This is a genomic window from Lewinella sp. IMCC34191, assembly GCF_003390935.1.
Taxonomy (GTDB): domain Bacteria; phylum Bacteroidota; class Bacteroidia; order Chitinophagales; family Saprospiraceae; genus Neolewinella.
In genome coordinates, this window is record NZ_QNQZ01000005.1 from 57,672 (window position 1) to 173,014 (window position 115,343).

General features: G+C 58.8%; 100 protein-coding genes and 1 tRNA gene (2 of these 101 cut by a window edge). 44 read left to right on the top strand and 57 right to left on the bottom strand.

Annotated elements, in window-relative coordinates; all coding sequences use genetic code 11:
• From recF to DRW39_RS11105, 3 genes are all read left to right on the top strand, one after another.
• Positions 1-985 carry the 3' portion of a DNA replication/repair protein RecF gene (recF, locus tag DRW39_RS11095; protein ID WP_116107113.1) on the top strand. It extends 152 nt beyond the left edge of the window, so only the last 985 of its 1,137 coding nucleotides appear in the window; its start codon lies beyond the left edge, outside the window; it ends in the stop codon at positions 983-985.
• 5 nt (positions 986-990) lie between these two features.
• A complete protein-coding gene (locus DRW39_RS11100; RefSeq protein ID WP_116107114.1) occupies positions 991-1,296 on the top strand; it encodes a DUF721 domain-containing protein in 306 nt (101 codons plus the stop codon).
• 259 nt (positions 1,297-1,555) lie between these two features.
• The gene (locus tag DRW39_RS11105; RefSeq protein WP_198664852.1) at positions 1,556-3,013 is read left to right on the top strand and encodes an FG-GAP-like repeat-containing protein; all 1,458 of its coding nucleotides are present in this window, start codon (positions 1,556-1,558) and stop codon (positions 3,011-3,013) included.
• A 134-nt stretch (positions 3,014-3,147) separates the two neighbouring features.
• Here DRW39_RS11105 and DRW39_RS11110 read toward each other — a convergent pair whose 3' ends face one another.
• Positions 3,148-3,807, bottom strand: a complete 660-nt coding sequence (locus DRW39_RS11110; protein ID WP_116107116.1) for an endonuclease III domain-containing protein — start codon at positions 3,805-3,807, stop codon at positions 3,148-3,150.
• A gap of 87 nt (positions 3,808-3,894) precedes the next feature.
• Positions 3,895-4,566 carry a hypothetical protein gene (locus DRW39_RS11115; protein ID WP_116107117.1) on the bottom strand — a complete coding sequence of 224 codons (672 nt, stop codon included), beginning with the start codon at positions 4,564-4,566 and terminating at the stop codon, positions 3,895-3,897.
• A 375-nt stretch (positions 4,567-4,941) separates the two neighbouring features.
• Here DRW39_RS11115 and DRW39_RS11120 point away from each other — a divergent pair, with 375 nt between their 5' ends.
• Positions 4,942-5,412 carry a single-stranded DNA-binding protein gene (locus DRW39_RS11120; protein WP_157976059.1) on the top strand — a complete coding sequence of 157 codons (471 nt, stop codon included), beginning with the start codon at positions 4,942-4,944 and terminating at the stop codon, positions 5,410-5,412.
• A gap of 198 nt (positions 5,413-5,610) precedes the next feature.
• Here DRW39_RS11120 and nadC read toward each other — a convergent pair whose 3' ends face one another.
• Complete coding sequence (nadC, locus tag DRW39_RS11125; protein ID WP_116107119.1) at positions 5,611-6,474, bottom strand: carboxylating nicotinate-nucleotide diphosphorylase; 864 nt, start codon at positions 6,472-6,474, stop codon at positions 5,611-5,613.
• A 100-nt stretch (positions 6,475-6,574) separates the two neighbouring features.
• Here nadC and DRW39_RS11130 point away from each other — a divergent pair, with 100 nt between their 5' ends.
• Complete coding sequence (locus DRW39_RS11130) at positions 6,575-7,177, top strand: hypothetical protein (RefSeq protein WP_116107120.1); 603 nt, start codon at positions 6,575-6,577, stop codon at positions 7,175-7,177.
• Positions 7,178-7,184: 7 nt separating this feature from the next.
• Here the strand turns inward: DRW39_RS11130 and DRW39_RS11135 are convergent, their stop codons facing one another.
• The 12 genes from DRW39_RS11135 to DRW39_RS11190 form a co-directional block, all read right to left on the bottom strand.
• Positions 7,185-7,892: an SCO family protein gene (locus DRW39_RS11135; RefSeq protein WP_116107121.1), complete on the bottom strand. Its 708-nt coding sequence runs from the start codon at positions 7,890-7,892 to the stop codon at positions 7,185-7,187.
• 80 nt (positions 7,893-7,972) lie between these two features.
• Positions 7,973-8,866 (bottom strand): glycosyltransferase family 8 protein, encoded by an 894-nt coding sequence (locus DRW39_RS11140; protein WP_116107122.1) that lies wholly within the window; start codon positions 8,864-8,866, stop codon positions 7,973-7,975.
• A 103-nt stretch (positions 8,867-8,969) separates the two neighbouring features.
• The gene (locus DRW39_RS11145) at positions 8,970-11,555 is read right to left on the bottom strand and encodes a protein-disulfide reductase DsbD family protein (RefSeq protein WP_116107123.1); all 2,586 of its coding nucleotides are present in this window, start codon (positions 11,553-11,555) and stop codon (positions 8,970-8,972) included.
• 199 nt (positions 11,556-11,754) lie between these two features.
• The gene (locus tag DRW39_RS11150; RefSeq protein WP_116107124.1) at positions 11,755-12,459 is read right to left on the bottom strand and encodes an SAM-dependent methyltransferase; all 705 of its coding nucleotides are present in this window, start codon (positions 12,457-12,459) and stop codon (positions 11,755-11,757) included.
• A gap of 4 nt (positions 12,460-12,463) precedes the next feature.
• Positions 12,464-13,606, bottom strand: coding sequence for a cyclic dehypoxanthinyl futalosine synthase (gene mqnC, locus DRW39_RS11155; protein WP_116107125.1), 1,143 nt, complete (start codon positions 13,604-13,606; stop codon positions 12,464-12,466).
• A gap of 1,129 nt (positions 13,607-14,735) precedes the next feature.
• Entirely contained in the window at positions 14,736-15,467 is a 732-nt protein-coding gene (locus DRW39_RS11160) for a rhomboid family intramembrane serine protease (RefSeq protein ID WP_116107126.1), read from the bottom strand.
• 5 nt (positions 15,468-15,472) lie between these two features.
• Positions 15,473-15,865: a 30S ribosome-binding factor RbfA gene (gene rbfA, locus DRW39_RS11165; RefSeq protein ID WP_116107127.1), complete on the bottom strand. Its 393-nt coding sequence runs from the start codon at positions 15,863-15,865 to the stop codon at positions 15,473-15,475.
• A 61-nt stretch (positions 15,866-15,926) separates the two neighbouring features.
• Positions 15,927-17,327, bottom strand: a complete 1,401-nt coding sequence (locus DRW39_RS11170; RefSeq protein ID WP_116107128.1) for a c-type cytochrome — start codon at positions 17,325-17,327, stop codon at positions 15,927-15,929.
• Positions 17,328-17,461: 134 nt separating this feature from the next.
• The gene (locus tag DRW39_RS11175; protein ID WP_116107129.1) at positions 17,462-17,992 is read right to left on the bottom strand and encodes a hypothetical protein; all 531 of its coding nucleotides are present in this window, start codon (positions 17,990-17,992) and stop codon (positions 17,462-17,464) included.
• Between the two features lie 19 nt (positions 17,993-18,011).
• A complete protein-coding gene (locus tag DRW39_RS11180) occupies positions 18,012-18,560 on the bottom strand; it encodes an energy transducer TonB (RefSeq protein ID WP_116107130.1) in 549 nt (182 codons plus the stop codon).
• A gap of 142 nt (positions 18,561-18,702) precedes the next feature.
• Complete coding sequence (locus tag DRW39_RS11185) at positions 18,703-20,505, bottom strand: tetratricopeptide repeat protein (RefSeq protein ID WP_116107131.1); 1,803 nt, start codon at positions 20,503-20,505, stop codon at positions 18,703-18,705.
• A gap of 26 nt (positions 20,506-20,531) precedes the next feature.
• On the bottom strand, positions 20,532-21,851 hold the full coding sequence (locus tag DRW39_RS11190; RefSeq protein WP_116107132.1) for an aminopeptidase P family protein: 1,320 nt from the start codon (positions 21,849-21,851) through the stop codon (positions 20,532-20,534).
• Positions 21,852-22,168: 317 nt separating this feature from the next.
• On the opposite strand from DRW39_RS11190, the gene DRW39_RS11195 reads away from it, so the two are divergent.
• Entirely contained in the window at positions 22,169-24,637 is a 2,469-nt protein-coding gene (locus tag DRW39_RS11195; protein ID WP_232830130.1) for a ligase-associated DNA damage response DEXH box helicase, read from the top strand.
• Positions 24,638-24,649: 12 nt separating this feature from the next.
• Here the strand turns inward: DRW39_RS11195 and DRW39_RS11200 are convergent, their stop codons facing one another.
• Both DRW39_RS11200 and DRW39_RS11205 read right to left on the bottom strand, forming a co-directional pair.
• The gene (locus DRW39_RS11200; protein ID WP_116107133.1) at positions 24,650-25,558 is read right to left on the bottom strand and encodes a helix-turn-helix domain-containing protein; all 909 of its coding nucleotides are present in this window, start codon (positions 25,556-25,558) and stop codon (positions 24,650-24,652) included.
• Positions 25,545-26,528 (bottom strand): NADP-dependent oxidoreductase, encoded by a 984-nt coding sequence (locus tag DRW39_RS11205; protein ID WP_116107134.1) that lies wholly within the window; start codon positions 26,526-26,528, stop codon positions 25,545-25,547. The genes DRW39_RS11200 and DRW39_RS11205 overlap by 14 nt, the downstream gene beginning before the upstream one ends.
• Before the next feature lie 311 nt (positions 26,529-26,839).
• On the opposite strand from DRW39_RS11205, the gene DRW39_RS11210 reads away from it, so the two are divergent.
• Positions 26,840-27,481 (top strand): alpha/beta hydrolase, encoded by a 642-nt coding sequence (locus DRW39_RS11210; RefSeq protein ID WP_116107135.1) that lies wholly within the window; start codon positions 26,840-26,842, stop codon positions 27,479-27,481.
• Between the two features lie 133 nt (positions 27,482-27,614).
• Here DRW39_RS11210 and DRW39_RS11215 read toward each other — a convergent pair whose 3' ends face one another.
• Positions 27,615-28,148: a hypothetical protein gene (locus DRW39_RS11215; RefSeq protein ID WP_116107136.1), complete on the bottom strand. Its 534-nt coding sequence runs from the start codon at positions 28,146-28,148 to the stop codon at positions 27,615-27,617.
• 35 nt (positions 28,149-28,183) lie between these two features.
• Positions 28,184-31,201, bottom strand: coding sequence for a gliding motility-associated C-terminal domain-containing protein (locus tag DRW39_RS11220; RefSeq protein WP_198664853.1), 3,018 nt, complete (start codon positions 31,199-31,201; stop codon positions 28,184-28,186).
• 102 nt (positions 31,202-31,303) lie between these two features.
• Here DRW39_RS11220 and DRW39_RS11225 point away from each other — a divergent pair, with 102 nt between their 5' ends.
• The 8 genes from DRW39_RS11225 to DRW39_RS11260 all read left to right on the top strand — a co-directional run bounded on the left by DRW39_RS11225 (position 31,304) and on the right by DRW39_RS11260 (position 36,123).
• On the top strand, positions 31,304-32,053 hold the full coding sequence (locus DRW39_RS11225; protein WP_116107138.1) for a CDP-alcohol phosphatidyltransferase family protein: 750 nt from the start codon (positions 31,304-31,306) through the stop codon (positions 32,051-32,053).
• Complete coding sequence (gene purS / locus DRW39_RS11230; RefSeq protein ID WP_116107139.1) at positions 32,050-32,301, top strand: phosphoribosylformylglycinamidine synthase subunit PurS; 252 nt, start codon at positions 32,050-32,052, stop codon at positions 32,299-32,301. The genes DRW39_RS11225 and purS overlap by 4 nt, the downstream gene beginning before the upstream one ends.
• A gap of 195 nt (positions 32,302-32,496) precedes the next feature.
• Positions 32,497-32,913, top strand: coding sequence for a methionine-R-sulfoxide reductase (locus tag DRW39_RS11235; protein ID WP_116107140.1), 417 nt, complete (start codon positions 32,497-32,499; stop codon positions 32,911-32,913).
• A 9-nt stretch (positions 32,914-32,922) separates the two neighbouring features.
• Positions 32,923-33,438, top strand: coding sequence for a peptide-methionine (S)-S-oxide reductase MsrA (gene msrA / locus DRW39_RS11240; RefSeq protein WP_255419250.1), 516 nt, complete (start codon positions 32,923-32,925; stop codon positions 33,436-33,438).
• A gap of 44 nt (positions 33,439-33,482) precedes the next feature.
• The gene (locus DRW39_RS11245; protein WP_116107142.1) at positions 33,483-34,703 is read left to right on the top strand and encodes an IscS subfamily cysteine desulfurase; all 1,221 of its coding nucleotides are present in this window, start codon (positions 33,483-33,485) and stop codon (positions 34,701-34,703) included.
• Between the two features lie 73 nt (positions 34,704-34,776).
• Entirely contained in the window at positions 34,777-35,193 is a 417-nt protein-coding gene (gene iscU, locus DRW39_RS11250; protein ID WP_116107143.1) for a Fe-S cluster assembly scaffold IscU, read from the top strand.
• Positions 35,194-35,204: 11 nt separating this feature from the next.
• Entirely contained in the window at positions 35,205-35,531 is a 327-nt protein-coding gene (locus DRW39_RS11255) for a HesB/IscA family protein (protein WP_116107144.1), read from the top strand.
• A 70-nt stretch (positions 35,532-35,601) separates the two neighbouring features.
• Positions 35,602-36,123: a hypothetical protein gene (locus DRW39_RS11260; protein WP_116107145.1), complete on the top strand. Its 522-nt coding sequence runs from the start codon at positions 35,602-35,604 to the stop codon at positions 36,121-36,123.
• A gap of 4 nt (positions 36,124-36,127) precedes the next feature.
• Here the strand turns inward: DRW39_RS11260 and speD are convergent, their stop codons facing one another.
• Together speD and DRW39_RS11270 are read right to left on the bottom strand one after the other, a co-directional pair.
• Complete coding sequence (gene speD / locus DRW39_RS11265) at positions 36,128-36,496, bottom strand: adenosylmethionine decarboxylase (RefSeq protein ID WP_116107146.1); 369 nt, start codon at positions 36,494-36,496, stop codon at positions 36,128-36,130.
• Positions 36,496-38,058: a polyamine aminopropyltransferase gene (locus tag DRW39_RS11270; protein ID WP_232830131.1), complete on the bottom strand. Its 1,563-nt coding sequence runs from the start codon at positions 38,056-38,058 to the stop codon at positions 36,496-36,498. The genes speD and DRW39_RS11270 overlap by 1 nt, the downstream gene beginning before the upstream one ends.
• Positions 38,059-38,131: 73 nt before the next feature.
• Between DRW39_RS11270 and DRW39_RS11275 the strand changes: the two genes are divergently transcribed.
• On the top strand, positions 38,132-38,614 hold the full coding sequence (locus tag DRW39_RS11275) for a hypothetical protein (protein WP_116107148.1): 483 nt from the start codon (positions 38,132-38,134) through the stop codon (positions 38,612-38,614).
• Positions 38,607-39,797 carry a glutathionylspermidine synthase family protein gene (locus DRW39_RS11280; protein ID WP_157976060.1) on the top strand — a complete coding sequence of 397 codons (1,191 nt, stop codon included), beginning with the start codon at positions 38,607-38,609 and terminating at the stop codon, positions 39,795-39,797. Before DRW39_RS11275 ends, DRW39_RS11280 begins: the two co-directional genes overlap by 8 nt.
• Here the strand turns inward: DRW39_RS11280 and DRW39_RS11285 are convergent.
• Together DRW39_RS11285 and DRW39_RS11290 are read right to left on the bottom strand one after the other, a co-directional pair.
• Complete coding sequence (locus DRW39_RS11285) at positions 39,781-40,485, bottom strand: LytR/AlgR family response regulator transcription factor (protein ID WP_198664854.1); 705 nt, start codon at positions 40,483-40,485, stop codon at positions 39,781-39,783. The two genes, DRW39_RS11280 and DRW39_RS11285, sit on opposite strands and share 17 nt — an antisense overlap.
• Positions 40,482-41,528, bottom strand: coding sequence for a sensor histidine kinase (locus tag DRW39_RS11290; RefSeq protein ID WP_157976061.1), 1,047 nt, complete (start codon positions 41,526-41,528; stop codon positions 40,482-40,484). Before DRW39_RS11290 ends, DRW39_RS11285 begins: the two co-directional genes overlap by 4 nt.
• A gap of 195 nt (positions 41,529-41,723) precedes the next feature.
• Here DRW39_RS11290 and DRW39_RS11295 point away from each other — a divergent pair, with 195 nt between their 5' ends.
• Positions 41,724-42,590, top strand: coding sequence for a DUF5694 domain-containing protein (locus DRW39_RS11295; RefSeq protein WP_116107152.1), 867 nt, complete (start codon positions 41,724-41,726; stop codon positions 42,588-42,590).
• Between the two features lie 208 nt (positions 42,591-42,798).
• Positions 42,799-43,938, top strand: a complete 1,140-nt coding sequence (locus DRW39_RS11300) for a hypothetical protein (RefSeq protein WP_116107153.1) — start codon at positions 42,799-42,801, stop codon at positions 43,936-43,938.
• Between the two features lie 144 nt (positions 43,939-44,082).
• Here DRW39_RS11300 and DRW39_RS11305 read toward each other — a convergent pair whose 3' ends face one another.
• Positions 44,083-44,622 carry a hypothetical protein gene (locus tag DRW39_RS11305; protein ID WP_116107154.1) on the bottom strand — a complete coding sequence of 180 codons (540 nt, stop codon included), beginning with the start codon at positions 44,620-44,622 and terminating at the stop codon, positions 44,083-44,085.
• Between the two features lie 75 nt (positions 44,623-44,697).
• Here DRW39_RS11305 and DRW39_RS11310 point away from each other — a divergent pair, with 75 nt between their 5' ends.
• Genes DRW39_RS11310 through DRW39_RS11320 form a run of 3 tightly spaced genes read left to right on the top strand, consistent with a single transcriptional unit; the run spans position 44,698 to position 46,403 of the window.
• Complete coding sequence (locus tag DRW39_RS11310; protein ID WP_116107155.1) at positions 44,698-45,057, top strand: HesB/IscA family protein; 360 nt, start codon at positions 44,698-44,700, stop codon at positions 45,055-45,057.
• Between the two features lie 3 nt (positions 45,058-45,060).
• Positions 45,061-45,843, top strand: a complete 783-nt coding sequence (locus tag DRW39_RS11315) for a class I SAM-dependent methyltransferase (RefSeq protein WP_116107156.1) — start codon at positions 45,061-45,063, stop codon at positions 45,841-45,843.
• Positions 45,844-45,899: 56 nt separating this feature from the next.
• Positions 45,900-46,403, top strand: a complete 504-nt coding sequence (locus DRW39_RS11320; protein ID WP_116107157.1) for a hypothetical protein — start codon at positions 45,900-45,902, stop codon at positions 46,401-46,403.
• 1 nt (position 46,404) lies between these two features.
• Here DRW39_RS11320 and DRW39_RS11325 read toward each other — a convergent pair whose 3' ends face one another.
• From DRW39_RS11325 to DRW39_RS11345, 5 genes are all read right to left on the bottom strand, one after another.
• Entirely contained in the window at positions 46,405-48,357 is a 1,953-nt protein-coding gene (locus DRW39_RS11325) for an OmpA family protein (RefSeq protein WP_116107158.1), read from the bottom strand.
• A gap of 138 nt (positions 48,358-48,495) precedes the next feature.
• Positions 48,496-49,596, bottom strand: a complete 1,101-nt coding sequence (locus DRW39_RS11330; protein ID WP_116107159.1) for a ferredoxin--NADP reductase — start codon at positions 49,594-49,596, stop codon at positions 48,496-48,498.
• A 75-nt stretch (positions 49,597-49,671) separates the two neighbouring features.
• The gene (gene sprA, locus DRW39_RS11335; RefSeq protein ID WP_116107160.1) at positions 49,672-57,051 is read right to left on the bottom strand and encodes a cell surface protein SprA; all 7,380 of its coding nucleotides are present in this window, start codon (positions 57,049-57,051) and stop codon (positions 49,672-49,674) included.
• A 96-nt stretch (positions 57,052-57,147) separates the two neighbouring features.
• Positions 57,148-57,741 carry a Holliday junction branch migration protein RuvA gene (gene ruvA, locus DRW39_RS11340; protein WP_116107161.1) on the bottom strand — a complete coding sequence of 198 codons (594 nt, stop codon included), beginning with the start codon at positions 57,739-57,741 and terminating at the stop codon, positions 57,148-57,150.
• Positions 57,742-58,164: 423 nt separating this feature from the next.
• Positions 58,165-59,508: a TolC family protein gene (locus DRW39_RS11345; RefSeq protein WP_116107162.1), complete on the bottom strand. Its 1,344-nt coding sequence runs from the start codon at positions 59,506-59,508 to the stop codon at positions 58,165-58,167.
• Between the two features lie 42 nt (positions 59,509-59,550).
• On the opposite strand from DRW39_RS11345, the gene DRW39_RS11350 reads away from it, so the two are divergent.
• On the top strand, positions 59,551-61,653 hold the full coding sequence (locus DRW39_RS11350) for a ComEC/Rec2 family competence protein (RefSeq protein ID WP_157976063.1): 2,103 nt from the start codon (positions 59,551-59,553) through the stop codon (positions 61,651-61,653).
• A gap of 216 nt (positions 61,654-61,869) precedes the next feature.
• On the opposite strand, the gene frr is transcribed toward DRW39_RS11350, so the two are convergent.
• The 3 genes from frr to serS are packed head-to-tail and all read right to left on the bottom strand — an operon-like array spanning position 61,870 to position 64,470.
• A complete protein-coding gene (gene frr, locus DRW39_RS11355; protein WP_116107384.1) occupies positions 61,870-62,433 on the bottom strand; it encodes a ribosome recycling factor in 564 nt (187 codons plus the stop codon).
• 39 nt (positions 62,434-62,472) lie between these two features.
• Positions 62,473-63,174: a zinc metallopeptidase gene (locus DRW39_RS11360; protein WP_116107164.1), complete on the bottom strand. Its 702-nt coding sequence runs from the start codon at positions 63,172-63,174 to the stop codon at positions 62,473-62,475.
• Positions 63,175-63,186: 12 nt separating this feature from the next.
• Positions 63,187-64,470, bottom strand: coding sequence for a serine--tRNA ligase (gene serS / locus DRW39_RS11365; protein WP_116107165.1), 1,284 nt, complete (start codon positions 64,468-64,470; stop codon positions 63,187-63,189).
• A 327-nt stretch (positions 64,471-64,797) separates the two neighbouring features.
• Here serS and rho point away from each other — a divergent pair, with 327 nt between their 5' ends.
• Both rho and DRW39_RS11375 read left to right on the top strand, forming a co-directional pair.
• The gene (rho, locus tag DRW39_RS11370; protein ID WP_116107166.1) at positions 64,798-66,735 is read left to right on the top strand and encodes a transcription termination factor Rho; all 1,938 of its coding nucleotides are present in this window, start codon (positions 64,798-64,800) and stop codon (positions 66,733-66,735) included.
• Positions 66,736-67,141: 406 nt separating this feature from the next.
• Positions 67,142-67,783: an MBL fold metallo-hydrolase gene (locus tag DRW39_RS11375; protein WP_116107167.1), complete on the top strand. Its 642-nt coding sequence runs from the start codon at positions 67,142-67,144 to the stop codon at positions 67,781-67,783.
• Positions 67,784-67,805: 22 nt separating this feature from the next.
• On the opposite strand, the gene DRW39_RS11380 is transcribed toward DRW39_RS11375, so the two are convergent.
• The 4 genes from DRW39_RS11380 to DRW39_RS11395 form a co-directional block, all read right to left on the bottom strand.
• Entirely contained in the window at positions 67,806-68,276 is a 471-nt protein-coding gene (locus tag DRW39_RS11380; protein WP_157976064.1) for an energy transducer TonB, read from the bottom strand.
• A gap of 668 nt (positions 68,277-68,944) precedes the next feature.
• Entirely contained in the window at positions 68,945-72,121 is a 3,177-nt protein-coding gene (locus tag DRW39_RS11385; protein ID WP_116107169.1) for an ATP-dependent DNA helicase, read from the bottom strand.
• 58 nt (positions 72,122-72,179) lie between these two features.
• Positions 72,180-73,139 carry a ribose-phosphate pyrophosphokinase gene (locus DRW39_RS11390; protein ID WP_232830132.1) on the bottom strand — a complete coding sequence of 320 codons (960 nt, stop codon included), beginning with the start codon at positions 73,137-73,139 and terminating at the stop codon, positions 72,180-72,182.
• A gap of 448 nt (positions 73,140-73,587) precedes the next feature.
• Entirely contained in the window at positions 73,588-75,513 is a 1,926-nt protein-coding gene (locus DRW39_RS11395; protein WP_116107385.1) for a glutamate-cysteine ligase family protein, read from the bottom strand.
• Positions 75,514-76,382: 869 nt separating this feature from the next.
• Here DRW39_RS11395 and DRW39_RS11400 point away from each other — a divergent pair.
• On the top strand, positions 76,383-77,936 hold the full coding sequence (locus DRW39_RS11400) for a glycine--tRNA ligase (protein WP_116107171.1): 1,554 nt from the start codon (positions 76,383-76,385) through the stop codon (positions 77,934-77,936).
• Between the two features lie 104 nt (positions 77,937-78,040).
• Here the strand turns inward: DRW39_RS11400 and DRW39_RS11405 are convergent, their stop codons facing one another.
• From DRW39_RS11405 to DRW39_RS11445, 9 genes are all read right to left on the bottom strand, one after another.
• Positions 78,041-79,000: a M28 family peptidase gene (locus tag DRW39_RS11405; RefSeq protein WP_116107386.1), complete on the bottom strand. Its 960-nt coding sequence runs from the start codon at positions 78,998-79,000 to the stop codon at positions 78,041-78,043.
• Between the two features lie 218 nt (positions 79,001-79,218).
• Positions 79,219-79,659, bottom strand: a complete 441-nt coding sequence (locus DRW39_RS11410) for a hypothetical protein (RefSeq protein WP_116107172.1) — start codon at positions 79,657-79,659, stop codon at positions 79,219-79,221.
• Between the two features lie 71 nt (positions 79,660-79,730).
• Entirely contained in the window at positions 79,731-80,570 is an 840-nt protein-coding gene (locus tag DRW39_RS11415) for a TPM domain-containing protein (protein WP_116107173.1), read from the bottom strand.
• Positions 80,571-80,629: 59 nt separating this feature from the next.
• Entirely contained in the window at positions 80,630-81,061 is a 432-nt protein-coding gene (locus DRW39_RS11420; RefSeq protein WP_116107174.1) for a TPM domain-containing protein, read from the bottom strand.
• Entirely contained in the window at positions 81,061-81,648 is a 588-nt protein-coding gene (locus DRW39_RS11425) for a LemA family protein (RefSeq protein ID WP_116107175.1), read from the bottom strand. Before DRW39_RS11425 ends, DRW39_RS11420 begins: the two co-directional genes overlap by 1 nt.
• Positions 81,645-82,628 (bottom strand): methylmalonyl Co-A mutase-associated GTPase MeaB, encoded by a 984-nt coding sequence (gene meaB / locus DRW39_RS11430; protein WP_116107176.1) that lies wholly within the window; start codon positions 82,626-82,628, stop codon positions 81,645-81,647. The genes DRW39_RS11425 and meaB overlap by 4 nt, the downstream gene beginning before the upstream one ends.
• A gap of 165 nt (positions 82,629-82,793) precedes the next feature.
• Positions 82,794-83,831, bottom strand: a complete 1,038-nt coding sequence (locus DRW39_RS11435; protein WP_116107177.1) for a potassium channel family protein — start codon at positions 83,829-83,831, stop codon at positions 82,794-82,796.
• 282 nt (positions 83,832-84,113) lie between these two features.
• A complete protein-coding gene (locus tag DRW39_RS11440; protein ID WP_116107178.1) occupies positions 84,114-85,394 on the bottom strand; it encodes a glutamate-5-semialdehyde dehydrogenase in 1,281 nt (426 codons plus the stop codon).
• A gap of 14 nt (positions 85,395-85,408) precedes the next feature.
• On the bottom strand, positions 85,409-85,804 hold the full coding sequence (locus tag DRW39_RS11445; protein ID WP_198664855.1) for a VOC family protein: 396 nt from the start codon (positions 85,802-85,804) through the stop codon (positions 85,409-85,411).
• Between the two features lie 100 nt (positions 85,805-85,904).
• On the opposite strand from DRW39_RS11445, the gene DRW39_RS11450 reads away from it, so the two are divergent.
• The 4 genes from DRW39_RS11450 (at position 85,905) to purN (ending at position 88,823) form a co-directional block, all read left to right on the top strand.
• Positions 85,905-86,192: an antibiotic biosynthesis monooxygenase family protein gene (locus tag DRW39_RS11450; RefSeq protein ID WP_116107179.1), complete on the top strand. Its 288-nt coding sequence runs from the start codon at positions 85,905-85,907 to the stop codon at positions 86,190-86,192.
• 95 nt (positions 86,193-86,287) lie between these two features.
• A complete protein-coding gene (gene mce, locus DRW39_RS11455) occupies positions 86,288-86,695 on the top strand; it encodes a methylmalonyl-CoA epimerase (protein WP_116107180.1) in 408 nt (135 codons plus the stop codon).
• Complete coding sequence (locus tag DRW39_RS11460; protein ID WP_232830134.1) at positions 86,692-87,948, top strand: MFS transporter; 1,257 nt, start codon at positions 86,692-86,694, stop codon at positions 87,946-87,948. Before mce ends, DRW39_RS11460 begins: the two co-directional genes overlap by 4 nt.
• Positions 87,949-88,232: 284 nt before the next feature.
• A complete protein-coding gene (gene purN / locus DRW39_RS11465) occupies positions 88,233-88,823 on the top strand; it encodes a phosphoribosylglycinamide formyltransferase (RefSeq protein ID WP_116107181.1) in 591 nt (196 codons plus the stop codon).
• A gap of 71 nt (positions 88,824-88,894) precedes the next feature.
• On the opposite strand, the gene DRW39_RS11470 is transcribed toward purN, so the two are convergent.
• The 5 genes from DRW39_RS11470 to DRW39_RS11490 all read right to left on the bottom strand — a co-directional run bounded on the left by DRW39_RS11470 (position 88,895) and on the right by DRW39_RS11490 (position 93,833).
• Entirely contained in the window at positions 88,895-89,920 is a 1,026-nt protein-coding gene (locus DRW39_RS11470) for a VWA domain-containing protein (RefSeq protein WP_116107182.1), read from the bottom strand.
• 81 nt (positions 89,921-90,001) lie between these two features.
• Positions 90,002-90,550, bottom strand: coding sequence for a hypothetical protein (locus DRW39_RS11475; protein ID WP_116107183.1), 549 nt, complete (start codon positions 90,548-90,550; stop codon positions 90,002-90,004).
• 12 nt (positions 90,551-90,562) lie between these two features.
• Positions 90,563-91,570, bottom strand: coding sequence for a vWA domain-containing protein (locus tag DRW39_RS11480; RefSeq protein WP_232830135.1), 1,008 nt, complete (start codon positions 91,568-91,570; stop codon positions 90,563-90,565).
• Complete coding sequence (locus DRW39_RS11485) at positions 91,570-92,541, bottom strand: hypothetical protein (RefSeq protein ID WP_116107185.1); 972 nt, start codon at positions 92,539-92,541, stop codon at positions 91,570-91,572. The genes DRW39_RS11480 and DRW39_RS11485 overlap by 1 nt, the downstream gene beginning before the upstream one ends.
• A 95-nt stretch (positions 92,542-92,636) precedes the next feature.
• Entirely contained in the window at positions 92,637-93,833 is a 1,197-nt protein-coding gene (locus DRW39_RS11490; RefSeq protein ID WP_116107186.1) for a class I SAM-dependent methyltransferase, read from the bottom strand.
• Positions 93,834-94,007: 174 nt separating this feature from the next.
• Here DRW39_RS11490 and DRW39_RS11495 point away from each other — a divergent pair, with 174 nt between their 5' ends.
• The 8 genes from DRW39_RS11495 (at position 94,008) to DRW39_RS11530 (ending at position 100,287) form a co-directional block, all read left to right on the top strand.
• Positions 94,008-94,367 carry a SnoaL-like domain-containing protein gene (locus DRW39_RS11495; protein ID WP_116107187.1) on the top strand — a complete coding sequence of 120 codons (360 nt, stop codon included), beginning with the start codon at positions 94,008-94,010 and terminating at the stop codon, positions 94,365-94,367.
• Between the two features lie 611 nt (positions 94,368-94,978).
• Positions 94,979-95,060, top strand: a tRNA-Leu gene (locus DRW39_RS11500).
• Between the two features lie 70 nt (positions 95,061-95,130).
• A complete protein-coding gene (locus DRW39_RS11505; protein ID WP_116107188.1) occupies positions 95,131-96,492 on the top strand; it encodes a trigger factor in 1,362 nt (453 codons plus the stop codon).
• A 63-nt stretch (positions 96,493-96,555) separates the two neighbouring features.
• Positions 96,556-97,275 carry a ClpP family protease gene (locus DRW39_RS11510; RefSeq protein WP_116107189.1) on the top strand — a complete coding sequence of 240 codons (720 nt, stop codon included), beginning with the start codon at positions 96,556-96,558 and terminating at the stop codon, positions 97,273-97,275.
• 112 nt (positions 97,276-97,387) lie between these two features.
• Positions 97,388-98,668, top strand: a complete 1,281-nt coding sequence (clpX, locus tag DRW39_RS11515) for an ATP-dependent Clp protease ATP-binding subunit ClpX (protein WP_116107190.1) — start codon at positions 97,388-97,390, stop codon at positions 98,666-98,668.
• Between the two features lie 76 nt (positions 98,669-98,744).
• Positions 98,745-99,392: a pyridoxamine 5'-phosphate oxidase gene (pdxH, locus tag DRW39_RS11520; protein ID WP_116107191.1), complete on the top strand. Its 648-nt coding sequence runs from the start codon at positions 98,745-98,747 to the stop codon at positions 99,390-99,392.
• Positions 99,389-99,763: a hypothetical protein gene (locus DRW39_RS11525; protein WP_116107192.1), complete on the top strand. Its 375-nt coding sequence runs from the start codon at positions 99,389-99,391 to the stop codon at positions 99,761-99,763. Before pdxH ends, DRW39_RS11525 begins: the two co-directional genes overlap by 4 nt.
• Positions 99,764-99,822: 59 nt before the next feature.
• The gene (locus tag DRW39_RS11530; protein WP_116107193.1) at positions 99,823-100,287 is read left to right on the top strand and encodes a hypothetical protein; all 465 of its coding nucleotides are present in this window, start codon (positions 99,823-99,825) and stop codon (positions 100,285-100,287) included.
• Here the strand turns inward: DRW39_RS11530 and DRW39_RS11535 are convergent.
• Entirely contained in the window at positions 100,280-101,542 is a 1,263-nt protein-coding gene (locus DRW39_RS11535; RefSeq protein ID WP_116107194.1) for an MFS transporter, read from the bottom strand. The genes DRW39_RS11530 and DRW39_RS11535 overlap by 8 nt on opposite strands.
• 95 nt (positions 101,543-101,637) lie before the next feature.
• Between DRW39_RS11535 and DRW39_RS11540 the strand changes: the two genes are divergently transcribed.
• Positions 101,638-102,501 (top strand): alpha/beta fold hydrolase, encoded by an 864-nt coding sequence (locus DRW39_RS11540; protein WP_116107195.1) that lies wholly within the window; start codon positions 101,638-101,640, stop codon positions 102,499-102,501.
• A 51-nt stretch (positions 102,502-102,552) separates the two neighbouring features.
• Complete coding sequence (locus tag DRW39_RS11545; protein WP_116107196.1) at positions 102,553-104,088, top strand: hydroxymethylglutaryl-CoA synthase family protein; 1,536 nt, start codon at positions 102,553-102,555, stop codon at positions 104,086-104,088.
• 207 nt (positions 104,089-104,295) lie between these two features.
• Here the strand turns inward: DRW39_RS11545 and DRW39_RS11550 are convergent, their stop codons facing one another.
• Positions 104,296-104,706, bottom strand: a complete 411-nt coding sequence (locus DRW39_RS11550) for a hypothetical protein (protein WP_116107197.1) — start codon at positions 104,704-104,706, stop codon at positions 104,296-104,298.
• The gene (locus tag DRW39_RS11555; RefSeq protein ID WP_116107198.1) at positions 104,703-104,978 is read right to left on the bottom strand and encodes a hypothetical protein; all 276 of its coding nucleotides are present in this window, start codon (positions 104,976-104,978) and stop codon (positions 104,703-104,705) included. The genes DRW39_RS11550 and DRW39_RS11555 overlap by 4 nt, the downstream gene beginning before the upstream one ends.
• A gap of 75 nt (positions 104,979-105,053) precedes the next feature.
• On the opposite strand from DRW39_RS11555, the gene pdxA reads away from it, so the two are divergent.
• Positions 105,054-106,139: a 4-hydroxythreonine-4-phosphate dehydrogenase PdxA gene (gene pdxA, locus DRW39_RS11560; RefSeq protein WP_116107199.1), complete on the top strand. Its 1,086-nt coding sequence runs from the start codon at positions 105,054-105,056 to the stop codon at positions 106,137-106,139.
• A 62-nt stretch (positions 106,140-106,201) separates the two neighbouring features.
• The gene (locus tag DRW39_RS11565; RefSeq protein ID WP_116107200.1) at positions 106,202-108,442 is read left to right on the top strand and encodes an efflux RND transporter permease subunit; all 2,241 of its coding nucleotides are present in this window, start codon (positions 106,202-106,204) and stop codon (positions 108,440-108,442) included.
• Positions 108,443-108,641: 199 nt separating this feature from the next.
• On the opposite strand, the gene DRW39_RS11570 is transcribed toward DRW39_RS11565, so the two are convergent.
• From DRW39_RS11570 to DRW39_RS11580, 3 genes are read right to left on the bottom strand one after another with little or no spacing between them, the layout of a single operon-like run.
• Positions 108,642-109,292, bottom strand: a complete 651-nt coding sequence (locus DRW39_RS11570; protein ID WP_116107201.1) for a class I SAM-dependent methyltransferase — start codon at positions 109,290-109,292, stop codon at positions 108,642-108,644.
• A gap of 52 nt (positions 109,293-109,344) precedes the next feature.
• The gene (gene dacB, locus DRW39_RS11575; RefSeq protein ID WP_116107202.1) at positions 109,345-110,787 is read right to left on the bottom strand and encodes a D-alanyl-D-alanine carboxypeptidase/D-alanyl-D-alanine-endopeptidase; all 1,443 of its coding nucleotides are present in this window, start codon (positions 110,785-110,787) and stop codon (positions 109,345-109,347) included.
• Positions 110,788-110,836: 49 nt separating this feature from the next.
• Positions 110,837-114,055, bottom strand: coding sequence for a proprotein convertase P-domain-containing protein (locus DRW39_RS11580; protein ID WP_116107203.1), 3,219 nt, complete (start codon positions 114,053-114,055; stop codon positions 110,837-110,839).
• A gap of 149 nt (positions 114,056-114,204) precedes the next feature.
• Between DRW39_RS11580 and rpmH the strand changes: the two genes are divergently transcribed.
• Both rpmH and dtd read left to right on the top strand, forming a co-directional pair.
• On the top strand, positions 114,205-114,360 hold the full coding sequence (rpmH, locus tag DRW39_RS11585) for a 50S ribosomal protein L34 (protein ID WP_116107204.1): 156 nt from the start codon (positions 114,205-114,207) through the stop codon (positions 114,358-114,360).
• Between the two features lie 119 nt (positions 114,361-114,479).
• A complete protein-coding gene (gene dtd / locus DRW39_RS11590; protein ID WP_116107205.1) occupies positions 114,480-114,932 on the top strand; it encodes a D-aminoacyl-tRNA deacylase in 453 nt (150 codons plus the stop codon).
• Between the two features lie 105 nt (positions 114,933-115,037).
• Here dtd and truA read toward each other — a convergent pair whose 3' ends face one another.
• Positions 115,038-115,343, bottom strand: the 3' portion of a protein-coding gene (gene truA, locus DRW39_RS11595) for a tRNA pseudouridine(38-40) synthase TruA (protein WP_116107206.1). The gene runs 456 nt beyond the window's last position; the window shows 306 of its 762 coding nt (coding positions 457-762); its start codon lies off the right edge, out of view — the gene reads right to left on this strand; its stop codon occupies positions 115,038-115,040.

Genomic DNA, 115,343 nt, shown 5'->3' on the forward strand with positions numbered 1-115,343 from the left:
ATACGGCAGCGCGGTGGACCAGTACAACATCCGCCACGGTGACCGGGTGGCCCGGCTGGAGGGGCTATTTGACCTGGACGACGGAGCGCAGGATAAGATCGTTATCAAACTCCGGAAGCGGCAGCGGAAGATCATCGAACGCAACGGAACACCCTACGAGCGAATCAGCGAGCACATCGGTCGCTACCCCGTGGTGATCGTGACGCCGGACGACATCAGCCTGGTGCTCGAGGGAAGCGCTACCCGCCGCAGACTGCTCGACAACAGCCTCAGCCAGACCGACCCGCAATACCTCACCCAGCTGATCACCTACAACAAGCTGCTCGAAAATCGCAACGCCCAGCTGAAGGAGCTCGATGGCCGGGAAGACACCACCGGTCTGCTGGATGTATATAACGCCCAAATGGCGGAACCGGCGAACTACATCTTCGAGAAGCGCCGGGATTTCGTGGCCCCCTTCACCGAGCTACTGCTGGAAGCCTACGCGGCCATCAGCGGCGAGCGGGAGGAAGTGGGGTTGGAATACCAGTCGCAACTCAGTGCCCAAGGTTGGGAAGAACTCCTCGCCGAGCGCTCCGAAAAGGACCGCATCCTGCAGCGCACGACCGGCGGCATCCACCGCGACGATCTGGTCTTCGTCCAGGAGGGCCACCCCCTCAAACGGGTAGCGAGCCAGGGGCAATTGAAATCCTTCGTGCTCTCCCTGAAGCTGGCGCAGTATCGCCTGCTGGAACGTAGTACGGCCCGCACGCCCATCCTCCTGTTGGACGACATCTTCGACAAACTGGACCACGAGCGGGTGCGGCAACTGCTCGAACTCGTGATGAGTTCCGCTTTTGGCCAGCTGTTCATCACCGATACGGATCCCGAACGGGTCACTTCCCTCATCGGCGACCATCCGGAGATGGAGTGGGAAAGATTCCTGGTCGCCGAGGGCGTAGCCCGCAACGAAGCCGAGTGGAAGCAGTTATTAGAGGAGGAATAGCCAATATGTACAAGAAGCCGCCCCAAAAACCGGAGCCCCAGGATCTGAAGCAAGCCTTTTTGCGGCTCCTGCGGAACCAGCACAATGAGGCCGGCTACTTCAAGGCGCGGATCAAAGTGGTGTGGGAGCCCTTCTTCGGAAAGCACACCGCGGATAATACACGCGACTTCCTGGTGCGGAATCGTAAGCTCTACGTCTACGTCACCAATGCTCCCCTGCGCAACCAGCTCACTATGGTGCGAGAGGGTATCCGGGAGCGACTGAACGCGGAGTTCGGAGAGGAATATTTGGAGGAAGTGGTGATTAAGTAGCACTTCGCGCTGTCCGTCTTTTCGTTGGTTTACGAATGCCCGGCTCTGGCTAAACAAGCGTTATGTCCTATACGGCATTTCGCTGCAAACCCTGATGTTCATGATCAGGATTTCGCCCAAACTGAAGCCCCGGGTTCATCTGATAGATCTGCACCAAAAAGAAGCTAACAGGAATGAAGGATATCTTTTCCTAAGAAGCACTTTGTTTGAATTTACAGTCGTTTATTCACTTTTCACCTTGCCTATATTCTCGATAATTATGAGATTCCTGCCTCTTCTAGCTGTGTGTATTATTTCTTTTGCATTGAACAGCCAACATCAGTTTACCGAAGTATTCCACGAGTACGACGACCTTGATCACATTACGGAAGTCACACACGGAGATTTCAACGGCGACGGTTCGTCCGATTTTGTCCTGTACGCCATGAGTTCAAGGAAGTTGATGGTGGGCCTCAATCACGGATTGCAAAAGCCGGTTTTCAAGACCGTTAATGAGGGTTTAAGTCTCGCCAAGTTGACCGTTCACGATTTCGATCAGGACGGGGATCAGGACATCATCGGTTTGGCCGTATTCGATGAGCAGACCTACCTATGGAGAAATGATGGAGCCGGAAATTTTACTTCTGAACTCCTGTCTGTACCGTACTACAGTTCTATTGCTTTCGCAGATCTGAACGGGGACGATGTAGCCGAGATGATAACAGGTACCATTAATTCATTGAATATCTATGGTATTGCGGAGGGCATCGTAAACCTTATGCTATCAATCGAGGGCCAGAGACCTGATGCAATAGACACGATCGATTACAACGGCGATTCCATGATGGACCTAGTCATCGCAGAAAGTCAGGATGGGATAAAAGTATTCGAGCAAAACAGCGACTTCACGTTCACCGAAGTAGAAATTCTACCGGAAACATATCATCACGACAAAATAGTAGCTACCTATATCAACGACGACACGGTGGCTGATTACCTTCTATTTTCCAATTTTACCGGGACCACTACTATCGTTACCAGTAACACCGACGGCACCTATACGGCGGAAGCGCTTCCCAAAGGAGAGGGCAGAAACGAATTTACCGAGTTCGGGTACGTTGATCAGGACGAAGTGATGGACGTGTTTCATACCGAGCGAATCAGTATGTCAAACGGGACGAACTCCGTATTCACGTTGGGAGACGAGGAACCGTCCCAAACGGTGATCAACAACGGTTTCGGCGACCAAGCTGGAGGGGGCATTACCGATTTAGATAATGATGGCGACGCCGACCTCTTTTTATACGTAAATGATTTTTTTGATACCGGATTGGTCTTCTTTATCAACAACACTGCGATAGATGCGGATTCCGATGGCTATTCCGATGAAGTTGACTGTGATGACACTAATCCCGCTATCAACCCTGGTGCCCTTGAAATTCCCAATAATGGTATTGATGAGAATTGCGACGGCGACGCATTGACGACATCCGTAGGCGATCTGGCCGGGGGTTCGGTAAAGGTATTTCCCAATCCTACCACTAGGGAAATAAACATTGTCGGCCAGCCGGGACGCAGTCTCTCGGTAAAGGTGATGGACCTTACCGGAAGAATACTTCACGTGACAACGGATAGTAAGCCGATCTACCTCGACAACCTAAATGAGGGTATCTATTTCATTGATATCAAAGACTTATCATCCCAGTCACGAATGATTAAAAAAGTCGTCGTACACTGATTCCTTGCGCCTTAAAATCTGGGCGTATGAATGCTGGTCAACCTACACCCATCGAAAGTTAATCCGGCGTCTACGCAATATTGCCGCACGTACCGGCAAGGCTTGATTCTATTCCTGGACGCATAGGGTAACGGCTACCGGCTCTGCGTTACCCCTACCCTGGCACAATCATTCCGCACGGGGCAGCTACTACACTTCGGTCGCGTTCCGGTACAGACATGCTTGCCGAAGGGGACGAGCACCCGGTTGATCTCTACCCAAAGGTCTTGTGGCAGTTGCTTGGCGAGGGCATCACGGGTTTTGTCGGGGGTGGAGGTAGCGACGTAGCCCCAGCGGTTGGTGATGCGGTGGACGTGGATGTCGACGGCGATGATCGGGTAGTTCAGAGCTACGCCGAGGGCCAGACTGGCCACCTTGGGGCCTACGCCGCGGAAGGCAATGAGTTTTTCATAGTCGGCCGGGGTCTCGCCACCGTAGTCGTCGACAATGGTCTGAGTGAGGGCGAGGATATTGTCGGCCTTGGCGGGGGCGAAGGTGGCTTCGGCGATGAGGCCGATCAGCTCCTCCCGATCGAGTTGCACCATTTGTTCCGGCGTGCTAGCGCGGGCGAAGAGGCGGCGGCTGACTTCCGTACTCGTTTCGTCGTAGGTACGCACGCTGATCAGGCTGCTGACGAGCTGCTCGTAGAGACTGCCGTAGCCCTCGTCGCGTAGGCCAAACATGGCAGCGGGAGCCTTGTCGGCCACGGCGGCGGCGCAGCGTTCGAGTACGGAATAAATAGGAAAATCGCCCATGGTTTGCTAAGAGCGGCCATGGGCGATTTGTTTGCCGAAAAAGTACTGATATAATCTAAGCTTTCTTTAAATCGTGGAAACCGAAGTTTATTCGAGATGAAGAGTAAACTCTCCGGCTTCGCTGCCCGCTTCTGGTCCCGTAACGTGTCCGTTGTACCAAAATCCCGAATACTCCGCTGGATCTTTCGTCTGGTTCAGATCTCCAATAAACGTAACCTTAGTTTCACTGCTGGTTCTCGTTAGCTGGACTAAGACTGAACCGTCGCTTTGGATTGTATAATCGTCCGTGGTAAACGTACGATCGGAATCACGTACGTACAAACTGGCCGAACCATCGGAAGCGAATTCGATATCTCCCTCTAATGGTCTTCCGCTCTCCGTCATTGTCCCCGCAAATTTGCCCCGCAACGGGTTTGATATGGTCATTGGTATCACCACCTGCCCTTCACTATTGGTGACCACCACCTCTACGTCGTGCGTACCCGGGGGAAGCAGCTTGGTCCACTGCAGTTGCCCCGTCGTGGAATTGACGCTGAGTCCATCGATCATGGTTCCGAGGCTGGCGCTGCCCTGCGAGCCGTTCCAATCGATGGAGGGCGTGGCCGAATTACCGGCTTTGTAGAATTCGGCCTCGTAGGTGGTAGCCGAGTAAGTGACTTCCGGCGCACTGGCCCCGCCGGAGAGATTATCGATCTCGTCGCAGGACTGGGTAAAAACCACTCCGATAGCTAGAAGTAAATAGAACAGTTGCGTTTTCATGCTGATGTCTTGTTTGCCGCTCTATGTCTTGGATCACCCCCGGCGTTACACGACACGACACATTTTTCTCAGTCTCTACCGACATGCGGCCAAAAATCTCTTTTTTTTCATTTTGATCTGCACCGCATAATGCAATGATAATCAGCATTATAAATCGTATTTAAACGTTTAAAGACGTTTATAAACGTCTTTAAACGCAAGTAAACGTATACTTGACGAATAACGGATTGGGGTGCCCTCACCTTTGGACCGTCACCGAATGAAAGCGATGTGTACTGCTTCACGCCGCAATCCGCCGGGGGCGATTTCATCAACCATGCTCGTGTCCATTAATTCATGCGACGACGGATGCGAGTCATACCAATCCTTTTTACCATGCAAGTACGTAACAGTGTAACCCTCATCGGCAACGTTGGCCAGATCCCCACCGTCAAGACGCTTAACGGTGGTACCCGCGTCATCGAGTTCAGTCTCGCCACTAACGACTCCTACCGTAATAAAGCGGGAGAGCGCATTACCCGCACCGAATGGCACACGATCAAAGCCTTCGGAAAGGTGGTCGACACCCTGGAGCGCTACGTCACCAAGGGCAAGCAACTGGCGGTCACCGGGGCCATCCGCTACAACCGGTGGACGGATAAGCACGACCAGACCCGCATCAGTACGGAGATCATCCTGGATGACTTCACCTTCCTCGGCTCCCGCGATAACAGTGACTACCCGAACCACGAAGACGACAAGGAAAGCTCCGAGATGATGGCGGCCGAACCGACACCGAAGAAAACGACCAAGCGGCGCGGGAAGAAGAATTCGGCTATGACGCCCGCCGAAGACCTGCCCTTTTAGATATACCGGGGCAGCTTTCCATCACCCTCCATTCTTCACCGGGGGCCGACGGGAAAGCATTTTTTGCAACACTTTGTCCTTTCCGGTAGCCGGCTGACTCGGGTGGGTACCACTTAGAGAAAACCAGGCGCCTACCATCCAAAGGCAGCAGGAAAGGCCGGGCCGGCATCGCTTCTTCGGGAGGGGTGTTGGCCCTTTTTATTTGACTACCTTCAAGCTAAGGTCCAGGCCGGTGGCCGAATGCGTAAGGGCTCCTACAGAAATGAAGTTTACCCCCGTCTCGGCGACCTCCCGTATGCTATCAAGCGTAATGCCTCCGCTGGCTTCGGTCTCGAAACGGTCGCCGATGTGGGCCACCGCCTCCCGCATCAGAGGAATTTCGAAGTTATCGAGCATGATGCGGTCGACCTGCCCCACCCGCAGAACTTCCATGAGTTCCACGAGGTTGCGTACCTCCACCGTAATCGGTAACCGCATATCGTTTTCCTTAAAAAAGGACTGTACTCCCTCGATGGCTTTCGTGAGCGATCCGGCGGCGTCGACGTGATTGTCCTTGATCATGATGCGGTCGTACAGCCCGTCCCGGTAGTTGTGACCACCGCCCAGGCGTACGGCCCATTTTTCCAGGAAGCGAAGGTTCGGGGTGGTTTTCCGGGTATCCAGCACCTTTACGGGCAGATCTTCTACTTCGAAGGCGTAGCGATTGGTCAGGGTGGCAATGCCGCTCATCCGCTGCATCGTATTCAGCACGAGCCGTTCCCCCTGTAGCAGTGCGCGCGAGTTACAGGTAACGAAAAATGCCTCGTCCCCGACCTCCATGAAATCCCCGTCCTTCATGCGCTGGTCGAACTCCGCGGTCGGATCGAGGTATTCGAAGATCATGCGCGCCATCTCGACGCCCGCCAGGATGCCGACGTCCTTTACCAGGAGGCGGGCCGTATCGCGCTTATTCGGGGGGATGGTGGCTTCGCTCGTAAAATCACCCGCACCCACATCTTCGGCGAGGGCCTCGGTGATAAACTGAAGGATACGTTGGCGAAGGCTTTCATCTAATCCCGACATAACTTTACATTAGTGCCCGGCCACCGCGGCCGGTGATGATTTTCGGTGTGATTTCCGGCCGCAAAGGTAAGCCTTCCAGCGTCCACATAAACTATGTCACGTGGTCGAAGCCTATTTTAAGGACATCAGCGAAGGAATAGGTTGCCCCGACCGGGCATGGGGTAACGTCGAAAAGGCCTACGCGGGCCGGGCCTATCACAACCTAAGCCACCTGAAAGAAATGCTCGGTCATCTGGCCGATCACCCCGCTCCGAAAGATCCGGTGGTTTTTGGAATAGCGCTGGTGTTTCACGACATCGTGCACAAACCTACCCGTTCCGACAATGAACACCGCAGTGCCCTTTCGGCAACCCGCTTACTCGAAGAAGGCGGAAAGCTACCGGCCGAGCGCATCCAGCGATGCGCGGAACTGATCATGGCCACTAAACAGCACCTTCCATCCGAACACGATGACGGCGACGAAGCCTTGTTGATTGACCTGGACTTAGCGGTCTTGGCCCGGTCCCCGTCCGAATACGATCAATATACCGCAGCCCTGCGCAAGGAGTTCTGGATGGTGCCGGGATTCGTCTTTCGCAACGGCCGACGCAAAGTACTGACCGCCTTCCTCGATCGGCCGAATATCTACCACACGCAAGTGGGGAAGAAAGACTACGAAACACCGGCTCGGGAAAATCTGTGGCGGGAACTCCGGGAACTGTAGTTGTAAATTAACGGGCAGGTTGCTGGTCCAGCAGCTTTTCGATGTCTTCCATCAGGTGGGTCACTTCTTCCTCGTCCAATCCACTGGCGTAAGCGCGTACAAAACCTTCCCGGTCGACCAGGACGATGTATCCGCTGTGATTGAATCCTCCCTCGGCGGAAGGATCCTCCATCGCGATGCTGAGGTAGTCCTCGTCCAGGTCGTATATCTCGAACTTATCGCCGTAAATGAAGCGCCAGCGGTCCAGGTCTTCAATACCAAGCTTGCCCGCGTAATCCGTCATTTTCTCCGGGGTGTCCCGCTTCGGGTCGATGGAAAAGGAGACCAGGCGAAAATCCGGATTATCCTTGAATCGGTCTTCCAACCGAAGCATCTGGCTCTTCACCTTCGGGCAGATTGTCGGACAGGAAGTAAAGAAGAAATCGGCGACGTAGACCTTGCCCCGCAGGTTTTCACTCCCGAAGGGACGGTTAGACTGATCGACGAATTTCCAGTCGCGCACGGGCTCCGGGGTCACTACACCGGTCTCCGTATCGAAGGGGTGATTCCCCGGATATCCGAGGCTATCGAGTAATAAGTAACCTGTTTCTTCGTCTACCGGATGATGCTGCAGGTAGGCCGGTGCGTGCTCCGGCTCAATCCCTTCATCGTGATCGTGGCAGGCGACAAAAAACAGGGGCAGGGCTGCTACGGAGGCTATCTTCCAAAACTTCATAGCGGAAGAACACCACGGCCGGAGGGAGGTTGATGCGAGCCCGGAGACCTTACTTTTATCTGACCCGAGCTGCGGAATTCCTAGCTGACGTACCGTTTCTTGAAGGCTCGTCCGATGCTTCGCCGGATATTCCACGCGCGGTCCAGGCGACCGACGCTCATCTGCTGGTATTCCCTTTCCCAAAAGGACGGGCTATACTGCTTCCATAAGCCGTATCCCGCGTGAATGAGGTTTCCGAGAAAGTCCCACGGCTTCGGTGATCCGATGAAGTGGAACACGGCCCGGTCGTAGTCCGGCTTTTTGTAGTGAGCGAGAAAGGCCACGTTGTAATTCTTCGGCAGGTGCCGAAAGTTGCCCCCACATACGCGATTGAGGATTGTCTGGTCCACGGTGGGGATGGTTTCGGGACGATCTTTAACGATGTCCCGCCAGACTTTGGTGATGTCCTTTTCCTTCCAGGCATCAATGTCCATCAGGAGCACGCCGGAGTTGAAGTAGGACATCTCCCGGTCGAAACCGCGATCGAGAAAGTAGGGCAGGTCATTCGTGTACGCGACGCTCCCGCCCAGCACGGCCGCGATTACGTGTCCTTCCATATCGAGATCCTGAAGGGGAAGCACGTCGATATCGATCACCAGGTCGCTATCCAGGTAGAGGACTCTGGACGCGTCGATATAGTCGGGTATCAGGAGGCGGCCGTAGGGAGTAAGATCGCCGAGCAGGCGGGGCAGTCCCTTGAATTCCTCATCGGCGTCGTACTCGATAAAGCGGTATTCGCCTGTAAAATTAAGCTTGCTAAAAAGCGTCCGGATATTCCCCATGTGGTGCTCCGGCATATTGGAACACATGATATTGATGATCAGCCGTTCCGGCTGGCTACAATTCTGAATCAGCGACGTCACCGTAGCCCCCAGACCGGGCAGACCGCCAACATTGACGCTAAAGACTACGTGAAAGCGGGTATCCTCGGTCATACTTATACATTTACGGTAGGCTCAAAAGAACCGGTTCGTTCTCAAAGGTAAGCTTCCCACTTAGCATAGTACGTTCCGGATACGATCTGATTCTCTTCGCTGCCTACTTTAAGCCCTGAAAAGCCTCGAGTCCGCAGCGCAGGAAGGCTTCGTACTTTTCCTCATCCGGTGTGTAGGCGACCGGTGGATTCAGGGTCTGCCCGTCCGGAGAAACCAGCACGTAATAGGGCTGGGTAGCGTGTTGAAAAACGCTTTGCTGGAAATAGTGCCACTTTTCCCCTACCTGGTCGATGAGGAAGTTTCGGCCCGATCCGTCCAGTCGGGTAACCTCGCGTTGCTGCTCGGCCGGGAGCTCCTTCCGGTCGTCCACGTATAAGCTGATGAGGACGTAATCTTCGGTGAGCAGGTTGTTGATGCGATCCTGGCTCCATACGTTCTCTTCCATCTTGCGGCAGTTCACGCAGGTGTAGCCCGTGAAGTCCAGCATGACGGGCTTATTCACTTCCTTAGCGTAGGCCAGCCCGGCATCCAGGTCTTTGAAACAGGTGATCCCCTGGGGGCAGTCGCACGGATTGAGGTAACTGTAGCAGACGGGGGGTGCGATGCCGCTCAGTAAATTTAGCGATTCGTAGCTACCGCTGTCCTCATTCTTGGTGAATCCGAAGGCGAGATACACAGCAAACAGGACACTCGCGGCCGCCACGATACCGGCCACCGGCCCGATCTTGCGCTTGCTGCTATCGTGCGGGAAACTGATCAGGCGGAGCAAGTAGGCGGCGATGCCCAGCGCGCACAGGATCCAGATAATCAGGAAGGGCTCGATACGCAGCAGGTTCCAGTCCCCCACCAGGTCGGCGTTGCTGAGAAATTTGAAGGCCAGGGCCAACTCGACAAAGCCGAGGACGACCTTCACGCTGTTAAGCCACCCACCGGATTTGGGCATATTGTTCAGTACGCCCGGGAAGGCGGCAAACAGGGCGAACGGCAGGCCCAGGGCTACCCCGAAACCGGCCATCCCGGCGGTAAGCGGCCAGGCACCGTCGCTAACGGCCTCCACCAACAGGCTACCGAGGATCGGACCGGTACAGCTAAAGGAGACCAGCGCCAGCGTGAGCGCCATGAAGAAGATCCCCACCGTTCCCCCGACGCCCTCCGCCTGGCTGGCCCGGTTACTCCAGCTCTGCGGCAGGGTCAGCTCGTAGAATCCGAAGAAGCTACCCGCAAAGACCACGAACACGACAAAGAAGATCATATTCAGCCAGATGTTACTGGCGATGTTGTTCAGAATTCCCGGGTCGATGCCGGCGATGAGGTGGAAGGGCACGCTCAACAGTACGTAGATCAAAAAGATGAAGAAGCCGTACAGCGCCGCTCGCTTGATGCCTTCGGCGCGGCTGCCCCCACTCTTGGTGAAAAAGCTCACCGTGAGGGGGATCATGGGAAAAATACAGGGCATGATCAGCGCGAAAAAGCCACCCAGCAGACCGAGCCCGAAGATGGACCACAGACTCTGTCCGCGCGTAGCGGCCTCCCCTACGTTGCAGGCGGCGATGGGCTCGGCGTTGATGGCGTAATCGTCACCACTGCCGGATGTCGTAGTAGCCACCGCGGCATCGGTATTACCGTCTTCCCTGATGCCGTCGATGACGGTCTCTCCCGTAGCGGGATCGAAACTGAAGGGGATGTCCCGCGGGGGCAGGCACATCTCGTCGTTGCAGGTTTGGAAGGTTAGGTACCCTTCAATGGGCTGGCTGTCCGGTGCGCGGACGACCTGGCTATAAGTCACGGTGCCCCCGTCGATCTTGGCGACCTCGGCCTCCCAGGTCGTGTCGTATTTTTTCTTCAGGTGATCAGCCGTTTCCGTGACGGTTCCGAGCGCTTCCACGCCGTCCGTTCCGGTGATGGCCCACTCCGTTGGGATTGGACCGATCGTCGGGTCGACGTCCTTGCTGTACACCGTCCAGGATTCGGCCATGGTACCGGTCAGGGACAAGCGGTAGCGGTCGCCGCCCATTTCCTCCACGAGCAGTGCCCAGCTGACGGGCTCGTCTTCGCTGGGCGGGGGAAGGCTTACCCGGTGACTCGCGATGATCTCCTCTGCCGGCATATTGGCCTCCTGATCAGTCTGGGGGGTGGCGGTCGCAGGGGTAGTCGCTTCGGATACTATTTCCGGTTCCGGGGCCGGGGAAGGCGTTTTTTCCTGCGCTCCGTCGCCCGTCTCTACCTTCGTTGCCGGGGCGGTTAGGGAAAAGTTGAACGGCTCCGTGGTAGGCGGCAGGCACTGGGTATCGTCGCAGCACATATACTCCACCTCACCGGTGATAGGCCGGGCGTAATCGAGGATGCGGACGGTTTGGGTAAAAACGGTGGGTTCGTCGCTCAGGAATTTGATCACATTGACGCCGAAGAGGTCATCTACTCCTTCCTTCCGGTGGCCTTCTTCTTCGGTTTGCCCGACTTTCTCGTAGTGGTCCCCCTCCTCCCAGTAGAAGGTCGTGGGTACCGGTCCGCCGTCGTCGGTATACTGGCTGTAGATCGACCAGCCCGGATCCGCCTTTGCTATGGCGACGAGTTCAAAGCGGTCTCTCTCCAGGTGGCGCGCTTCGAAGGTCCACGAAATTGGGCTGGCAAACTGCGCCAGCAGGGTAGTGGAAAAGAGGCTGAAGAAAAGAATGAGCCGTGGGGCCATGAGAAAGCGATTTACCGATAGCTGTAAAGATCGAAAAACATAACGCGGCCGGGGGCCGGGTGGTTATGTCGCGCCGGGAAAGCGGTATTCGCTTTTGCTGGGTTGTTGATCTCGGCCCGGAGGGCACTCGACCTTGGAGCGTGGTGCAAGTCCATACTCCCAGCAATTACCGTCATTCCCCCGGCAGAGAAGCCCGGACCTAAGCCAGCAATAGAAACATGGCCGGTCGCTTCTGAATTTCCGCCCCCCGCTCCAGCGCCCACTCTCCCGCCGGAGCGGTGTATATCCATTCCGTTTCCGTGGTCAGGTCGACGGCGGCGCAGAACAGCGTCGTGGGCGACAGTGCCTCCCGGGCGACCTCGATGGTCGCTTGATTCCGGTAAGGCGCTTCAATCCACAGTTGGGTCTGCTTATAGCGGCGGCTTTCGCCTTCCAGGCGCTTTAGGTCCTTGGCCAGCTGGGGGCGCTTGGGGCTCAGGTAGCCGTGAAAAGTAAAGGACTGTCCGTTCAGGCCCGAAGCCATGACACTTAACAGGATCGCACTGGGACCGACGAGCGGTACCACTTTGATACCCCGCTGGTGGGCTAAGCGAACCAGCCTGGCTCCCGGGTCGGCAACCCCCGGTGCACCGGCATCGGAAAGCAATCCAACGTCTTCTCCATCCTGCGCGGGAGCCAGAAAATCGGGCAATTCCTCGGGCCGCGTTCGCTTATTGAGTTCGTAGTAAGTGCATTCCTGCAGCCGGTGATCGAGTTCGACTTCCTTCAAGAAGGCGCGGGCCACTTTGCCCGTTTCCACCACGAAATGCCTGAGCCGCCGGGTGATCGCTAGCGTAGCGGGCGGAATCGTGTCGATCGCTCCCGGTCCGAGAGTGGAAGGAATGAGGTAAAGGGTACCGGCCATGCCGCTAATCTACGATCAGCTCCGCCGTATCAAGTTGCTGCTGGCGGATGTCGGTGGGCAAGTCGCGGTATGCATACTGCTGCGTCCGAAGCTGCGGACGGAAGCCGGCCTCCCGGATCGCCTCCTGGATGCCCTCGGCCGTAAAGCGCCAGCGGGCTCCGGCGGCACTGACCACGTTCTCCTCGATCATGATGGATCCGAAGTCGTTAGCTCCGGCGTGGAGGCAAAGCTGCGCCACCTGCTTGCCGACCGTCAGCCAGCTCGCCTGGATATTCACCACGTTGGGCAGCATGATGCGGCTGAGGGCGATCATGCGGATGTATTCGTCGCCGGTCACGGTGTTGCGGGCGCGCTTGATCTTCTTTAGTATGGTGTCTTCGTCCTGGAAAGGCCACGGAATGAATGCCAGGAAACCCTTCGCGTGCTCCGGTTTTTCACTTTGCACCTGCCGCATCCGGACGAGGTGGTCCATCCGCTCCCAGTTCGTCTCGATGTGGCCGAACATCATGGTGGCGGAGGTCGTGATATCGAGCTGGTGGGCGGCGCGCATGACGTCCAGCCATTCCTCGCCGCCGCACTTCCCCTTGGAGATCAGGCGTCGCACCCGATCGCTGAGGATTTCGGCACCTGCGCCGGGCAGGCTGTCCAGACCGGCTTCCTTAAGGGCCTTCAGTACATCGTAGTGGCTCATGCCCTCCAACTTCGCTACGTGCGCGATCTCGGGCGGGCCGAGCGCATGCAATTTCAGCCTGGGGTACAGCTGCTTGAGCTCACTGAACAGGCCACAGTAGTATTGCAGGCCGAGATCCGGGTGGTGCCCCCCCTGCAGCAGGAGTTGCTCTCCCCCGAAGGCGAAGGTCTCCTCGATCTTCTGCTTGTACTCCTCGATACTGGTGATGTAGCTCTCTTCGTGCCCCGGCCGCCGGTAGAAGTTGCAGAACTTACAGTTGGCGATACAGACGTTGGTGGTGTTGCTGTTCCGGTCGATGATCCAGGTCACGTCCTGCGCCGGCACCGACTCGAACCGCAGCTGGTTGGCTACGTGCATCAGCTCGGCGGTCGCGGCGTTCTCGAGCAGCCATACGCCTTCTTCGGCGGTCAGCCACTCGCGGTTCAGTCCTTTCTCCAGCAGTTCGGCGGTGTTCATATGTTGAAAACGGATGGGGGGTTGGGTAGTTGCCTGGGTGGTTTCATTTTTTAGTGAAAGTTGGGTGGGTTTCTGGGTGGTGGGTGCTGGTTTCTGGGTGCTGGGTGCTGGGTGCTGGGTGCTGGGTGTCGACCAACGTATTTTTAAGTTTTGCGGCGGAGCGCAGGTAGAAACCTGATCAAGGCTGGGTTGGGGTTCACCACGGAGAACGCAGAAGGGTTAGCTGCACTGCTGCCTTAAACAGTTGCAGAGGAATTACTGGGCAGCAAAGGGCAGGAATTTCGCTGAATGACCTTTGTGATGCATAACAATCATCGAAGGGGTACGAGGTTTCGCCCATAGGACGCGTGGCGGCCTCAACCAATCCGAGTAATCCTTGTCCCGGGAAGATAACGAGTAGCGGCGCGTCAATCCGTGTCCATCCGTGCCCGAGCGAAGCGATCCGTGTGATCCGTGTTTAGCTGAAAGCCGAGCCGCAGGCGAGCGGAGCCGTCGAGCAGCTACCCTGATGTATCGGACGAGAGGTCCTCAACCCGAATGGTTCACGAGCCGCAGGCGAGCCGATTCATACTGGGAGTATGTCCTGAGCATTAGACAATTCTAGCACCGCCGAGCAGTGAAGATATCATTTGTATGCCCTCGAAAAACTAAGAAGCATCGGCGCAGCCCCTCCGCGGAAATCCGTGCCCGAGCGAAGCGATCCGTGTGATCTGTGTTGAATAAAAAACGAGCCGCAGGCGAGCGGAGCCGTCGAGCAGGTATCCTGATGTATCGGACGAGAGGTCCTCAACCCGAATGGTTCACGTGCCGCAGGCGAGCCGATTCATACTGGAAGTACGCCCTGAGCATTAGACAATTCTAGCACCGCGGAGCAGTGAAGATATCATTTGTATGCCCTCGAAAAACTAAGAAGCATCGGCGCAGCCCATCCGCGGAAATCCGTGCCCGAGCGAAGCGATCCGTGTGATCTGTGTTTAAACTAAAGCCGAGCCGCAGGCAAGCTAAGCCGTCGAGCAGCTACCCTTGCCTATCGGACCGGATGTCCTCAACCCGAATGGTTCACGAGCCGCAGGCGAGCGAAACCTTGCGGCAGCCAAATCGTAATTCGTATATCGTAAATCCTACCTCCTCACCGTTCCAGCCGCTCCCGCTCGCTAAGCTCCCTCAACCGGGTCCAAAAGGCTTCATTCTCCCTTTCCTTCTTCGTTTTGGCAAAGGCATCCGGATCGAGGAAGGGCTCCTTTTGGCGCTTTTCTTTCTTACGGGCGGCCTGCTTGCGGCGGGAAGCGATCTCGTGATCTTCCAACTCACCCCGGTAGGCGTAGGCACCGAGGATACCCATGACCAGTCCCAGCAGGTGGCTTTCCCAGCTGATCCCCTCCTGGCCGGGCAGGATACCGACGATCATGCCGCCGTAGTAGAACAGCACCAGCAACGACACGGCGATGGCCCGGAAATCGCGGCGGAAGAAGCCACTGAAGGCCAGAAAGGCCGCCAGGGCGTACACCACCCCACTGGCCCCGATGTGCGTCACGCTTCGCCCGAGCACCCATACGAGTACGCCGGTCCCTAACCAAAGAGAGGCAAGCACCCGTGGCCAGAGACGGGGATAGAAAAATACCAGTAGTCCGGTCAGGGACAGAAACGGCACGCTATTGCTCAGCAAGTGCCCCCACCCGCCGTGGAAGAGAGGGGAGAGTACGACACCCGGCACCCCGGCCAGTTGCCGCGGGTGCATACCGTAATACGCGGCAAGCAATCCGCCGAAGAGGTAATAATCGATGATAAACACGACCCAAATGACAGCCAGCAGGCCAAGCGGCCACTTGATGACGTTCGATAGGTTGCGCTTACTCAGCATGGCGGTTATTCGTCTTTGGCCCCCGACCCGCCCTCAGGCATCTGGTCTTCGGCGTATAGGCGGTCGAAGATGTTGTCGACCTTGTTCATTTCGTCGAGCGTCTCGTCGATGAAGTACGAGAGCTCGGGGAGGCGACGGAGTTGCCGCTTCAGCCGATGGGCCAGGGCCGATTTCAGCCGCGCGTGGTCTTCCTCCATCTGCAAGATCACGGCCTGCTTGTTTTCGGTGTTCCAGATACTGAGGTAGACCTTGCCGACGCTCAGATCGGGGCTTACCTGTACTTCCATAACCGTCACCAGGGGCTGCGTACCGTAGATATACACCCCTTCCTGCTGGAGGACGATGCTGAAGTTCCGCTTGATGAGTTCGGCAACCTGCCGTTGTCGTTTCGATTCCATGGGAGACGGTTTTTTATTTGGTGTATTTGCAACGTGTCGCTTCTAAGGTAAGTTGCGCCCGCTAAAGCGTCTTCAAGTACTCCACCACGGCCCAACGCTGGTCTTTAGATAGCTTGTCGCCGAAGTAGTGGCCATCGTTATCGTAGCCGGGAACGGAGGTATCGAAGGTCCATTTCTTGCCGGAAGGATTAGGGTCGTACAGCCAGCCGAGCTTCTCGTGGTCGTAGCTGGTGGATTGGCCGTCGCGGGTCCATGTATCCGGGCGAGCTTTACTATTCAGTAATTCGTAGACCGTAGGTACCGATCCGTTGTGTAGGTAGGGAGCCGAAGCCCAAATGCCATCGAGTGGCGGAGCCACGTAGCCGAGACTGGGCTCGAAAGACGACTGGGGCTCACTGGTCGCGAACCAGCTGCTGTTGTACCAGTCGACGATTTTCGATTGCTGGATGTAGTCGGCGTAGAGGCGGTCGGTCTTCACGACGTCGACATGGACTACCTTATTCGGGTAGGTTTCTTCCTCGCCGTACGTACCGTGACAGCCGGCGCACTTATCGGTGAAGATGGCTTCCCCTTCGCGTGCCAGCGGCTGGTCGATCTCCCCGGGATAGGCGGGCGGTTCCAGCTGGCTCAGGAAGGCGTACACATCGCGGAAGGCGATCTCCGACTTCCGGGTCTGGCTGCTGTCCGGCACGCCGAGTACACTGGCCTGTAAGAGCAATTTGGTCATGCTGCCGCGACCGGTGCCCGTGTAGTACAGCGAATTCTTCTTGCCCACGTGCCACAGCGGCGGCGTATCCGTACCGATGTTGTATTCCCACATCTCGTACAGGGGTTCCTCGGAATAGGTCAGGTCCTCGGGGTTGCGGTGCATCATACAGGCTTCGGCCAAGCGGAAGGCGGGGTTGGCGCCGGGCTGATTTAGTTTGACCGTGGGGGCCATCTTCTTGAAGTAGTTACCGAAGTCTTCGAAGGCGACCGTTTCCGGATCGTCCTTTTTATACTTCAGTGCCATGCCGATACGCATCGCCGCTCCCATAGGGACCATGCTATTCTCCCACTCGGCAAAGCTGTTGCCCAGTCCCAGCACGAGCTGCCCGTCCACCTCGCCGGCGTGGCAGGTGAAGCAATTTCCGTTGGCCGTCGGGGCACCGTTCGGGGCGATGAAGGCAGTCATATAGTACGGAAGCCCCTCGTTAAGCTCGTTGCGCGGATAGAGGCTGTCGAGATCCATCTTCGCCGACTGCTGTCGCATGATCTCCAACGGCACCCCGCTGCCGATGTAGTCTCCGTGGATGAGGTAATCCAGCCCGGCCACCGGGTCACCGTCCTCGGGCTGCGGGCTGGGAGGGATCACCTTGGTCTTCCAGCGCTCGTCCTGAGCTACCTCCGTTTCGGGGAGGGCTTCGTAGGAGTTACAGGCTACCAGGAAGGCAAGTACAAGAAAGACGGATAGTTTACGCACGGCTAGGGATCGGGGTGTATCTAGCCTAGTAAACGGCAGGTAGCACAGATCGTTGCGAAGGGTTTCGGCCGGGGAGTCGGGAAGATTGCAGAAGGCTTTGGGAAGAGTCTTTACCTGCGCTCCGCCGCAAAAAATCAGTCTCCACAGCCGGCGCCGTGGAAGGGAATCCCGATGCCCAGGCGGAATGAAGAGGCCTCCCCTTTTCTCGTTCCCGGCGTCCAGCGTACGTCGCGTTCCACGAGCATATTGACGACGCGCAGGGCCTCGCGTTGATTTCGCTGGTCGACAGCCCGGTGAACCTTCACCTCTTCCATTCTGCCGCTTACACCTCCGATCGTTATTTCCAGCACCACCATCTCCTTTCTCGACCCTGCGGGATCGCGCTTATTGCTGTTTATAAAATCGTAGAACCGTTCCGCGCCACAGCTAAACCGCTCTTCGTAGTCCGCGCGATCTTCACAGCCCGGATAAATGGGTAGCGTAAGCTGGTCGGGGGGTGGCAGCTTGCCACGTTGCGGGGTGGAGCAGGCCCCGTTCAAGTGATAGACTGGAGGCTGATCGACTTCCACCCCGGCGGTGAAGTGGTCCGTATAACAGACCAGCAACCAGGCGGTCATGAGCAGGCCGTAGACCACGTAATCCGATGAAAAGCCGAGAAAGCGCATAGTTAGAGGATTATCAGAATCATTTGTCCAGCTTGAACCGGATCGGCAGGTTAAATTCCGAGGCCACCGGTTTGTCATTCTCACGGGCGGGTTCCCAGATGGGGTTGCGGCGCAGCATCCGTTCCACCACTTTCAGGCTGGCATCGCTCAGGGCGGGGTGCGGACTCCTCACGATAACCGGCAAACCGGTCTGCCCCCGTGCATCGATCGGAAACCTAACGACGACCGTGCCTCCCGCTCCTTCGTCCAGGCCCTCCTTCGGATAGCGGATGTTATCGTAGATGAACTTCAGCATGCTTTGATCGGCGCATTGCCTCCGCTTTACAAATTCCGGTACGTTGCTACAGGCGGGGTACAGCGGCGGAACGATACGGGTCCCGGAATCGGTTACGGTCACCAGCGGCAATTCCACCGCAGACGACCAATATTCAGTCGTCTCGGACGGCGGCAGCAAGCGTTGCCGGGCCACCTCCGGAGCAGTAGAAAAGCCCCACGCCAGCAGGGTCAGCACCACGGAAAGGATGAAACCAAGTGAAAAGTAGCGGGAGTTGAGTCCGAATTGCTGCACGGGTAAGATGTTTTACTAAAGATAAGGTATTCAACTTGGATCATGATGCCCTATCAAAAGCGCACATCTGTTCGAGCCACACACTCGCGGGTCCTACGGACACCCCGAGGTGCTGCGGGGCATCAAGACTCCCGCATCCCCCCTACCCCACCGAGTCCCCCCGCAGCGCCCGGTACTTCTTCCGCGCCTCCACGGCCAGGATGCTGTTGCTGTAGTCGATAAAGAGCGTCTCGTAGAGTTCCTGGGCCTTTTCCTTATCCCCCAGTTCGTTTTCGTAGAGCCCGGCGAGGGCGTACAGGGCATTATCCAGGCGAATACTCTTCGGGTAATTGTCTACGACCTGCTGGTACTGGGCGGCGGCATCCTCGAAGCGGCGCAGCTTCTGGTACAGCCGGCCGCGGAGATACACCACGTCGTCCTCCAGGTCGTGACCGGGAAATTCTTTGAGTAAGCCGTCCAGCGTAGCGAAAGCGTCGTCGTACTTGTTCTGGAACATCAGTAGCTCGGCGTCCGCATAAGTTTGCAGGGCCGTGGCGGAAGTATCCAGCCCCAGGTTGTCCATAATGAAGACCGATAGGTCCAGGGCGTCGTTGGCGATCAGGCGGGAAGTGGAGGCCTTGAGCACGTCGAACTGCGACTGCGCCCACTCGAAATCCCCCCGGAAGTAGCTCAGTCGGGCGTTGCGGAAGCGGGCCTCGTGGCCGAGCAGATCTTCCTTGAATTGCTTGTCTACCTGGCTGTACAGCAGGGTCGATTCCCACACCTCCCCCTGCATCAGGTAGTAATCGGCCAGCGCCAGTTTCGCCTGGGCGCGAACGCTTTCGTTTACGCCGTTGAGCTCGACGATCCGTTGCAGGATCACGGTGGCCTTCGGCAGATCGTTTAAGTACAAGGCCTCCAGTTCCGCCAGTTGGATGGCGATGCGCGCCGAGGCGGGGTTGTTTCCGAATTGCGCGAGAAATTCCTCGTAGGCCGTTTCCAGGATGCGCAGGTCGGCTTCGGTGTAGGCATACCCGTCCGTAATGGCCCGGCGACGCGTGAGCAGGCCTTCCCGCTTGGCCTCCAGGTAGAAGGGCGAGCCTTCCGGCTTGTTTTCGATGATGTAGTCGTAGGCGGCGATGGCCGTCTCGTAGTCCTTATCGTTGGCGGCCAAATTGCCCAGGTCGAGCACCCGTTGCCCGTTCTCTTCGAGCCGACGGTCCAGGGCCCGTACCTGCCGTAGCGCGCCCTTATAGTCTTTGCGTTGGATAGCGACCCAGGCCAGCATCTCCGGGTAGAGGGGATTGTCGCGCTTATCCTCCTGAATGCGGGCGTACAGTTGCTTCTGCGCTTCCATCAGGCCTTCCTCGTCGAGGTAGCGCTGAAAGTACGTCTGCACGTTGCGTCCGCGGCGCGGGTCCTCGTTCATCGCGTCCAGGTAGTTGCTGATCATGGGTTCGATATCGCCCTTGCGCCGGTACAGGTCGCCCAGGTTGAAACTGAACGCGCCGTCTTCCTTCAGCAGCTTTGCCCCCCGCTCGTAGGTGCGGATGGCGTAATCGTACTTCGTCAGTACTAGAAAGGCGTTCGCGAGCTGGGTAATCTGAAATTTGTCCCCCCGCAGGTTCTCGATCGCCTCCTCGAACTGCTTTTTCGCCTTGCCATCCTCTACCTGCTGCTCCAGCAGCTGACCATACTTGACGTGTAGCGTCAGATCTTCCGGGGTCCGCTTCAGTTGTTTCTTGATGGCCTGTTCGGCGTCGTCGTAGCGGCGCAGGTTCATCAGGCTGCTAACGTAGCGGTCGAAGTAGAACGGATTGTAGCTCTCCTCCGCCATCGTCTGGTACAGCTGCGCGGCCTTCTCGTACTCGCCGTCCATGAAGTATTGCTGGGCCAGTTGATTATTCTGGGCGGACAGCGCGAAGGAGCAGCCCACGAGAAAGAAGAGAAGGAACCGGTACAGCATAGCTTCTGGGGTTAGACGGACGAAAGCTAAACGGAACCCAGTACCCGACAGTTGTCTTCCGTAATTACAACATTGTCTTCCAGGCGAATACCTCCGAAATTACGGTAATCTTCCAGGGCGTCGTAGTTGATGAAATCCTTGTGTAGCCCGTCGGCTTTCCACTGGTCGATCAGTCTCGGGATAAAGTAGATGCCCGGCTCCACGGTAATGGTGAAACCCGCCTGTAGCCGCCGCCCCAGGCGCAGATTGCGGGTGCCGAACTGGTCGCTGCGCTGCACCGTATTATCGTAGCCAACATAATCCTCGCCCAGATCCTCCATGTCGTGGACGTCCAGGCCGATCATATGCCCCAGCCCGTGCGGGTAAAAAAGCGCGTGCGCGCCGGCCGCTACCGCCTCCCCGATGTCGCCCTTCATCAGGCCCAGGTCCTTGAGCCCTTCGGTGATGATGCGGGCCGAGAGGTCATGAATGTCCCGGTACGGGACGCCGGGCCGGAGAGCCCGTATACACTGAACTTTTGCCATTTCGACCGTCTCGTAGATCGGCCTTTGCTTGTCGGAGAGGTTCCCCCCGATTGGGAAGGTTCGCGTGATGTCTCCGGCGTAACCGGTCTCGGTTTCCGCCCCCGCGTCTACGAGCAGGAGATCCCCGCGCTTCAGCTCGTTGCCGTGGTAGTGATTGTGTAGGATGTGGCCGTTGCGGGTTACGATGGCCGGATAGGCCAGCCGTCCGCCAGCGCTAATGGCGATGCCCTCAATCAGGCCTGCAACGGAAGCTTCGGTCATGCCAGTCTTCGCGGTATCGCGGGCCGCGGCGTGCATCCGCATGCTCGTGAAGACGGCCTTATCCATCTCCGCGATCTCCTTCTCCGTCTTTATCGACCGTTGCGCCACCACCCCTCGTATGAGCGGCACGCTGGGCTGATCGCAGTGCCCTACCCAGTCCCGCAGTCGTTCGCGGCGGGATTCCCGGTACGGAGGCAGATAGTGTACCTCATTCGCTTTGGCCAGATCGCTACGTAGCTTCTCCAGGCTTCCGCCGTAGGTCATGCTGCAGTCCTTCGCCAGGTCCGCGACTTGCGGTTGCTCGCCCATCCACACGATGTCGTCGAGGGTAAAGTCATCGCCGTAGAGGGTTCCCTCCCCCGTTGCGGCATCCACGGTGAGCACCAGGTTCGGGCAGTTATAGCCGCAGAAGTAGCGGAAATTGGAATCCTGCCGGAAGGGATAGGTGTTCCCGTGGTAATTCATATGGGCCTCCCCGTTGGCCGGCAACAGGATCAGGCCGGAAGAAACGGCCTCGGCTAACCGTCTGCGACGGGCGGTATAGGTTCTGGCTGAAAACATAATAGGTGCTTTGGCGGCGGAGCGCAGGTGTAAGGTAAGTTGGGAACCGGCAATAGAAGTCGATATCCGGGTCCCTAATGATTGACTCGCTAAATACGAGCGTTACAACGCCAAATTGGCGAATGGGTTAGCAAATGGAAGCGCGAACGGGCAAAATGCTTAGACTTACCGCGCCCCATCATGTCACTTCCACCTATCCCGCTTGTTCATAATCGTCGGATAACCGACCGCCGACATACCCGCGTAACCCGGTCCGGATTAACCTCTTCGCCCGTTGGGACGACAGAACCCCCCAAGGCGGCAGCCGTTGAAAGGACGTGTCCGCCACTCCCCAACAAAATCTGCTGCGCCGCGGCAACGACTGGTTCACCCATCAGGGTTGGTCCGTATTTCCTTTCCAGCGCCAAGCCTGGCAAGCTTACCTGGACGGCAAGAGCGGCCTGGTCAACGCCCCGACGGGCAGTGGCAAGACCTACTCCCTCATCATTCCCATCCTCCTGGAGTTCCTGGCGGAGCATCCCGACGACCCTGGAAAGGCTAATAACGGTCTGCGGGCCGTCTGGCTCACCCCCATCCGTGCCCTGACCCGGGAAATTCAGATGGCCGCCGAGAGCGCGATCGAAGATTTGGGCATGAAGTGGCGCGTGGGTATCCGCTCCGGCGACACCAGTAGCTCGGACCGGACCAAACAGCGCAGTAAGCCGCCGGAAATTCTCATCACTACCCCCGAGAGCCTTCACCTGCTCATGGCCAGCAAGGGCTACGAGAAGTTCTTCGGCGACCTTCGGGTCCTGGTTTCCGACGAGTGGCACGAACTCATCGGCACCAAGCGTGGCGTGCTGGTCGAACTCGCTCTGAGCCGCCTGCGGGCCATCCGGGGTCCGGCCTTCCGCACCTGGGGCATCTCCGCCACCATCGGTAATATGGAAGAAGCCCTGGACGTGCTCGTTCCCGCCCATACCGCCGAACACCGTACCATCGTCCGCGCCGGCCACGCGAAGGAAACGCAGATGATCACCGTTCTGCCCGACGAGATCGAAACCTTTCCCTGGGCGGGGCACCTCGGCATCAAGCTGCTCGAAAAGGTCATCCCGATCATCTATTCTTCGGGCTCCACGCTGATCTTCACCAACACCCGCAGCCAGTGCGAGATCTGGTACCAGCGCCTGCTCGATGCGGACCCCGAGCTATCGGGGGCCATCGCCATGCACCATGGCAGCATTAGCCGGGAGCTGCGCGACTGGGTCGAGGATGCCCTCCATGAGGGAACACTGAAGGCCGTCGTCTGCACCTCCAGTCTCGACCTGGGGGTCGACTTCCGTCCCGTCGAAACCATCGTGCAGATCGGCAGCCCGAAGGGCGTAGCCCGCTTCCTGCAACGCGCCGGCCGCAGCGGTCACCAGCCGGGGGCCACGTCGACTATTCATTTCGTGCCCACCCACAGCATGGAATTGCTGGAGGCATCGGCCCTGCGTCGCTGCATGGAAGGCGGGGTGATCGAGAGCCGCATTCCCTACATCCGCAGTTTCGACGTGCTGGTCCAGTACCTGGTCACCCTGGCGGTGAGCGGGGGTTTTCGACGCGATGAGGTGCTGCGAGAGGTCCGCGGCACCTTCTGCTACGCCTCCATCTCCGACGAGGAGTTCGCCTGGTGCCTGGACTTCATCACCACCGGCGGCAACAGCCTCGGGGCCTACGACGAGTATCATAAAGTGATTCGCGACGAGGACGGCGTCTACAAAGTCGAAAGCCGGAAGGTCGCCACCATGCACCGCATGAGTATTGGCGCGATCGTGAGCGAAACCACGCTGACCATCAAGTACATGAGCGGTGGGTACATCGGCAGTATCGAGGAATATTTCATCTCCAGCCTCAAGCCCGGCGATACCTTCTGGTTTGCCGGCCGCAGCCTGAAGTTCGTCAAGGTGAAGGGCAACGACGCGCTGGTGAAGCGGAGTAACGCGAAGAAGGGGAAAGTACCCAGCTGGCGCGGGGGAAGGATGCAGCTATCGAGCCAGTTGAGCGAGTTCCTCCGGCTAGCCATGGGCGAGCTGAAGCGGGAAGACTACCACGACCCCGAGCTCCTTAAACTCGCCCCCCTGCGCGACATCCAGGTGAAGCGCAGCGCCGTGCCCGCCCCCGATGAACTACTCATCGAGTACTTCCACGACCGCGAGGGCTGGCACCTGGTCGTCTATCCCTGCGAGGGCCGGGGCATCCACGAAGGCCTGGCCTCCCTGATCGCCTACCGCATCAGTCAGTTCGCCCCCCTCACCTTCACCATCGCCATGAACGACTACGGCTTCGAGCTCCTCAGCGATCAGCCAATCCCCATCGAGGAGGCCCTGGGCAGCGACCTCTTCAACGTCACCGAACTGAATGCCGACCTGAATGCCGGCATCAATGCTACGGAGATGGCCCGCCGCCGTTTCCGCGACATCGCCGCCATCGCGGGTCTCATCTTCAAGGGATACCCCGGCAAACACAAAAAGGAGAAGCACCTCCAGAGCGGTTCCCAGCTCTTCTTCGACGTCTTCAGCGACTACGAGCCCAGCAACCTCCTCCTCCAGCAGGCCTACGACGAGATCATGACCTTCCAACTGCAGGAGGCCCGCCTGCGCTCCGCCCTAGATCGCATCAACGCCCAGAAGATCCTCTTTCTCCAGCCCGAGAAAGCTACCCCCTTCGGCTTCGCGCTCATCGTGGACCGGCTCCGGGAGCGCATCTCTTCCGAGAAGCTGGAGGACCGGATCAAGCGGATGCGGCTGGCTTTGGTGTGGGATTAGGTTCGTCCGCCATCAGGTAAACGTAGCCCGAAACTGCATCGGTGACATACTCGTTTTCGCCTTAAAGAGCTTGCTGAAGGAAGGCAAATGCTCAAAGCCCATTTCGTACGCGATCTCGCTCACGGTAAGGTTGGTGGTGGATAAGCGTTCCTTCGCCCGCTCGATCAGCTTTTCGTGGATGTGTTGCTGCGTATTCCGCCCGGTCAGGGCCCGCAACAGGCTGCTCAGGTAACTTGGCGAGAGGTGAAGCGCATCGGCGACGTACTGCACCGTGGGCAGTCCCCGTTCGATCAGATCGTCCCGCAGAAAGTAGTCCTGCAGTAGACGCTCCAACCGTTCGAGTACCTCGTGGCTCGACTTTTCCCGCGTGATGAATTGCCGCTGGTAGAAGCGGTCGGCGTAGGTCAGCAGGACCTCCAGGTGCGCGCTGATGATCTGCTTGCTGAACTTGTCGGTACGGGCCAGATACTCCCGCCGGATGTTCTCCACGACCCCGTTGACGACGCTTTCTTCCTGCGGCGAAAGGAACAGGCCGTGGTGCAGGGAGTAATCCCAGAAATCGTAGCGGTTGATGGTGCCGGCCAGGGGAGTATTCCAGAGAAAGTCCGGGTGGATCAGGATGACCCACCCGGAATTCTTTGTCTCCCCCGCCCCGGCATCGAAAGTCTGGGTCAGGACCTGGTTGGGCGCCAGGAACGACATGATGCCCTCGTCAAAGTCGAACGGCTGCTGCCCGTATTGGACATGCACGTGCTCCATACGCTTGACGGAAATCGTGTAGAAGCCCAGTACCAGGTTTTCCGGATCGTGGCTGTCCGGAACGGGTACCGTAGCCACGTCAATCACGCTGAGGAGCGGATGATGGGGCGGGGGCAGTTTCCTGAATCGGTGAAATGCACTGATGGTCTTAATCGTCTGCATGGGCGAATACCTTGTCAACTACCTGTAGCACCAGTTTGCCGCGCACGTGCCAGGACTCGCTCTCGCGGTGGGCTTCGGCTACTTCTTCCAGGGGGAAAACCCGGGCTACGGGCACTTTGACTTTACCCGAGTCAATTAATTCGGCGATTTCTTCCAGCCATTCGCCGCGGGCCTCATTACTGTAGGCTTCTCCGGTAGCGTGCTTGGCCGCCAGGGCTTCCTTTACTTCCTCGTCGAAGGGGTGATCCACGTTGGCGGTAACAAAGATGCCACCCTGCCGAAGCACTTGCACCGCTTTCAGCCGTTCCCGGTTGTCGCGCAGCGGCGAGGCCTCCAGTACAACGTCGATGTCCTGCAGCAATTCCTCAAACTGCTGGGTTCGGTAGTCGATCACTTCGTTGGCCCCTAGTTGCCGGACGTAGTCCAGATTCGCATTGGAGGCCATACCGATCACGTAGGCGCCTTTCGCTTTGGCAAACTGCACCGCGAAGCTGCCCACTCCGCCCGAAGCACCCTGTACCAGGATGCGCTGACCGGCCTGCAATTTGCCACACTTGAATATACCCGTCCAGGCCGTCAAGCCCGCCAGGGGCACCGCGGCCGCGGTGGTGAAGTCGATCGTAGCGGGTTTGTGGGCGAACTGGCTGGCCCGGGAAACGAGGAACTCCGCATAACTCCCGCCGGCGGGGAATTCGGGCTCGCCGTACACGGCGTCCCCCCTTTTGAAGCCGGTCACGTCACTGCCCACTTCTTCCACCACGCCCGCGGCATCCCAGCCCAGCGTCATAGGTAATTTCAAGAACGGCCGCAGTACGTCGTTACCGCCCTCCCGGATTACCCAATCCGTCGGGTTGACGCCGCTGGCGTAGACTTTTACCAGTATTTGGTCGGCGGCCGGGGCGGGGCGGTCTACCTCTTCTATTTTGAGCACCTCGGGTCCGCCAAATTCATGGATTCTTACCGCTTTCATCTTATGCTGTATTGGTTTGTACCGCAAAGTTCCGGCCGGCGATTCGAGCGCAATTAGGCAAAACCACTTTTACTTTAGCCGAAACGGGTAGCTTCATCCGCACCCGCCAGCTTCGTCCGCCGAACGGAGCGGTAGCGGCGTTCGTCTGCCGAAACGGGTAAATTATGACCGTATATATCGGGGCGGACACTTGTGGCGATGGTCCAATTTGTTGAGGTGGTCTGGAAACCTGGTTACCCGGTAAGACCGGGAGTAGAATTTGCGAAGCGTTAGCCCTGGGTAAGATTGGATCGTATACCCGAACTTGGAGCATGCAAAGTTTAGTCTACCTCCTGCTGCTCACCGGCGGTTGCCTTTTTTCGAACTGCCATGAGTCCACGGAAACGGACTACCTTATTTTCCTGCATAATCGATGGTTGGAGGAACATCGTATCGAGGAGCCCCACCCGGAACACGGGCGGGCTCAGCTACGGGAGATCGTTGCTGCTTTCCAGGCAGAAGGCTTTCAGGTAATCACGGAACAACGGCCGGCCGGCACGCAGGTACAAGCCTATGCCCGGCACGTGGTCGGCCAGATCGACAGCCTGATGGAGCTGGGCGTTGACCCCGGGCGCATCACGGTAGTCGGGACGTCAAAAGGGGGGCTAATAGCGGAACACGTATCCACCTACCTCGAGGAGCCGGAGATCCGGTATGTTTTTGTCGGGGCATCCTTTGCCAACGGACGACGGGATTTTCCGGACCTGCATTTCCACGGCCACGTACTGACCATCAATGAGGCATCGGATGAGGGGGCTGTCCCACTACGGGCACGCGTGGAGGAACAGGCGATGCCGGTCACCTCCTTCCGGGAGATACAACTGCATACCGGAAGGGGCCACGGTTTTCTGTTTGCTCCGATGGTGGAATGGATCACTCCCGCCGTGGAATGGGCATCCGGGAATCATCGGTAGTGGCCCGTTCTTGTTGGCTCGGACTGTTATGCCTGTCCCTTCGTCCCGAGCGTGTTTCTACCTGCGCTGCGCCGCCCAAAATAACCACCTGGCAGACGAGCTACCGCTCGGCGGACCAGGTGGCCACACCAGCTCACAAATTCCCGAAAGCCGCCACGGTCCATTCCAACCGTGCCTGTATGTTCTGTGAGGTGACGTTGAAGGGGGTAAGGACAAGTTCCATCCTCACCTCCTCGGCGCCCAGGAAGACGTTGCGAAAGTTTTTCTGGCCGGGATTGAGGTCGATCACCTGCTGGCGGCGGCCGCCCAGGTCATCCACGCTGAAGAGGAGGTCGATGAAGGTGCAATCCGTTTCGTTGACGGAGCAGACTCGCAGTTCGGCGCGCTCGATCTCCCGGAAGTCTTCGCCCGACAGGCTCACGATCCGCGCGCGCAGGCCGCCGACCAGGTCCACGTCCTCCGCGGAGAAGCCACTTGCATCCAGCCGGTCCTGGAAATTGGTGGTCATGCGGGGCTGCGCGACCACGAACGTCTGAAAGCCCGGCAGGCCCGCCGGAATGGTGAACTCTACCACCGGGTAGTTGATGTCGAACAGGCGGTCGCCCAGGTCGCTGCGGGGGCAACCGGCGAAAACCGTAACCAAAAGAAGCAGAAAAAGCACGCGCATCGAGTGGATGGATTTATCGAATCAGGGAAAGCCCGCTAATTCACGACCGTTACGTCTCCCCGGTAGCCCTCAACGGCCCCGTTGATGTAGCGGACTTCGACGTAGTAGACGTAAACGCCGCTATTCACCCGCCGCCCGTCCAGGATACCGTCCCAACCCATGCTGGGTTCATTGGCCGGGAAGGGCTCGTTGGACTCAAACAGCAGGCCGCCCCAGCGGTCGTAGATACGCAGGGTTTCTACCCGATCGATGGCGTTGTTGCCGAAGACGGTGAAGAAATCATTGCTTCCATCGCCATTCGGCGAGAAGACATTGGGAATGTAGATGGGCAGATCCTGGATGACGGAGAAGGCCACCAGCGCCGTGTCCACGCATCCGGCCTCGTTGATGCCGCTGACGAAGTAGTCGATCGACTGCACCGGCATGATCCGCGCCCGCGCGCAGTCCAGCGTCAGGCAGGTAACGCTATCCGGGCCCCAGCTATACTCGACCGGGAAGTAGTTGCTGCGGGCAAGTAAGCTGGTGTCTTCCCCCAGATAAAGCTGTACTTCCTCCGCGACCGTAATGACGAATTCATCCGGTTCGGTGAGCAAGGCGACGACCGTATCCTGGCATCCGTTCTGGTCGCGAACGTATAACTCCAGCTCACCGGCGAGCAGACTGTCGAGGCGGGGCGCCGTCTGGTAATTCTGTCCGTCGCTGCTGAAGGTGTAGGTCGGTACCCCACCCGTCGCACTCAGCGACACGGCCCCGGTAGCCTGGCCGAAGCACACCAGATTTTCTACCGAATCCAGGATTCCCAAGATTTCGTCCGGATCATTCAACGTCGCGGAATCGGACACTGCACAACCGTTCTGGTCCGTGACCGTGATGGTGTAGGTTCCCGGACCGAGGTTAGCCAGCGAATCGCTCACGCTACCGTTCGACCAACTGAGTAGGTAATCCGGCCGGCCGCCCGCCGGGCTTACCGCGGCGTAACCGTCGTTGGCGCCGAAGCAGCTGCTGCTATCCGATTGCAGATTTACAGCCAGGACCGGTGGTTCGGTGACGGAAATCTCAAAGTCGCCGGTACAACCGTTGGCATCAATGGCCGAGACCGTGTAGGTACCGGCCGCATAGCCTCCCTGGGATCGCTCATTCTGGTACCCGGTGCCAAAGTCGTAGCGGTAGGCGGGCAGACCGTTGGCGATCTCGATCTCGATCTGTCCGTCGTTGTCTCCGTTGCAGGTGGGCTCCGTGAATACGGCCGACCCCGTTACCAGGGCCAATTGCAACTCGTCAACTTCAATGTCTCGCTCGACCGTACAGCCATTGGCGTCCCGGGCAACTACGTTTACGTTGGTTATAGCTAGATTTTCCAGCCGGTTGTCGGGGGAAAATGGTCCGCCATTGAAGCTGTACTCGTACCCCCCTGCTCCACCGGAAAGAATGGTGAATTGTAGCGCCCCGTCGGTGCCGCCCCCGCAGGTCGGTTGGGTGATTAGGGTGTCCAGGACAAATTCCGCCGGACCGTCTACCGTATAATCGAAGGTAGCCTCACAGCCCGTTCCGTCGGAAACGGTGACGGTGTACAAGCCCGGGTCGAGGCCGGTAAGCCCCGCGGTGGAAGCCCCGTTACTCCAGGCGTAGGTGAGGTTGGTATTGGGAATCGTGCTGCTGGCGGTGAAATCGATGGTTCCGTCCGCCGCGCCGGGGCAGCTTACCGGCCCGATATCCGCCGAGCCGCTGAATTGATTGGCGCAGCAGACTACCTCCACCTCATTGGAGCTGATGTATTCGATACAGTTCCGTGTACTGGTGATGGCCAGCGTCACGTTCGGCGAACCGGCCTGACTGAATGTTACCTCGTGGGGACCGGCACCGGTAGCGAAGCGGGGCGTAGCGGTCTCGCCGAAATCCCAGTCCCAGGCTTCGATGCCGTCGACCGAAGTGGACTGATCCTCGAAGGTAATGGACTCTCCGACGCAGACTTCCGTGCTGCTGTAGGTGAGGTTAGGGCGGGGGCCGAGGAAGGTGCCGGTGCCGCTAAAGTCAATGGTGAAGCCGTCGCCGGAACCGCTGAAGTTGAGCACTACCAGCGCGTAGGATTTACCGGCTTCCATATCCAGCGCGGCCAGAAAGTTGTTGTTCCTCGGCTGGCAACCGCAGCTTTCGGAGACTTCCGTGTCAGCGGGTCCCAGGCCGGTCTCGCCCCAGCAGGGCCTGCTGCTCGTCACGTCACCGGTATTACTGCCCGAGTACATCTGCCGAACGGGTACCCGAGCGCTGCAGTCTTCCAGTCCGTTGGTCAATTCATAGACGGCGAAATCGATGTCCTCGTCCGGAGCTGCGCCGAGTGGATTGATGTCAAACATGAGCGTACCGGCCTGGTCGCACGTCCACTTATACCAGGAGGAGTTCTCCTCGATGGGGTCGCAGCCCGGTTCCAGCCCATCGACAAGCAGATCGTCGGCTACGTTTCCGCGTCCCTGCAACAGGTCAACGGAGAAGGAGGTCGTGTCGCAGAGCACGACGGCAGTTTCACAGTCGCTGCTCGGATCGGGCGGCGCGTCGAACTGATCGACGCAGAGTTCGAATGTCCCTTCGTTACCGTTCCGCGCCCCTACCAGGATGTAGTAGCGGGTTCCGCGCTGCAGGTCGTTGAGTACGATGGACCCGCCGTCGGCCGGCAGTCCGTTCCGGTCCAGTGGCTGGCGACAGCCGATATCGTTTAGGGTATCGCATTCGCCTTCGTAGATCGCGTACTGAACTGCCTTGAGACTACCGCGGCTGTCACCGGCCTCGTCTCCGATGACCCGGATGGCCACCGAGTTGCGCATGGCCACGAAACTAAACCAGACGTCAGCCATCTGATCCCGGTCGTCAATACAGATCGGGTAGCCATCGAAGGGCAGGGAGGGCGTAGCGGCTACGTTTGTAAATGCACCGGCGCCCGAGCAGTAGCTCATCTGCGTCGGCAGCTCGATTGCCGCACCGCAGTCATCGTTGCCCGGCTGTGCCCCGAGGGCGGCCGCCAGCAGCGATCCGGCAAGAAAAAGGTACAAACGCGTCATAGTGTCAAAGGTAGTAGCTGTTATAACTACGTAGTAGACGCGTACCATACACCGAAGCGTGGGTAAAGTGTCCTTAGCTTAACAAAGTTTAACTTACCCGCCGTGAAATCCTGGATACCCAATTCCCTTACGCTTCTCAACCTCTTTTGCGGTTGTGCGGCCCTTATCAACATCCTTGACCTCCAGTTCGTACCGGCTTTCTGGTTTCTGTTTGCCGCGGGGCTCTTCGACTTTGCCGACGGGCTCGTGGCCCGCAGCCTCAACGTCAGCAGCGAGCACGGAAAAGAACTCGACAGCCTGGCGGATATGGTCAGTTTCGGGGTCGTACCGGCCAGTATCTACTACGTCTTACTGCTGTTGCCGGACAACCCCTCCCCCGCGCTCGACGCCAATTTCGTCCTCGACCTCAGCGCGCCGATCCGCTGGGAATGGTACGCCGCCCCCGCCCTGCTCATCGCGCTTTTCAGCGCCCTGCGGCTGGCCAAGTTTAATTTGGATACCCGACAGCACAGCACCTTCATCGGTCTGGCTACTCCGGCGCATACCGTTTACGCCGTGGGCCTGATGCTGGTTGTCGCCCTGGACGAAAACTGGGCGCCCTACGTACTCAATCCGTGGATCCTGTACGTCTCGGTCGTTTTGATGAGCTACCTCCTGGTCAGTGAGCACCCGATGTTTTCCTTCAAGCTGAAGGGCTTCGGCTGGGCGGGCAACGAGACGGTGTATATCTTTGCCGTGCTGGCAATTTGCCTGCTTATTTTACTGTGGACCTCGGCCTTTCCGCTCATTATCGGGGTTTACATCATTCTTAATCTGGCTTACCCGCCAACCGACGCCAAGCAGCACGTATGAAGTTCATCGCCCACATCAATATCATGCCCAAAGCCGAACTCCTCGATCCCCAGGGCAAGGTAGTCGTCAAGAACCTTCCCAACCTCGACATCAAGGGCGTGCACGATGTCCGGATCGGTAAACACGTGACCATGCAGCTCCACGCCGACAACGAACAGGAAGCCCACGATAAGGTAGAAACCGCCTGCTCGAAGCTCCTGGCTAACGTGATCATGGAGAGCTACGACTTCGTGGTGGAGGAAGCGTAGGGACTTGGTCCCCTGGTCCGCCGAGCGGTAGCTCGTATGCCCAGGGGGGCCGACACGGCATCATCCCCCGTTGCCCTTCACCCTTCTTCGTTTCGTCTGACGAGTACCCCGATCCGCTTCGGCAGACCAACTACGCTGCGCTACGTTGGGCGGACGAAGCTAAAACCCTACCCCCCATCCATCCGTTTTATACCCATGAAAACGAAAGATAACTGGAACACCCTCACGAAGGAAGAAGAGCGCGTCATCGCGAATAAAGGCACCGAGATGCCCTTCACCGGTGAGTATAATAATTTCAAGCAGGACGGGGTATTCGTCTGCCGGCGTTGTGAGGCTCCCCTTTACGATAGCCACGATAAATTCAGCAGCGGTTGTGGATGGCCGAGCTTCGACGATGAAGTCCCCAATGCGATTCAGCACGTGAAGGATGCCGACGGACGTCGGGTAGAGATCCTATGTAATAACTGCGGCGGCCACCTCGGGCACGTCTTCCACGGCGAGCGGTTTACGGAGAAGAACACGCGTCATTGCGTGAATAGTCTGTCGATCAAGTTCATACCCCGCGAGAAGTACGAGGCTGAGCACGGCACGCTCGATACGAACGAAGCCTGAAGGGAACTGCTGCTCGGCAGCGGCTGCTTCTGGGGCCGGGAGTACCACCTTCGGCAACTGCCCGGGGTCATCGGTACCCAGGTGGGCTTCGCCGGCGGACATACCGATAGCCCAGGTTACCACGATGTCTGCTCCAAGGATACCGGCCACGCAGAGGTTGTCGCCGTACGCTACGATCCAGAAGTTCTGCCGACCGAGCAATTGCTGACCGAATTTTTCGCGCTGCATAATTTTGAGATCAATCGCGGCAAGGGGACGGGGCAGTACCGCTCGGCCGTCTTCAGCCTCCGGGAGGACGAGCAGCTATCCGTTGCCCGGAGCATGATTGACACGCTTCGCGAACGGGGATTCGACCCGGCTACGGACGTAAACGTCGTGCCGGCATTTTACCGGGCGGAGGCTCGCCACCAACAGTATTGCAGTGCCCGCGGACTAACGCCCAAACGGCGGAATGACGACCGCATTCGTCGACTATTTACGCTGCCTGAAAGCACGGAAAATACCGGCAACCAATCTGTTAGCTAGGTGTTAGCATGGAGCGAATTGATAAAGATTTAGAAAATATACCTATGGGCCAGCGCCTTATTTACCTCGACAACAACGCCACCACCCCCACCGACCCCCGGGTTGTGGAAGCGATGATCCCTTATTTCCACGAGATCCCCGGCAATGCCGCCAGCCGCAACCACCCCTTCGGTTGGGCCGCGGAACAGGCCGTGGATAACGCCCGCAAGCAAATCGCGGACCTCGTCAACGTAGACGAGCGGGAGATCATCTTCACCAGTGGTGCTACCGAATCGGATAACCTGGCCATCAAGGGTGTATTCGAGATGTACCAGCGCAAGGGCGATCACATCATCACCGTCAAAACCGAGCACAAAGCCGTCCTAGACGCCTGTGCCAAGGTGGAGAAGATGGGTGGCAAAGTGACCTACCTCGACGTGCAACGTAACGGTCTCATCCGCCTGGAAGACCTGGAAGCCGCCATCACCGACAAGACCGTCCTGGTCTCCATCATGTGGGCCAACAACGAAACCGGCGTCATCCAACCCATGAAAGAGATCGGCGATATCTGTGCCAAGCACGGTGTGCTGTTCATGTCGGACGCCACCCAGGCCGTCGGCAAGATTCCGGTGGACCCCAAAGCCGTCGGTGTTCACTTGATGGCCTTCACCAGCCATAAGATGTACGGTCCCAAGGGTGTAGGTGCGCTTTTCGTTAACCGCAAAAGCCCCCGCGTTAAGGTGACCAGCCAGATGGACGGTGGCGGCCACGAGCGCGGCATGCGTTCCGGTACGCTGAACGTTCCCGGCATCGTCGGATTCGGCAAGGCCGCCGAGCTCGCCAAGGAAGAAATGCAACAGGATGCCGAGCGCCTCAGCAAACTCCGCGACAAGCTGGAGTCCGCGCTCATGGGCAGCCTGGAAGAAGCTTACGTGAACGGTACCCGGGAAAGCCGCATGCCCCACGTAACCAACATCAGCTTTAAGCACGTAGAGGGAGAGGGTCTCATGATGACCTTCAACCAGAACATCGCCGTGTCCTCCGGATCGGCCTGTACCTCCGCCAGTCTCGAACCCAGCTACGTGCTGGTTGCACTCGGACTGGGAGACGACCTCGCTCACTCCAGCCTTCGCTTCAGCCTGGGTCGCTTCACCACCGAGGAAGACATTGACGAAACGATTGCCAAGGTGACCGAAGGCGTCAACCATATGCGGGACATCAGCCCCATCTGGGAAATGTACAAGGAAGGGATCGATATTGACGCGATCGAGTGGTCGGAGCACTAGGCCCCTTAACCTTTCTCCGTCCGAATTCGTTATATTTATCTACCTGCTTCTCACGCACACAAACTGAAAGACAATGGCATACAGCGAAAAATTACTCGACCACTTCAAGAATCCTCGCAACGTAGGTACGCTTGATAAGAATTCTACCTCCGTCGGAACCGGCCTGGTCGGCGCTCCGGAGTGTGGTGACGTAATGCGTCTCCAGATCGAGGTCGACCCCATCACCAAGAAAATTACCGAAGCCAAGTTCAAGACCTTTGGTTGCGGATCGGCTATCGCATCGTCGAGCCTCGCTACCGAATGGTTGAAGGGCAAGACCGTCGACGAGGCCCTGGCCATCGACAATATGGCGATCGTAGAAGAATTGGCCCTGCCACCGGTTAAGATTCACTGCTCCGTACTGGCCGAAGACGCCATCAAGGGAGCCATCAAGGATTATCAGGCTAAGAACGGCGTACAGACCGCAGAGTCCATCGCCGCTTCGCACTAAACCAGCTTTTTATGCTTTTCGTAGCCGACAGCGCAAAGGAAAGGCTGCGCGAGATTCGTGAAGCCAAGAGCATGCCGGAGAACTACTTCCTCCGCGTGTCCATCACCAGTGGTGGCTGCTCGGGCCTGACGTATAAACTTGACTTCGATGACGAGTTGCAGCCGAAGGATCAGGTCTTCGAAGACAACGGGGAAACCGTCGTCTGTGACTTGAAGTCGTTTCTCTATCTCTGTAACTCCAAACTGGAATTCTCCGGCGGATTGGATGGAAAAGGATTTGCCTTTACCAATCCAAACGCCACGCGGGAATGTGGTTGCGGAGAAAGTTTTGCCGTCTAGCCATTCAAGATCACACTGCTTTTGAGCAACCTGCGGCGCACTCGATTTTCGAGTGCGCCGTTTTTATGTCATGCACACCCAGGAAGAATTTGCCGAGCAGCGCCGACGCAATCAGACCGCTTACGCCATTGAGGACTTCAACGATGCCGTTGATGACCTGCGCCATTCCGCTACGGGCAATTTGCTGTTAGCCTTCGTTGCCTTCATCGGTTCCTACGCAGCAGCCGATAATCTTATGCACGTGGGTTTTGCTTTTGCCACGGGTATCATATTATTCCTGCTGCCTCGCTACATGGGGTTGCAACAAAAAACTTCGTTGTACCTGCTCTTGGCGGGCTACGTGGCGGGCATCTTCCTGGAGTACGTGGCCGCCGGCCTCCCCTCGCCCCCCTTTCCGGAACTGACCGTAGGGAACGGCTGGGTCGGGGTGCTTCCCTTCGCCAACTCACTGTTTCCTCTGCTGTACATCATTATCCGGATAGGTTTGCTCTACCCCCTGGTCGACCTTTTCCAGAAGCGGCAGAAACTCGCGGCTCAGCCCATGCATATCCTGCGGCAGCTAGACCGGGACCTGGCGGCGAAGCTGGAGTAGAAGCTTATTTACTTTCCGGCGACTTGTGTAAGCGCCCACGGTGGAACTGCCGTTGCTCCGTTTCCGTCGCACCATAACCATCTTTAAGAACCGTCAACCCGGCTTCCAGATCCAGTTGGCCACAGCTGAATACATCTACCGCCGCGTAGCCGTGTTCGGGCCAGGTATGTACGGTGAGGTGGCTCTCGGCAATGACGACTACCCCGCTGACACCATGGGGAGAAAAGGCATGGAAGCGGGATTCCACGACCTGCGCGCCCATGGCCGCTGCCGCCTCCAGCAGGATGCGTTCGCTATCGGCAGGGAGGCGCAGCCGCTCCGTCGGACACCCATTCAACTCGAGAAGGATATGGACACCCAGGTAATCCTTCATCACTGTACGGTTTCGCGTTGCCAGTCAGACCACTCCTCCAGGAAGTACTGCAGTAAGATCGGCCGGTCTAACCGGTTTACGGCCACTCCCCCCGGATCGGTCATATCAGCGGGAAAGGTAAAAAGCGTAGGAAGCAGCTCCGGTTCCAGAAATTTCTTTTTACCTGCGTCCCCGCCCAAATACTTGCCGCCCGCTCGCAGTACGTTACCGGTGTTAGCCGCCATCACGAAGCCCCATTCTCCAAAGCTGGGTACCGGAACGTGGTAGGGTGCCAGCTCCCCGAAGCCGGCGGCGGCCAGGGTGTGCACGATACTCCAGAAAGTCTTGCGGGTATGGTACGGACTGGTCCCCTGGGTAGCAAAGACGCCATCGGGTACCAACCGTGCCCGTACCATATTAAAGAACCAGGTGCTGTATAGCCGGGCCACGCTTTCCGTACTGGGGTCCGGCAGGTCGGCCAGGATCAGATCGTAGTAGGTGGTGTCATTACGCAGAAAAACGGCAGCGTCCTCTACCACGGTTCGAGTGCGCGGGTCGGCCAGGGCCTCTTCATTCAGCCGGCGAATCCGGGGGTGGCGACGCCCGAGGTCGAAGACACGCTCGTCCAGATCCACGATGGTCAGTGACTGCAGGCTCGGATAATTCAGTAGTTCCCGGGCCAGTAGACCCTCTCCCCCACCCAGGATCAGCGCCCGGGAAAACCCGGGCACCTGTGCCGCGGGCAGGCGAGCGAGTGCTTCGTGGTAGCGGTACTCGTCACGGGAGGAAAACTGAATGACGCGATCGAGGTACAATCGCAGATCGTCCCGATTCTGCGTAAGCACGATGTGCTGGTACGGGCTGTCTTCCTCGTAGATCACCCGGTGTGGGTAGGCGGCCGCCTCCCATGCATGCAGAAAGGGCTCGGCACGGACGACCAAGAAGGCAAAAAGCAGGATACCCCCGCCGGTCCATAGATAGACGCTTCGCCGGCGACGGGAGGAAAGCTGCTCGCGAAAGAACCAACAGACGCCCGCCCCTAACAGGAGGTTGATACTGCCGAAGAGTAAACTGGAGCTGTACAGTCCGACGAAGGGCAGCAGCAGGAAAGGAAAGAGCAAAGTGGCCCCCAGCGCACCGAGGTAATCGAAACCGAGTACGTTAGCGAGATTGTCCTTGAGGGGAGAATAGGTCTTCATAACCCGCGCCAGCAGCGGAATTTCCACGCCCGTCAGACAACCTATGCTGAATACGATAGCCAGCATCGTCCACTGAAATTGGGCATTGGTCTGGAAGCGAAACAGGAAGTACAGCAGCGGCACCGACAGTCCGCCCAGCAATCCAAGCACGACCTCCGCGCGCACGAAAGCCTCCAGCTCGCGCCCTTCCACGTAGCGTGTAAGGAAGGAGCCCACCCCCATCGCGCACATGTACACGCCAATGGTGAGGGAGAACTGCTTGACGCTGTCACCGAGGAAGTACGCGCTCGTCGTACTGATCAGTAACTCGTACACGATCGAGCACAATCCCGCCAGGAAGACGGCGACGATCAGCAGGAACTTTTCGGTGCGGGGGACGAGCAAGGCGGACGGGGCTTCGGGGCGGCCAAAGGTAAGGGAAATAGTACCTTAGGGTTTTGTCCCTACACCCTATCCTATGCGAGCTACCCGCCCCCTGCTTCTCCTTGCCGTCTCGGCCGGACTGAGTCTTGGTCTCCTGCGCTGCAGCACGACCAACGAGCCTACCCAGGGCGTGGTCACCACCGTTCGCGAAGTGCAACCCGAGGAGTATAAAATCGCCGACGAGCAACCCGTTGCCAACGTGGCCGACAGCCGCGTGATCGTCAATCGCTTAACGGGGACGTCCGACACCTTCACGCTGGACGAGGTGAAGGCCATCCAACAAACCGAACCGGATAGCTCCCGCACCCGCCGGCCATTTCGCTCCGCCGGAATGGGTTACTGGGGCTTCATCATGCTGAACCGGATGGGCCGCACCCCTTCCGCCAGCGCCTACACCAACCAGTCCGCCTACCAACGGGCCACGAACACGACCGGCAGCAGCCTGGCACGCACCTCCCGTGCCCGCAGCGGTTTCGGCCGTAGCAGTGGCTCCTCAACGCGCTCCTTTGGTGGATGATCGATTGATCGACGCCCCGGAACGACCGAACCGCTTCGCGCGGAAGCGGGGGCTGGACTTTTTCACCACCGGGGATAATCACGACTACCTCGCCGATGAAATCCTGCTGCTCGAGCCCGGGGAAGCCGACGCCGCCCTGGCCGCCGGTGACACCGCCTACGATCTCCTGCGAAATACGGCGCGCCGCTGCCTGACCGACCCGCGACGACTGGCCGGACTCGGAATTCCCGACTGGTGCCGCCCCCTGCTCGAATGGTCGGTCGAAAACGAGTGGGACGATTTTCTCTTCGGCCGCTTCGACCTGGCGGGGGGACTCGACGGTCTTCCGCTTAAGGTCCTCGAATTCAATGCGGATACCTGCAGCCTGCTCCCCGAAACAGGTATCCTGCAGCCAGAGGTACTCAAAAAGAATAAGGTAAAATACCCGGCTCCAAATAACCTGGCCAGTAGCCTGGAGGCAAGACTACGTGAGATCGGTGCCGCCCGCAAGGGTACCCACGGTCTCTTCGCCCACCTCGGCTACCCGGAAGACGAACTCAACGTCGGTTTCCTCGCCGACCGGGCCAGCGCGGCGGGTTGGAAACAGGTGCTCACCGCGGCACTACCGGAGGCGACCTTCGACCCCGACAACGGTTTGGCCGCCGATCCGAAGCCGGAGCGCACCCAGCGCTACTACTACCTCTTTAAGTTCTTTCCCTGGGACTGGATCGCCCTGGAAGAATCCGCCCTCTGGGAGATGCTGGAGGAAATGATCGTCAACCACTTCGTCCGCGTTGTCAACCCCGCCTGGACCATGCTGCTGCAATCCAAGGGCCTGCTTGCCTATGCCTGGCAGGACAATCCCGGCCACCCATTGCTCCTACCCACCGCCTTCGATCCCGCCGACCTGCCTAACCCCCGGTCCGGCTACGTACGCAAGCCCGTCTTCGGTCGGAACGGCGAAAACGTGATGGTGAGCCTTGACGGCCGTCGATCCGACGCTACGCACGGCGGCGACTACGGCGACCTACCCGTGATCTACCAGCAACTCGCCCCCTTCGCCAACGACCGGGAGGGGATCCGCTACCAGTTGGGCACCTTCGTCACGCCCCGGGCGAGCGCACTCAGCTGCCGCCGGCAGGATGGCCTGATCCTGGACGACGATGCCGAATTCGTCAGCCTGGGGCTTACGAGTTGTCGTTGATCCGCGCGGTGAAATCCGCCAAATACCCTTTGCTCACCGGCAGCCAGTTCTCTCCCACGACCACCCGGCGACGCTCCACGTAGTCGATCTTATCGAGGCGTACGAAGTGGCTCCGGTGTATGCGGCAAAACTCGGCCACCGGCAGCCTCTCCAGCAAGTCCCCCAAATTTTCAAGGGTCATCACGCGATCGCCGTCATCGAGGTAAAGCATCAGGTAATCTCCCGCGGAGCTCCCGTAACGAATCGTATCCACCGCCACCCGCAGCGTCTTATTTCCGGATTTAATGAAAATATAGGGGCGGGGGGCCGCAGGTAAAGAGATTTTCCTGGCCGCAGGTGATCCCCGACGAGAGACCTTATCAATCGCCTGACAAAAGCGGTCGTAGGCAATGGGCTTCAGCAGATAATCCACCGCATCCAATTCAAAGCCGGCCAGGGCGTGCGTGTCGTAGGCCGTGGTGAAGATTACCGGAACCCGTCCGCGGATCAGCCTGGCCAGGTGCAGACCGTTGAGGTCGGCCATCTGAATATCGAGTAACAGCAGGTCCGGTAGCTCTTCCTGCACGGCGGCCAGCCCGTCAATCGGGTTGGTATAGGCACCTACGCACTCCAGATCCGCGTGCCGATCGGTGTATTGCCGCAGCAATCGTACGGCCAGGGGCTCATCGTCGATGATCGCTACCCTCATTTTGCCTCGCGCTGTAGGGTCATTACTGCCCGAAAGGTACTTTCCGTCCGGTGGATGTCCAGGGTATGGCGCGCAGGGTAAAGGAGTTCCAGCCGCCTCCGTACGTTGACGAGCCCGATACCACCTGCTTCGTCGGCGTGGCCGGTATCGCTCGCAACGGCATTCACCACGGTAAATTGAAGCGTCTGCTCGTCTGTTGTCAACTCCACGTGCAAAGGTTGCCGCGGGCATTCCAGGCGGCCGTGTTTGCAGGCATTTTCAACCAGTGGCACGAGCAGCAGCGGCGGTATCTGCCAATCGGCTGCCTCCGTACGTATCGTCACCTCGGGTGGCACGAGATTCGGTACTCGGAGCGCTTCCAGATGGATCAGGTCTTCTATGTACTCCCGCTCCCTTTTCAGCGGCACCCGCTCCTCCTGCCCGTAAAGGGAATAGCGTAGCAATCCGCTCAGCTTTTCCAGGGCGGGCAGCGCATTGGGGTCCTCCGTGCTGACCAGGGCGTAGACATTGTTGATGGTATTGAACAGGAAGTGGGGGTTGACCTGCGACCGCAGGAATTTCAGCTCCGCCTCCCGGTAGGTCGTTTCCAGCTGGTAGTGAATGGCGTCCGCGTGCCGTCCGTGTTGGACGAAGAAGAAGACGATGCCGACCGGCAAAAAAATGATGGCGTAATACAGATTGTCGACCAAATAAGCCGGCCAGCTCATCTCCGGATTGTAGTTATACCGTCCGAATACCGCAAACAATAGCCCTTCTTCGAGGAAAGCGCGTAGCAGCATACAGCTAAGGATCAGCAGGACGAAGCTTAACACCAGCGTGAGCTGTCCATAGCGCCCGTAGATTCGGTGCAGGAGCAGGTAGGCACCAAAGGTGTACGCAGCGAAGGCCGCTAAAGTCGTAATGCGTAGTAGGGCGGAGTGAAGACTGTCAAACGGGGCAAACAACTCCTGCCACTGTCCGTCCAGCAAAAGGCTGCGCAGGCGAAGCACCACGAAGTAGGTAGCTAAGAACCAAAGACCGAGCCGGCCGAACCGGAGGGGCATCGTATGATGTATGGCTGGAAGCATCCTGAAAAGTAGAGCCCGGGACCGGTATGTCATTCGGCCAGTCGGTGAGACGGGGCTTTCGATCGGTGAATGGACAAGCCCGAATGACCGATCGCTTTGGGGGATCGAACGATCGGATTGGGAAGAGACGTGACCGGGTGGCTTCTTGCCTTCCGTACCAATAACCTTACCATGCCACGATTTCTTGCCCTGCTTTTTATCGTTGTGTACGGCAGCTACGCGCTAGCCCAACACGCTCCCGATCTCCAATCTTTCGATCCGGATGATGTGCTGGTGGTGGGTGACAACCTCCCGAAAGTCCTGCTGGTGGGGACCTTCCATTTCGACTATCCGAACCTCGACGCCCACGTCACCAGCGCGGAAGACCGGGTAGACGTAAAGGATGCCCAACGCCAGGCGGAAGTACGCGAACTGCTGGATTACCTGGCCCGCTTCCGTCCGAACAAGATCGTAGTAGAGCGCCAGCCGGGCAGCTCCGTCAACGACCAGTACCGAAGCTACCTGGCCGGAGAAAGAGAGTTACGCGCCGACGAGATCGAGCAGCTCGCCTTCCGGCTCGGTAAGCAGTTCGGCATGGATAGCCTGGTACTCGGTGATGCCTCCCCCCTATCCTACACGCTCTCCGAGCACCCGGATTCGGCGATATTACACCCGCTCCTGGACAGCATCTTCGCCGACGGACAAAGCGACAACGCGGTAGCCGACACCATCAACAGTCGCTATTTCCAACTCTACCAACTGGAAGACCGGATGGACACCCAGCAAAGCCTGCTGGAAATATTCCGCTACAACAACCGCCCCGACCGGATCCGCCGTGGCCACGGACACTACCTACAGTTCACGAGCGACCGCTCCGCCGACGCCCTGGCACTGTGGTGGTACTCGCGCAACCTCCGCATCTTTCGCAACATCCAGCGCGCCGCTACCTCTCCCGACGATCGCATCCTCGTCCTCTTTGGGGCGGGACACCTCGGCATCCTTCGCCAGCAACTGGAAAGCACGCCGGCGATGCAATTGGTAGAATTCGGAGATCTGTGAGTGCCGGCACCGATAAATCCGTCCTGTCGCTTAGTCACTCTCACCATGCTACCTAACCATTGCCGCCATGCACAACTGGATGATTCGACTTTTGCTGATCTTCTTCCTAATTCCGAGTGCGGGCGCCCCAGCCTGTTTGTACGGCCAATCCAAAACTATAGATGACTACGCCAGGGCGTCCACGGTACACTTTACCTTTGATTCGGCTATGTCAGCTACGGGTACCGGGTTCTTCGACAGCCTTTTCCGGGTCAACCACTACGTGATCCTCGGTGAGTACCACGGCTCCAGCCAAATCAGTCGGCTCACGAAACAACTGCTTCCGCTGTACGCAAAACACGGGGGCAGGTTATTCGGCCTGGAGATCGGGCCTATGGCTTCCCGTATCCTCAACAGTGGTATAGAAACGGCACCAGCCGGCAATTTTCTTGGGCGATTGAATAGAACGTATTCGCTCAATACATCCAAAAGGAAATTCACGCCCATACCATTTTTTAAAAGCCATCTGGACGCCGACTTCCTGCAAACGGCCAACGATCATGAACTGACCACCGTCGGTTTTGACCAGGAATATTTGTTCTCCTATTTGCTACTTATTGACACCTTGATAGCCCACATACCCGCGCAGGATACACAGGGTACCCGTATGGCACGGACCCTGCGCGACACGATCGATAGCTACGTACAAGGGGAAGTGCTTCACATCAATAGTTCAGGCAAGGAGGGAGAAAAACTTTCGATCCGATTCCAGGAATCCCGGTACGTGCAAAAAAGCTTAGCCCGGCTTGCTGGAATTAATGGTGATATAGAAGCCATCACCGCTTCTCTTCAAAGATCCAACACCATCTATTACCACCATGCGACCCGGGACTGGTGGAATTCCAACCGGCTACGCACCGAGAATTTTATAGACAACTTTCGTTCGGTTTTTCTCCAAGACGGAAAAATCAGCGATGAGCGACTGTTCCTAAAAATAGGTGGCCTGCACGCCGCCAAGGGGATGAATGCCTATTACCGCTACGACATCGGAAACATCATTCATGAGACCGCCAGGCTCACCGGTCGACGTTCCGTCCACATCGCCATTATTGACCGCTACTGGTTAGAAACCGACAGCGAGGTAATCGATCTATTAGCCGATTCCACCTCGTGGCACGCCCAGAATTTCCACCAGTTATTACAGGCAGGTCAACCCGACCAGTGGACGATCATCGACCTGGATAAAATCCGAAAGCAGGGCCTATACCTGGAGAACGTACACGAAACGGTCAGAAAATATTTTGAGCGATACGATCTATTCATCATCCCCCCGGCTGACCGAGAACCTGAGCTGTTCACAAATGAGTGAGCCCAACCGGAACACCAGTCTGTCTCCCACCGATCCGCCGGCAGACCAGCTCCGCTGGGCGGACGGCAGACGACCCACACGAGCGAAGCGAGCGGCCACACCAATTCACTAATGCAGCCATTCACTAATTCACCAATTCCAACCTTACTTCGTCAACACCGAAGCCGACTCCCGCCGTATAGCCCCCTGCGCCAACGCCACCGGGTTCTCCGCTTGCTGCCCGTCGATCATCCGCAGTCGCTCGGCTACCTGACGGGCACTGTTGGCCTCCTCCGCCGCGCGGGCGATCTGCATGCTGATGTTGTCGCGCGTCTGGGTAATGATCGACCAGAGCGAATCGCTGACGTAAATCTGTTGGGTGATGTTGTACTCCATTTCCTGACGGATAGCCAGTAGCAGCTCGGCGCGATACTCCCGCACGGCGGTCTCGTTGTCCGGCGGCATACGCAGGAGGAGATTGGGTACGGAGATGCGTTCCAGCATAAGTGTAAAACGCTCGCAAGCCTGCAGTCGCAGCGCGATCGGGTCGATGGGATCCGCGGTGGCCTGGGCACTCGCGGGTGTTGTGACCTTTTTTTCCAGGGCGATCACCGCGTCCCGAAAACGGGTCAGTACGCCCCCCATGAGCCAGACCAATACGACGATCAGTACGACGGGCACCGTCCACAATAGCACGTTCAACATCTCCACGGGTATAGGTTAAGGGGCAACCATGCGGGGAATACCGTTGTTAATTGCCCAGTAAAGTAATTTTGCAGTATGAGCGCCGAAGTTAAGTCAACTACGAAAAGTAACCCCATCTCCATTACTCCGACCGCCCTGGAGCAGCTGACCCGGCTGCGGAACGAACTCGGTGTGAACGAGGAGCATCACCTGCGTATCGGCGTGCGCGGCGGAGGTTGCTCCGGCTTCGAATACCAACTTGGTTTCGATCTGCCGGAAGAGGATGACCAGCAGTTCGCCGTAGGGGAAGAAACCGTTTTGATGAAACCCGGCCACGCGCTCTACCTGTTGGGGATGGAGATCGACTGGGCCACCGGCCTGGAAAACCGCGGCTTTACCTTCAACAATCCGAACGCCACGGAAACCTGTGGCTGTGGCACCTCCTTCAGCGCTTAAGATTTGGCTTTCGGTTCCTTACTGCCTCCCGCCCCAGCCGAGCGCCGGGGCATACCCCTCTATTACGATAAGTCGGAAGATGAAACCCGCCGGGACGTCTACGAGCGCTACGACGAGCTCGTGGCCCGCCAGACCGCCCTACATTTAGCCGACGAGATCAACGACGGCTACCCCTTCCAGCCACTGGTGGATTACATGCGTACCTGGCTCCCGCACAGAGAGCAACTGGCAGTGGCCGACCTGGGATGCAGCGTAGGACGCCTCATCGGAGATGCGGCCTCCGAGCATCCTTCCTGGGATTGTTACGGCCTGGACTTCAGCTATCAGATGCTTCGGCAGGCTCGCGACTATTGGGTGCTCGGAGAAACGGTGTCCGCTAATCTGTTGCGGTTCGGCTATACCCACGATTCCTTCTCCGGAAAGCGGTTACCCAATCTTCACTTCGCGCTTGCCGATGCCGCCACCCTCCCCTTTCCCGACGGCAGCCTGGATCTCATACTGAACACCTTCCTCATCGACCGCATTCCGGACCCGCTGGCAGCTTTCCAGGAGTGGAAGCGCGTGCTCCGCCCCGGGGGCAGGTTGATCTGTGTTTCTCCCCTCAATTTTCTGAAGCGGGAGCAATGGGAGACGTACCACCCCCCCATCAAACTCATCGATCCCCTGGTGCGAGCGGGCTGGCAACTCGCCGACCTGACCGATCCGCTGTTCCTGGAGGAACCGATGGACCGACGGGGAAACGTCGTTCGCTGGCGCACCCTGGCAATGGTGGCTGACCGCGTTTGAGCAGCGGTGAACCATGCTTCCACGGCGAATGTATACCCTAGCTACAGTCAGAACTTATGTCCGATACCCCCCGCATCCGCTTTTCTCATTTCGTAGAACAGTTTCCCGAACTGGAGCTTCCCATTACCCTGGGAGAAGACACGGTCCGCCAGATTAGCAAGAACACCCCGCCGCTTCCGGGCCGGATGATCGATCAGTTTCTAGTTCCCATGGAACCGACGCAGGTCAACGACGAATTCACCGAATTCATCGCCTGTATGCGGTTACCCGATGCGGAGAAATACGTCGGACTGGTATACTGGCGGGCTGATCTGGCGCAGTATCACTACACTTTGGTTACGATCAACCCGAAGACCGAGGAAGTCATCGACCGGGTAATCCTGGCCGGCACCAGCTACGACGGAGAAGAACTCCTCCAAACCTCGGCGGCTATCACGGAGGGCTTGATGATCTACCAGGTCAGCGGTCAGGGGCTCGGCAAAAATTTTGATTACCAGGCCAGTGGCAGCACGGCCCGGCGCTTCCAGATCGCGGAGTCCGGCAAGGTGGTCGAACTCTAAGCTAGCGTACGATCTCTATCCGCTCCTCCCCCGGAGAAAGGTGATTGCCGTAGCCGATCACTTTGAAGTGATCGAATGGGACACCCAGCTCTATTAGTGCTTCGGAGATGGTCGTGGCCCGCTCCTCGCTGAGCACCTGGGCCGCCCGCGCATCCCGTTCGTTGCCCGTATGTACCCTGATCTCCAGTACCGTATCGGATCGGCCAATCTCGTCGGCTAACCGGTCAATCGCCCGATAGCCGTCTGCTGAGAGATAAGCGGAGTTGGGCAGAAAGGTAGACGTGGGGGCGGCATCGTCGGGATCCGCGTCCACGGTGGCCACCGACTTCCGGCTGTATTGGTCACCCGCCGAACTACGTTTTTCCACCGTATGCAGACGCCGATCCACTTCCACCTGCAGTTGCTGGCGCAGGGCTTCAATCTCTTCCATCTGCCGTGCGTATTCCGCATCCAGCCGGGCGATCTCCGATGCGCTGAGTGAGCCAGTGTTAGGTAAATCGTCGCGCAGGTTGCGTTCCCATTTACGGTGGGCAGTAAGCGGAGCTGGTTGTGGTGCGTACAGCCCGCTTTGGACGTTGGCCCGTAATACCGAACTGTCGACGGCGCTGGGTACCTGGCCGGCCGGCGGTGCTTCTACCTCACCCACCGTGAAGGGAAGAACGGCCGATTGGTCCCGGCGACGCATCCGTTCCCGCTGTTGTTGGCGGAACTTCTCCTTCATCCGTTCCAATTCGGAAAGGTCATCCGCGTAACGGGACCGAGTCGTATTTCCGCCCTTTTCGGTGGTGCCCGGAGGAAGGGTATCCACGATTGCAGAAGCCGGGAGGGGTTGGGGCCCGGTAAAGGCAAGCCGTTGCCGTAATTCGTTCAACTGAGCCAGTTCCCGCTGCCGTCGCGCCAGGTTACGACGCAGGTAGCCGGAGCGGTCGGAGACGGGTAGCGAATTGACGCTGGCCAGGCTACCGGGAGTCTGGCGCTGATCGATCTTGGGAACGGAACTGGTCGGAAAATCTACCTCCCCATCCCGCAGGTAGATCGCGTAACGGCCCAGGACATCCGGCTGGACCCGCAGGGAAACCCCGCTGCTCAGCGGTACGGTAGCGGTAAGATCCCCGGGGGCGGGTGGCGTTCCTAGGCTGGCGAAATGGAGCTTGGCCGGGGCGATCAAATCCGCCTCACTGGCATACAGTTCGGCGATCCGCTCATCCCGGCCCACCTCATCCGTCATGCCCATCGCCGCGGAAGGACCGACGGCAACCTGTAGGAAGCGGGATGCAATGTCTGTTTTGGTAGCCGCTTCCCCCCGATCGGCCTGTTGCCACCACTTACCGGATCGGCGAAATAGGAGGGTACGCCCGTCACTGGCAAATTGTGGACTTCCTTCGTCTGACTCGTTATTCACCTTCTCCAGAGGCTCGGCCGGTGACCATGTGCCATCGATAGCCGCGCGGCGAACGTACAGATCCTGGTCCGTGCCCCCCCGGGCCGGGGCGGTATAGACGAGGGTCAGGCTGTTAGCATTGAAGGTAAGGTTGTCCAGATCGCGAACGTCCGCCGGTAGTTCCCACCCGTCCACGATGCGCCAATTGCGCCCGCTTCGCTCGAGCAAATCGACGGTTGCCGCGGCACCGCCACGGAGCACGGCCAGACGATTCCCGTCAACACTCACGTGCAGCAGCCGGTCGGGGCCGAAAGAGTTGATTGGCGAACCCGGATTAATGGCCGGATTCCACTTCCCCTGCTTATCGCGGCAGCGCATCCAGATATCGGGCTGGTCGTCAGGCCCCTGATTCCAGCGGTACTCGGGCCGGGTGAAGTAAAGGACGTCCCCGGCGGCTGTGATCACCGGATCGCGCTCCCGGATGGGGTCAGCGGCACGATCCTGGCCCGCCAGCGTCAAACAGCCTAGCAGGAGCACGGTCAGGCCGAGACATGATTTCAGGTAGTCAGACATACAAAAACGGGGAGATCGCTAATATACAACCCTCCCTCTAACAATGACGTAGGAACATCGATTGTTACCGGGATTTACAGAAAATCGTTGCGATCCGCATGCTTTTCCGAAAAAGCTCTTTACCTGCGCTCCGCCGCCCTATACGTTGTAGTCTACTTCCACCTCCGGTGTCGTGGGGTGAGCCTGGCAGGTGAGTACGTAGCCCTCTTCCACCTCGGAATCGTCGAGGGCATAGCATACGTCCATCTTGACGCCGCCCTTCTCGACGCGCGCCATACAGGTGGAACAGGCACCGGCGAGACAGCTATAGGGTGGCGTGTGGCCTCCCTCGAGCATACCGTCCAGGATGGTCTGCCCCGGCTTGAGCGTGATGGTCAGCTCATCGCGACCGAGCTTGACGTTAACCGTCCCTCCCCGGCTGTCCTCCGCGTTACGCTTGGCGTCCGAGGCCGATACGAAGCGCTCAACGTGAATGAGTTTATCGTCCACGCCGTGCCCCAGCAGAGCGGCCTCGACGTTGTCGATCATCTGTCCCGGACCGCAGACATAGTACCGACACTCCACGTTACCTGCCGGGTAGCGACGCAGAAAATCCGTCAATGCTTTGCGGTCGATACGTCCGCGTTTTCCTTCCCAGCGGATCGTACTGCGGCGGAAAAGTCCCTTGAGCCCCCCCGTCTGGTATTTCTTGGGCTGGGAGAGCGTATGCTCCACGGTCAGCTGGCCGGCGTACCGGCGCTCCAGTTCGTCGAGTTGGTTCTTGAAGATGATGTTATCCTCGTCGCGGTTACCGTACAGCAGAATCACTTCCGATTTAGGCTCGGTTTCGAGCACCGACCGCAAAATCGACATCAGGGGCGTGATACCGCTGCCGGCTCCGAAGAGGTAATAACGGCGGCGGAGCGCAGGATCGGTGTCCGCCAAAAAGCGGCCCATTGGTGGCATAACCTCGACCGTATCCCCTTCCTTCAACTCCCCGGCGATGTAATTGCTGACTTTACCGCCCTCGACCCTTTTGACGGTGACGGCCAACTCGTCTTCGTGGGGAGCGGAGCACATGCTGTAGGCACGACGCTCTTCCTTACCATCGATCGTGAAACGTAAGGTAAGGTACTGGCCGGCCCGGTAGTGGAAAGCCGTCTGATCGGCTTCCGGCACACTGAAGTAGACGCTTACCGCCTGATCGGTTTCCGGCTCCATCCGGCTGACGCGCAGTGGGTAAAATTGGGGTTGACTCATAAATAGGCTATCGGGTACTTGGAATGCGGCGCAAATATCGCTCCTTCCGTACTAGGGTACTGTCAAACGGCCTATCTAGTTCAATTGGAAGCGGACAACTATGCCACCGCTCGCCGTCGTCTGCGGGAAACCGAGCGAATTGAAGGGCACCGTTTTGCGGTAATCGAAGAAGGCCCGCAAGCTCAGTCGCTGATTCAACTGATACTCCACCGATGGGGCCAGCGTGAAGATTCGGGCCCCCTCGACGGGTTCGCGGGTCGGCAATTCCAGGCGGCGGGCGTACGATTTCTCATCGCGCAGGCTGAAGTTGAACTGGATATCCAGGTCGCTGACGTTCAGGCGTCCCCCGCTTCGGCTGCCGCCGCGGTTGAGCAGCCCGCCGGTACCGGTGGTGGGGGCATCGTCGCGTCCGCGATTCCGGCCCTGGAGGAAACCGATCTGTACGTCCGACAGCACGATACCGAAGCCGCCGATCACCTGCTTGCCTACGCTTTCGCTAAGGAGCTTACTGACGATGTTGATGCTGCGGGTCTCCGTACTCGTGTATGCGAAGTTGGCCGACAAACCGTTGACCAGTTCCGCGTCAATGCTAATCAGTGGAGCGAAGGATTTCGCCTCCGAGATATTCGGGATTTCGATCCGTGGATAGAAATTCAGGCTGATCGTGTCGTAGCCTTCGAAACTAGGCGTCAGCTGTTGCTCGAGTGCATCGAGGTAGTCGAGGCTCGTACCGTAGCTCGAGATGGTAAAGGTGGACTGGAAGCCATGGCTGATGTTGACCCGCCGGAGCACACTTTCCAGACCGCCGATCCGGCTTAGTCCGTTCCACGTCAGGCGCCAGTTGGGTGAACCCTGCAGATCGAAGGGATCGAGGCTAACGGTGTTGGGATCCTCGTCACGGTAGGCGGCGAGGAAAGCCGGGATCAGGACCTCCTGCTGGTTTGGGCCGTAGCCGTAGCGGAAACCCCGGGCCGCCAGATCGGGATCTTCGTGGGGCCGGGTGCCGCCGCGCCGCTGACTGATGACCAGGCGGTTGGCGCGGAAGGTGGCGAAGAGGTTATCCAGATTGACCGTATCCTGGTTAAAGAGGCTTAGCGCCCCGCCGTTGCTGAAGGTGAGGGATCCGTCCCGTACGGGAACCGCGTGCTCGAAGGTGTTGGGGAAGTCTTCGTCCAGCACCTTGAACGTTTCCGTGTAGTTCTCGCTGAAACTGCGGTCCATCGTCAGTTCGAGCCGGAAATCGGTGAAGGGCTCGATGACCGCGTTGCCTTCCCACTGCTTGGTGTAGTTCTGGATCACGTCACGACTCAGCATCAGGCTGTTGCTGATGTTACCTTCCTCCGCCATATTATTCAGGTAGTCCTCCCCGGTACGATACTGGCTGGGATCGAGGGTCCGGATCGTCGGTTGCAATCCGGCCACGAAGCCCCAGCCCGGGCTTTCGAAGCCATTACTGAGGCCGAAGAAACGGGGCTCCGGTATGAAGCCCGGGATGATGGTCGTAAAGTCCTCGCTAAAGTTGAAGCGGGCGCGGCGCACGGCCAGTAACGGCCGGATGAGGGCTTTGGTGAGTCCACTGGCTTCCGGTGCGGCTTCTTCGCGGTTATTCCCCGGCCGGCGGGTGGGCCGGCGTCGGGTGGCCTGATTGATCCCCCGCAGAAAAGGGATCTGATCGTAGAACCGCTCGAAGTTGAGGTCGGCGGTAATCTGACGTTGCTGACTGTTCTGGATCAGGTTACCCAGCCCCTTATCCTGAATCTGCAGGGGGGATGCGGCCCAGGAGTAATTGCCCAGGTACTGCGTTCGGATATCCAGGAAGTCGAGGAAGGGCAGGTAGCGCAACGGCAGTTGGTAGCTGGCGTTGATGGTGTGCGAATAGGCTTTGGGGCGGCCACCCTCGAGCAGGTTGTTCCGTATCTCATCCCAACGGACACCATCCGGGTCGGAAACCGAAAGCAGTTCGGTTTCGTCCGGCTCGTCGATGGTCGTATTCATCGTGGCGTTAAAGCCAAGGCGCAGACTCCGGGTCAGGTTCCACTGAACATTGTAGTTCCGGTTCCAGGTGAATCGCTTATTGTAGAAAGTGTTGAACCGTTCTTCTACCCCGGCGAATCGGTAGCTGGTGGTGGAGAAGCGACGGTTCAGCACGTTGGTGATGCTGATCGAGTTCGGCAGCGGGTTGAGGTTAAACTCGCTTAGCAGACGCAGGTACTTGCTCTGAATGCCCCGGAAAGGTTCGATGACCCCGCCCTGTCCGCGACTGTAGGTATAATCCACCGCCGCGGTGTGGTCCTTCGTTGTTTCGTTGAGGATGTAGGGGTCGCTGTGCTCGTTCTTGGTGTAGCCGTAGCTGACTGACACGTTGGCCGGGTCGAGCGGATTCGGGTTTTCCCCGCGGAAGACGGGAGCGATGCCGATGTTATTCAGGTTCACCGCCGTGATCTTATCGATCTCCTGGGCCTGCTCGCGAATACTGTCGCGCGCCGCGCCGGACTCGGCGGCATCGATCTTGTCGGCCAGTTTGATGTCGTAATCGTAGGGATCGTACTCCGGCGTGCTTACCTGCCGACTGTGTTGGAGGTAAACCGGGAGCCGCACGCCCCACTGCGTGGGCAGGAAGCGGTCCATGCTCAGGGTAGTGGCTACGTCGAAGCCCGCGGTGCTGAAGCGATTCCGCTCGACGACGCTGTTGTCCAGCGCGCCGAATCCGACACTGCTGTAGTTGGCGGCTGCGGTGAAGCTACCCAAGTCGGCCAGCTGTACGTCGGCCCGCGCGATGGCGGCTACCCCACCCCGTTCGTCGAGCCCCTCGAGGCGTAGTTCGTTCACCCAGATCTCGGCATTTACACCGTCGTTATCCAGGTCCGCTTCGTTGCGGACACCGATCATAAAGACCTTTACGAAGCCGAGGTTGGGATTACCCCGGATGCGGATGGTATGCTCGACGCCCTCCGCCGGTGAGAACGTTTGCTCGTAATTAGCGTCAATGGGTACCGAGCTGTTGTTGCGGTCCAATTTGAGCTGGGTAAGTAACTCGAGGGGGAGGTTGACGTCGTTTTGCTGCAGCCATACGGAATCGGCGTAGGCCGTCCGGTTGGTATTTACGTTGGGTAGCCCCAGGGTGTCGGACAGGGCGAGGGGGACTTCGTACTCGTAATAGTTCTGTTCAAAGTCGGAGCCCATGCGCAGGAACAGGCGAAGCTGGCCGTCGCGGGGTGGATCCTGCCGGCTCGGTCCGGTAGCTTCCGCGTGGACGAACATCTTCAGGTCATCGTACAGCCGCAGGTCCGTTTCGGTGTACTTAAAGACGGCACGGCTGTCACTGGGCTGCAGGTTCTCTACCTTAAGTGCCAGCGACTGCTCGTTCTGGAGGGTGGTCACCAGCCCGAGGCTTTGCTCGCGGCGGATGCCGTTGGGCAGCACGTAATTGAAGGGTAGGCGGCGGCTGTTCTCTTCGATGTTGACGGCATCGATGAAGAACTCGGTGTTGTCTTCCCCGCCGATGATCGGGCCGGTCTCGAAGGGCCGGTTGTACCGCCGCCAGCTGTTGCGAACCAGTTCGAATTCCGCGAAACGGAGTACGGTCGGCGCCTCAAAGCCCCGCATGAACATGCGCATGAAGCGGATCGAGCGGAAATCCTGGATACCCCCGACCGCTATCTTCTGGTCGGTATTCAGGGGTACGCGGAAGCGGTACCAGATCCGTCCGTTGGTGGCCTCGATCCGGTCCGTCACGAAGGGCGTGGCTTCCACGTCGATCTCCCGCGGATTGGTAGCGGACTGTACGAAGGGGATCTCGTACTGGAAGTAGCTTTCCGATTCGTTGAGGGTATTATCCTGGTTCAGGTCCTCGTCGTCGGGGAGGTTGGTGGCCGACTGCCGTAGGTCATTGCTGGTGTTATCGTTGGCCGCGGAGTTGCCCTGGGTATTGTTCCAGCCTTTGTAGCGGGTGAGCAGGTTTGCGTCCTCTCCGTAACGTTCCTGGTCGTTGAAGTAGTAGAAGTTATCGTTGCTTACATCCTGAGCGAGGAGGTCCCGCACCACGCTGGGCGCACCCTGGAAGGCGGAGTAGTAGTCGGCGAACTGCTGCAGCTCCCCTTCGTCATTCAGACCGTCGAGACCGACATCCTGGGCGGCGCGACTGGAGGGCTCGTTATCGAAGCCCTGGGTGATCTGCTGGGCTACCGGTACGCGTCCCCACACCGTTTCGTCGACCGGGCGTTGCGGATTTAACTGGGTGGGCAAGCCGTTCTCGAAGAACTTCCGGCTGTCGCGCAAGATATCCTCGCTTACGTTACCGAGGTTGAGGTAAAGCGTTCCGGCCTTGCGGTCGGCATCCGGTGCGGCTTGCTGGGCGTTTTGAGGATCGAGGAAGGGCGACAGCATCCAGAACTCCACGAACTCGATATTGGAAGACTGGAAGTCCGTAGTGGTCATGGCCCGCATGATTCCCCCCCAGCGGGATTCGGGATCCAGCAGTTTGACCGGCTCGTAGGGATCGCTGGCGTCACCGTAGGCACCGGCGGTCAGGCCGGGGTAGCCTTCGGGGGTATCGAAGTTGTACGGTCCGCGGGCGATCGGATCAAAGGAAAGATCGAAGGTGTAGAACTGGTAGATGTTCCGCCGACCGGCTCCCGCATCAAAGAAGGGGAAAACCTCCTGCTGCGGTACGATACTGGTATATACGTTGCCCGCTTCCGAACCGCCCCGGGCACTTTGGTCGATGCGGTACCAGTTCAGTTTGGCGCGGTTGGCACCCGTTACCAGGCCGGTTTGCTGCGCTTCCGGGAAGAGTGGGTTGTTGTTCTGGGCGTCGTTCTGCGGCGTGGAAGCCAGATACCACCGTTGCACGGGTGTCATCAGGTCGATGGGCGAAGCGGTTCCTTCGAAGTCGTCGAGGTAAACGATCCCTCCCCGCTCCTGTCGGCTCAGGTTGATGGCCTTGCTGTGCCCGGGATCGAGGATAGCCGTTTCCGCGGTCAGACTAATGTTTGAAGGTGCTTTCGTGCTGAAGAAGGGCAGGCGGTCCAGCGTCCGTGTCAGCCAGCCGGAGGGCCGGTTGAAGGTGGCGTCGAAGCCATAGATCCGGTTGTTGATCGGGTCTTCACCGATGTTGACCTTCTGGGTGAAGGGCCGCTCGAACAGTTGCAGGAAGGTGGCACCCACGGCAAGGTTGTCATTGACCTCGTAATCAGCCCGCAGGCCGAGCATGGTTTTCGTCTGGAGGCTGAAGATGGTATTGTCTTCGAAGTTGACGTCGATGGGCACGCCGGAGCTGAGAATGGCATCGTTCAGGATACGCACCCGCCCGGTGCTGTAATCAACCGTATAGTCGCGCCCTTCCACCAGCAGGGCCCCGCCCGCGGTAACCCGCACGGAGCCGGGGGGGATATTGAAGGCACCGAGGCTGATCTCGCTCTCTACGCTGGACTTATAGGAACCGCGGATGGCGAAGCGATTCTTCTCCGGAAATTCCCGTGCCTGGAAAAGCGTAGAATCGTAGAGCTCCTGGTAAGTAAATCGGGCTTCGACGTCATCCGGCAAACGATCGGCCAGATCGCTACCGAAGGGTTCCAGGACGGGGAAATAGACCCGGCCCGTCGCCGGGTTGATCGTAATACCGGGCACGAAATCGAATATACCGTCCGGCTGGGGATCCCCCTGGGTATTCAGGCGGTCGAGGTTGAAGGCCCGAATGAGCGGGACGCCGGGGATGGGGTTGAAGGTACCTCCGGGCAGGTCGACGTCTACCGGCAGAAAGCGCTGGAAGCCCTGTCCGGGGTTTTCGTACTGCACGTCCAGTTGGAAGTCCTCCTGGTTTACCTGGTAGGCGCCGAGGGAGTACACGTTCTTCATCATCAGGTCCCAGGCCGGTTCGCTTACCCGCTGGGTAGACGATTTGAGCATTTTGGTGATGAGCACCTGATTGGAGTAATTACTCGTATCCGAGCTGGTGTTATCGGTATTCACCGAGAGTTCACCGACCTTATAGATGCTGCCGTTGTACTTGTACCGGTAGGAGACGGCGACCACCTGGTCGGGCTGCACGTTGATATTCAGTGATATGAAGCCCAGCTCCGGGTGTACGGTATACTCCCGTGGACTCAGCTTGCGCGCCGACACTTTTTCGAAGTCGCGGATCTGTTCCAGTCCGAACTGCGCGGATTGCAGCACGGAGACCGTCCGGTCGATATCCCGCAGGTTTTCCTCCTGAGCGATCAGGCGGGCGTAGAGGTCGTTAGCGCCGTTCTCGGGGAGCGGCAGACCACCCTGGATCTCCTGGTACCGCGGCGTGGGGAAGCGCTCTACGGCGTCGGGGTTGGTCAAGCGGGTCGGCTCGCCGAGGTCGGCAAAGGCTACGATATCGCGGACGTCCAGGACTTCGTTTCGGTCGTTGGTGATCCAGACTTCAATGTTCTCGAGGTGAAATAGCGTATTGATCTGCGGCAACTCCTCCAGAGCGCGTTCGTAGACCTCGCGGTTATAGTGGCTGAGGAAGAAGTGCCGGTTTTCGTCGTACTGATCGGCGTACACTTCGAAGGTAGACAACTGACTGCCCCCCTCGATGGTAAGCTTCTCGCGCTGCGACCGCTGCTGGCTGGCGATGGCCGTCAGTCGCAGGTGACCGAACTTCAGTTCCGTTTTCAGGCCGAAGAGCGATTGCGCGCCTTCGATCAGCGTTCCCCGCAGGGGCAGGCTAACGTCACCGGCCTCGATGTTGCGTATGATATCGTCTTCTCCGAAGGCTTCGCTGTTGTAGTCTAATTTGATCTGGTTATCGAAATTGAAGTTGGCACCGGTGTTGTAGTTGGTATTCAGCTTCAGCTTATCCCCGATCTGCCCCGTCACGTTCATCTGGATGTCCATGTCGAAGTCGAAGATGGTATTCCGGCGGAAGCGCTCGACGATGAAGGGGTTCTCCTGGTACTGGTAGTTGAGTCCGAAGCTGAGGTCTACGCTACCCTGGGGCTGAATGCTGATCTCCATTCCCCCGAAGAGGTTGTTGATGAGATCCGGATCGATCTCGATGTCGGCCAGCGGGTCACCGATGCTGACGGCTTCGTCCGGATTGCCGACACCGGCCAGGTTATTGAAGTACCGGCGCTGGTCTTCCCGTTGCCGGTATTCCAGGTATTCGTCGAAGGTGAGGTAGGTGGGAGGCCGGAAGTTGATTTCCCCGATGCGCTCGCGCACAATGTAGCGGCCGGTAGCCGGATCGTACTCCACGGTCTTCTCCACCGACGCGGGATCCTGCAAATCGATGATGTTCGGGTTGGGATCGGTGATGAAGTCGCGCTGCCGGTCGCGGATGGGGGGCAGGGTATCGGTGGCCGGCGAAATGTTAAATTCCGGGTGTACCCCGCTAAGGATGGCGTCCGTCGACGTTTTGAACGGGACATAGGTAAAGCTCAGCGAAACCAGGGCAACACAGAATGAAAGTATAATCTTATTCATACAGTAGAAGTCCTTCCTATATCCCGATTCTAGTGAGGGTGGCGAGCTAAAAACACTGCCCCGCGATCCCGGCGGGCAATTGCAAGTTGGCATAAATCAGGAAGAAAGCTCACGTAAAGCAAGCTTGATGAGTTCTTCCGGTGTGGAGGTTTGCGGATGGGCAGCCAGCACCCGGTTCAGCGCTCGCTGAACCGAAGGCCGGGCAAAGCCCAGGTTAACCAGGGCTGATAACGCCTCACTCCGAAGCGTATTGCTTTGGGGAGAAAGCATTGTCGGGGAATCACCACTTTCCTTCACCATTTTGTCCTTCAGGTCCAGAATGATCCGTTGCGCCGTTTTGGGCCCTATACCCTTTACCCGCCGGATTGTCCCCACATCTTCACCGATCACTGCCGCCCGCAGCTCATCCGGGTTCATGCTGGACAGCACCACCAACGCCGTCGCCGGACCGACGCCATTCACCGAAATCAGCAACCGAAAAAGGTTGCGCTCCTGCTCCTCGTAGAAGCCGAACAGGGTCTGCTGGTCTTCCTTCACGTGAAAGTGCGTCAGCAGCGTAACCTGCTCCGCCCCCTCTATCTTCGTGTACGTATACAAGCTCACGTTAATGTGGTAGCCGATCCCACCGGCTTCCACGATTACGAAGGAGGGGTTCTTGTGGGCCAGGGTGCCTTTTACGTATGCTATCATGGGTAGTAGGTAGTACGGTAGTCTTTAGTCGCTCGCTTCGATCGCGGAGTAGTACGGTAGCAGCTCGCTTTGCTCGCTGTTGGTATGTTTAGTCGCTCCCTTCGGTCGCGGTTAGTGCAGTAGTCTTGGTCGCTCGCTTTGCTCGCGATGGGCGCGCGAAGGTCGTAAAATGCTGACAACCTGCCTATCCTACGGCCTCCCTATTCTTCCTTACCCCGGTATCCGCGCTGCTCCCGACGAAATCATTAGACCCAGAAAGCCAATATCCCACCGCTTTAAAGCGACCAGTGGAAGCCACTACCCCGGATACCGAAATCAGCCGACTAATTACTACCCACTGCCGTACTAAGCGACCAAAGGGAGCTATTACCCCGGATGCCGAAGGCAGCCGACTACCGTACTAACAACCGGCGAAGCCGGTTACTACCGCACGATCTGCCCCGTAACCCGCAGCAATTCGGTTTCCGTATTCTTCAAATCCAGCAGGGCGTTCAGGAGCTGGTTCTCGGCGTTGATATACGCCACCTGCACCAGGCGATAATCGAAGCTATTGATGGTACCGCCGCGGAAGCGCTCTTCGGCGATCTGGAGGTTGCGCTCGGCGTTGGCGATGAGGTCCTCGGTGATGTCGATGATCTCGGCCTGGCTCTCGTAGAGGGTGAGGGTATTGAGCAGGGCGGCGCGGAGTTCCTGGCGGGCGGCCTGGTAGTCGAGCTGGGCGGTGATCTCCTGGAGCTGGCTGGACTGCGCACGTACGCGCCGGTTTCTTCCGTCAAACAGCAGGTAGCTCGCGGTCACCCCAACGTTGCCGATGAGCGCGCGGTTGGCGATACCGGGCAGTTCCTGTTCCCGGCCGGGCTGGTCGCCGCCGAACTCGAAGGTTTGCGTGCCCACGGAAACACCGATATCGTAACTGGTCGAGGCGCTGATGCCGATCCGGGGTCGCATTTCGGTTTCGATCAGGCGGGTCTGAAGGGCCGCCAGGTCCCGGTTAACGAGCAGGTTCTGCAGGTTGCGGTTGGTGGTCAGTAGTTGATTTTCGAGTTGTACGGCGTCGTAGTCGGCCGGGTCATACTCCAGATCATCGACCAGCTCGACCTCCTGATTCAGGTTGTCGCTGCCCATCACCTGCAGAAGGTTGCGGACGGCGTTGCGGTAATTGACCCGCTGGACGACCAGCGCGCTGCTGTCGGTCAAGTATGCATCACGGGCCTGCAGCTCGTCGAAGGTGCCGCCCTGCCCGAATTCCCGACGTACCTGTTGATACTCGATCTGGTCACGGCTCAAGGCCAGCACCCGTTGCCGGACGTCGATCTGTTCACGCTGCACGACGGCGTTGTAGTAGGCGTTAATGATATCCTGGACGGTATTTTCTACCTGCAGTTGCAGCTGCCCGGTGCTCAGATCGGCGAGCGTTTCCAGTCGCTTTTTGTTGATCTCTACCCGACCGCCGTTAAAGAGCAACCAGTCCAGGCTCACTACCGGGGCGATGTTGTAGCCGGTGGTGCGGCTCTGTACCACCACGCTGGCCGGATTGCTCTGATCGCGGTAGGTGACCCCGGGGCTTAGTCCAACGGTGATGGTCGGGTACTTTTGGGTCAGCGCGTAGTCGTTGTTGTTCTGTGCTACTTCCAGCTCGTTGGCGGCGATGCGGATCTGGTAATTGTTTTCCAGCCCCCGCTGGATGGCTTCGCTGAGGGTCAATGTGGTTTGCGCCGTAGCGCAGGAACTCCACAAAATCCCGATGAGCAATAGGTTGTAATTCATGCCGGGCTGGTTAATGGTGCGCAAAATACTATCTTTCCTTCGGTGAGCCCTCGACCCGCATCATCCCGAAAGACTATCCCCTGGTCTGCCGCTCCGCTGCTGCTTCCGGTAATCTGTTTTTCCGGGGGCATCGCCATGGCAGCGTACCTGGATTATTCCTGCGGGTTCGCTATGCTAATCGCGGTTGCCGCAGCATGCCTTCCGTCAATAGCCTTATACCTGCGCCCGTCGCCAAACCCTGCCCTCCCGCGTTTCGCGTCCGTTTCGCTGTTGCTGGCGCTGGGCTTGTTCGGCGCCTGGTACGCTTCCGAACGGCATCCACTGCGGGACAACCGCCACTTTAGCCATCTGGTTGCAGAGGGATCCGTGATTACCGGTGAGGTCGTCTCGATCCGGCACAACCGCACCCGAACGGCCGCGACCCTGGCGGTTGACGGCGTGATGGCCGACACCCTGCTTTATAGCACCTCCGGCAACTTGCTGGCCTTTCTGACGGATGGAGACAGCCTTCAGGTAGGCGACCGTACCGTGATTGCTTCTCGCGTGACCTCCGTTCCGCCACCGCTCAACCCCGGTGTTTTTGACTATGCGGCCTATCTGGCGGGGAAGAATGTTTACCACCAGACCTACGCGGATGCCGAGGAGTGGGAGTCCATTGCGACGACCCCCGGCTGGTCGGCGCGAATGATCGGGGAACACTCCCGGCGAGGCTGGTTTGCCAGTTTGACGCCATTCCTACGTGACGATAATCTGGCCGTAGCCGCCGCCCTCATCATGGGAAAGCGTGACTTGCTCGACCCGGAGGTCCGCTCCGCCTACGCCGATACGGGGGCTATACACGTGCTGGCCGTTTCGGGTCTGCACGTGGGCATTCTGGCGCTGCTCGTCATGCAACTGCTGGGCCTGTTCCTTCCTGCCCGCCCCCGGTGGTTCCTCGTGCGGAGTGCCGTGACCATCGGGGTGGTCTGGTACTTTGCCCTGATCACCGGCCTGAGTGCGTCCGTGCAGCGCGCGGCGCTTATGGTATCCGTCGTGCTGATCGGCAAATCGATCAACCGCCGGAACAGCATCTTCAACCTGCTGGCCATCTCCGCCCTGCTGATGCTCGTCATCGAGCCGAAGCAGCTTTTCCAGGTCGGATTCCAACTGTCTTTTGCCGCCGTGGCGGGGATCGCGCTTTTCGCCCGACGCATCCAGCGACTGGTTCAACTGCCGGGCAAGCTGCACTACCTCTGGGATGCCATCAGTGTTTCTACCGCAGCCCAATTGGGCACCTTGCCCCTTTCCCTATACTACTTCGGACAATTTCCCGTCTATTTCATGCTAAGCGGGACGCTGGTGATCGTCTTCGCCTATCTCGTACTGGGCCTGGGATTGACACACGGCTTTCTCGCACTGATCGGCGTTCCGGCAGCTTGGCTCGTACCGACGGGTACCGCGCTGAATTGGGTGGTGGAGCTGCAGAACGCCTTCATTTATTTTTGTCGGCAGTTGCCGGGGGCGACCCTCAAACTCGCCTCCTTCGGTCTGCTATCCGCCGTAGGCATGCTCGCCCTGATTGCCGCTCTAGCCTACCTGGCGTACCGACCAAGCCACCGGGGCAGGTGGGTAGCGATGGGCATTGCCGTTAGCCTGGCGGGGTATTGGCTGCTGTCTCCCGTACTGCTTCCGCCCCCCGGTCAGTTCACGGTCTTTCACCTGCCCCGCTTGTCGCTGATCGACGTGTACGATGGCGCTTCGGGAGCCGCGCTGGGCGACACCGTCCCGCTCCGGATACTGGACTACCAGGTGCAACCCGCCAGACGGCCGCTGAAGGCCGACTTCGGAGTACCCTTTCCCTTCGAGCGGGACACTTCCTTACCCGCGGCGGCCGTCGCCTACCCATTGCTGCGCCTGCTCGACCGGCGCGTGCTGGTACTGGACGGTCAGCTCCGGTATCCCGAAACGGATAGTCTATATCCCGACCCCGATCTAATATTGGTACGCAGAGGATTCCGCCCCGCGGCCATCCCGCCACAGCTGGCGAACCACCCCATTGTAGTGGACGGTAGCAACCCACCTTACCTCACGGATGATTGGCGTGAAGCCTTTCCTCAGGCCCACATTACGGCGGAGGATGGGGCGTACCGGTATGTAATGGAGTAGCCCCCCTGGTCCGCCGAGCGAAGCTCGTCTGCCCAGGGGGGCTTGCACTTATTCCAGGAGTAGTCTTCGTAGCCGACCCGTGGGCGGACGAACTCCGCTACGCTAGATCACTAAAGCTAGCCATGCCATCCTACCGCTGCACGAACAGCGATCAGCAGGTTCAAATCCGACCTGTGGGCGGACCAACTCCGCTACGCTGCGTTCGGCAGACCACTATTAGATGGTCATCACTTCTTTCTCCTTATTCTCAACGATCGACTCAACCTGCTTGGAGTAGTTGTCGGTCCACTGCTGGACCTGCTCTTCCTTGCGCTTGCCGGCATCTTCGGGGTAGCCGTTCTTCACTTCCTTCTTGATGTGCTCCATGGCATCGCGACGGGCATTCCGGATGGAAATCTTCGCTTCCTCTCCCTCCGACTTCACCACCTTAGCCAGCTGGCGGCGGCGTTCCTCGGTGAGGGGCGGAATATTGAGGCGGATCAGGTCGCCATCGTTCTGGGGGGTAATGCCCAGGTTGGCTTCGAAGATCGCCTTTTCGATCGATTGCAGGTTCGACTTATCGAAGGGCTGGACGGTGATGGTCCGGCTATCCGCGGTACTGACGTTCGCGGTCTGGTTGATGGGGGTGGGGACTCCGTAATAGGAAACCATGATCCCGTGCAGCATGGCCGGGCTGGCCTTCCCGGTACGCACTTTGACAAGTTCGCGCTCCAGGTGCTCGATGGCCTCTTCCATGAGCATTTTGGATTCTTCTAACTGGTCGCTGAGTAAGTCGTCCATGATGGTTTTCGTTTTTTGCAAATGTAGTGATGGCAAAGGTTAATCCCGCCGGCCCATATACCGCAGGATCAGCCAAAATAGGATAGCCAGGGCCGAAAGGGCAGCCACAACATAAGTCATTGCGGCCCACCAGAGGGCATCCTTGGCACCGTCGTGTAGCTGACCGGTAGCGGTACCGCTCTCCTCCAACCAGTTCAGCGCCCGGCGACTGGCATCGAATTCAACGGGCAGGGTAGCTAGACTGAATAAGGTAGTCACGCCGAAGACGCCAATCGTAATCAGCAACAGCGTATCCCCGAATCCGCCGGCGATTCCCGCAACGGCCAGCATCAGCAGGATGCTCTGAAAACGGGAAGCTACCTGGACCACGGGCACCATTTTGCTCCGGAACTGCAGCCAGGCGTACCCCTTGGCGTGTTGTACGGCGTGACCGCACTCGTGGCTGGCCACCGCTGCGGCGGCTACGCTCCGGCCCTGGTAAACGTCCGGACTGAGGCTTACGGTCTTATTGCCGGGATTATAGTGGTCGGTCAGCATGCCCTGCCCCGGCACGATCTGGACGTCGCGGATGCCATAATGGGCAAGCATGCGTTCGGCCACCTCCTTCCCGCTCAGGCCGTTCGTCATGGGCACCTTGCTGTAATGCTTAAACTTACTCTTGAGTCGATTACTTACCAAGGCGCCGATGCCGGCAAAGACCAGGGTGATAATAAGGTAGACGCCGTATCCGCCGGTAAACATGTCCTATCGGGTTTAGGAAGCCACCGGTTGCAGGCGATCCTTGCCTACGTAGCCGTGCAGCACTTCCGGCAATAGAATCCCGTCGGGGCTTTGGTTGTTCTCCAGCAGGGCGGCGATAATCCGGGGCAGGGCCAGGGCGCTTCCGTTGAGGGTATGCAGCAGTTCCGTTCCTTTTTCCGTCCGGTAACGCAGCTTCAGCCGGTTGCTTTGGTAGGTTTCGAAGTTCGATACGGAGCTCACTTCGAGCCACCGTTCCTGGGCCGCGCTCCAGACTTCGAAATCGTAGGTCATAGCCGAGGTAAAGCCCATATCTCCCCCGCAGAGGCGCAGGATGCGGTACGGCAGGTTCAGTTCGTCCAGTAATCCGGCGACGTGATCGACCATCTCCTCCAGCTTCGCGTAGCTCGTATCGGGCTTCGCCAGCTGCACGATCTCCACCTTATCGAACTGGTGAACGCGGTTCAGTCCGCGCACGTGTGCCCCGTAGCTTCCGGCCTCCCGACGAAAGCAGGGGGTATAACCGGTCAGGCGCACGGGGAGCGCGTCCGCCTCCAGCAGCTCGCCGCGGTAGAGGTTCGTCAGCGGTACTTCAGCGGTAGGGATCAGGTACAGATCATCGGTCTGCACGTGATACATCTGCCCTTCCTTATCGGGCAGCTGGCCGGTAGCGCGAGCGGTATCCTCATTGACCAGCAGCGGAGGCGCGTACTCGGTGTAGCCGGCGGCGGTGTTACGGTCAAGGAAGAGGTTGACCAGGGCCCGCTGCAGCCGCGCGCCCTGCCCGGTGAAAACCGGAAAGCCGCTACCGGTGGTTCGTACGCCCAGCTCCAGGTCGAAGATGCCGTAGGTTTCAGCCAATTCCCAGTGGGGTTTGGCATCTCCCGCCAGCTTCGGCAGTTCGCCGGCGTAGGGGCGGTACACCTCGTTGTCCTCGGCGCTGCTGCCGGCGGGCACCTGCTCGTGGGGCACGTTGGGCAGTTGCAGCAGGGCATCTTCCAGCTCTTGGACCACCGTGTCCATTTGCTCTTCCAGGCTGCTTACGTCCTGCTTGATGGTATTGACTCGTTCCCGCTTGGCGGTGGCTTCGTCCTGCTTACCGCTTTTGAAGAGCTCGCCGATCTCCTTGGATAGTTGATTGCGCTCGGCCAGCAGGTCGTCATTGCGGGACTGCAAATCCTTACGCCGATCGTCGAGACCGACAATCCGGTCGATGTCCGGACCAACGTCCAGGTTCCTTTTCTTGAGTCCGGCAATCACGCGGTCTCGCTCGTCACGCAGCGTATTTACGAGTAGCATCTTCTGAAATTTTGGAGCGGCAAAGGTAGGTCATTCGATAACTTGCTTTGGGCCGCAGAAATAAGTTGTTTATAAACCTTTCGTATTGTAGCTTTGTATTCAATTACAACTCTATACCCGGCTTTCGCGTAACATTCGAAAATTGGTTGTAGGTTTGCGCGGCAAGTGATTCCGCGTGCAGACACCGGAGCCGGCATTTCTGTCTCTCCCCTCGGTCATTCTTCCATCATTCCGCATCTCGGGTCACCCTTCTCTGCTTCCGTTCGGGAAGCCGTCCCGCAATAATCGGTTTTCTACCCATTTCCCCTTTACGTACCATACCAATAGATGTTTAGCATAGCGCAATTACAGGCGATGCTGGTCCCCGAGCTTCGGGATTACGCTGAAAAACTCGGCCTCAAGTCTTACAAAAGGCTCAACAAGCAAGACCTCATTCTCTCCCTCCTCGAGCAGCAGGCCGTGAAAGGTACCGGCGACGCCAGTGAACCCCCCGCCGCCTCCGACACCGACCGCGTTCCCAACCGCCGCTCCAGCCGGGGCAGCGACAATGGCAGTAGCGATAAGGATGACAATAAGTCCAACCGCCGCCGCAGCAGCCGCAGTAGCCGGGGCTCTTCCTCCGACGGAGAAGATACCAAGCGCCCCGCCCGTGGTCGCGGCCGCTCAAAGGATAACGACTTGGATTCCCAGGAAGACAACGAGAACGACGGCAACGACGACGATAAGTCCGGCAAGGACAACTCCAACGGCCGTACCCGTGGTCGCAGCCGCCGCAGCATGCGCGACGAGAGCAACAAGGGTGACGATAAGCGCAACAGCGGACAGTCCTCCGAAAACGGAAAGGACGACGGCAACAACAGCCGGGGCCGCGGTCGTGGCAACCGGGGCGGCAACGACAACAATAACGACGATCAGCAACGGAACGACCGCTACAGCAACCGCGGCCGCACCGAAGATCGCGAAGACAACAGCCGGGGCGGTGGCCGGAACAACGATCGCCGCAGCTCGCGCAACGACAACAACGACCGCGGCAACAACAGCAATAATAACGATCGCGGTAACAGCAGCAATAACAATAACGACCGCGGGAACAACGACCGCGGCAACCGCAACGACAACCGTCGTAACCAGCCCGAATACAAGCTCGACGGAATCATCCAGGCCACCGGTATCCTGGAAATGATGCCCGACGGCTACGGCTTCATGCGCTCGCCGGACTACAACTACATGACCAGCCCGGACGACGTTTACGTCAGCCAGCAGCAGATCAAGTCCTACGGCCTGCGCACCGGCGATACCCTCCGCGGCCCCGTCAAGCCACCGAAAGAAGGCGAGAAATACTTCGCCCTCCTCGATGTCGAGAAGATCAACGGTTTCGATCCGAAGGACGTCCGCGACCGCGTACCCTTCGACTACCTGACCGCCCAGTTCCCGACCGAAAAGTTCACACTCTCCGGTTCGGCCACTGGTCGCGACTACGGTATGCGCCTCGTCGACCTATTCGCCCCTATCGGTAAGGGCCAGCGGGGACTCATCGTCGCCCAGCCAAAGTCCGGTAAGACCTTCCTGCTCAAGGATGTTGCCAACGCCATCGCCAAGAATCACCCGGAGACCTACCTCATCGTGCTGCTCGTCGACGAGCGTCCGGAGGAAGTCACCGATATGAAGCGCAGCGTCAACGCCGAGGTCATCAGCTCCACCTTCGACGAGCCCGCCGAAAACCACGTCCGCGTGGCCAACGTCGTCCTCGAAAAGTCGAAGCGCCTCGTAGAGAGCGGCCACGACGTCTGCATCCTGCTCGACTCGATCACCCGCCTGGCCCGTGCCTACAACACCGTCCAGCCCAGCTCCGGCAAGGTCCTTTCCGGTGGTGTGGAGGCCAACGCCCTGCAGAAACCCAAGAAGTTCTTCGGTGCCGCCCGTAATATCGACGGTGGCGGCTCCCTGACCATCCTGGCTACCGCCCTCATCGACACCGGCTCCAAAATGGACCAGGTCATCTTCGAGGAATTCAAGGGTACCGGCAACATGGAACTCCAGCTCGACCGCCAACTGGCCAACAAGCGGATGTACCCCAGCATCGACTTCACCCGCTCCAGCACCCGCCGCGACGACCTCCTCCTGGAGCGCGACGTCCTGCAGCGCATGTTCATCCTCCGCAACCACCTGGCCGATATGAAACCGGAAGAAGCCTTCCAGTTCCTCATCCGCCACATGAAGAATTCCAACAGCAACGAGGAATTCCTGGCTACGATGAACTCGTAACGAAGACTTTACTCACAATCTACCCGCGGGGGATCCGGACGCACGTCCGGATCCCCCGTTTTTTTTGCGGCGGCGCGCAGGTAGATACCCATCCAGGACACTTGGATGCCCTTCCCAACATGAAACTTTTGCCAGAACGCCCGTACCCCGCACCTTCTTCAACGAACACTCGCAGGTCCTACGGACACTCCGAGGTTCCTCCGCGAGCAGTGATGGTTACTAAAAAGCTCTCATCAAACTGGAAAGCTACCCCGTACCACGTACCCCTTCAACGAACACTCGCATGTCCTGCGGACACTCCGAGGTTCTTAGATACACGATAGAGTGAAAGAAGGAGTCCCAGCAAACCATAGAGCCTCGTCGGACCTTCGTACATCGTACCCCGCAAACTCGCACCCCGCACCCCATGACCACAGTCGTCTCCCTCACCCAGAATCCCGTACAGGAAAACACCTATCTCGTCTACGACAATGACAGCAAGGAGGCCATCATTTTCGATCCCGGTGCCTTCACGAACCAGGAGGAACGGGAATTAGCGGCCAAAATCAAGGAGCTGGGACTGAAGCCCGTCAAACTTATCAATACCCACTGCCACTTCGACCACGTCTTTGGAAACGCTTTCGTGGTGAAGCAGTATGGTTTAGAGCTGGGCATCCACCCCCTCGAGCAGCAGATATTGGAGTCCGCGCCGCAGATCGTGCAGGTTTACGGCATGCCCCCCATGACGCCCTCCCCCGCCCCGGACTACTTTATCAATGAGGGCGATACGGTCACCCTGGGGGAGGCCTCTTTCCAGGTGTTATTTTGTCCCGGCCATTCTCCGGGCAGCATCTGTTTCTACAACCAGGCGGAGAAGTATCTCATCGCCGGGGACGTGCTCTTCCGCCGCTCGATCGGGCGCACCGACCTGCCCATGGGCGACCACGATACCCTTATCGGATCCATACTCACGAAGTTGATGCCGCTGCCGGATGAGGTGGTGGTGTATCCCGGTCACGGGCCCAGTACGACCATTGGGGAGGAGCGACGGGAGAACCCGTTTTTCTAGCGCGACTCCGATAAAGGTGGGCCTACTTGCCCTTTTCCGACAGACTGAACTGGACCGGCAGATTGAACTGCACCCTGACCAATTTGCCATCCTGAATACCTGCCTCCCAGGAGGGTCCGTAGTCATTCATGGACTCGACGATGCGTTGTACTTCCTGACCAATTCCGGCTCCCGGATCCCGTAGAACCTGTACGTTAGTTACCGTTCCGTCCACCTCGATTACGAAGGTGACCACCGCCATACCCTCCACTCCGTTACGCCTTGCTTTACGGGGGTAGCGAATGCGGGAGTATACGTATTGGAGCATTGCCTGGTCGGCGCAGGCTTTTCCTTCAGGTCCCGTCGGGCAGTTTGCCCGGAAGCGGGGCATTATTTCTCTGACAGCCTGCTCGGTGACGGTGATGGTGTCCGTAGTAGCGGATTGGTCCTGGGAAGCAAGAGAAAATACCATTCCCAGAAAGAAAAATAGCAGGTAATAGCGGACATAGATCATAGTACAGCCATAACGGTGCGCTACCAAAATTATGCTAATTCCGATAGCCATTATCATTCCCGCTCATACTTTTTGCAGAGGCTGCCCCGGTTGGGTTCGGAAATGGGCCCGGGTGGGCGGGGGATCTTTTCTTCTTCATTTTTTGTCCGGACCAGCTCGCCTTCGGCTCGGTTTTGCAAAATACTGACTTCACGGATTCAGGGCACAGATTACACACTGAATTTTCGCACGGCTTCCAATTCCACGGATTACCGAAGGCGCAGCGCGCTTTCCCCGCACGCCTGCGCGACTCTTTGTGGTCCTCTGCCCCTGTATGGTAACCCTTTTCAGTCACGTAGCGACAACTCTGTGTTCCCTCCGTGCCGTACTCGGTGGCACCTCTGTGTTGAATCTTACCTCGCCTGTGGCTCGATTTTTTTAAACACAAATGGCCACGGATCGCTGCGCTCGGGCACAGATGGAACACGGATTTTTTCGGACGGCTTCCAATTTCACGGATTACCGAATGCGCTGCGCGCCTTCCCCGCATCCCGCCGCGAATCCCTGTTTTCGTCTTTGCCAATGCGGTCAACCTATGCGGTAGCGCGGCGATCTTTCTACTATCCTTCCTCCGTGATTCCTCTGTGACACCCTCCGTGTGGCGAAGCCTCCGTGGTGAACCTCCCCCGCTAAGCCAGATCATCCAGCCCAAACACCTCCTCCGTAGACTCCATCGGCACCTCGTCCGTAAGATCCCGGGCAAACTGGCACCACTCGCACTCCGGCTTACCACAGCCGTCAAATTGCTGCTCCTGGATGGCTTCCCAGACGTCGCGCAGGATCTTGCGGAGACCGTCCGTATCCTTTTGCAGGATGTCGATGTTTTCTTCGCCCTGCTCTCCCTTCGGATCCGTGAGGAGGTAGCTGATCCGCCCCGACCGGACTCGCCGGATGTTGCCGGGTCGATTATCGTAAAGGAGCTTGTAAAAGGTGAGTTGGCGCCAGTAGTCACCCCCATGGGGCAAACTATCGCTGGGGCGCTTCATTTTCGTGCGCCCACCCATGCTCGTTTTGTAGTCTACTACCCGCACGTAGGCGTCGCTGAGCACGTCGACCCGGTCGATGATACCCGTAAGCGGGATACCGTCCACCTCGGCGTTGCGGATGAAGTATTCCACTTCGACGTCATTCACCCAGCCGGAGCGGTGCGTATCGTAGTAATTACCCAGTTCGCGGCGTCCGCGTTCCAGTCGGCTGTCGTAGCCCTCGCGGTTCAGTAGGCCGCGGCGCTGACCGAGGGCCACTTCAAAGTTATAGATCAACTCCTCGCGGCTGGGAAAGGCGTGATCGGGGTCTCGCTTCATCCGCAGGAAGTAGTTCTGCAGGGCTTCGTGGAGGGCGGAACCGTATACGGTGCGTTCTCGCTCGCGGTCGGGTACCCGCAGTAGTTTCTCGTAGTAGAAACGAAGTGGGCAGTCGAGGTAGGCGTACAGCGCGCTGACGCTCAGTCGAAAATCAGCCAGCAGATCCGCGATCGCGCTCCGTTCCAGCAGGGGGTAGCGGGCGCGGTCTTTCGGCGTGAGTTGGAGGTGCGCCAGTTCCGTGAGGCGATCGGAATCCAGGCCGGCCTCTCTACTTTCCACTTCTCCCGCCGCGATCAGTTCGTCAATGAAGGATACGTGCTGTTGAAGTTTATCCTGGCTGCTCAGATCGGCACAGCTAAGGATGACCTCCGAACGAGCGCGGGTCAGGGCCACGAAGAAAAGCCGCCGACGTGCCTCCTCCTCGTCTTCCGTGCCGGCGTACGTGAGGGTGTCGGGCAGTTTGAACCGACTGCGGGCGCGACTGCCACCGGTGCCCCAGGTCTTTTCCGAGCAGTCGAGCATCCAGACCTTCTCGAATTCCAGGCCCTTGGCACTGTGGGCGGTGACCAGCAGCACGGCATCCGCCTGGTCCAGGTGGGAGCGCAGGGGGAGCGGGATACGGTTACCATCCATCTGGTCGAGGGTCTCGAGCAGGTCACGAAGCTGGAGACGCGGGCGCCGGGCGATCTCGCGCAGGACGAAGTCGGTAAAGGTGGCCAGGTGCTGTAGCAGCTCCGCGCGGTTCGGATGGCGGAGTACCTCGGCCAGTAAGCCGGATCCGTTGAGGACGAACTCGATGAACTCCGGTAGCGGCAGGCTCCCGATCCAGCCAATCGCTTCCTCCAGCCACCGGGCCACCCGGTGTATAGCCGGACCGTCTTCCAGGCCCGCAGGATAGAGATCGATATCCCGCAGATACTCTCGCCAGCCCGGCACCCGCCCCTGCGTATCCATCGCGGATAGCCGGCCCAGGTTCAGCAGCGACAGGTCGTAGGATACCAAGCCGAAACAGCGGAAGTGAAGGACGCGGAACAGCAGGAATTCCCCGGTCCCGGGCCGCCGGTGCTCGCTCTCGAGATACCGAAGCAGATCGCGCAGTTGGCGCACCGGTCGGCCGTCCAGGATATTCGGACGTCGCTTGCTGCGGTAAGGAATACCGGCCCGCTCCAACAGGTGACGCAGCAGGTCAGCCTGGCTATGCTTAGCGTAGATCACGGCCATCTCCGACCACGGCGTTCCGCCGTCGTGCCAGCGTTGGAGTTGGGCGGTAAGGTAGCCGGTTTCCTGGCGGTGGTCGGGAAAGGAGAGATGGGTGATACCGGGCGATCCTGTCTCTGGGCCGGGCTCTTCACCTGCGCTCCGTCGCAATTGACTGGTTAGGCGCTTGTCGATGGCCCGGTCCGGCAGGCGGTCGCTAATCCGCAGGGTATTCTGTGTGATTACCGCGTCGGCTCCGTTGAGGATGGGTTGCGTACTGCGGTAGTTGTCGGTCAGGGTTACGACGGTGAGGTCGTCGGCATAGCGATTATGGAAGTCGATCATGGCATTCAGCCGGGCTCCCTGGAATTCGTAGATCGCCTGGTCGTCGTCGCCTACGATGAATACGTTGGGCTTGTCCCAGTATTCGGTCAGGTGGCGGATGATGCGCTCCTGGCTGCCGTTGGTATCCTGGAATTCGTCGACCAGCAGGTAGCGGTAGCGCTCCTGGTAGCTCAGCAACAGGCTGGGATGATCGTGAAAGGCGCGCAGGACCCAGCCGATCATGTCGCCGTAGTCGTAGCGGCGCTGCTTGCGTAGCGCCTCCTGGTAATGGGGAAACAGGGATACCGCGCTGGCCAGCTTGCTCATGCGGAGGCGTTCCTCGTGGATCAACCCCTCCTTTGGTGACCCGGCGGGCAATCCCCTGTATTTCCTTTTGTAAATAAAATCCGGGTGATTTTCCAGGTCGTCCACGTAGGTCCGGATACGCTGCTGGAGCTCGTCCTCCGTCCAGTTCTGGGCCTTGATCTGGGCGAAGAGGTCCTGTACGTGCCGTTCGTAGTGGTACGTTTCGTGGTAGCCGAGCCGTAGCGGGTCCGTTTGGGGCAGACTATCCAGCAGGTCGCGGATGATGCGCACCCGCTCCAGTTCGGAAAGCGGTTCCAGGCCCGGCCGCCCGAAGTAGTGGAGGTTGTTCTGGATGACGTTGCTGCAGAAACCGTGGAAGGTATAGATGCTGACCCGGTGGGCCTCCGGGCCAATGAAGCTGAGCAGCCGCTGCCGCATGGCCTTCACGCCGGCATCGGTGAAGGTGAGGCAGAGGATATTCTGCGCTCCGGCGTCCGTTTGCAGCAGGATGTTACCGATGCGGGCGGCGAGGAGGTGGGTCTTGCCGGTGCCCGGTCCGGCCAGGACCATGACGGGTCCTTCGACGGCCTCGACCGCTTCGCGCTGGGCGGCGTTGAGGCGGTTGAGTTCCTGGCGGAAGGTGGCGTTGTAGTCGTAAAGGCGCCGGCTGGGCAAAGGGAATTAATTGATGGAGACAACAAGAAACGAGGCATGAAAATACCCCGGCGCATGCCTAGTTGACGAAGAGCTCCGAAATACTAGCATTCTCGTGCGTGTGTTGAATGGCCGTGGCGAACAGCTCCGCCGAGGGCAGCACCTTGATCTTGTCCGACTGCTGCTTCAGGGGGATGGTATCGGCGACGATCAGCTCCGTTAGTTGGCTGTTGTTGATGTTGTCGTAGGCATTGCCGCTGAGCATCGGGTGGGTGGCGATCGCCCGGACGCTCTTCGCGCCCTTCTCCATGATGAGGTCCGCGGCCCGGCAGAGGGTACCGGCGGTGTCGATGAGGTCGTCCACCAGGATGACATCCGCCCCCGTTACGTCGCCGATCAGGGTCATGCCCGCGATCTCGTTGGCGCGCTTGCGGTACTTATCGCAGATTACCATATCGCGCTCGAAGTACTTGGCGTAGGCCCGGGCCCGCTTTACCCCGCCCATATCGGGACTGGCGAAGACGACGTTGCTCATGTCCTGGTCCTGGAAATAGGGGAAGAAGATCGCCTGGCTCTGGAGGTGGTCCACCGGAATATCGAAGAAGCCCTGGATCTGGTCGGCGTGGAAGTCGAGCGTCATCAGGCGGTCTACCCCCGCGGCCTCCAGCAGATTGGCAATGAGTTTGGCGCTGATGGGCACCCGGGGGCGGTCTTTCCGGTCCTGGCGGGCGTAGCCGAAGTAGGGGATCACCGCGCAGACGTAGCCCGCGCTCGCGCGCCGTGCCGCGTCGATGGTCAGCAGCATTTCCATCAAATTATCGCTGGGCTGGAAGGTGCTGCCGATAATGAAAACGTATTCCCCCCGTACCGACTCCTCGATGATGGGCTGCATCTCCCCGTCGCTGAAGCGGGCCACCCGAAACTTACCCAGGTCGTGGCCGTAAGCCTCCGCGATTTGCTCGCTCAGGTACTGACTGGTGGTCACCGAAAGCAGGGTCACCTTATCGGTCATGGGCGTTAGTCGGGGCTTGTGGGACATGGAGATTTACGATTTACGATATCTGATGTACGATCTACGATTGGTGGGGCAGCTCGCTTCGCTCGTATCCCGTTCATCGCCTTCGCCGACGGATCGGGCACGAGTAGATAGGACCTGTTCAGCAATAGCCGCTAAGGTACAGCAGCGGTCGTATAAGCTTTGTTTAGTCGGCATCGGGTTTGTTGGGTTCGAGCCCGCGAGGCCCTACGCTCGCCGAGCTCGCTGCAGACCTCGCTTGGTTAACGCGTTCCTTGCAGGGCCGCCCCCCCGGTGAAACGAGCGCCCCCATGCGGTAGCCCAATCATAAATCTCCTGCGAGCCGAAGGCGAGAAGCCGTGCGGTAGCCTCTGTGGAACCTCTGTGCATCCCTCCGTGAAGCGCGCAGCGCCCTCCGTGGTGAACCCACGAGCCGAAGGCGAGCAAAGCCATGCGGCAGCCAAATCGCAAATCACTTCAACCGCTCAATCAACCTTCCGGCCACTCGCAAAAAGTCCATCTCCGTTATTAGGCCCACCAATTCGTCATTCTTCACGACCGGCAGGCAGCCCAGCTTTCCGTTACGCATGATGTGCATGGCCTCCTTGATCGTCGTTTCCGGGCTGACGGTGGCGGGAGCTTCGATCATGAGGTCGGCAACCGTGCGGTAGTCGTTCATTTCGTTATTAAGGCGACCTTTTTGGATGTAGTAGCGCAGCAGTTTACGGGTGGTGATGAGTCCGCAGAGGTGGCCGTTTTCGTCTTCCACCGGGAGATAGCGCAGCTTGCGCCAGTCCATGAGGTCACCGACCAGCTCGAGGAGATCACTTTCGCGGACGGTAAACAGGTCGGTTTCCATAAACTCTTCTACCCGGAGCCCGACGGGGCGGTAGTGCTTCAGGTCCTCCACTTTGGGGATAGGCCATTTGTGAACGGGTTCCTCCTCCATCTGGCACTTGACCATCTGGGAGGTGAGGATGGTGACGGCTTCGTCGCGATTCACGCGCTCGGTCAGATGGGTAAACGATTTCAGCAGCCAGCGGGCTCCGTTCTGGTGTGCCTCCGCTCGCTGCTGGATCACGCCCAGGTACCGCTCGATGTCGCACTGCTCGATGTTGCGGGCTTTGAGTCCGTTGTAGGCCAGGGGGATCAGCTCGTTGAGGATCAGGTCGCGACAACTGATCTTCTGGTTGTGGAACCAGGTAAATTGGGTATCGATGCCGAATTTGGCGGCCTTGGAGAAATTATCCTTCACGTCGGCGAAGCTGAGGTGCTCGCGGATGTCCTTGAACTCGTGGGCCATACCGGTGACCAGGCCGAGCCAGAAAGCGGCGTTGGCGGTCTGGTCGAGGATGGTGGGCCCCGCCGGCAGGACGCGATTTTCGATGCGGAGATGCGGCATGCCGTTTTCACTGATCCCGTAGCAGGGGCGGTTCCAGCGGTATACGGTACCGTTGTGTACCTGCAGGGCGCGCAGCCGGGGAATCTTATTCTCGCCGATCAGCTCCAGGCTATCCTCGTCGATGTCGGTGCCCAGCAGTACGCGGAAGCGGGCGATATCCTCCTTATAGATCTCCATGATGCTCTTATCGAGCCACCGGGTTCCGAAGCTCACCCGCGGTTCGCTCTGCCGCAGGTGCTCCTTGCTGGTGCGCACGTCGAGCGACTGCTGGAAGAGGGCGATACGCGATTCGTGCCACAGCCGTTTACCGAAGACCAGCGGGGAGTTGGCGGCGATGGCCAGGACGGGCGCGGCCACCGCCTGGGCGATGTTGTAGATCGGCACGAAGGTTTCCGGTGAGACCTGCAGGTGTACTTGGTAGCTGGTGTTACAGGCTTCCAGCAAGGGGCTATCGTGGTGGATATGCAGCTCGTCGATGCCGTGCAGGTTCAACTCGAAACCGCGCTCGTTTTTTTGCTGGGCTTTGATGGCTTCGATTAGCGCGAGGTAGCGGGGCTTCGGGGTCAGGTTTTCCAGCGCCAGGTCAAACTTACGTAGGGTGGGCAGGATACCGGTCAGGACGATCAGCGCGTTGCTGCCCTTTGCGGCCTCCTGTATAATCTTCAGCTGGTGGATGTTCTCGGCCTCCATGTCCCGCAGCGCGGAGCCGGTGAAAACCCGTGGCGTAAAGTTGGACTCGATGTTGAACTGGGCAATTTCCGTAGTGGCCCAGGGGTAGTCCGTCAGTCGCTTAAGAACGTTGATGTTTTTTGGCGTGGGTTTGAGGGTCTTCTTATCGACCAGGCACATCTCCTGCTCCGCCCCGATGCGGATTGGCTCCTTCTCGAACCAGTCGTGCTTGAGCATGTACTCCAGCGCCTGCACGTCCCGCAGGAGATGGTGAGTGAAGTTCGAGCGGCTGTCTGCGGTCGGTACGTTTACTTTCTCTTCTCCCATGGTAGCGTGCGGTTCTTCGGTAAGGTAGTGTTTGCAGAACATTGCGGCGGGGCGCAGGTGCGATGTTTTTTCCGGCAGGTGGGGGTGTGGGGAACCTGAGGCTTCTGAGAGAGGGGGGTACCCCGCCATGCTGACGGGGTTATGCGGGTTGGACTGCGCTGCAGTCCGGGGGGCACCACAGCGATTACAGACTTTTCGAGGTTGTACTGGGCTGCGGTACGGGCGGATCGCACCGCGGTCAAATCCTATAGCCCGGAGTAGTAACTCTGGGCTATGGAAGAGGTAGGTTTCACGACTGCAGCGCAGCCGAACCCCTTTCCCCGGTAGGGTACCGGCGGTGATTTGAGCTGCAATTTGTAGGGTGGAGGGTAGTAGTGAACAGGGATGTACAACTGAGCGAGCTGTGGACCGCAGCGCGGTCCAACCCCATAGCCCGGAGTGGTAACTCCGGGCTATGAAGGAGGTACGTTACACGACTGCAGGGCAGTCGAACCCCTTTCCCCGGTAGGGTACCGGCGGTGGTTTGAGCTGCAATTTGTAGGGTGGAGGGTAGTAGTGAACAAGGATGTACAACTGACCGCGCTGCGGACCGCAGCGCGGTCCAACCCTATAGCCCGGAGTGGCAACTCCGGGCTATGAAAGAGGTAGGTTCCACGACTGCAGCGCAGTCGAACCCCTTTCCGGGGTAAGGATTTTCGTTGATAATACGCCTGAAGGCTTTTTGGAAGGGCTACTACCTGCGCGCCGCCGCCCGCTTGAATTAGCTGCTGTGCTTCGCGTGATATATGGACGACATTCAGGTAGCGGGACAGCGCCAGCCGAAGGTCGCGAACCATGGCTATCTTCGCACCCCAAAATTTATAGACCGCATGGCCACTGAGATCGACTTCAAGACCCTTACCGCGCACGCCAAAGAGAACGGCTTCATCTATCAGAGCAGTGAAATCTACGACGGGCTGGCCGCCGCCTATGACTACGGCCCCAACGGTGTGCTGCTGAAGAATAACCTCAAGGAATACTGGTGGCGCAGTATGGTGCAGCTGCACGACAACATCGTGGGCATCGACGCATCCATCTTCATGCACCCCAAGACCTGGAAAGCTTCCGGCCACGTCGACGCCTTCAACGACCCCCTGATCGATAATAAGGACTCCAAGAAGCGCTTCCGGGCTGACGTGCTGATCGAGGACCATATGGACAAGATCGAGGGCAAAATCAACAAAGAGGTAGCCAAGGGGCTGAAGCGCTTCGGCGACGACTTCGACGAAGCCGAGTTCCGCGCCACCAACCCCAACGTACAGCGCTACGTCCAACAGTACGACGAGATCGCCAAGCGACTGGCCACCGCCATGACCGACGGCAACATGGCCGAACTGAAGCAGATCATCGAGGACCTCGGCATCGCCGACCCCGATACCGGCAGCAAGAACTGGACGGATGTCCGTCAGTTCAACCTCATGTTCTCCACCCAGCTCGGCAACATCGCCGGCGAGGAGGGCAAGCTGTACCTGCGGCCCGAAACCGCCCAGGGCATCTTCGTCAACTTCACCAACGTACAGAAAACCACCCGGCAGAAGCTGCCCTTCGGCATCGCGCAGATCGGCAAGGCCTTCCGGAATGAGATCGTCGCCCGGCAGTTCATCTTCCGCATGCGGGAATTCGAGCAGATGGAGATGCAGTTCTTCATCCAGCCCGGCACCCAGCAGGAGTGGTACGAGCAGTGGAAGGAGGCCCGGATGAAGTGGCACCTGGCCCTGCACCCCCAAAGCAAGCTGCGCTTTCACGACCACGACAACCTGGCCCACTACGCCGATGCCGCCGTAGACATCCAGTTCGAATTCCCCTTCGGCTTTAAAGAGTTGGAAGGCATCCACAGCCGCACGGACTTCGACCTTGGCGCCCATCAGGAGCTGTCGGGCAAGAAGATGCAGTACTTCGACCCGGAGACGAAAGAGAGTTACGTGCCCTACGTGGTGGAAACCTCCATCGGGGCGGATCGCCTCTTCCTTGCCACCCTCACCCATGCCCTGATGGACGAGCAGGTACCCGGCCAGGACGACCCGAACAATACCCGTACGGTTCTGAAATTACACCCCGCCATCGCACCCGTCAAAGCGGCCATCATGCCCCTGAAGCGCAACGACGATCGGCTGGTCAATATGGCGAAGGACATCTTCAACGACCTCCGCTTCCGCTTCGAGGTACAGTACGACGACACCGGTTCCATCGGCAAGCTTTACCGCCGGCAGGACGCGGTGGGCACCCCCTTCTGCATCACCGTTGACTTCGACAGCATCGAGGACGGCACCGTCACCGTGCGCGACCGGGATACGCTGGAGCAGGTGCGGGTGAAGAAGGAGGAGTTGGCCGGTATGATCGGGCCTCGGGTGGGTATGGGTACGTTACTTCGCTCTGCTCAGTAATGAGTTCACCACAGAGGTACAGGAGGGCTTCACGGAGGAATCACAAAGGAGATTAATACTCCGTGATTCCTCCGTGAAACCCTCTGCGTCCTCCGTGGTGAATCCTACAACGTACCAGCAGCCTCCCGAAAGATAGTAGCCAGCACCACCTGCCCCGCAGCCCGCAGCGTACGCTTGTCGATGATATCGATGTTGTCGTCGCCGGTGTGCCAGTGCTCGACAAACTGGCTGCCGCCGGTAGTGTTGCCGGGCATGTTGATGATATCGATAGTGGGAATGTTGGCGATGCTGTTGATGAAGAAGTGATCGTCGACGATGGCGCCGCGGCGCTCGTTGATGTAGTAGTCGCCGTAGCCCATGCTGTTGGCCAGTCGCCAAACCTTGCGGACTACTTGGGGCGCATAGCGCTCGCTGTTCCCTTCCACGCCGAACTTCGCGTCGCGGGCCCCGACCATATCGAGGAGGATACCGAAGCGGGGTTTAGGCTCGGGGACGTTCTTAGCATAATACTGCGCGCCGAGCGCCCAGCTGGTACGGGAACCACCTCCCGACTGGCCGTAGTCCTCCGCGTCGAGGAGGACGATGTCTACACCTATGTCGGGCGTATTTTCACCGAGTTGCCGGGCTACCTCCAGGAGAACCCCTACCCCGCTGGCACCGTCGTCGGCACCGTTGACCACGGCGTTTTCGTCGTCTTCCAGCGGGCTATCGGCGAAGGGGCGGGTATCCCAGTGGGCGGTAAGGAGGATACGGTCCTGAAGTTCCGGGGCGTAGCGGGCGATAATATTCGTAGCGCTGAGGGTGGTTCCGTCGTAGGCTTCCGCCTCGAAGTTCTGCTCCCGTACTTCGGCGCCGAAGCTTTCGAGTTTTTCCACCAGCCATTCGCGGGTCTGCTTGTGGGCGTCGCTGTTGACGACTCGCGGGCCGAAGTTGACCTGTTGCTCTACGTAGGCGTAGGCGCTATCGCGGTCGAACTTCGGGATCGGCCTGGCGGGTTTCGGTTCGGTGGCTACCTCCTCGGGCATATCCTCGATGGGGGGCGTACCGTCGTTTACGCAGCCCATAGCCACAAGCGTCAGAAAGCATAGGAAGGCGAAGAGGTGGGACTTCACGGACGGGGTGGTTTTGTGGTAAAGGTAAGTAGGTCATCCGTCGTCCGCCGACGAATGCTCAGATATGAGAGCTTCAAGATGAGTCCCGTCGATCGATTATTGCCGGTTGGACTATGGATACTTTGTAGCCACGATCCGTCGGCGGACGAGCAGAGCTCGGCAGACGACTATTATTTGGTCACCTGCTCGGCGTCTTCCAGGATGTACATCAGTTGATTGATGTTCTCATTATTCAGCTTGAGCTTGCCGCGCAGGGTGATGCGTTCGGTGCTGTACTTCACCGGCTCGTTGGCGGTAACTTCCATGACCGTTTCGGGGCCGGCACCGCCACAAAAGAAGCACATGTTGTAGGGGAAGGCGCTGAAGACAAATTCCTTGTGGCTCTTGTAGCCCTCCACCGGCACGATGTACCCGCTGATTTCGATCATCTCGCCCTCCATGGCCTGAATATCCTTGGCAAATACCGGTACGTCGACCTTAAAGCCAAGCAGCTCATCGTACTTTTTCTCGTAGGAAACCTTGGCCAGATCCTGCCACACGGCGGCCGCGTCGGACTGGGCGAAGCTCCAGGCGGAGCAGACTAAAAAGGATAGGAGGAGGAAGGCGCGCATAGTCAATTACTTGTCGTGGAGTAAAGGTAACATCCCCGCCCAGAGCATGGCTGCAAACAAAGCGTTAAAGCCTACCAGCCCCCGCCGGCTCCACCGCCGCCGAAACCGCCACCGCCGAAGCCACCAAATCCGCCGCCGCCCCCACCGAAGCCGCCGCCACCTCCTCCACCGCCGCCGCCGAAGCCGCCGGGCAGGATGAACCAGCCGCCGCCCCGCCGCCGACGCTTGGGGTGTCCATCGTAGTGGCCGCCGCGCCAGTAGCCGCCATCGTCGTCATCATCGTCGTCGTGCCGGTTGCCGAAGCGATTGAGCAGCATGAAGATGATAAAGATGAACAGGAAAATGTAGAAGGGTGGAATGCCCCCCGTCCGCCGCTCGGGTACCTCATCCGCGACGTACTCCCCCTCCCCGGCTTTCATGATCGCCTGGGCCGCCCCGGCGATGCCACCGAAGTAGTCACCCTGCTGGAAGGCGGGGGTCATGATGTTGCGGATGATCCGGCCGGCCTGCGCGTCGTTGAGGAAACCCTCCACGCCGTAGCCGGTCTGTATATAAATCTTGCGGTCGTCCCGCGCTACGTAGATCAGTACGCCATTGTCCTGCTCCGTGGACCCGCCGATACCCCACTGGTCCGCAATGGCGAAGCTACGTTCGAAGGGATCCTGACCCTGCAACGACGCCTCGGTGACGACTGCAATCTGGGTCGAGGTTTCGCGAGCGTAACTTTCCAGCATATCCGTTAGCTGGGCCTGTTCCGTGGAGGTCATGATACCCGCAAAGTCATTCACCAGTTGGTTCGTACTGCGGGGGACTTCCGGTTGGGCCAGCAACGATAGCGACGTGATTAACAGAACGACCAAGCCGAGCCAGCGGGACGGGCGAAGAACGGACTTGGTAGGGTACTGTTTCACGGTCGAATATTTACGTGCTCCACGGGGAGCGGGGGTAAGGCCGGGTAGCTAAGCCGGACCTACCGGTTATAACTGATCTCGTCGGGCAACTCGTTGACGTCATCCGATTGGTAGGGGAAGTATTCCCGCAGATTCTTACCGATCTGCTGGATCGCCAACTCGATACCGGTGGCAAAATCTCCCAGTTTGAAGTGTTGCTGCATCAGGTCGCGCTCGTCGTCCCAGAAGGACTTTGGCACGACCTCGTTGATGCCCTTGTCTCCGAGAATGGCAAACTCCCGGCGATCGACGGCAAGGAGGATAAGCACGCCGTTACGGTCCTGGGTGTCGTCCATGCCCAGTTCCTGGAAAATACGCTTTGCCACGTCCAGGGCGGGTTTACGCGCCCCGACTTCCACGTGAACCCGAATCTCGCCGGAGGTGGCGAGTTCGGCTTCGCGGATGGCGGCTACGATCCGGGCTTCTTCTTCTTTATTGAAAAATCGGACCATTAAAATTCGACCGTCGGGGCGTTTTGGGCACCGGCTTCGGCCTGGAACTGGGGCTTTTCGTCAAACCCGAAGACGGAAGCGAAGACCGCGCCGGGGAAGCGGCGGATCTGCTTGTTGTACTCCGTTGCCTCCTCATTGAAGCGGCTACGAGCTACGGCGATCCGGTTCTCGGTACCGGCCAGTTCGTCTTGCAGAGCCTGGAACTGCTGATTGGTCTGCAACTGGGGATAAGCCTCGGCGGTAGCCAGCAAGCGGCCAAGTCCCTGAGAGACCTGGGCCTGCGCGGCCTGAAACTGCTCCAGCATTTCCGGGGAGAGGTCGTTGGCGTCGATATTAATGGAGGTAGCCCGGGCGCGAGCCTCGGTGACGGCCTCCAGGGTGCCGCGCTCGAATTCAGCGGCTCCCTTAACGGTGTTTACCAAGTTAGGGATGAGGTCGGAGCGACGCTGGTACTGCGTCTCGACGTCGGACCAAACGCGCTCAACGTCCTCCTCGGCGTTGACGAAGCCGTTGTAGCTGGTACAACCCGCGATAAGCAGGACACCCAGAATTCCGACGATAAGCGCCAGCGTGGTAAATGATCTCATGGTTTGCTATGTTTTAAAAATTCCGTCAGTATAACATCCGCAGTGACGGGAAGGGTGATGTGTTGGTCGAGCCGGGCACGCAGTTCGTCGTTATCCAGGCCTTCGGTCTCTAGGTAAACGTGCAGTTTTCTTAGCAGTTCGCGCCGAAGTTGCTCCCGCAGCCAGTCCAGTCGCTGCTCTTCCCGCCGCCGGGCAATCTCGCGTCGGAGTTGGTTTTTGTAGGTGTCCAGGCGATCGGCGATCTCCGGTAGCCCGTCGCCGGTGAAGGCGCTCGCGCTGACGACCTCGACCGTCCAGCCATCCGGCCGTGGGGGCGCCAGGTGCAGGCTGCGGCGAAGCTCGGCGGCCGTTAGCCGGGCCTCCCGGGGAAGGGCATCCGCCTTATTGACGACGAGGTGGTCCGCCAGTTCCAGGATGCCGCGCTTGATGCCCTGCAATTCGTCGCCGGCCGCCGGCTGGGCCAGCAGCAGAAAGGCGTCGGTCATGCCGTGCACTTGCCACTCGGCCTGCCCTACCCCGACGGTCTCCACGATGATATAATCGTAGCCGGCGGCCTCGCATAAGAGCACGGCCGCCCGGCTCGTGGCCGCCACGCCGCCAAGTTCTCCGGCACTGGGGCTGGGACGGATGTAGACCTTGTCCTGCCGCGTGAGTTCTTCCATCCGCGTTTTATCGCCCAGAATACTTCCCCCGCTCAGACTGCTGCTCGGATCGATGGCCAGGACCGCCAGGCGGTGCCCCCGACGCAGCAACTCCAATCCGAAAGCCTCGATGAAGGTCGATTTTCCAACGCCCGGCGTGCCGCTGATGCCGAGTCGGAAGGTAGCCTGCGGCGGACGATGGTTTTCGGCCAGGGCGAGTAACCTGGTCGCCGCCGCCCGGTCTTCCTCCCGGGTACTTTCCACCAGGGTGATGGCGCGGCCCAGGGCGCGGCGGTGGTGGGGCGATTGCAGATCACGAAATAGCTGCTCCGGGCTCATGGGCGGCAAGATACGGTTAGCCGGGGGCTGTTAATTATTAGCTAAAGGGTTCCGGGCGTAGGGCGGATGAGGATGGCAGGCATTTCATTTAACGTCCGGCCACCCCACTGGCCCGATCGCTATTTCGCGAGTCTGCCCCGGGTGGTGTGGGTGTCCGGACTTTTTTCAATCGATCATGTCGCGCAGGGCGGCCAGCTGCTCGGGATTCCCGACGACGATGAAACTTCCCTGGGGTTCCAGGACCGTCTCCGGTCCGGGGTTCACCTGATACTTTCCCGTACCCAGGCGGTGGCCGATGATGTTTACGCCCGTGTTCTTGCGCAAACTCATCTCCATGATGGGCTTTCCCCGGTACTTCGCCGGCAACTGATCGTAGCGCAGTTCCTCGAACCCGATATCGGCGGACAATTCGTTGGTAATGAAGCTGAAAAATTCGACCGCGCCCGGTTTTGAGATCAGCGTAGCCATATAAAAGCCGCCGATCTGCTCGGGCATAATGACGTGGCTGGCCCCGGCCTTGATCATTTTCTCCCGCCCCCGTACTTCCTTCGCCCGACTGACGATCCGGAGCTTCGGATTCAGATCCTTGGACGAGAGCACGATGAAGAGATTATCGCTATCGTCGTTCAGGGCGGTGATCAGTGCACTGGCGCGATCGATGCCGGCGGCGTATAAAGCGTCATCGTGGGTCGCATCGTCCAGTACATACAGCACCCCTTTATCCTCCCCCAGCAAACCCTGAAGTTTCTCCTCGTCGTGCTCGATGATCACGTACGGGTGGTCGTGCAGTTGCAGGTGGCTGACAATCTCCCGGCCGTACTTCCCGTAGCCACAGACGATCGTATGTCCGCTCAGCTTAGCGATCTTGGATTGTATCCGGTTGTACTGCATGGTTTCGAAGAGTCTTCCGTCAAAAACGTAATAGGAAAAAGCGGCCAGCACGTAACCCACGATGCCGATGTTGACCACCACCAGCCCGGATACGAACAGCCGTCCGGCATCGGACAACGGCCGCACCTCCCCAAAGCCCACCGTCGAGATCGTGATGACCGACATATAGAAGGCCTCCAGCATCGTGTAGCCCTCGATCCACATCAGCCCGCCGGTACCGATGCCCAGCGTAATTAGCAAAAGCACCAGCGCCAGTCGCAAGTCAAGCGCCGTGGGGGATAAGCTAAGCCGGGAAAGGGAGCGGGACGCCATGGGGGCAAAATACGTATTGCCTGGGGGTTGATGGGTGGCGGGTGGAAGTTAGGGAGTTCGTTTGTTCGCTTGGCCGTTTGTTCGCGAGGCCCTCCGCTCGCGGTGCTCACTACAGACCTCGCTGGGGGGAGGCGTCCCTTCCAGGGCCGGGGTTCAAGTCCGGGTCCTGTCCCGTCTCCGTCGGCGGACCAGCTTCGCTGGACAGACGACAGAGTCCACGAGCAAAGCGAGCAGCCCCGTGCGGTAGCCATTCACTAATTCACCCAGTCAACAATTCACCAACTACCCCCTAACCTGTCCATCCCCCCGCACCAGCCACTTATAGCTGGTCAGCGCTTCCAGTCCCATCGGGCCGCGGGCGTGCAGCTTCTGGGTGCTGATGCCGATCTCGGCGCCCAGCTCGAACTGGCCGCCATCGGTGAAGGCGGTGCTCGAGTTGACGTAGACGACGGCCGCGTCCACCTCGCGGAGGTAGCGTTCCTGGTTGATGTCGCTGTCGCTGACGATGCTTTCGCTGTGGCGGCTGCCGTGGCGCTCGACGTGGGTAATCGCCTCGTCAATATCGTCCACCACCTTGACGGACATGGCCATGCGGAGGAACTCGGTGCCGAAGGAGTCTTCGTTCGCGTGCTTGAGCAGGTCGCCGGGGTAGTGCCCTTCCAGCACGGCGAAGGCCTCCTGGTCGGCGTACACCTCGCAGCGGTGTTGTTGCCCCAGGGCGGTCAGCAGGCCGGGAAGCTGCGCGAGCTGCGCGCGGTGGATCAACAGGCAATCGAGTGCGTTGCAGACGCTCACGCGGCGAGCCTTGGCGTTGGTGATGATGTCGCGCGCCCAGTCCAGGTTGGCGGGGCTGTCGACGTAGGTGTGGCAGATGCCGGCACCGGTCTCGATCACGGGTACGGTAGCGTTGGCCCGTACGTGGTCGATCAGTCCCTGGCTACCGCGGGGGATGATGACGTCCACCAGTCCATCGGCGGTCAGGATGGGCTGCAGGGCTTCGCGCTCGGCGGGGGCCAGGTAGCAGGCGGGGGGCAGACCGGTGTCTTCCAGCGCCCGGTCGATCAGTTGCTTGATCGCGCGATTGCTGTAGGCGGCGTCCCGGCTTCCCTTCAGTACGGAGGCGTTGCCGGCCTTCAGGTTGAGGGCGAAGACGTCGAAGGTGACGTTCGGGCGCGACTCAAAAACGATGCCCACGACCCCGATCGGTACCGCTACCCTACTCAGGGAAAGGCCGTTGGCCAGTTCCCGCTGCTCCAGGTTTCTTCCCAGTGGCGAAGGCAGCCCGGCTACCCGGCGCAGATCGGCGGCGATGGCCCGTAGCCGGTCCTCGTTGAGCAGCAGCCGGTCGTACTTCGGGTCATCCTTGTCCATACGGGCCAGGTCCTCGGCATTGGCGGCCAGCAGGGTGGGCATATTCGCTTCGGTAAGGTCGGCCAGGCGAAGCAGGCACAAGTTCAAATGCTGCTCGCTCAAACGGTTCAGTTTTTGGGCGGCGGAGCGCAGGTAAAGAAGATTTTCGTGAATGGAGGGTGTCGTTGTAGTAGCCGTTTCCATGGTTAGCATTTCGGGGGGAGGGTTCAATGTACGGTTTCTACCTGCGTGGCGATGGACCAGCTGTTGCCGAAGGGGTCCGTAAAGGCGCCGCGGCGATCGGGATCGCCGGGCCGGGTCTGGGGCTCGCCGTTGGAAGTCGCCCCGGCGGCGATGGCCCGCCGGAACAGGTCGTCGACGTCCGACACGTAAAGATGCGTCAAGGGCTTATTCGGACCGTACTGCTCGTTGGCGTCGGAGATCATCAAAACGGTATCATCGATGCGCACCTCCGCGTGTACCACCAAATCTTCGTGGGTGTACCGGCGCAGTCGCTCGGCCCCGAACACCTGCTCCAGGAAGGCGATGTACCGGTCCGCTCCCCGCACGACGTGGTAGGGGGAAAGGCTGGTATAATTGGCGGGTTTGAACGACAGGGGCATGTTAAATGCTTTTGATGGATTCCGGGTGTCGGCGAATAAAACAAACAATCGGTAGCCGGCTCCGACGTTTTAAAATCACTCACCGGATCCACAAAATAAGATGCTCACCGTATTCGCCGAACACTACCTCACCCCCGAGGGCCGGATGTACTTCCCTAACTGGACTACCGAATTGGGGCAAGCCCTTACTTCCTGCCGCGGATTCCAAAAACTCGAAGTAGTAGAAGACGTGGAGCGACCGGATCGATTACTGCTCCTCCTGGGCTTCGAGGATACGGAATCGTTGATGCGCTGGAGTAGCTCGCAGGAGCACCGCCGCCTGGCCGCCTTGCTGGAACGGCATCAGCTCCGGAAGCCCTACACCCAGTTGCTGGCGGCCACCGGTTAACCCCTCCCTTTTTCGATAAGCTTTTTATCCTGCGCTCCGCCGCGAAAATAACCTTCGCGGGTACCGCGCGTTTCCCGAGCACAAGCCCTGGAAACATGCGACTGGAACACATCGGTATCGCCGTAGCGAACCTGGAAGACAGTGAAAATTTACTGGAACGACTGATCGGTCGCGAGCCGTATAAGCGCGAAACGGTGGCCGAACAGTCCGTGACCACGAGCTTCTTCACCGGTGGCGGCGCGGAAGCCAAATTGGAGCTGGTCGCACCGGAAAACCAGGCCGGTCCCATTCAAAAATTCCTGGAAAAACGCGGGCCCGGCATCCACCACCTGGCCTTCGAGGTCGACGATATCGCCGCCGAGATGCGCCGCCTGCGGGAGGACGGCTTCGAGCTGCTGCAGGAACTGCCCAGCGAGGGCGCGGATAACAAATTGGTCTGCTTCCTCCACCCCCGGAGTACGAACGGTGTCCTCGTAGAGATCTGCCAAACGCGTCGCGAATGATCAATGAGAAGCGTCTGCTGCTGATCCTGGCGACGGTCCAGTTCTGCCACATCATCGACTTCATGATCATCATGCCGCTGGGCAAGACGATCATGAATGCCTTCGACATCAGCCCCGGTCAGTTTGCCTGGGTGGTGAGCGCCTATGCTCTGGCGGCCTTTTCCGGCAACCTGGTGAGCGTGGTCTTCATCGACCGCTTCGACCGGCGGACGGCGCTGCTGCTGCTCTTTGCCTGCTTCACGGTGGGTACCCTGGCCTGCGCCTTTGCACCCACTTACGAGTTCCTGCTGGCGGCCCGCTTCGGGACGGGGCTATTCGGCGGCACCCTGGGCGCGCTGGTGCTGGCGATCGTGGGCGACGTCATTCCCCTGGAGCGCCGTTCCTCCGCCATGGGATGGGTGATGACGGCCTTTTCAGCGGCTTCCGTGGTCGGGGTGCCGGCCGGCATCTGGATCGCCGCCGAGTACTCCTGGCACGCCCCTTTCTACGCCACGGCGGCGTTGGCGGGGCTGTTCGTGACCATCGCCTTCTTCACGATTCCGTCCATGCGCGGCCACCTGGTGGAGCAGACGATCGTCCCCGAAGGCGACCTCGACGAACTGGGCGATAATCCCGAGGCGCAGTTGATGCAACCCCGGTCGATGGTCAGTCAGATTGCCGATCCCTTCCGCGCCATCTTCAGTAACCCCAACCAACGGGCGGCCCTCCTCTTCACGCTGACGCTGATGCTGGGCCACTTTACGATCATTCCCTTCATCGCCCCGTACATGCAGATCAACGTGGGCTTTGCCGACAAACAGGTGAGCCTCATCTACCTGATCGGGGGTTCGCTGACGGTCATTCTGCTCCCGCTTTTCGGGCGGCTGGCGGATCGCTTCGGGCGGCTGCGGGTGTTCACCATCGCTTCCTTTCTGGCGCTGTTCAGCATTTACGCGCTGACCAATCTGGATACGAATTCCATTCCCATTGCCCTGCTGGTGACCAGCTCCTTCTTCGTCGTCGCGAGTGGCCGCAACGTACCGGCGACGACGATGATCACCTCCGTGGTCCGGCCCGAAAACCGGGGCGGCTTCATGAGTATCCGGCAGTCGGTAAACGAAATGGCCCTATTCTTCAGCAGCGTGGTGGCCGGATTCGTCATCACCGAGGGCCCGGACGGCAAGTTGGAACACTACGAACTGCTAGGCTACTTCACGATCCTGATGAGTGTGGTGGCGGTATTTGCGGCGCGGCGGATTCGGGCGGTGGCCTGAGGATTTACGATTTACGATAGCTGATTTACGATTTACGATTTGGCTGCCGCAGGGAACAGCTCGCTACGCTCGTCACGCGATGAAGCAACGTGATAAACCGGACGCACGCGGCCCTGAAAGGGACGCCTCCCCCCAGCGAGGTTTGTAGCAAGCGACAGCGAGCGAAGGGCCTCGCGCTAACGATGTACGATTTGGCTGCCGCATGAAAATGCTCGCTGCGCACCCAGCACCCAGCAACCAGCACCCAACACCCAGCACCCAGCAATTTTCCCTAACTATGCCCCATGAGCAAACGCGTAGCCATCTTCGTCAGTGGGGGCGGATCCAATGCCCGGGTAATGATCGATCGCTTTCAGGCGCATCCGGAGGATGGCGTGGAGGTGGTGTTGCTGGTGAGTAACAAAGCGTCCGCTGGGGGGCTAGCGGTGGCGGCGGAACGCGGGATACCCAGCCTGGTCGTAAAGCGGGATGATTGGAAAACCGGGAAAGAACTGCTGCCGGCCCTGGAGGCCTACCGGGTAGACCTGATCGTCCTGGCAGGATTTCTATGGCTGATTCCCGGCTACCTGGTGCAGGCATATCCGAAGCAGATCGTTAACATTCATCCGGCGCTGCTGCCCAACTACGGGGGAAAAGGGATGTACGGGCACCATGTCCACCAGGCGGTGAAGGCCGCCGGAGAAAAAGAAAGCGGCATCACCATCCACTACGTCAACGAGAACTACGACGAGGGGGATATCATTTTTCAGGCCGCCGTCCGCCTCGACCCCGAGGATTCGCCGCAGCAGATCGCCGAGCGGGTGCTGCGGCTGGAACACGGGAATTACTGGCGGGTGGTGCGGGGGCTCCAAGCACGGCGTGGGGGCGATCTTTGATCGCTTGAGGTTTCGGACAGGTGACGTCGCAGTCAGAGACTGCGTCGAACAGCGCGGCCGGAAGCCGCGTCTTACACCTCATACCGCTCCGCCATCTTCCGGTCCTTCCGCCCCAGACTCAGCTCAACCAGCAGCAGCAGCACCGCCGGTGCCAGGAACCAGTAAAAGTAGCTGTCGTAGCTGCTGAATTCCTGGGTTTCGAATTCCTGCTTTTCGATGCGGTCGACCTGGGCGCGGAGGGCCTGCGCTAGGTTCTCGGCATCGCCGGTGAGGGTGAAGTAGGATCCGCCGCCGCTGCTGGCGATATTTTCGAGGGTAGCGAAATTGGCGCTGGTGGTGGCCGGACCGCCGCCCTGCTCCCTGATGTAGTCGTTGCGGCCGTTGTTGAGCTGCACCGGCATCACGCTTCCCTCGGCCTTGCCTACGCCGACCGTGTAGACCAGCAAGCCTTCCGCACTGGCCTGTGCGGCGGCCGCGGCGGCATCGCCGGTATGGTCTTCGCCGTCGGAGACGATGATGAGGGCGCGGTGGTTAGCACTCTCCTCGTCGAAGGCAGCCTCGGCGGTGGTGATGGCTTCGGCCAGGTTGGTGCCCTGGGCGCTCATCTGGTAGGGGGCCGCGGTGCTCACGACGTTCTTGACGAAGGCGTAATCGGTGGTCAGGGGGGCAGCCATGACGGCGGTGCAGGTAAAGAGTTCGACGCCGATGTTGTTGCCGGCCAGCTCGTCGACCAGAGTGTTGGTGAAGAAGCGGGCCCGGTCCATCCGGCTGGGCTGCACGTCCTCGGCCCGCATCGAATTGCTGATGTCAAGAGCTACAATGAGATCGATGCCCCGCCGCTGGATCTCTTCCCGCTGGGTGGACCACTGTGGATTGGCCAGCGCGAAGACCAGCAGGGGAAGGCTCAGTGCCACCAGTCCGAACTTCGTCCACGGTAACCGACGGTTCACGCCGGGAGCCAGGTAAGTGAGCAGTTCCCGGTCGGCGAAGCGATCCAGGGCCGCCCGGCGCTGCCGCCAGTACCAGAGAAACAGGCCCAGGACGATCGGCACCAGGAGGAGCAGCCAAAAGTATTCGGGGTGTTCTACTCGGAACATTAGGGATAGTTGCTGGTTGCTGGTTGCTGGTTGCTGGTTGGGGGGGCAAGGTACGGCGTTTGGTACCGGTGGTAGGGTTTCCTACCGCGTCTTGATCCCCTGGATGATCTTCATGATATCCGGCGTCAGTTCCTTCGGCATTTCGAAGGTATCGCGCCGGTAGTCTGACCAGGCCTTCTCTTCCTTTAAATGAGCCTTGATCTCTTTGGCGAGGGGATAGAGCAGATAGTCGATTTCTGGGTACTTGTCGAGCAGCATCTTGACGACGCGCTCGCTCTCGTCCATGCTGTTGCTGGGAAAGAGATCTACCTGGCAGGCGATCTCGATGCGGCGACGCTGCTTGCTGTAGAACCACTCCTGGATTTCTTCGGCATCGATGGTGCCGCGAGCGTCGGCCGACCAGATCAGGATGTTGTACAGTTCCGCCACCTTCAGGGCGGGTACGCCCTCGCTCAGCCGGAACAGTAACTCTGTAGCTCCTTCCTCCGGGAGCAGGTCGAGCAAGTCGGACAGCGTCGAAAACATTTCTTCCGCGAGGGTCACTTCTTCGTATCCCGGTTTGCCGGTGATGTACATCAGGTCGTAAACGCGGGCGAGTTGCTGGCGGGTGGCGGGTAAGGATCGGGACACGGTAATCGGGGGTTAAGGGATAGTTCGTAACACCGTGTACCGCAGTAGGGTTTCTAACAAGAGTAAGCCGAGCCCGACCCACAGAAAACGGGCAAACTGCTCTTCGTAGCGACGGAAAACCGTCGTTTCGATCTCCGTCTTTTCCAATTCGTCGATGTAGTCGTAGATCGACTCCAATTCTTCGGTATCGCGGGCGCGGAAGTACCGGCCGTCAGTTTCCTCCGCGATGTAGGCGAGCAGCTTGTCGTCTACCGTACCCCGCGTCGGTTTAAAGCGGTAGCGCCCGCCGCCGATCGGGGCCGATGGCATCAGGGTTTCCTCTCCGCTGCCCACGCCGATGGTGTATACGCGGATTCCGTACTGCTTGGCGATTTCGGCGGCCACCTCGGGCTTGTGGCGGTCGCCGGCGTTGTTTTCCCCGTCGGTCAGGAGGATAATGATCTTAGAAACGGCTTCACTTTCCTTTAGCCGGTTGATGGCGGTCTCCAGCCCCAGGCCGATGGCGGTTCCGTCCGTGATCTCCCCCATTTCCAGCTCGCGAATGAAACGGTCGATAATCTGCTTGTCGACGGTAAGGGGCGACTTGGTGTAAGCCTCGCCGGCGTAGGCTACCAGGCCGATCCGGTCGTACTCCCGGCGGGCTACGAAGTTGCGCGCAACCTGCTTGGCCACTTCCAGGCGGTTGGGGTCGAAATCCTGGGCCCCCATGCTCGTGCTCAGGTCCATCGTCAGTACAATGTCGATGCCCTCCGCGGTCACCGACTCTTCGCTCAGGTCGAGCCGCGGCCGGGCCAGGGCGACGATCATCAGCACCAGGGCAGCTACGCGTAGCAGCGGAAGGTAGGGCCGCAGGGCACTGCGCCAGCTGGTCAGTCCATCTACCGATCGCGTACTGGGCAGGCGCAGGCTCACGATCCGCTCACCGGCCCGCCGCTGGTTCCAGACGTACAGCAGGACCGGCAGCACCGCCAGCGGCAACACCCAGGGATACACGAAGGTAAATTGACTCCATTCGGCCATCAGGAAGGCTCTTTGTAGGTAGACGTCTCATTCACCTCCTGGTTGTCGGGGGCGGGCGTAGGCTTCGTTTCCACGACAAATTCCCTCACCCGCTGCAGCCCCTGAGGATGCAAATCCTCGGCCGGCGTGGCCTTGGCAAACTTCACGAGGTCCGATAGCTGCAGCAGTTCGCTCAGCTCAGATCGCTGCTCCCGGTTCAGTCCCTGACGCGTATCGAGGGCAGTGACGATCTGACGGGTCGTCATTTCCAGAGCCGGAATACCGAAGCGGGCCTCCAGGTAGGTGCGCAGAATGCGGGTCAGGCGAACGTAATACGCATCCGTCTGTCCGGACTGCCACAGCCGCTCTCCTTCCAGGACGTCCAACTGGCCGAGCGCCACCTCGTGCGGCGGCGGGGGCGGTGGCGGCGGCGGTGCCTCCCGGGTTTGCCGACAGCGGTACTCGCGGACGCCGAAAAAGATGGCCACTACCGCCAGAATGGCAAACACCCACCAGTAATCCAGCAGATTACGCGGCTCCTCGATAATGGGCTTGATCGGCATGATATCCTCCTCGTCGGATACTACGGCCCCCCGCACCGTCAGGCGCAAATCGGTCGTAAAGGTCGTATCCCGCACGCCGTTAGCTCCCTCGAAAAAGACGGCCAAAGGCGGTACACTTACGTAGCCCGTATCGAAGCTGGTAATGGTGAAGCGCTGTTCCAGCAAGCGCTCGGGATTCTCGGCCACTACCCGCAATTGTTCCGCCTGAATCACTTCCAGCCCCTCCGCCTCCGCTATTTGCTCGGGTGAGATCGGAAAAACCTCCGTCCCCGGCGGCGCGGAAACATTCACGGTCAGGAAAATTTGGTCGCCCAGCACGATCTCCTTGCGTGCCAGTTCGGCCCGGGCATTCACGGTCCGGTTGGTGCTCTGCTGGGCAAAATGCTGCAGAGGCAAAAGCAGGAATACAATCAGGTAGCGCCAAGCCATAGCTGCGAAGGTACGATTGGAAAGGGGTTGTCGGGGTGCGGGGTGTCGGGGTAACGAGCGAAGCGAGCAAGTAACAGCGGCAGCTCCTTTACCCCCTATCCCCTTCCCCCCTTTTCCCCTTCCCCCCTTTCCCCCTTCTCCAACAACTCCTCCAGCCGGTGCCGCCTAACCCCAAACCGCTCCTTCACCGATTCCCACTTTTCCTGCGCTCCGTCGCCGTAGCCTTTGTCCTGTTTGAGGGCGGTGATCATGACGTTCTTGGCGGTGTGTTCCAGCGGGATGAATTCGAAGATGCGCGTGGCGTAGCCCTGACCTTGCAGGTAGAGGGCACGCAGACCGTCGGTGACCATGGCCGCCTGGCGTTCGAGAAGGATGCCGCTGTCGAGTAGGGGTTTGAGGTCGGCGGGTACCTCCATATCCCGTCGTACCTGTTTTTGGCAGCAGGGGGCTACGATAAGGATGTCGGCATTGGCCTGTAGTCCTTTGTAGAGCGCGTCGTCGGTGGCCGTATCGCAGGCGTGGAGGGCGATGAGCATATCCAGCCGGTCGGGGTGGTAGCTGTCGATGTAGCCCTCGACGAAGTGCAATTGGTCGAATCCGTTATCGGCCGCGATCGCCCGGCACTTCTCGACGAGCTGCGGGCGCAGTTCCACGCCGGTGACGCGTACGTCGAGGCCCAGGGTATGGCGGAGGTGGTCGTAGAGGGCGAAGGTGAGGTAACCGCTCCCCGATCCCATATCGACAATGTGCGCGCCCTCTGGCAGGGGCTGCTGGCGGACGAGCCCGTCCACGATCTCCACGAATTTATTGATCTGCTTGTACTTCCGTCGCCCCCCGGCGGTGATCTCCCCCGTGACGGTCGCGATACCGAGGGCGTGGAGGTAGGGCCGGTCGGCGGGGATATCGCGGTATTTCTCCCGGTTGTGCTCCGTTATGACCTCCTCGTGCCGCGCGGGTTCACCGCGGAGGCGAGCGTTCCCCTTTCGGCTCTGCATAACGGACAACTGCTCGTCCAGCGTAAAGAGGTCGCCGTTGTAGTAGACGGTAGCCAACTGCTCCCGCAGGTAATCCATCCCCTCCCCTGGCGGGAAGTTCTTTGCCTCTTCCCGGTCGGCGTAGCGGTGGGTGATCTGCAGTTGTCCCTCCCCTCCGATCTCCACGGCGCGCGCGTACAGATTGCGGGGGGTGGCCGGATCCTTTCTCCGCGGCTTACTCAGTGTCAACTTGACGAGCCGGGCGTTATCCGTCGCCCGTACGGCAGTGGTCCAAAATATTTCTAACGGTTCAGGCATTGTGCAAAGGTAAGGCGGGCGGCGGCGCGCAGGTAAAAAGAAGGAGATCAGGCCGCCATATTATCCAACTTTCCGAATCAAATAAAAATAAATAAAATTATTTGTTTATTTATTTCTTACTTGCCTATTTTAGTAGCACACTATCCATTCGTTCACACCCATTCACCATTTAAAATGACTATTCAACAGATCGCCGACCGCCTGGTCGAGCTATGCCGAAAACAACAATCCACCGAAGCCTACCAGGAACTCTTCGCCGTCGATGCCAGCAGCCACGAGATGCCCGGCATTCCCGACGGTGACATCACCGGCCTGGACAAGTTGATCGCGAAGAGTGAGGCTTACGATGAAGACATCACCGTCCATTCCATTACCTGCACCGAACCGCTGGTTTACCAGAACTTCTTCGCCGTCGGCATGGGCATCGATGTCACCAGGGCCGACGGCAACCGCGTCCAGGAACACGAGATGTGCGTCTACCAGGTTCGGGACGGGAAGATCGTCGATGAGCGGTTTGTTTATCCGATGGGGTAGGTGTCGGGGGGCGGTTGTTGGTTGTCGGTCATCGGGCGTTAGATTTTGGTGGCTTGGAGCAAGCTATACCTAGCCATCCTCCGTGACGTTGGTCAACACACCCCCGACTTGTCGTTGGGCCACCCCGGGTAACACAACTCCCCCCTAACAGAACCCGGAAACGCCGCCACCGGCAACCGGACTGAAGGCTCTCCAATTCCGACCGCTTTCCTAACGGGGTCAAGCCCGCCAGCCGCTGACGGTTCCCGGCTGGTAGCCGGGTCACGCCGGGTCACAATAATCTCCCCCGAACGGAATTCCGCAACACCGCGACAATCATTCGAGCTAGAACTCCCTAATTCCGGTCACACCTGGCAGGCTCAAATCTCCCAACTACTATCGGTTCCCTAGTCGCACTCGGGGTGACTCCGGGTTACCCCGGGTCGCGAAAAACCCACCCGAGCAAAACCGATCACATGTCGACCGCAGCGCGACCCCGAAGTATTACCTTCCGCGGCCCATCATCTGCACCTCCCTACCCCGTCCTATCGCACTTTTATCTTTAACGTGCGTACTTTCCCCCACCTACTTGCACAATAAATACCCACGACTTACCTTTGCGGGCGTTTTCCGCGGGTGTGGTGAAATTGGTATACACGCTAGATTTAGGATCTAGTGCCGCAAGGCGTGAAGGTTCGAGTCCTTTCACCCGCACAATTGCCCCAGATAGAATCGGGGATTATAGCCTGCCCTCGGGTGGGCTTTTTCTTTAAAGTAGTAGCAAATGGCCGAAGTAACGTACGAAAAAACCGGACCGGTAACGGGGAGAATCCAACTGTTCTTCCCGAAGGAAGAGCTAAGCAAGAAACTGAACGAGGAGCTGAAAAAAGAGAGTAAGCGCGTCAACATCAAAGGATTCCGGAAGGGGAAGACACCCATGTCCGCCCTGCGTAAATTGATGGGCAACCAGGTCTTCGGCCCCCTGCTCGACCGCACCATCCAGGAGGAACTCTTCGGCTACATCGAGGAGAAGGACATCAAACTGATCTTCAGCCCGCTGCCCGACGAAAGCGAGCAGGTAGAGCAGATCAGCGCTACCAGCATTAAGGACCTGCGGCTCTCTTACGACCTGGGACTGGAGCCCGAGTTCGAGCTCAACCTGCCCGAGCAGACCTTCAGTAAGTACGTACTCGACACCAACGACGAGTTTCTCGACGAGATGGTGGAGAACCTGCGCAAGCAGCGCGGGGAAACCAAAGAGATCGAAGAGGGATCGATCAAGAAGGAGGACATCCTGGACGTCACCGTTCAGGAAGTCGACGGCGAACTGACCAACGACACCAAGCTCTACGTCGACAATCTGGAAGAAGCCATCCAGGAGCAACTGATCGGCAAGGAAATCGGCACCGTCATCACGGTAGACGACCTGACCGCCGTGGAGCAGAACGGATCCGAAAGCCACGCCCGGAAGTACCTCCTCGAACTGGAGGAGGGCAACGACGTGAGCCTGGAGGGCAAGTCCTTCACGATTACCGTCAATAAAATGAGCCGCCTGGAGCCGGCCGAGCTCAACGAGGAGTTCTACACCCAGTTCGACCCCGAGGGGAAAGTGACCAACGAAGAAGAACTGCGCGAGCGGCTGGCTTTCGAAAACGCCAAAGGCTTCGACGCCCAGGGTATTTCCATGGCCAACTTCGAAATCCAGCGCGCCCTGGTCGAAGGCAACGACTTTGAGGTGCCGGTGGAGCTGATGAAGAAGATCAGCAAGAACGATAAGGACAGCGACTTCGAATTATTCGAGCGCGGTGTCCGGTGGATGCTGATTCGCAATAAGATCGCCGCCGACAAAGAGATCGAACTCCAGTACGAGGACATCCGGGCCGAAGCCCTGGAGAACCTGCTGCGTATGCTCGGCGGGCAGCGCCCCCCCTTCCTGAATGACGAGTTCCTGGACAACTACATCCAGAACATGCTGAAGGACGAAAAGCAGCGGGAGGAACTCACCAGCAACGCCATGGAAAAGAAAGTGATGGCCGCCGTACGGGAGGATGTCTCCCTGAAGGAAGAGCCCCTTTCCGCCGAGGAGTTCAACGATAAGATCAAGTCGTTCAACGAAGCTAATACCCCGGCCACCGAAGAGGAATAGGCGCTTCAACCCTTGAGAACCTGGTACGTTTACGGGGAGAAGTAATTGTTAAAATAAACGAATATGACTCCCCAAGTCCCCCAGGATGAATTCATGAAGTACGCTACCCGCCATATGGGTATGAGTACCATGCACCTGGAGAAATACGCCCAGACGGTCGGTGGCATGGCCACCCCCCAGATCACGGGCTTTTCCCCCAACGTTATCGAAGAGCGGCAGATGAACGTCGCCGCCCTGGACGTTTTCAGCCGCCTGATGATGGACCGCATCATCTTTATGGGCGTAGCCGTCTCGGATTATGTCGCGAATGTCGTACAGGCGCAACTCCTCTTCCTGGAGTCCGTCGATCCGAAGCGTGACGTCCAGATGTTTATCAACAGCCCGGGCGGAAGCGTCATCGCGGGTATGGGTATGTACGACACGATGCAGTACGTCACGCCCGACGTGGCAACGATCTGTACCGGTCTGGCCGCTTCCATGGGATCGGTGCTGTTAGCCGCCGGCGCCAAGGATAAGCGTTCCATTCTGCCCCACGCACGGGTGATGATCCACCAGCCGAGTGGCGGCATGCAGGGTCAGTTTTCCGACATGGAGATCAACTATCGCCTGATCTCCAAGCTGCGTGAAGAACTGTACACTATCTTAGCCAACCATACCGGCCGCAGCTTCGAGGAGATCGAGAAGGACAGCGACCGGGATAACTGGATGACGGCACCTGAAGCAGTGGAGTACGGCATCGTTGATGAAGTGCTGCGCCGCGATAACACTACGGAGAGCAAGTAAGCTTTCGTAGCGTAACTAAATTACTGAAGCGACGGGCCGTACGGACGTAGGAAACTACGCCTTCGGCCCGTCGTCATTTATAGATAGACCACTCACACTACCCCATATTATGATGCGAGGCAAACGACAAGATTTTCGCTGCTCCTTTTGCGGCCGCGATAAAAGCGACGCGCTGGTGCTCGTAGCCGGCCTGGACGCGCACATTTGCGAGGTCTGCGTAGAGCAAGCGCAGGAGATCGTAGCCGAAGAACTGTACGGCGGACTGAACCCGGATAATCCGGAACCCCAACCCGAACAAAAGAAATCCAAGTTTGAATTCAAGCTGCCCAAGAACGTTATCCCCACGGATATCAAGCAGCATTTGGATAAATACGTGATCGGCCAGGACGAGGCAAAGAAGATCCTCTCCGTAGCCGTCTACAACCATTACAAGCGCCTGAGCCACCCCGCTACCGCGGACGACGAGGTGCAGATTGAAAAAAGCAACATCCTGCTGGTGGGTCGCACGGGTACCGGCAAGACGCTGCTGGCCAAGACCATTGCCAAATTCCTGCAGGTGCCCTTCGCTATCGTCGACGCTACGGTATTCACCGAGGCCGGTTACGTAGGGGAAGACGTGGAGAGCATCCTTTCCCGCCTGCTTCAGGTATGTGACTACAACGTAGCCGCCGCCGAACACGGCATCGTTTACATCGACGAGATGGACAAGGTGGCCCGCAAAAGCGATAACCCCAGCATCACCCGCGACGTAAGCGGCGAGGGCGTACAACAAGCCATGCTGAAGATGCTGGAGGGTACCGATGTAAACGTACCCCCACAGGGAGGCCGGAAGCACCCCGAGCAAAAGCTCGTCAAAGTCAATACCCAGAACATTCTCTTTATCTGCGGCGGTGCCTTCGACGGCATCGAGAAGATCATCGCCCGACGGACCAATACCAAGGTCATCGGCTACGGTAACGCGAATAAGAAGCAGATCAAGGAAGAGGACATGCTGCAGTACATCACCCACCGGGATGTCAAGCGCTACGGTATGATCCCCGAACTGATCGGACGCCTACCCATTATTTCCTTCCTGCGTCCGCTGGATCTGGACGCCATGAAGCGGATCCTCGTCGAACCCCGCAATAGCCTGCTGCGGCAGTACCAGCATCTCTTCCGCCTGGAGGGCATCAACCTGACCTTCTCGGACGACGTGATCGAGTACATCGCCCAGACCGCGCTCGAGTACGAACTCGGTGCCCGGGGCCTTCGCTCCATCTGTGAGGCCATCATGACCGACGCCATGTTCGACCTGCCAGGACGCAAGGACGTGAAGCACTACACGATCGACACCGTGTACGCCAAGTCCAAGCTGGAAGGAAGCCTGCTGGAAGTTTTACGAGCCGCGGCATAAGCCAGATTAGTTGCCTTTTACTGCACCCATCGGACCCTGCCGTTGTTGCGGAGGTAGCTACTAACCCTATACGCATATGGCCATTGACGCGAAAGACCTGCGGGTCGATTACCAAGCCGACGTCCTCCTCGAGCAGGACGCCCCGGATGCCCCCTTCCCCCTCTTCGATCAGTGGTTTAAGGAAGCCCAGGACAGTGACGACCCCGAGCCGAACGCCATGATCGTCGCCACGGTCAACGCCGACGGCCACCCCGCCGCCCGCACGGTGCTGCTGAAGGAAGCCACCGAAAAAGGATTCATCTTCTACACGAATTACGATAGTCGAAAAGGCCACGAGATCGAGGCGCACCCCCACGTGGCCGTGGTCTTTAACTGGCTGGAACTCCAGCGGTCCGTCCGGATCGAGGGTCGGGTCGAACGGGTAGACGAAGAAACCTCCACCGAGTACTTCCAAAGTAGGCCGAAGAAAAGCCAGATCGGTGCCTGGACGAGCCCGCAAAGCGACGTCATTCCGGACCGGGAGTACCTCGACAGCCGGAAGGCCGACCTGGAAAAAAAGTACCAGGATTCGGAGGTCCTGCCCAAGCCGGACAACTGGGGCGGATACATCGTCATTCCGGAACTGATCGAGTTCTGGCAGGGACGCAGCAGCCGGCTGCACGACCGATTGGCCTACCATAAGACCGACAACCAAGACTGGAAACGAGAAAGACTCGCCCCATGAGCAACGACGCCAACTGGATCCAACTTCAAAACGACATCGCCCGCTACCACGGCCCGCTCGACGAGGCCGCCACGACAGTTGTAGACGAGAAAGTGAGCAATTATCCCATCTTCGTAGCCTACGCGGGTGAGGATATGGAGAGCATGCCGGGAATCTATGTCATGGAGGTACCGACCGCCAGGGAATTGGTGTGGACCATCAACGTTACCACGCTCGAAGAACTGGTTGCCAAGCAGGTCGTACAGCAGGACAAGATCGATCCGTTCCGGAATGTCTACAAGGACAAGCCCGACAGCTTCTGTTTTTTGATCATCGACGAGGCGGGCGGACGCTTCGGGTTTGTAGATCGTAAACCAGCGGTGAAGGCCTGACCGGAGCTAATCGCATTTTACCTGCGCTCCGCCGCAAAATTTCAACTACACATCAAGCCTTGATTCAGGAAGCCACCATTGATCGCGTACTGGACCGCCTCGAGCGGGGTACGGAAGATTACGAAACCGAAATCCGCGACTTTGCCGAGAGCCAACCGGAGTTGATGGATTACCTGACCAATGAGGACACGGAAGCCTTTACGGAGGAAGAGCGGGCCCTACTGATGTTTGCGGCCCTCGTGATCTACCAGTCGGTCGACGACGAGCGGGCGGGGATTCCCGTAGCCGGCGGCGAGGAGATCGCCCAGGCCGAGGAACACAACTACGAAATATTCGGTCGGTCGAAGGCGAGCAGTTTTCGCGATCGGCTTACGCCCTTCTTCGAGGATAGCGAGGAGGAAGAATTACTGGCCTTCGTAGAAGACCTGGTACTGGCCGACGAGGAGGAAGAGGACAGCATATCCGGGGAGGCGCGCGAGCCCTTTTTTGCTACACTGAAGACCGTGGTCGACGTACTTACCTGACTGCGAGTTCCCGTGCACGGACTTCGCGGGCGCCGTCGACCGTCAATAAAAGCAGGAAGCCTAGTAGACCCATGGCCGACACCGTGTAGATGGACGTAGCGTAGCCGAAGTATTCCGCTAATTGAAATCCAACTACGGGCGTGAGCACGAAGGCCAGGGAGTAGCTGGCCGACAGCAAGCCGAGATATTCGCCGCGACGGGCCGGTGGCGCGTGCTTGGCTACGTAGGTACTCGTGAACGGCATCAGGAGGATTTCCCCGAAGGTGATGAGCAGGATCCAAACGACCAGAAAAGCGTAACCGGCCAGTACGCTGAGCGGCAGCATGAGGTAGCCGGCCAGGATCAGTGCCGTTCCAGTGAGCATAACGTAGAGCGGGCGGTAGCGGCGGTCGGCGAGGTATACCAGCGGCATCTCGATGGCGACGATGGTCACGCCGCTGATGGTGAGCAGCAGGCCGAACTGTCCTTCGGTATATCCATTCTGCGTCAGATGAACCGGTACCGTACTGAAAAATTGAAAGAAGCAGGTGATGATGCAGGCATTGGCCAGGATCATGCGCACTAGCCAGGGTTGGCGGAGGCCGGGCCGTGTTTCTTCGAGCGCTCGCTCGGATATAGGCGTATCGGGTTCGGAGCGGGCGAGGGGGCGGGCGGTTTCGTCGGGTGGAATGGTGACAAGGAACAATCCGGCGGCCAGGAGGAAGGTGACGCCGTCCGCCCAAAACAGGCTCTCGTAGCCGTACACCGCGATGAGCAGACCGCCCAGGGCGGGGCCGATGGAAAAACCAAGATTGGCCGCCAGCCGTTGTAGCCCGTAGGCCTGGGTCAGGTTTTCGTCGTCCGCGTATACGGCGATGGCCGCCCGGTTAGCCGGACGGAAGGCATCGGCCACCATCGAAGTAAGGAAGACGAGGATGCACAAGGGCCAGAAGCCGGTGATCTGTCCGATCAGGATGTGCAGAAATCCCGCCACGACCAAACTGACGAACATGATGTGCCAGGAACCAAAGCGGTCATTGAGCAGGCCGCCGACGTAGTTCCCGACGATGCCTCCGGCTCCGAAGGAGCCCATCACCCAACCGGCCGCGGTGGCGGAGTAGCCCATGGAGTTGACCAGGTAAACCGATAAAAAAGCGATGACCATGGCTCCGCTGCGATTCACCACCATGACAAGGGAGAGAAGCCAGACTTTCCGCGGCAACCCGGCGAATGACCGCAGATACAGTCGGCCAATACGTTGAGCGAAATGGGTCATGGTCGCGGGGTTGGGAGTGGAGTTAACGACCCCATTGAACGGGAAGTTCCCGGAATCGGACTTAAGTTTGCCCAGACTAACCGTGTAAGTGCCGGATGGCAGGTAGGAAAGAAAAGTTTGTACTGGGTAGCATACGCAGGCTACTGAACGGTACGGCGCTCATGTCGCGCCGGCACGCCGGCAAGCTGGGCTTCTACCTGCTGAGCAAACCGCGTCGCGCGGCGGATGAACCGCTGAGCGAGGCCTTCATGAAGGAGGCCCGGCAGTATACTTTCGAGGCGAACGGAACGACGCTACAGTGCTATCACTGGCCGGCGGAGGGACCCACGGTATTGCTCTTACACGGCTGGGAGAGCAACACCGGTCGCTGGTTTGCCTTTTTCGAGCCACTGCGGAAAGCGGGATATTCAATCTACGCTTTCGATGCGCCCGCCCACGGCAAGAGCAAGGGCCGGCGCTTTAACGCCCTTATGTACGCGGAGGCACTGGGTGCCTACTTACAGGACCTTGAATTCGCGCCGGACTTCTGGATCGGTCACTCCGCGGGCGGGATGGCGGCAATTCTCTACCTGGCCGAACTGGAACCGGAGTACGCACCCAAGCAATTTATCAGCCTGGCGGTACCTGGCGAATTGGAAAACTTCATCGACAAGTTCTGCGCCGTCATCGGGGTGCACGAGAAAGTGAAAAAGGGCATTGACGATCAGTTCCGTCGCAAACTGGATATGAGTTATTCGGATATCTCCTTCGTCAACTACGTAAAAAAGCTGCGGGTACCTGGCCTGATCGTGCACGACGAGTGTGACGATCTGGCCCCCATCGACGGGGCCTACCGGATGCACAAAAACTGGAAGGGATCGAGCCTGATCACTACCCGGGATTGCGGCCACAGCCTGACGGGTGATCTTATTCCCGCCATGGTGTTGGAATATATGCGCCACTGCCGGGTGGCGGGTTAAACCCTCCGCTGTACGCCGCCGTTGAACGGTCAGCGATTAATACAGCACACTATGACAAGCCCGACCGTCGGCATTGACGACTTCACGCTCTATGTTCCCCCCCTCTATCTTCCGATCGAGCAACTGGCCAAGGCCCGCGATCTGCCGTATGAGAAATTGAATAAGGGGTTGGGACTCCGGGAGATGGCGGTCACGGATGCCCTGGAGGATAGTGCGACCATGGCGGCCAATGCCGTACTGGATCTGATGCACAAGAGTGATTTGGAGCCCTCCAGCATCGGGCGGCTGTATCTCGGTACCGAGAGCGCCCTGGACGGAGCAAAGCCGACGGCTACCTACGTACTGGATATGCTGACGGATCACTTCGCCGATTCCCACGGTCCGAACTGCTTTCTGCACTGCGACGTGGTCGATCTTACGTTTGCCTGTATCGGTGCGGTGGATGCGCTGCAGAATTGCCTCGAATGGAGCGCCGCCAAAGAGGGACGGACCGCAATCGTAGTAGCGACTGACAACGCGAAGTACGAGATGGGTAGTACCGGGGAGTACACTCAGGGGGCCGGTTCCATTGCCATGGTCGTGAAGCGCGCGCCCCGCCTGTTGGCGATTGACCCGGACTTCGGCGTAGCGACCCGCCCGGCGCACGATTTCTTTAAGCCGAAACGGAAGGTGCGCAAGCAGGACATCATCGCGGAGGTGATCAACCTATTACCTGATCTGAGTGCCGAGGACTATCGCCTAGACGAGTTGGAAGAGAAGCTCACCGCCGGGCTGAACGTAAAAGGCGTGCTCGACTGCAACGAGAAGTATTTGACCCTGCACAAGGATACGCCGGTCTTCGACGGTCCGTACAGCAACGAAGCGTACCAGGCCCGCATACGGGAAGCCTTACTGGACTACCGCCGCCGTCACCGCGTCCCCGCCGGTAAGCTGGATGGATCCTACGCTGCGCTGGCCTTTCACCTGCCGTATGCTTACCAAGCCAGGCGAATGTTCTCCGAGATCTATATGGAAGAGCTGAAAGAAAGCGATCAGTGGGAAGACTTTATCGATCGCAACAATCTGGACGTGCCCTGTGCCGACGACTACAAGGATCGGGAAGCCTACATCACCAAGTGCAGTGAATTCCTGCGGTCGGTCACTAAAACACCGGATTACCAGCAATTCGTCGAGCGGCTGATCGCGCCGGGAGACTGGGCCAGTTCACGGGTAGGTAACCTGTATTCGGGTAGTGTATTCCTGAGTCTGATGGCCATCCTGGAAAACGGACTGAATAAAGATTATAACCTGGCCGGTCAGGAAGTACTTGTTTTCGCTTATGGCAGCGGATCGAAGGCTAAGGTATTCGCGGCCGAGGTGCAGGAAGGCTGGCAAAAGATTACCCGGGATTTCGACCTGAGCATGCGGCTGGATAACCGGCAGGAGATTGACTACCAAACCTACGAGGACTTGCACCGCTGCAAACTGACGGACAGCGTGGCAAACCAGTGCGAGGGAGGATTCTTCCTCGCGGACGTCCACGATCGGGAGGATGACTCCGAAGGTGCCCGGCATTACGGCTATACCGCTACGGCTATCGCCTATTAAAAAAGCCGGAACTTGCGGTTCCGGCTTCGAAAAAAGGTTGCAAAAAAAATAGTCCTAATTCATAGGTCTCTAGTTCATTGTCACCGACCTGATGATATCCGGTCACTGATAGTACAAATATAGTGATGCTTTCGACGCCGTACAAGCATTATCCATCATTTTGATGATATTATTTGTGCTTGTTATCAAATAAGTTATATCGTTTGCTCAAAGAGTATCTCCGGGACTCACCAGGGAGTCTAGCCGCATAATGCTGTCGAGGCGGAGACTATCCTGCAGGAGGCTGTCGCGGAGTAGCGTATCAAACCGGATTTCGAAGGGAAAAAGGGGACGCAACGGCAGGGGCTCGGATAATTCCTGCGCCGGGGGCTCGCCCGGCCGACCGGGGCGGGGCGGACGCCCGGCGATCCTGCGCATGCGGCGTGCCCGATCGAGTAACAGGGAATCGGCTCGCAGCCGGGCGGCCTCAATGACCTCCTCTTCACAGGCGCGCAGGAGGTTGCCGCGTATCACGGATACCTGCAACTGGGCCCGCTCCTCGATTATCTGCTCGGGATGAATTTCTTCAGGCCCGCAGCTCAATGCGAGTAGTATCGTCAGGATTAAGGTGTACCTCATTGCCCGGTAATTTGGGGCAAACGGGCACGGAGCCGGGTCTCTTCCTCCAAGCGGCGCTGTACGATACTGTCGGTTGCAGCGGCGACGCGATCCTCGAAGGTGATCGTACAGATGCTGTCCAATAGGGGCCGCAGAGAATCAATGCGACGGCTGGCAATGGCATGGAAGGTGTCGCGCTGATCGGGGGTCAGCTGCACCCGTACGGCCTCATCGGGGCCACAAGCGGAGGACAACAAGGCCGCAAGCATCAACACCGGTACGAAAGGCTTCATGGCACAAACTTACGGAGCCTTTACCGTTCCCGGCCGGCGGGTAGCTACCTTCGTGCCCCAATCAAGCTTACCCGTATGGACCCATTGCGCATAGGAATTTCGGTCGGTGATGTCAATGGCATCGGGCCGGAAGTGATCGTCAAAGCACTTAGCCGACGGGGCATACTGGACCTGGTCACTCCGGTGATTTATGCCGCGGAGGAAGTTTTCGCGAATTATCCGGACTTTCCCATCCGCGTTGTAGAAAACGCCGAAGCGGCGGAAGAAGGGGAAGTGAACTTGGTCAGGAGTTGGGATGACGAGGTAGAAACCGCACCGGGACAACCCACGGAAGCGGGGGGGATAGCCGCCGCCCGCTCACTCGAGCGGGTAGTTGATGAATTGAAGGCTGGCCAGCTGGATGCCCTGGTGACGGCTCCCATCAACAAATCGGTGATGCCGCAGGCCAGTTTTCCCTATCCGGGCCACACCGAGATGCTCACCGACCGCCTGGAGGCAAAGGAAAGCCTGATGTTTCTTGTCAGCGACGACCTGCGAGTGGGTGTCGTGACCAATCACATCCCGGTGAGTGAGGTGGCCACGGCCGTAACCAAGGAAAAGATCGTGGCCAAGCTTAAGATCATGGACCGCAGTTTGCGAGCGGATTTTGGTAAGGAAAAACCCCTTATTGCCGTCCTGGCACTTAATCCGCACGCCGGAGATCAGGGTCGAATCGGGAAGGAAGACGGTGAAACGGTTCGTCCCGCTATCGAAGTGGCGAAGGAAGCGGGGATCATGGCCTTCGGTCCGTTTCCGGCGGACGGGTTTTTCGGAAGCGGCAATTTCAAGAAGTACGATGGTGTGCTGGCCATGTACCACGACCAGGGGCTGATTCCCTTTAAAGCGCTCAGTTTCGGCAAGGGTGTCAACTTTACGGCCGGATTACCGGCGATCCGCACCTCCCCCGATCATGGTACCGCCTACGATCTCGTGGGGCAGGATAAAGCGAGCCCGGATTCCCTACTGGCAGCGCTCTTTCTCGCCCGGGAAACCTACCTGAACCGGGAACGCTATGAGGAGGATACCGCAAATCCCCTGGAGGATAGGATGCACCTGGTTTACAAGCGCAAATCCCGAAGCTCAAAGTCTAAACCTAAGGGTGGCGGGCGCGGAAAACGCTAATTGTACCGGTTGCACAACCTTCCCGGCCGGACTGAATTTACTACGCGTATTACCCGCCCTACATGCGCCGATATCGCCTCCCGGTTATAATCTTCTTCGCGGTTTATGCCGCCGTTGCCGCCTACGGTTGCTTCCGGCTCAATTTCACCTTTGACTTTCAGCAATTCTTTCCACGGGGAGATGAGGACCTGGCGTTCTTTCTGGAATTCATTGATGAATTTGAAGGCGACGATAACTTTTTGCTCGTCGCTCTGGAGCGCGAGCCTACGGTTTTCGACAGTACCTTCCTCGCCGAGGTCCGGGACTTTACGGTAGCCGTTCGCAACCTGCCCCAGGTGGATGGCGTGCAGTCCCTGACCACTTTCGGCTACCCGATCAAGACGCCCTTCGCGATTACAACGGTGCCGGCCATTCACCTGGAGGAGCCGGCGCGGTACGCCGCGGATAGTGCCCGCATCATGGCGGACGAGCGCTTCGTCGGCAATTTGATCAACGAGCGGGGGACGGCTTTAGTGACGGTGCTGAAAACGCCGAGCCTGATTAACCTGGAACAGAGCCAATCGCTGATGCGGGGGCTCGACAGCCTAATGGCCCAATACGATATTCCGGACTACCATTACCTGGGGCCTGCCTATTTCCAAACGGAGCTGGTTGCGATGTCGATTCGGGAGGTGGTGGTTTCGGCCATCGTGTCCGGGCTGCTGGTTACGCTGGTGATGTTTCTATTGTTCCGGAGGCCCCTGGGGATCGCCGTAGCGCTGGTCAGTATCGCACTTGGCTTGCTCCTGTTCATGGGAACCCTCGGTATAATGGGCCGGGAGTTGAATGCTATTGCCGCTCTTTACCCGGTATTGATGATCATTGTGGGCACCTCGGACGTGATCCATATCATGTCCAAGTACATCGACGAGTTGCGCAAGGGACTGGACAAGGAGGCGGCCATCCGGGTGTCAATGAAGGAAATCGGCCTGGCGACCCTGCTCACTTCGATCACGACGGCTGTGGGCTTTGCCACCCTGCTAACCAGCCGGGTCGATCCGATCCGTGACTTCGGAATCAATGCCGCGATCGGGGTGATGATCGCCTATCTGACGGTCATCCTGTTCACTACTTCGCTGCTGAGTTACCTGAGCGTCGACCAGATCGTCAAGATCGGTCGTCAGCAGGCGTTCTGGGATCGACTGCTGGAGGGTACCTATCAGTTTACCCAGCGGCGCGCTACGGCCATCAAAATTGGTGCGGTAGCGACGGTAGGTCTGTGTGTGTGGGGCATATCAATGATTACGACCAATTACCGCATCGAATCTACCCTGCCCAATAACCGGAAGGTGACGGAAGACTTCCAGTTCTTTGAGCGGGAGTTAAGCGGCTTCCGTCCGTTCGAGCTAGCCATTACGACGCGGGATAGTAGCCAGGTGACTGACTTTCCCGTGCTCCAAGAAATCGGAAAGGTGGAGGACTACGTCAAGAAGTTCCCCTTCGTACAGAGTACGGCAAGTATTACCGCCGTATATCGAAGCATCAATCAGGCGTACAGTAATAATCGCGCCGATGCTTACGTCCTGCCCGCTACTGAGCGTCGCTACCGGGAATACCGCCAATTGGCCGAGCGCGTGCCGGACGTTAACCTGAATATGCTGGTCAGTCGCGACCGACGTAAAGCCCGGATCACCAGCCGACTGGACGATATCGGGGCGGACAGCATCAAAGTCTTCCTGAATAATACCCGAGACTGGATTAACGCGAACGTCGATACCAGTCTGATCGAGATCCGGTCGACGGGGACTGGCCTGATCGTAGACAAGAACGCCGAGTACATTCGCCGGAGCTTGTTGCAGGGATTGGGCCTGGCCATTCTAATCGTCTGCCTGCTGATGGTAGGGTTGTTCCGGAACTGGAAAATGCTTGTCATCAGCCTGATCCCCAATCTGCTGCCCCTCCTCATTGCGGGAGCCATGCTCGGATTTTTGCAGATCGAGCTGGAGGCCGGGGTGAGCATCGTCTTCGCGATCATCTTCGGAATTGCCGTCGACGACACCATCCACTTTCTATCGAAGTACAAACTGGCTCGACGCCGCGGTTTAAACGTGCAGGAATCGATCCATCTGACTTTTCGGGAGACCGGAAAGGCCATCGTCCTCACCTCGGTCGTACTATTTTTCGGCTTCCTGGTCATGCTCTTCAGCGAAAGCCCGCCCAGCGTTACGATCGGATTGCTAATCAGTCTGACCCTGGCTAGTGCACTGATTAGTGATTTGCTGCTGATTCCGCTGTTGTTGCGTTGGCTGGATAGGGGGGATTAGTGTGGTAGGGGGTAGGACGGTAGGCGGTACGACGAAGCTACCCACTAACAGCGACCAGAGGGAACTACTACCGTACTATTCCGCCGACGTGGGAGGCGACTACCGACTAACAGCGACCAAGGGGAGCAATTTCTACCGTACTACCCCGCCGACAAAGGAGGCGACTACCGACTACCGTACTAACTGCGACCAAAGGGAGCTACTCCTTCCTCTCAGCAACCACGATATACTGGTAATCCAGCGCGGTATTGTCGACCGAGACGATCTCGAAGCCGGCTGAGTTGAGCATACGCCCCAGGTCGGGCAAACTGATGCGCTCAGCGGGGTCGGGCCCCAGGTCGGTGTCCTGTTTTTTCCAGTCGACGATGACAATTCGACCGTTCGGCCGGAGGGCGGGAAGGAGCTTATGCAAATAGGCCTCCTGATCGGAGATCAGGTAAAGCGTATTGACGAAGAGAACGATATCGACCTCCCGCTTAGTGAGCATGGGATCGTCCGGTAGGGCCAGACGGGGTACCAAACGGGGTTGGAGTTGTCTCGGAAGCTCGGTTTTGCGCACGGTGTCGAGATATTCGATCCAGCGTTTGTCGATTTCGATCGCGATGACCCGGTCGGCTAGCGGAGCCAGACGGCGCGCGAAAAAGCCCTCTCCCGCCCCGATATCCGCGATGACTTTCTCCTCGATGTCCCCGAGGACGTCGATGACTACGCCGGGTTTTTGCCAGACGTGGCGTTCCTGGTCGCGGTCGATTACATCCTCCGATGCATATACATCCTCGGATGGCGGAGCGGGTTTCTCTTCCTGCTCGCAGGCCAGTAGAAGAACCAATAACAAGGGGATCAGGCGCATAAATAGTCGACTAGCGATCGGCAAGATACGGCCAACCCCCGCTTAGCCGCCTCTAGAGCCGGGCCGTGACCAGATCACGCATGAACCCGTACAAGAGCTGACTGACCCCCCGGCTACTGTTGGAATAGTTGTTGATGACAACGCTAAAGGCGAGTCGCTGTCCGTCAGGTCGGTCCACATATCCGGCGTACGCCCGAACGGCATTGACCGTACCGGATTTAGCCCGCACCCGGCCCTCGGCGGCCGTGCCGCGCAGCGTGTTTCGCAAGCTCCCGCTGCGCCCAGCCACGGGGATGGTCTGTAACCACCTCGTTTCCCCGGCGCGATCTACCAGAAAGGCGGTCATAAAGCCCGGACTGAAGAAGTTGCGCGCATCCAGGCCGGATCCGTCACGCAACCGGACCGACCCCGTGGGGAGTCCGCGGCTTTCCAGCCAGTCGGTAACGGCATCCGTGGAGGAAAGCTCGTGGGCCGGCACGCCCTGTTTTTTATTGATCTCGCGTAGTAATCCTTCCGCGTACAGATTGACACTACGCATGTTGGTACGATCGGCAATCTCCGCCAGGGGGGGAGAAAAGGTTTCCAGGAGCACGTTTCCAGGTCGGATGTTTTCACCTTCTAGCCGCTTCGTGGTAGCGGGCGCATCGACCTGTATACCGGCGGCGGTCAACTTTTTGTGCAATAGCTGGGCGGCGAGAAGTGGCGGATCCGGAATGGCCCCCCGTATAGGGAAGCGGCCCGAACCGCGGGGAATGGTGCCGCGGATGTAATGGTGATAATTGTAGGGAGCCCCGAAGATGTAAGCGTTGTCGCCACTGCCGGAGGGTCCGCTCCGCAACTCATTGGTGAAGGTCAGGCCGGGGATTTCCGGGTCGGTACCGCTGACGGGTGGCGTGCTGCCCTCCGTCGAACGCCGGCTGAAGTAAAGCTGATATGCGTTCTCGTTGATATTGAGACCGTGGACTCCGGCTCCGTAATAATTACCCAGGTCGGCCCAGGGCCAGCCCCGCCCCGTACCGGCGGAGTCGTAATAGCTGCCGTCGCCAACGACGGTCCCGGTAATCCTGCGAATGCCCCGTTTGCGAACGGCGGCCACCCAGTTGTCGAGCACGGCATCGAGATCGGCCACGCCGTCCATGTAGGGGCTACCCAATGTCGGGTCACCGCCGCCGATGACGTAAAGGTCACCGCTGAGGGTACCGTCATTGACCTCCCCGCCGGCAATCAGTTGGGTCCGAAAGCGATAATCCGCCCCCAGGATATCCATGGCCGCCGCAGTGGTCAGTAGCTTTTGCGTAGATGCCGGAATGAGCGAAAGGTCGGCGTTATAGCCGGCGAGGTGGTTGCCGGAGGCTACTTCGCGGACGGCGATTCCCACCGTCGCGTGCCGGAAGGCCGGAGAAGCGGTAAATTCCTGGATTACCCGGTCGAGGGTGGCCTGAGCAGACAGCCCGGTGCTTGCCAGTAAAAAGAGGAATAGGTAACTGGGTTTCATGCGCGATATGGTTTTGGGGCATTTCCGGCAGCTACGGATAAGAAAGCCCTTACCGGAGTATCAATAAGCGCTCCGTGATCCGTCCAAAGCTACCGGTAAGCTGTAAAAAGTAGACACCGGCCGGAAGATCGCTAAGCTGTAGCTGGTAACCCAACGTTTGTAGGTCGGGCCAGCGTTTTACTTCCTGACCACCGGTACCCAACAGCCGCGCACCAACCCGAGGATCATCCCATTCGCCTTCCAGGGCGATGCGTACGTCACCGATCGTGGGATTCGGAAAGATGGCGATTTGTTGGTCCGCCCGTAGCGTATACGTGGCGTTAGCGGTATCGGCGCTGATGGCCCGTGACGGCCCCGGAAAGCTGCCGCAATCGTTGTTGGTTTGTACGCGCCAGTAGAATAAGTCGGGCAAGTCGCTACGGGAAAGCGTGATCTGCCGGTTGCGGGTGGTGGTGGCTAATACGGGGTCATCGAAAGTATCGGTCGGCGACACCTCCAGCGTGTAGGTATCGGCTATATCGGATCCCCGCCACTGGAAAGTGATGCGTTCTTCGCGGACCCGTGCCCGGATAGGCGTGACCGGCTCCGGCAGGGGAAGTACGGTGAGCGTATTAAGGGCCCGTCCTTCGGCACCGTCATCGTCCAACACGGTAAAGATTAATTCCTGCGCTCCGTCGCCCGCATACGTCCACGCCGTGAAGGTCACGTCGACCTCCCGCGATTCGGTATCATAGGAGTAGGTGTAATTGTCCAGGGGCAGCGATCCGGCCTCCATGTGGAGAGCGATGCCGTCCGAGAAGGCACTCCCGATCCGGAGCCTGGCGGTACCTCCCTCATTGGCGCACGCTGTAATCGGGTCGCTGAGTAGCTCTACGGCAAGGTCGCGACGGTCGGCCCGGTTTTCACAGAGCCGCAGCCGGAATTCGGTGATGGCCCCGCCGTCCATGGCCGCTTCGTCGTTCACTACCAGTTTCCAGACGCCGCGGGCATTCCTATCCGTGAAGCCTTCCAGTGACTCGAGGGGCTGCACCCGCAGATAGTCTTGATCGTTGCCGTCCTCGCAGCGTTCGCTGAAGGCATCGGCCGTGAGGCTGGCCGTGGCGGTAAAGGTGGCGTAGACGTTACTGGCCGGACAGCTGCCATTATCAAGGGGAGCGAACAGCTTCACTTCCTCACCCGAGGGCCCGACCAGCGATACACTGAGATCGCCCACGAAACTGTGCTCGATCCCCACGATAACTTCGAGATTGGCCGGATTGATATCGTCCGTAATTTCGAGTTCGGCGACCACTTCCGAAGGATCGGCGGCCGGAATGGGTACGGGTAAGGCCTCGCCCCGCTTGAGCAGACACGTGCGGATGTCGGTAGTGAATGACCGTACGTCCGACCAGGGGCCGGCGCCACAGGCATTACGTGCGCGCACGCGCCAGTAGTAGCGGGTATCGCCCGGCAGGGGATAATCCGGGCGGTAGGTGGTGGCGGTAAGTTGGGTGAAATCGGCTACAAGGGCGGTGAAATCAGATGACAGGGCGTACTGAAGTTCATAGCTTTCCGCTTCCGGATCGGCTTCCCACGCCAGCTCGACGAAGGGGTCGATACCGGTGCTGTTATTTTGGGGACTGAGGTCCACGAGTGCCGGTGGCGTATCGTCCGCTACCTGAAGTACGACGGTCAGCGCATCTTCCCGTTCGTCACCCTCGGCGGTCACTTCGATGCTGTAGGTTCCGGCGGCTGCCGTGGAGGCGGCTACGGAGAGGGAGAAGCTCCCCCCGCCGTCTACGGCTTCCGGCATACTTATGGAAAGCGCCGGATCGCCGCTTACGGTAAGGGATGAAGCCTCCGGGAAGTCATTACCCAGGGTGAATTCGAAGGTAGCCTCCCCACCGGAACATATTTGCTGACAGCCCTGACTGGAGATGAGCATACCATTCAGGCTCAATTCGTCGAGGCCGGGCAAAATTCCACTCGTGTTGCCGCACGGATCCAGCCAGTCCATAAGTCGGGAATCGGGACTACCACCCCCCGTCCAACTGGCGTATAGCCAACCGAACATATCCTCTTCCTCGTTCGAGCAGGATGCCCGTCCGCCAAAGAGCTGCCCCCGGACCCGCCCGTCTGCATCGAACAGCGGTGCTCCGGACGAGCCTCCTTCCGTGGAGCCCAGGTCCCAACTGGGTACGCGCAGAAATTTCCCGGTAGCTGATTCTTCCCCGACGATGGTGGAGCGGGTGATGGGCTGGTCGGAAAAGGATATTCGTTTTTCGTCGAGATTGGGGTGGTGGATGGTCAGGACACCCTCCGGTAAGCCGCTGCGGGCATCCCAGCCGGCGAAGTAGGCTCTGGCGCGCGGGTTGACGGGCTCGTCCAGCTCGACCAGCGTCATATCCGTACCGGAGTGGCTGGCCAACAGGCGGGCACCGGTATTGAAAACTTCCAGCCGGCCGTTGCCTTCCGCCCCACTTTCCGCGGAACCGGGTGCGCGGCAAACATCGTTTTCAAAGTTCCAGTAGGTGACCATGGTTGGTGCCGTTTCCTCATCTACGCCGCAGTGATTGGCGGTGAGGAAGAGCGGGCGACCATCCTGATTGCCGTTGTTGACTAAAAATCCGGTACACTTGGCCCTGCCCTCCAGGGTATAGGCGGCCACGCTGCGAATAATGTCGCGGTAGTCATCTACCCTGGGGAACCCGTCGGCGGCGCCACAGGCGACGTCGATGTGGCAGTCGCCGGAAAGCAGATCGATCGCGCCTTCGAAATCGTGATTGACGGTGGAGAGGACGAGTTCCACCGCGTCCTTGCTACGCTGGGGTACTTCTAGCTCCAACATTACTTCGTCGCCGCGCAGGAGCGGCGTCCACAATTGGGCGTGGTCTTCGTTGTCGGCGGCCGTGAAGGGGCCATACCGTTGCGTGTCGTTGGTGAGATAAAGGGCGGCACCGGGGGGAAGGACGAAGCGGGAGAATCCCAGATTGAGCGATTTGGCCCCGGGGCTTTTAACGCGCATTCGCCAGAGATACTGATCGGCGCGTTGCGTCCACTGGCCGTCGGTTTGGGGGGACAGGTGGACGGGCAGGCTGACCGCGAAGGTCTGGGGCCGGCCGGGTTTGCGGAGAGGTAGTTCGGCGGCGAGCAGACTATCGTTGTTCATCGCCGGCAGACTCAGCAGGGGGAGTTTGGCAAATTGAATGCGTGACATGCCCTGCTGCGCACCGAGACCGGAGGTAAAGAATAACACGCCAAGCCAGGCTAGCACAGCCGTACGAATCATGCCGAAGAATTAGATCGGCAAGGTAAGGTGCAGAGCCTCGCGATAATAAATTGAAAGGGAGGTTTGTAGGTTAAGCGCCAAAGCCTTACCTTTGCCCGACTTTTGCAAGACCACCGGCCTGCCTTCGAGCGCCTCCAAAAATAAATACCATGAAAAGGACTTTCCAGCCCTCCAAGCGTAAGCGCGTCAACAAGCACGGCTTCCGCTCCCGCATGTCTACCAAGAACGGCCGCAAGCTGCTGGCCCGCCGTCGCGCGAAGGGTCGCCACAAGCTGACCGTCAGCGACGACACCTACAAGAAATAAGGCACCGCTCGGGCTATCCGCCCGGTAGGTTGCAAAATTAGGGCCCTGGCCGCTTCGAGCGGTCAGGGCTTTTTGTTGTGCGGCGGGCTCGGCCGAAAACGGGATTGTATATTTCTCCCATGCGAATATTGATACAACGTGTTTCGGAAGCCCGCGTCACGGTGGAGGGAACGGTCACCGGTGAGATCGGCCCCGGCCTGCTGATCTTCGTCGGCATCGAGGAAGGAGATGATAAGGAAGACATCGAATGGCTGGCCGGCAAGGTCAGCCGCCTGCGCATCTTCAACGACGAGGATGATAAAATGAACCATAGCGTTACCGACGTGGACGGTGGCATCCTCTGCGTTTCCCAGTTCACGCTCTTTGCCAGCACGCAAAAGGGGAACCGGCCCGGCTTTACGCGGAGCGCCGCGCCGCGGGTAGCGGATCCGATCTACGAGCGGTTTGTCGCTTATTTGGGTGCGGTATCGGGGCGGACGGTGGAGACCGGCACCTTCGGGGCGGATATGAAAGTGTCGCTGGTGAACGACGGGCCGGTGACGATCTGGATGGATTCGAAGGCAAGGGAGTAGCTTCCTGGTCCGCCCAGCGCTTCCTGGTCTGCCCAGGAAGCGGTGTATAATGGATCGACCCGCTTCGGCAGACGAACTCCGCTACGCTACGTTCGGCGGACGAAGCTAGTACTTCACCCCGCTTAGAAACAGCCCCTCCGGCGCGGCCTGCCCGACGGAAATGCGCTCCTTGGTTTCTAATGCTATCTCCAGTTCATCGGGCGGGATCTCGCCGCGGCCGATGCGAAGCAGTTGAAAGACCAGGATGCGGATCATACCCCGCAGGAAACGATCGGCCACGAAGCGGAATCGGTATCGCCCCTCCCCTTCCGTATGGAAGGTGGCCTCCATCAGGTGGCAGGTGGTGGTGTTGTGGCGATCGGGGGTCAGGCAGAAGGCGCGGAAATCGTGGTGGCCAACGATGGAGCGCAG

What these genes read in the sequence shown, in the direction of transcription:
- DRW39_RS11100 (WP_116107114.1), top strand. Translation starts at nt 991, where the DNA reads ATGTACAAGAAGCCGCCCCAAAAACCGGAGCCCCAGGATCTGAAGCAA.
- DRW39_RS11105 (WP_198664852.1), top strand. Translation starts at nt 1,556, where the DNA reads ATGAGATTCCTGCCTCTTCTAGCTGTGTGTATTATTTCTTTTGCATTG.
- DRW39_RS11110 (WP_116107116.1), bottom strand. Translation starts at nt 3,807, where the DNA reads ATGGGCGATTTTCCTATTTATTCCGTACTCGAACGCTGCGCCGCCGCC.
- DRW39_RS11115 (WP_116107117.1), bottom strand. Translation starts at nt 4,566, where the DNA reads ATGAAAACGCAACTGTTCTATTTACTTCTAGCTATCGGAGTGGTTTTT.
- DRW39_RS11120 (WP_157976059.1), top strand. Translation starts at nt 4,942, where the DNA reads ATGCAAGTACGTAACAGTGTAACCCTCATCGGCAACGTTGGCCAGATC.
- nadC (WP_116107119.1), bottom strand. Translation starts at nt 6,474, where the DNA reads ATGTCGGGATTAGATGAAAGCCTTCGCCAACGTATCCTTCAGTTTATC.
- DRW39_RS11135 (WP_116107121.1), bottom strand. Translation starts at nt 7,892, where the DNA reads ATGAAGTTTTGGAAGATAGCCTCCGTAGCAGCCCTGCCCCTGTTTTTT.
- DRW39_RS11140 (WP_116107122.1), bottom strand. Translation starts at nt 8,866, where the DNA reads ATGACCGAGGATACCCGCTTTCACGTAGTCTTTAGCGTCAATGTTGGC.
- DRW39_RS11145 (WP_116107123.1), bottom strand. Translation starts at nt 11,555, where the DNA reads ATGGCCCCACGGCTCATTCTTTTCTTCAGCCTCTTTTCCACTACCCTG.
- DRW39_RS11150 (WP_116107124.1), bottom strand. Translation starts at nt 12,459, where the DNA reads ATGGCCGGTACCCTTTACCTCATTCCTTCCACTCTCGGACCGGGAGCG.
- mqnC (WP_116107125.1), bottom strand. Translation starts at nt 13,606, where the DNA reads ATGAACACCGCCGAACTGCTGGAGAAAGGACTGAACCGCGAGTGGCTG.
- DRW39_RS11160 (WP_116107126.1), bottom strand. Translation starts at nt 15,467, where the DNA reads ATGCTGAGTAAGCGCAACCTATCGAACGTCATCAAGTGGCCGCTTGGC.
- rbfA (WP_116107127.1), bottom strand. Translation starts at nt 15,865, where the DNA reads ATGGAATCGAAACGACAACGGCAGGTTGCCGAACTCATCAAGCGGAAC.
- DRW39_RS11175 (WP_116107129.1), bottom strand. Translation starts at nt 17,992, where the DNA reads ATGCGCTTTCTCGGCTTTTCATCGGATTACGTGGTCTACGGCCTGCTC.
- DRW39_RS11185 (WP_116107131.1), bottom strand. Translation starts at nt 20,505, where the DNA reads ATGCTGTACCGGTTCCTTCTCTTCTTTCTCGTGGGCTGCTCCTTCGCG.
- DRW39_RS11190 (WP_116107132.1), bottom strand. Translation starts at nt 21,851, where the DNA reads ATGTTTTCAGCCAGAACCTATACCGCCCGTCGCAGACGGTTAGCCGAG.
- DRW39_RS11200 (WP_116107133.1), bottom strand. Translation starts at nt 25,558, where the DNA reads ATGCAGACGATTAAGACCATCAGTGCATTTCACCGATTCAGGAAACTG.
- DRW39_RS11205 (WP_116107134.1), bottom strand. Translation starts at nt 26,528, where the DNA reads ATGAAAGCGGTAAGAATCCATGAATTTGGCGGACCCGAGGTGCTCAAA.
- DRW39_RS11210 (WP_116107135.1), top strand. Translation starts at nt 26,840, where the DNA reads ATGCAAAGTTTAGTCTACCTCCTGCTGCTCACCGGCGGTTGCCTTTTT.
- DRW39_RS11215 (WP_116107136.1), bottom strand. Translation starts at nt 28,148, where the DNA reads ATGCGCGTGCTTTTTCTGCTTCTTTTGGTTACGGTTTTCGCCGGTTGC.
- DRW39_RS11220 (WP_198664853.1), bottom strand. Translation starts at nt 31,201, where the DNA reads ATGACGCGTTTGTACCTTTTTCTTGCCGGATCGCTGCTGGCGGCCGCC.
- purS (WP_116107139.1), top strand. Translation starts at nt 32,050, where the DNA reads ATGAAGTTCATCGCCCACATCAATATCATGCCCAAAGCCGAACTCCTC.
- DRW39_RS11235 (WP_116107140.1), top strand. Translation starts at nt 32,497, where the DNA reads ATGAAAACGAAAGATAACTGGAACACCCTCACGAAGGAAGAAGAGCGC.
- DRW39_RS11245 (WP_116107142.1), top strand. Translation starts at nt 33,483, where the DNA reads ATGGGCCAGCGCCTTATTTACCTCGACAACAACGCCACCACCCCCACC.
- iscU (WP_116107143.1), top strand. Translation starts at nt 34,777, where the DNA reads ATGGCATACAGCGAAAAATTACTCGACCACTTCAAGAATCCTCGCAAC.
- DRW39_RS11255 (WP_116107144.1), top strand. Translation starts at nt 35,205, where the DNA reads ATGCTTTTCGTAGCCGACAGCGCAAAGGAAAGGCTGCGCGAGATTCGT.
- DRW39_RS11260 (WP_116107145.1), top strand. Translation starts at nt 35,602, where the DNA reads ATGCACACCCAGGAAGAATTTGCCGAGCAGCGCCGACGCAATCAGACC.
- speD (WP_116107146.1), bottom strand. Translation starts at nt 36,496, where the DNA reads ATGAAGGATTACCTGGGTGTCCATATCCTTCTCGAGTTGAATGGGTGT.
- DRW39_RS11275 (WP_116107148.1), top strand. Translation starts at nt 38,132, where the DNA reads ATGCGAGCTACCCGCCCCCTGCTTCTCCTTGCCGTCTCGGCCGGACTG.
- DRW39_RS11285 (WP_198664854.1), bottom strand. Translation starts at nt 40,485, where the DNA reads ATGAGGGTAGCGATCATCGACGATGAGCCCCTGGCCGTACGATTGCTG.
- DRW39_RS11290 (WP_157976061.1), bottom strand. Translation starts at nt 41,528, where the DNA reads ATGCCCCTCCGGTTCGGCCGGCTCGGTCTTTGGTTCTTAGCTACCTAC.
- DRW39_RS11295 (WP_116107152.1), top strand. Translation starts at nt 41,724, where the DNA reads ATGCCACGATTTCTTGCCCTGCTTTTTATCGTTGTGTACGGCAGCTAC.
- DRW39_RS11300 (WP_116107153.1), top strand. Translation starts at nt 42,799, where the DNA reads ATGTCAGCTACGGGTACCGGGTTCTTCGACAGCCTTTTCCGGGTCAAC.
- DRW39_RS11305 (WP_116107154.1), bottom strand. Translation starts at nt 44,622, where the DNA reads ATGTTGAACGTGCTATTGTGGACGGTGCCCGTCGTACTGATCGTCGTA.
- DRW39_RS11310 (WP_116107155.1), top strand. Translation starts at nt 44,698, where the DNA reads ATGAGCGCCGAAGTTAAGTCAACTACGAAAAGTAACCCCATCTCCATT.
- DRW39_RS11320 (WP_116107157.1), top strand. Translation starts at nt 45,900, where the DNA reads ATGTCCGATACCCCCCGCATCCGCTTTTCTCATTTCGTAGAACAGTTT.
- DRW39_RS11325 (WP_116107158.1), bottom strand. Translation starts at nt 48,357, where the DNA reads ATGTCTGACTACCTGAAATCATGTCTCGGCCTGACCGTGCTCCTGCTA.
- DRW39_RS11330 (WP_116107159.1), bottom strand. Translation starts at nt 49,596, where the DNA reads ATGAGTCAACCCCAATTTTACCCACTGCGCGTCAGCCGGATGGAGCCG.
- sprA (WP_116107160.1), bottom strand. Translation starts at nt 57,051, where the DNA reads ATGAATAAGATTATACTTTCATTCTGTGTTGCCCTGGTTTCGCTGAGC.
- ruvA (WP_116107161.1), bottom strand. Translation starts at nt 57,741, where the DNA reads ATGATAGCATACGTAAAAGGCACCCTGGCCCACAAGAACCCCTCCTTC.
- DRW39_RS11345 (WP_116107162.1), bottom strand. Translation starts at nt 59,508, where the DNA reads ATGAATTACAACCTATTGCTCATCGGGATTTTGTGGAGTTCCTGCGCT.
- frr (WP_116107384.1), bottom strand. Translation starts at nt 62,433, where the DNA reads ATGGACGACTTACTCAGCGACCAGTTAGAAGAATCCAAAATGCTCATG.
- DRW39_RS11360 (WP_116107164.1), bottom strand. Translation starts at nt 63,174, where the DNA reads ATGTTTACCGGCGGATACGGCGTCTACCTTATTATCACCCTGGTCTTT.
- serS (WP_116107165.1), bottom strand. Translation starts at nt 64,470, where the DNA reads ATGCTACTCGTAAATACGCTGCGTGACGAGCGAGACCGCGTGATTGCC.
- rho (WP_116107166.1), top strand. Translation starts at nt 64,798, where the DNA reads ATGTTTAGCATAGCGCAATTACAGGCGATGCTGGTCCCCGAGCTTCGG.
- DRW39_RS11375 (WP_116107167.1), top strand. Translation starts at nt 67,142, where the DNA reads ATGACCACAGTCGTCTCCCTCACCCAGAATCCCGTACAGGAAAACACC.
- DRW39_RS11380 (WP_157976064.1), bottom strand. Translation starts at nt 68,276, where the DNA reads ATGATCTATGTCCGCTATTACCTGCTATTTTTCTTTCTGGGAATGGTA.
- DRW39_RS11390 (WP_232830132.1), bottom strand. Translation starts at nt 73,139, where the DNA reads ATGTCCCACAAGCCCCGACTAACGCCCATGACCGATAAGGTGACCCTG.
- DRW39_RS11395 (WP_116107385.1), bottom strand. Translation starts at nt 75,513, where the DNA reads ATGGGAGAAGAGAAAGTAAACGTACCGACCGCAGACAGCCGCTCGAAC.
- DRW39_RS11400 (WP_116107171.1), top strand. Translation starts at nt 76,383, where the DNA reads ATGGCCACTGAGATCGACTTCAAGACCCTTACCGCGCACGCCAAAGAG.
- DRW39_RS11405 (WP_116107386.1), bottom strand. Translation starts at nt 79,000, where the DNA reads ATGGGCTGCGTAAACGACGGTACGCCCCCCATCGAGGATATGCCCGAG.
- DRW39_RS11410 (WP_116107172.1), bottom strand. Translation starts at nt 79,659, where the DNA reads ATGCGCGCCTTCCTCCTCCTATCCTTTTTAGTCTGCTCCGCCTGGAGC.
- DRW39_RS11420 (WP_116107174.1), bottom strand. Translation starts at nt 81,061, where the DNA reads ATGGTCCGATTTTTCAATAAAGAAGAAGAAGCCCGGATCGTAGCCGCC.
- DRW39_RS11425 (WP_116107175.1), bottom strand. Translation starts at nt 81,648, where the DNA reads ATGAGATCATTTACCACGCTGGCGCTTATCGTCGGAATTCTGGGTGTC.
- meaB (WP_116107176.1), bottom strand. Translation starts at nt 82,628, where the DNA reads ATGAGCCCGGAGCAGCTATTTCGTGATCTGCAATCGCCCCACCACCGC.
- DRW39_RS11435 (WP_116107177.1), bottom strand. Translation starts at nt 83,831, where the DNA reads ATGGCGTCCCGCTCCCTTTCCCGGCTTAGCTTATCCCCCACGGCGCTT.
- DRW39_RS11440 (WP_116107178.1), bottom strand. Translation starts at nt 85,394, where the DNA reads ATGCTAACCATGGAAACGGCTACTACAACGACACCCTCCATTCACGAA.
- DRW39_RS11445 (WP_198664855.1), bottom strand. Translation starts at nt 85,804, where the DNA reads ATGCCCCTGTCGTTCAAACCCGCCAATTATACCAGCCTTTCCCCCTAC.
- DRW39_RS11450 (WP_116107179.1), top strand. Translation starts at nt 85,905, where the DNA reads ATGCTCACCGTATTCGCCGAACACTACCTCACCCCCGAGGGCCGGATG.
- mce (WP_116107180.1), top strand. Translation starts at nt 86,288, where the DNA reads ATGCGACTGGAACACATCGGTATCGCCGTAGCGAACCTGGAAGACAGT.
- DRW39_RS11460 (WP_232830134.1), top strand. Translation starts at nt 86,692, where the DNA reads ATGATCAATGAGAAGCGTCTGCTGCTGATCCTGGCGACGGTCCAGTTC.
- purN (WP_116107181.1), top strand. Translation starts at nt 88,233, where the DNA reads ATGAGCAAACGCGTAGCCATCTTCGTCAGTGGGGGCGGATCCAATGCC.
- DRW39_RS11470 (WP_116107182.1), bottom strand. Translation starts at nt 89,920, where the DNA reads ATGTTCCGAGTAGAACACCCCGAATACTTTTGGCTGCTCCTCCTGGTG.
- DRW39_RS11480 (WP_232830135.1), bottom strand. Translation starts at nt 91,570, where the DNA reads ATGGCCGAATGGAGTCAATTTACCTTCGTGTATCCCTGGGTGTTGCCG.
- DRW39_RS11485 (WP_116107185.1), bottom strand. Translation starts at nt 92,541, where the DNA reads ATGGCTTGGCGCTACCTGATTGTATTCCTGCTTTTGCCTCTGCAGCAT.
- DRW39_RS11490 (WP_116107186.1), bottom strand. Translation starts at nt 93,833, where the DNA reads ATGCCTGAACCGTTAGAAATATTTTGGACCACTGCCGTACGGGCGACG.
- DRW39_RS11495 (WP_116107187.1), top strand. Translation starts at nt 94,008, where the DNA reads ATGACTATTCAACAGATCGCCGACCGCCTGGTCGAGCTATGCCGAAAA.
- DRW39_RS11505 (WP_116107188.1), top strand. Translation starts at nt 95,131, where the DNA reads ATGGCCGAAGTAACGTACGAAAAAACCGGACCGGTAACGGGGAGAATC.
- DRW39_RS11510 (WP_116107189.1), top strand. Translation starts at nt 96,556, where the DNA reads ATGACTCCCCAAGTCCCCCAGGATGAATTCATGAAGTACGCTACCCGC.
- clpX (WP_116107190.1), top strand. Translation starts at nt 97,388, where the DNA reads ATGCGAGGCAAACGACAAGATTTTCGCTGCTCCTTTTGCGGCCGCGAT.
- pdxH (WP_116107191.1), top strand. Translation starts at nt 98,745, where the DNA reads ATGGCCATTGACGCGAAAGACCTGCGGGTCGATTACCAAGCCGACGTC.
- DRW39_RS11525 (WP_116107192.1), top strand. Translation starts at nt 99,389, where the DNA reads ATGAGCAACGACGCCAACTGGATCCAACTTCAAAACGACATCGCCCGC.
- DRW39_RS11535 (WP_116107194.1), bottom strand. Translation starts at nt 101,542, where the DNA reads ATGACCCATTTCGCTCAACGTATTGGCCGACTGTATCTGCGGTCATTC.
- DRW39_RS11540 (WP_116107195.1), top strand. Translation starts at nt 101,638, where the DNA reads ATGGCAGGTAGGAAAGAAAAGTTTGTACTGGGTAGCATACGCAGGCTA.
- DRW39_RS11545 (WP_116107196.1), top strand. Translation starts at nt 102,553, where the DNA reads ATGACAAGCCCGACCGTCGGCATTGACGACTTCACGCTCTATGTTCCC.
- DRW39_RS11550 (WP_116107197.1), bottom strand. Translation starts at nt 104,706, where the DNA reads ATGAGGTACACCTTAATCCTGACGATACTACTCGCATTGAGCTGCGGG.
- DRW39_RS11555 (WP_116107198.1), bottom strand. Translation starts at nt 104,978, where the DNA reads ATGAAGCCTTTCGTACCGGTGTTGATGCTTGCGGCCTTGTTGTCCTCC.
- pdxA (WP_116107199.1), top strand. Translation starts at nt 105,054, where the DNA reads ATGGACCCATTGCGCATAGGAATTTCGGTCGGTGATGTCAATGGCATC.
- DRW39_RS11565 (WP_116107200.1), top strand. Translation starts at nt 106,202, where the DNA reads ATGCGCCGATATCGCCTCCCGGTTATAATCTTCTTCGCGGTTTATGCC.
- DRW39_RS11570 (WP_116107201.1), bottom strand. Translation starts at nt 109,292, where the DNA reads ATGCGCCTGATCCCCTTGTTATTGGTTCTTCTACTGGCCTGCGAGCAG.
- dacB (WP_116107202.1), bottom strand. Translation starts at nt 110,787, where the DNA reads ATGAAACCCAGTTACCTATTCCTCTTTTTACTGGCAAGCACCGGGCTG.
- DRW39_RS11580 (WP_116107203.1), bottom strand. Translation starts at nt 114,055, where the DNA reads ATGATTCGTACGGCTGTGCTAGCCTGGCTTGGCGTGTTATTCTTTACC.
- rpmH (WP_116107204.1), top strand. Translation starts at nt 114,205, where the DNA reads ATGAAAAGGACTTTCCAGCCCTCCAAGCGTAAGCGCGTCAACAAGCAC.
- dtd (WP_116107205.1), top strand. Translation starts at nt 114,480, where the DNA reads ATGCGAATATTGATACAACGTGTTTCGGAAGCCCGCGTCACGGTGGAG.